The sequence below is a fragment of the Aquincola tertiaricarbonis genome, assembly GCF_000969605.1.
In the GTDB taxonomy this organism is placed as follows: domain Bacteria; phylum Pseudomonadota; class Gammaproteobacteria; order Burkholderiales; family Burkholderiaceae_C; genus Aquincola; species Aquincola tertiaricarbonis.
In genome coordinates, this window is the sequence record NZ_JZUE01000017.1 from 1 (window position 1) to 113,568 (window position 113,568).

At 71.0% G+C, this 113,568-nt stretch carries 101 protein-coding genes and 2 pseudogenes (1 of these 103 only partly in view); 57 read left to right on the forward strand and 46 right to left on the reverse strand.

Features of this window, described 5'->3' with window-relative positions; translation table 11 throughout:
* The first annotated feature begins 165 nt into the window (after positions 1-165).
* The 5 genes from VO99_RS29000 to VO99_RS29010 all read left to right on the forward strand — a co-directional run bounded on the left by VO99_RS29000 (position 166) and on the right by VO99_RS29010 (position 5,598).
* Positions 166-1,059, forward strand: a complete 894-nt coding sequence (locus tag VO99_RS29000) for a DUF2272 domain-containing protein (RefSeq protein ID WP_083440721.1) — start codon at positions 166-168, stop codon at positions 1,057-1,059.
* Positions 1,060-1,150: 91 nt separating this feature from the next.
* Positions 1,151-2,335 carry an acetyl-CoA C-acyltransferase family protein gene (locus VO99_RS18410; protein WP_046114381.1) on the forward strand — a complete coding sequence of 395 codons (1,185 nt, stop codon included), beginning with the start codon at positions 1,151-1,153 and terminating at the stop codon, positions 2,333-2,335.
* Positions 2,336-2,497: 162 nt separating this feature from the next.
* Positions 2,498-3,244, forward strand: a complete 747-nt coding sequence (locus tag VO99_RS29005; RefSeq protein WP_052736441.1) for a PEP-CTERM/exosortase system-associated acyltransferase — start codon at positions 2,498-2,500, stop codon at positions 3,242-3,244.
* Positions 3,241-4,641, forward strand: coding sequence for a phenylacetate--CoA ligase family protein (locus VO99_RS18420; protein ID WP_046114382.1), 1,401 nt, complete (start codon positions 3,241-3,243; stop codon positions 4,639-4,641). The genes VO99_RS29005 and VO99_RS18420 overlap by 4 nt, the downstream gene beginning before the upstream one ends.
* A 51-nt stretch (positions 4,642-4,692) precedes the next feature.
* On the forward strand, positions 4,693-5,598 hold the full coding sequence (locus VO99_RS29010) for a PEP-CTERM sorting domain-containing protein (protein ID WP_157039636.1): 906 nt from the start codon (positions 4,693-4,695) through the stop codon (positions 5,596-5,598).
* On the opposite strand, the gene VO99_RS18430 is transcribed toward VO99_RS29010, so the two are convergent.
* Entirely contained in the window at positions 5,582-6,484 is a 903-nt protein-coding gene (locus VO99_RS18430; protein ID WP_046114383.1) for a LysR family transcriptional regulator, read from the reverse strand. The genes VO99_RS29010 and VO99_RS18430 overlap by 17 nt on opposite strands.
* Positions 6,485-6,583: 99 nt before the next feature.
* Between VO99_RS18430 and VO99_RS18435 the strand changes: the two genes are divergently transcribed.
* From VO99_RS18435 to VO99_RS18445, 3 genes are read left to right on the forward strand one after another with little or no spacing between them, the layout of a single operon-like run.
* Positions 6,584-7,699 (forward strand): TauD/TfdA family dioxygenase, encoded by a 1,116-nt coding sequence (locus VO99_RS18435; protein ID WP_046114384.1) that lies wholly within the window; start codon positions 6,584-6,586, stop codon positions 7,697-7,699.
* 25 nt (positions 7,700-7,724) lie between these two features.
* The gene (locus VO99_RS18440; protein ID WP_046114385.1) at positions 7,725-8,678 is read left to right on the forward strand and encodes a tripartite tricarboxylate transporter substrate-binding protein; all 954 of its coding nucleotides are present in this window, start codon (positions 7,725-7,727) and stop codon (positions 8,676-8,678) included.
* Entirely contained in the window at positions 8,675-9,544 is an 870-nt protein-coding gene (locus tag VO99_RS18445) for an isocitrate lyase/PEP mutase family protein (RefSeq protein WP_046114386.1), read from the forward strand. Before VO99_RS18440 ends, VO99_RS18445 begins: the two co-directional genes overlap by 4 nt.
* A gap of 22 nt (positions 9,545-9,566) precedes the next feature.
* Here VO99_RS18445 and VO99_RS18450 read toward each other — a convergent pair whose 3' ends face one another.
* From VO99_RS18450 to VO99_RS18465, 6 genes and pseudogenes are all read right to left on the reverse strand, one after another.
* Positions 9,567-10,418 (reverse strand): MipA/OmpV family protein, encoded by an 852-nt coding sequence (locus VO99_RS18450; protein ID WP_232315417.1) that lies wholly within the window; start codon positions 10,416-10,418, stop codon positions 9,567-9,569.
* A 338-nt stretch (positions 10,419-10,756) separates the two neighbouring features.
* Positions 10,757-10,987, reverse strand: coding sequence for a hypothetical protein (locus VO99_RS18455; protein ID WP_046114388.1), 231 nt, complete (start codon positions 10,985-10,987; stop codon positions 10,757-10,759).
* Between the two features lie 64 nt (positions 10,988-11,051).
* On the reverse strand, positions 11,052-11,855 hold the full coding sequence (gene otnI, locus VO99_RS18460) for a 2-oxo-tetronate isomerase (RefSeq protein ID WP_046114389.1): 804 nt from the start codon (positions 11,853-11,855) through the stop codon (positions 11,052-11,054).
* Positions 11,856-11,879: 24 nt separating this feature from the next.
* Positions 11,880-12,026 (reverse strand): annotated as a pseudogene (locus tag VO99_RS29670) (aldolase); the annotation flags it as partial.
* A 6-nt stretch (positions 12,027-12,032) separates the two neighbouring features.
* Complete coding sequence (locus VO99_RS31735; RefSeq protein WP_257800839.1) at positions 12,033-12,164, reverse strand: hypothetical protein; 132 nt, start codon at positions 12,162-12,164, stop codon at positions 12,033-12,035.
* A gap of 230 nt (positions 12,165-12,394) precedes the next feature.
* Positions 12,395-12,979, reverse strand: a complete 585-nt coding sequence (locus tag VO99_RS18465; protein ID WP_046114390.1) for an NAD(P)H-dependent oxidoreductase — start codon at positions 12,977-12,979, stop codon at positions 12,395-12,397.
* 178 nt (positions 12,980-13,157) lie between these two features.
* On the opposite strand from VO99_RS18465, the gene VO99_RS18470 reads away from it, so the two are divergent.
* The 11 genes from VO99_RS18470 to VO99_RS18520 all read left to right on the forward strand — a co-directional run bounded on the left by VO99_RS18470 (position 13,158) and on the right by VO99_RS18520 (position 25,090).
* Complete coding sequence (locus tag VO99_RS18470; RefSeq protein ID WP_046114391.1) at positions 13,158-13,682, forward strand: glycine zipper domain-containing protein; 525 nt, start codon at positions 13,158-13,160, stop codon at positions 13,680-13,682.
* 187 nt (positions 13,683-13,869) lie between these two features.
* Positions 13,870-14,940, forward strand: coding sequence for a DUF72 domain-containing protein (locus tag VO99_RS18475; RefSeq protein WP_083440722.1), 1,071 nt, complete (start codon positions 13,870-13,872; stop codon positions 14,938-14,940).
* Entirely contained in the window at positions 14,937-15,407 is a 471-nt protein-coding gene (locus VO99_RS18480) for a DUF2127 domain-containing protein (protein ID WP_046114392.1), read from the forward strand. Before VO99_RS18475 ends, VO99_RS18480 begins: the two co-directional genes overlap by 4 nt.
* 245 nt (positions 15,408-15,652) lie before the next feature.
* Positions 15,653-16,537, forward strand: coding sequence for a glutamate/aspartate ABC transporter substrate-binding protein (locus tag VO99_RS18485; protein ID WP_046114488.1), 885 nt, complete (start codon positions 15,653-15,655; stop codon positions 16,535-16,537).
* Positions 16,538-16,764: 227 nt separating this feature from the next.
* Positions 16,765-17,781 (forward strand): aminotransferase class III-fold pyridoxal phosphate-dependent enzyme, encoded by a 1,017-nt coding sequence (locus VO99_RS18490; protein WP_052736443.1) that lies wholly within the window; start codon positions 16,765-16,767, stop codon positions 17,779-17,781.
* Positions 17,782-17,831: 50 nt separating this feature from the next.
* Complete coding sequence (locus tag VO99_RS18495; RefSeq protein WP_052736444.1) at positions 17,832-18,428, forward strand: hypothetical protein; 597 nt, start codon at positions 17,832-17,834, stop codon at positions 18,426-18,428.
* Between the two features lie 20 nt (positions 18,429-18,448).
* Positions 18,449-19,441, forward strand: coding sequence for a C45 family autoproteolytic acyltransferase/hydrolase (locus tag VO99_RS18500; protein ID WP_046114393.1), 993 nt, complete (start codon positions 18,449-18,451; stop codon positions 19,439-19,441).
* A gap of 108 nt (positions 19,442-19,549) precedes the next feature.
* Complete coding sequence (locus tag VO99_RS18505) at positions 19,550-20,854, forward strand: dicarboxylate/amino acid:cation symporter (protein WP_198156990.1); 1,305 nt, start codon at positions 19,550-19,552, stop codon at positions 20,852-20,854.
* The gene (locus VO99_RS18510; protein WP_046114394.1) at positions 20,847-21,794 is read left to right on the forward strand and encodes an amino acid ABC transporter substrate-binding protein; all 948 of its coding nucleotides are present in this window, start codon (positions 20,847-20,849) and stop codon (positions 21,792-21,794) included. Before VO99_RS18505 ends, VO99_RS18510 begins: the two co-directional genes overlap by 8 nt.
* Positions 21,795-21,899: 105 nt before the next feature.
* The gene (locus VO99_RS18515; RefSeq protein WP_232315418.1) at positions 21,900-23,762 is read left to right on the forward strand and encodes a sensor histidine kinase; all 1,863 of its coding nucleotides are present in this window, start codon (positions 21,900-21,902) and stop codon (positions 23,760-23,762) included.
* Positions 23,759-25,090 carry a sigma-54-dependent transcriptional regulator gene (locus VO99_RS18520; protein ID WP_046114396.1) on the forward strand — a complete coding sequence of 444 codons (1,332 nt, stop codon included), beginning with the start codon at positions 23,759-23,761 and terminating at the stop codon, positions 25,088-25,090. Before VO99_RS18515 ends, VO99_RS18520 begins: the two co-directional genes overlap by 4 nt.
* Before the next feature lie 143 nt (positions 25,091-25,233).
* Here VO99_RS18520 and VO99_RS30885 read toward each other — a convergent pair whose 3' ends face one another.
* Positions 25,234-25,539 carry a glycine zipper domain-containing protein gene (locus VO99_RS30885; RefSeq protein WP_046114397.1) on the reverse strand — a complete coding sequence of 102 codons (306 nt, stop codon included), beginning with the start codon at positions 25,537-25,539 and terminating at the stop codon, positions 25,234-25,236.
* Positions 25,540-25,829: 290 nt separating this feature from the next.
* On the opposite strand from VO99_RS30885, the gene VO99_RS18530 reads away from it, so the two are divergent.
* Positions 25,830-26,951, forward strand: coding sequence for a CAP domain-containing protein (locus VO99_RS18530; RefSeq protein WP_046114398.1), 1,122 nt, complete (start codon positions 25,830-25,832; stop codon positions 26,949-26,951).
* 37 nt (positions 26,952-26,988) lie between these two features.
* On the opposite strand, the gene VO99_RS18535 is transcribed toward VO99_RS18530, so the two are convergent.
* Complete coding sequence (locus tag VO99_RS18535; RefSeq protein ID WP_046114399.1) at positions 26,989-27,390, reverse strand: tautomerase family protein; 402 nt, start codon at positions 27,388-27,390, stop codon at positions 26,989-26,991.
* Positions 27,391-27,494: 104 nt separating this feature from the next.
* Positions 27,495-27,911: a MarR family winged helix-turn-helix transcriptional regulator gene (locus VO99_RS18540; RefSeq protein ID WP_046114400.1), complete on the reverse strand. Its 417-nt coding sequence runs from the start codon at positions 27,909-27,911 to the stop codon at positions 27,495-27,497.
* 327 nt (positions 27,912-28,238) lie between these two features.
* Here VO99_RS18540 and rsgA point away from each other — a divergent pair, with 327 nt between their 5' ends.
* Complete coding sequence (gene rsgA, locus VO99_RS18545) at positions 28,239-29,309, forward strand: ribosome small subunit-dependent GTPase A (protein WP_046114401.1); 1,071 nt, start codon at positions 28,239-28,241, stop codon at positions 29,307-29,309.
* 141 nt (positions 29,310-29,450) lie between these two features.
* On the opposite strand, the gene VO99_RS18550 is transcribed toward rsgA, so the two are convergent.
* Positions 29,451-30,842, reverse strand: a complete 1,392-nt coding sequence (locus tag VO99_RS18550) for a heavy metal sensor histidine kinase (RefSeq protein ID WP_046114402.1) — start codon at positions 30,840-30,842, stop codon at positions 29,451-29,453.
* A complete protein-coding gene (locus VO99_RS18555) occupies positions 30,839-31,525 on the reverse strand; it encodes a heavy metal response regulator transcription factor (protein WP_046114403.1) in 687 nt (228 codons plus the stop codon). Before VO99_RS18555 ends, VO99_RS18550 begins: the two co-directional genes overlap by 4 nt.
* Positions 31,526-31,691: 166 nt before the next feature.
* On the opposite strand from VO99_RS18555, the gene VO99_RS18560 reads away from it, so the two are divergent.
* Positions 31,692-32,486 carry a transglutaminase-like domain-containing protein gene (locus VO99_RS18560; protein ID WP_046114404.1) on the forward strand — a complete coding sequence of 265 codons (795 nt, stop codon included), beginning with the start codon at positions 31,692-31,694 and terminating at the stop codon, positions 32,484-32,486.
* Positions 32,487-32,499: 13 nt separating this feature from the next.
* Here VO99_RS18560 and VO99_RS31870 read toward each other — a convergent pair whose 3' ends face one another.
* From VO99_RS31870 to VO99_RS18580, 4 genes are all read right to left on the reverse strand, one after another.
* Entirely contained in the window at positions 32,500-34,767 is a 2,268-nt protein-coding gene (locus tag VO99_RS31870) for a hybrid sensor histidine kinase/response regulator (protein WP_052736445.1), read from the reverse strand.
* A 6-nt stretch (positions 34,768-34,773) separates the two neighbouring features.
* On the reverse strand, positions 34,774-35,292 hold the full coding sequence (locus VO99_RS18570; RefSeq protein WP_046114405.1) for a putative pterin-binding protein: 519 nt from the start codon (positions 35,290-35,292) through the stop codon (positions 34,774-34,776).
* Positions 35,293-35,375: 83 nt separating this feature from the next.
* Positions 35,376-35,765 carry a YchJ family protein gene (locus tag VO99_RS18575; RefSeq protein WP_046114406.1) on the reverse strand — a complete coding sequence of 130 codons (390 nt, stop codon included), beginning with the start codon at positions 35,763-35,765 and terminating at the stop codon, positions 35,376-35,378.
* Positions 35,766-35,775: 10 nt separating this feature from the next.
* On the reverse strand, positions 35,776-36,786 hold the full coding sequence (locus tag VO99_RS18580; protein ID WP_083440728.1) for a bifunctional helix-turn-helix transcriptional regulator/GNAT family N-acetyltransferase: 1,011 nt from the start codon (positions 36,784-36,786) through the stop codon (positions 35,776-35,778).
* 73 nt (positions 36,787-36,859) lie between these two features.
* On the opposite strand from VO99_RS18580, the gene yaaA reads away from it, so the two are divergent.
* Both yaaA and VO99_RS18590 read left to right on the forward strand, forming a co-directional pair.
* A complete protein-coding gene (gene yaaA / locus VO99_RS18585; protein WP_046114494.1) occupies positions 36,860-37,645 on the forward strand; it encodes a peroxide stress protein YaaA in 786 nt (261 codons plus the stop codon).
* Complete coding sequence (locus tag VO99_RS18590) at positions 37,642-38,493, forward strand: 2OG-Fe(II) oxygenase (protein ID WP_046114407.1); 852 nt, start codon at positions 37,642-37,644, stop codon at positions 38,491-38,493. Before yaaA ends, VO99_RS18590 begins: the two co-directional genes overlap by 4 nt.
* Positions 38,494-38,511: 18 nt before the next feature.
* Here VO99_RS18590 and VO99_RS18595 read toward each other — a convergent pair whose 3' ends face one another.
* Entirely contained in the window at positions 38,512-39,024 is a 513-nt protein-coding gene (locus tag VO99_RS18595; RefSeq protein ID WP_157039637.1) for a hypothetical protein, read from the reverse strand.
* 125 nt (positions 39,025-39,149) lie between these two features.
* On the reverse strand, positions 39,150-40,640 hold the full coding sequence (locus VO99_RS18600; protein ID WP_046114409.1) for a DEAD/DEAH box helicase: 1,491 nt from the start codon (positions 40,638-40,640) through the stop codon (positions 39,150-39,152).
* 1,103 nt (positions 40,641-41,743) lie between these two features.
* Between VO99_RS18600 and ettA the strand changes: the two genes are divergently transcribed.
* The 5 genes from ettA (at position 41,744) to VO99_RS18625 (ending at position 48,161) form a co-directional block, all read left to right on the forward strand.
* The gene (ettA, locus tag VO99_RS18605) at positions 41,744-43,408 is read left to right on the forward strand and encodes an energy-dependent translational throttle protein EttA (protein WP_046114410.1); all 1,665 of its coding nucleotides are present in this window, start codon (positions 41,744-41,746) and stop codon (positions 43,406-43,408) included.
* Positions 43,409-43,551: 143 nt separating this feature from the next.
* The gene (locus VO99_RS18610) at positions 43,552-45,516 is read left to right on the forward strand and encodes a C1 family peptidase (protein WP_046114411.1); all 1,965 of its coding nucleotides are present in this window, start codon (positions 43,552-43,554) and stop codon (positions 45,514-45,516) included.
* Between the two features lie 101 nt (positions 45,517-45,617).
* Positions 45,618-46,739, forward strand: coding sequence for a sensor histidine kinase (locus tag VO99_RS18615; protein ID WP_052736446.1), 1,122 nt, complete (start codon positions 45,618-45,620; stop codon positions 46,737-46,739).
* The gene (locus VO99_RS18620; RefSeq protein ID WP_046114412.1) at positions 46,736-47,521 is read left to right on the forward strand and encodes a LytR/AlgR family response regulator transcription factor; all 786 of its coding nucleotides are present in this window, start codon (positions 46,736-46,738) and stop codon (positions 47,519-47,521) included. Before VO99_RS18615 ends, VO99_RS18620 begins: the two co-directional genes overlap by 4 nt.
* Before the next feature lie 88 nt (positions 47,522-47,609).
* Positions 47,610-48,161 carry a hypothetical protein gene (locus VO99_RS18625; protein WP_046114413.1) on the forward strand — a complete coding sequence of 184 codons (552 nt, stop codon included), beginning with the start codon at positions 47,610-47,612 and terminating at the stop codon, positions 48,159-48,161.
* Positions 48,162-48,179: 18 nt separating this feature from the next.
* Here VO99_RS18625 and VO99_RS18630 read toward each other — a convergent pair whose 3' ends face one another.
* Genes VO99_RS18630 through VO99_RS18640 form a run of 3 tightly spaced genes read right to left on the reverse strand, consistent with a single transcriptional unit; the run spans position 48,180 to position 53,409 of the window.
* Entirely contained in the window at positions 48,180-49,505 is a 1,326-nt protein-coding gene (locus VO99_RS18630) for a M64 family metallopeptidase (RefSeq protein ID WP_046114414.1), read from the reverse strand.
* Positions 49,505-51,688, reverse strand: coding sequence for a S9 family peptidase (locus VO99_RS18635; RefSeq protein ID WP_046114415.1), 2,184 nt, complete (start codon positions 51,686-51,688; stop codon positions 49,505-49,507). The genes VO99_RS18630 and VO99_RS18635 overlap by 1 nt, the downstream gene beginning before the upstream one ends.
* Complete coding sequence (locus VO99_RS18640; RefSeq protein ID WP_046114416.1) at positions 51,688-53,409, reverse strand: M14 family zinc carboxypeptidase; 1,722 nt, start codon at positions 53,407-53,409, stop codon at positions 51,688-51,690. Before VO99_RS18640 ends, VO99_RS18635 begins: the two co-directional genes overlap by 1 nt.
* Before the next feature lie 168 nt (positions 53,410-53,577).
* Here VO99_RS18640 and VO99_RS18645 point away from each other — a divergent pair, with 168 nt between their 5' ends.
* Genes VO99_RS18645 through VO99_RS29015 form a run of 4 tightly spaced genes read left to right on the forward strand, consistent with a single transcriptional unit; the run spans position 53,578 to position 63,630 of the window.
* Positions 53,578-57,078: an AAA family ATPase gene (locus tag VO99_RS18645; RefSeq protein ID WP_198156989.1), complete on the forward strand. Its 3,501-nt coding sequence runs from the start codon at positions 53,578-53,580 to the stop codon at positions 57,076-57,078.
* Positions 57,075-58,295, forward strand: a complete 1,221-nt coding sequence (locus VO99_RS18650; protein ID WP_046114418.1) for a serine hydrolase domain-containing protein — start codon at positions 57,075-57,077, stop codon at positions 58,293-58,295. The genes VO99_RS18645 and VO99_RS18650 overlap by 4 nt, the downstream gene beginning before the upstream one ends.
* Positions 58,292-59,770, forward strand: coding sequence for a metallophosphoesterase (locus VO99_RS18655; protein ID WP_046114419.1), 1,479 nt, complete (start codon positions 58,292-58,294; stop codon positions 59,768-59,770). The genes VO99_RS18650 and VO99_RS18655 overlap by 4 nt, the downstream gene beginning before the upstream one ends.
* Positions 59,767-63,630, forward strand: coding sequence for an alpha/beta fold hydrolase (locus VO99_RS29015; protein ID WP_083440732.1), 3,864 nt, complete (start codon positions 59,767-59,769; stop codon positions 63,628-63,630). Before VO99_RS18655 ends, VO99_RS29015 begins: the two co-directional genes overlap by 4 nt.
* Here VO99_RS29015 and VO99_RS29020 read toward each other — a convergent pair.
* On the reverse strand, positions 63,567-64,580 hold the full coding sequence (locus VO99_RS29020; protein ID WP_052736447.1) for an alpha/beta hydrolase: 1,014 nt from the start codon (positions 64,578-64,580) through the stop codon (positions 63,567-63,569). The genes VO99_RS29015 and VO99_RS29020 overlap by 64 nt on opposite strands.
* Positions 64,581-64,797: 217 nt before the next feature.
* Here VO99_RS29020 and VO99_RS18670 point away from each other — a divergent pair, with 217 nt between their 5' ends.
* Positions 64,798-65,502, forward strand: a complete 705-nt coding sequence (locus VO99_RS18670; protein WP_046114420.1) for a GNAT family N-acetyltransferase — start codon at positions 64,798-64,800, stop codon at positions 65,500-65,502.
* 24 nt (positions 65,503-65,526) lie between these two features.
* Here VO99_RS18670 and VO99_RS18675 read toward each other — a convergent pair whose 3' ends face one another.
* On the reverse strand, positions 65,527-66,435 hold the full coding sequence (locus VO99_RS18675; protein ID WP_046114421.1) for a LysR substrate-binding domain-containing protein: 909 nt from the start codon (positions 66,433-66,435) through the stop codon (positions 65,527-65,529).
* A 128-nt stretch (positions 66,436-66,563) separates the two neighbouring features.
* On the opposite strand from VO99_RS18675, the gene VO99_RS18680 reads away from it, so the two are divergent.
* On the forward strand, positions 66,564-67,754 hold the full coding sequence (locus VO99_RS18680; protein ID WP_046114422.1) for an acyl-CoA dehydrogenase: 1,191 nt from the start codon (positions 66,564-66,566) through the stop codon (positions 67,752-67,754).
* Positions 67,755-67,767: 13 nt separating this feature from the next.
* Positions 67,768-68,241, forward strand: coding sequence for a DUF1810 domain-containing protein (locus VO99_RS18685; protein WP_046114423.1), 474 nt, complete (start codon positions 67,768-67,770; stop codon positions 68,239-68,241).
* On the opposite strand, the gene VO99_RS18690 is transcribed toward VO99_RS18685, so the two are convergent.
* From VO99_RS18690 to mltG, 8 genes are all read right to left on the reverse strand, one after another.
* The gene (locus VO99_RS18690) at positions 68,231-68,857 is read right to left on the reverse strand and encodes a hypothetical protein (RefSeq protein ID WP_046114424.1); all 627 of its coding nucleotides are present in this window, start codon (positions 68,855-68,857) and stop codon (positions 68,231-68,233) included. The genes VO99_RS18685 and VO99_RS18690 overlap by 11 nt on opposite strands.
* A gap of 243 nt (positions 68,858-69,100) precedes the next feature.
* Positions 69,101-69,304, reverse strand: coding sequence for a hypothetical protein (locus VO99_RS18695; protein WP_046114498.1), 204 nt, complete (start codon positions 69,302-69,304; stop codon positions 69,101-69,103).
* 133 nt (positions 69,305-69,437) lie between these two features.
* Positions 69,438-70,082 (reverse strand): ankyrin repeat domain-containing protein, encoded by a 645-nt coding sequence (locus VO99_RS18700; protein WP_046114425.1) that lies wholly within the window; start codon positions 70,080-70,082, stop codon positions 69,438-69,440.
* Entirely contained in the window at positions 70,079-70,870 is a 792-nt protein-coding gene (locus VO99_RS18705; RefSeq protein ID WP_046114426.1) for a TatD family hydrolase, read from the reverse strand. Before VO99_RS18705 ends, VO99_RS18700 begins: the two co-directional genes overlap by 4 nt.
* A gap of 3 nt (positions 70,871-70,873) precedes the next feature.
* Entirely contained in the window at positions 70,874-71,284 is a 411-nt protein-coding gene (locus VO99_RS18710) for a PilZ domain-containing protein (protein ID WP_046114499.1), read from the reverse strand.
* Positions 71,281-72,348, reverse strand: a complete 1,068-nt coding sequence (locus tag VO99_RS18715) for a DNA polymerase III delta subunit-related protein (protein WP_046114427.1) — start codon at positions 72,346-72,348, stop codon at positions 71,281-71,283. Before VO99_RS18715 ends, VO99_RS18710 begins: the two co-directional genes overlap by 4 nt.
* Positions 72,342-72,980 (reverse strand): dTMP kinase, encoded by a 639-nt coding sequence (gene tmk / locus VO99_RS18720; protein WP_083440733.1) that lies wholly within the window; start codon positions 72,978-72,980, stop codon positions 72,342-72,344. The genes VO99_RS18715 and tmk overlap by 7 nt, the downstream gene beginning before the upstream one ends.
* On the reverse strand, positions 72,977-73,990 hold the full coding sequence (mltG, locus tag VO99_RS18725; protein WP_046114428.1) for an endolytic transglycosylase MltG: 1,014 nt from the start codon (positions 73,988-73,990) through the stop codon (positions 72,977-72,979). Before mltG ends, tmk begins: the two co-directional genes overlap by 4 nt.
* Before the next feature lie 6 nt (positions 73,991-73,996).
* Here mltG and ygfZ point away from each other — a divergent pair, with 6 nt between their 5' ends.
* Genes ygfZ through VO99_RS18740 form a run of 3 tightly spaced genes read left to right on the forward strand, consistent with a single transcriptional unit; the run spans position 73,997 to position 76,198 of the window.
* Positions 73,997-75,013, forward strand: a complete 1,017-nt coding sequence (gene ygfZ, locus VO99_RS18730; RefSeq protein ID WP_375136405.1) for a CAF17-like 4Fe-4S cluster assembly/insertion protein YgfZ — start codon at positions 73,997-73,999, stop codon at positions 75,011-75,013.
* A gap of 22 nt (positions 75,014-75,035) precedes the next feature.
* Positions 75,036-75,326 carry a DUF4936 family protein gene (locus tag VO99_RS18735; protein WP_046114430.1) on the forward strand — a complete coding sequence of 97 codons (291 nt, stop codon included), beginning with the start codon at positions 75,036-75,038 and terminating at the stop codon, positions 75,324-75,326.
* A complete protein-coding gene (locus VO99_RS18740; RefSeq protein ID WP_046114431.1) occupies positions 75,317-76,198 on the forward strand; it encodes an NRDE family protein in 882 nt (293 codons plus the stop codon). The genes VO99_RS18735 and VO99_RS18740 overlap by 10 nt, the downstream gene beginning before the upstream one ends.
* 24 nt (positions 76,199-76,222) lie before the next feature.
* Here the strand turns inward: VO99_RS18740 and VO99_RS18745 are convergent, their stop codons facing one another.
* The 4 genes from VO99_RS18745 to VO99_RS18760 all read right to left on the reverse strand — a co-directional run bounded on the left by VO99_RS18745 (position 76,223) and on the right by VO99_RS18760 (position 80,377).
* A complete protein-coding gene (locus VO99_RS18745; protein WP_046114432.1) occupies positions 76,223-77,080 on the reverse strand; it encodes a YbgC/FadM family acyl-CoA thioesterase in 858 nt (285 codons plus the stop codon).
* Complete coding sequence (locus tag VO99_RS18750) at positions 77,077-78,000, reverse strand: alpha/beta hydrolase (protein WP_046114433.1); 924 nt, start codon at positions 77,998-78,000, stop codon at positions 77,077-77,079. Before VO99_RS18750 ends, VO99_RS18745 begins: the two co-directional genes overlap by 4 nt.
* A 123-nt stretch (positions 78,001-78,123) precedes the next feature.
* Complete coding sequence (gene aceA / locus VO99_RS18755; RefSeq protein ID WP_046114434.1) at positions 78,124-79,419, reverse strand: isocitrate lyase; 1,296 nt, start codon at positions 79,417-79,419, stop codon at positions 78,124-78,126.
* Between the two features lie 241 nt (positions 79,420-79,660).
* Positions 79,661-80,377 (reverse strand): type 1 glutamine amidotransferase, encoded by a 717-nt coding sequence (locus VO99_RS18760; RefSeq protein WP_046114435.1) that lies wholly within the window; start codon positions 80,375-80,377, stop codon positions 79,661-79,663.
* A gap of 144 nt (positions 80,378-80,521) precedes the next feature.
* On the opposite strand from VO99_RS18760, the gene speB reads away from it, so the two are divergent.
* Entirely contained in the window at positions 80,522-81,457 is a 936-nt protein-coding gene (speB, locus tag VO99_RS18765; protein WP_046114436.1) for an agmatinase, read from the forward strand.
* Here speB and VO99_RS18770 read toward each other — a convergent pair.
* Complete coding sequence (locus VO99_RS18770; RefSeq protein WP_375136406.1) at positions 81,454-81,924, reverse strand: Lrp/AsnC family transcriptional regulator; 471 nt, start codon at positions 81,922-81,924, stop codon at positions 81,454-81,456. The two genes, speB and VO99_RS18770, sit on opposite strands and share 4 nt — an antisense overlap.
* A 165-nt stretch (positions 81,925-82,089) precedes the next feature.
* On the opposite strand from VO99_RS18770, the gene aptA reads away from it, so the two are divergent.
* The 14 genes and pseudogenes from aptA to VO99_RS31390 form a co-directional block, all read left to right on the forward strand.
* Positions 82,090-83,400, forward strand: coding sequence for an omega-aminotransferase AptA (aptA, locus tag VO99_RS18775; protein ID WP_046114438.1), 1,311 nt, complete (start codon positions 82,090-82,092; stop codon positions 83,398-83,400).
* 25 nt (positions 83,401-83,425) lie between these two features.
* Entirely contained in the window at positions 83,426-84,733 is a 1,308-nt protein-coding gene (locus VO99_RS18780) for an NAD(P)/FAD-dependent oxidoreductase (protein WP_046114439.1), read from the forward strand.
* Positions 84,734-84,827: 94 nt separating this feature from the next.
* The gene (locus VO99_RS18785; protein WP_046114440.1) at positions 84,828-85,616 is read left to right on the forward strand and encodes a gamma-glutamyl-gamma-aminobutyrate hydrolase family protein; all 789 of its coding nucleotides are present in this window, start codon (positions 84,828-84,830) and stop codon (positions 85,614-85,616) included.
* A gap of 88 nt (positions 85,617-85,704) precedes the next feature.
* On the forward strand, positions 85,705-87,072 hold the full coding sequence (locus VO99_RS18790) for a glutamine synthetase family protein (protein ID WP_046114441.1): 1,368 nt from the start codon (positions 85,705-85,707) through the stop codon (positions 87,070-87,072).
* Between the two features lie 11 nt (positions 87,073-87,083).
* Complete coding sequence (locus VO99_RS18795; RefSeq protein ID WP_375136407.1) at positions 87,084-88,484, forward strand: aspartate aminotransferase family protein; 1,401 nt, start codon at positions 87,084-87,086, stop codon at positions 88,482-88,484.
* A gap of 53 nt (positions 88,485-88,537) precedes the next feature.
* The gene (locus tag VO99_RS18800; RefSeq protein WP_046114442.1) at positions 88,538-89,644 is read left to right on the forward strand and encodes a polyamine ABC transporter substrate-binding protein; all 1,107 of its coding nucleotides are present in this window, start codon (positions 88,538-88,540) and stop codon (positions 89,642-89,644) included.
* A 114-nt stretch (positions 89,645-89,758) separates the two neighbouring features.
* Positions 89,759-90,874: a polyamine ABC transporter substrate-binding protein gene (locus VO99_RS18805; RefSeq protein ID WP_046114443.1), complete on the forward strand. Its 1,116-nt coding sequence runs from the start codon at positions 89,759-89,761 to the stop codon at positions 90,872-90,874.
* A gap of 81 nt (positions 90,875-90,955) precedes the next feature.
* A complete protein-coding gene (locus tag VO99_RS18810) occupies positions 90,956-92,068 on the forward strand; it encodes an ABC transporter ATP-binding protein (RefSeq protein WP_046114444.1) in 1,113 nt (370 codons plus the stop codon).
* A 10-nt stretch (positions 92,069-92,078) separates the two neighbouring features.
* On the forward strand, positions 92,079-93,020 hold the full coding sequence (locus VO99_RS18815) for an ABC transporter permease subunit (RefSeq protein WP_046114445.1): 942 nt from the start codon (positions 92,079-92,081) through the stop codon (positions 93,018-93,020).
* On the forward strand, positions 93,017-93,892 hold the full coding sequence (locus VO99_RS18820) for an ABC transporter permease (protein WP_046114446.1): 876 nt from the start codon (positions 93,017-93,019) through the stop codon (positions 93,890-93,892). Before VO99_RS18815 ends, VO99_RS18820 begins: the two co-directional genes overlap by 4 nt.
* Positions 93,893-93,947: 55 nt before the next feature.
* Complete coding sequence (locus VO99_RS18825) at positions 93,948-95,321, forward strand: DUF3138 family protein (protein WP_052736449.1); 1,374 nt, start codon at positions 93,948-93,950, stop codon at positions 95,319-95,321.
* Positions 95,321-96,820 (forward strand): aldehyde dehydrogenase, encoded by a 1,500-nt coding sequence (locus tag VO99_RS18830; RefSeq protein ID WP_046114447.1) that lies wholly within the window; start codon positions 95,321-95,323, stop codon positions 96,818-96,820. The genes VO99_RS18825 and VO99_RS18830 overlap by 1 nt, the downstream gene beginning before the upstream one ends.
* A complete protein-coding gene (locus VO99_RS18835) occupies positions 96,817-97,752 on the forward strand; it encodes a DMT family transporter (protein WP_083440735.1) in 936 nt (311 codons plus the stop codon). Before VO99_RS18830 ends, VO99_RS18835 begins: the two co-directional genes overlap by 4 nt.
* 88 nt (positions 97,753-97,840) lie before the next feature.
* Positions 97,841-98,347 (forward strand): annotated as a pseudogene (locus VO99_RS31390) (patatin-like phospholipase family protein); the annotation flags it as partial.
* A 359-nt stretch (positions 98,348-98,706) separates the two neighbouring features.
* Here the strand turns inward: VO99_RS31390 and dusA are convergent.
* From dusA to rimP, 9 genes are all read right to left on the reverse strand, one after another.
* Complete coding sequence (gene dusA / locus VO99_RS29680) at positions 98,707-99,747, reverse strand: tRNA dihydrouridine(20/20a) synthase DusA (RefSeq protein WP_083440743.1); 1,041 nt, start codon at positions 99,745-99,747, stop codon at positions 98,707-98,709.
* Positions 99,748-99,757: 10 nt separating this feature from the next.
* Positions 99,758-100,642 (reverse strand): alpha/beta fold hydrolase, encoded by an 885-nt coding sequence (locus VO99_RS18845; RefSeq protein WP_046114448.1) that lies wholly within the window; start codon positions 100,640-100,642, stop codon positions 99,758-99,760.
* Entirely contained in the window at positions 100,639-101,556 is a 918-nt protein-coding gene (locus VO99_RS18850; protein ID WP_232315419.1) for a DMT family transporter, read from the reverse strand. Before VO99_RS18850 ends, VO99_RS18845 begins: the two co-directional genes overlap by 4 nt.
* Before the next feature lie 16 nt (positions 101,557-101,572).
* Positions 101,573-103,402, reverse strand: a complete 1,830-nt coding sequence (gene typA, locus VO99_RS18855; protein ID WP_046114449.1) for a translational GTPase TypA — start codon at positions 103,400-103,402, stop codon at positions 101,573-101,575.
* An 11-nt stretch (positions 103,403-103,413) separates the two neighbouring features.
* Positions 103,414-104,379: a tRNA pseudouridine(55) synthase TruB gene (truB, locus tag VO99_RS18860; protein WP_046114450.1), complete on the reverse strand. Its 966-nt coding sequence runs from the start codon at positions 104,377-104,379 to the stop codon at positions 103,414-103,416.
* A gap of 2 nt (positions 104,380-104,381) precedes the next feature.
* Complete coding sequence (gene rbfA, locus VO99_RS18865; protein ID WP_046114451.1) at positions 104,382-104,744, reverse strand: 30S ribosome-binding factor RbfA; 363 nt, start codon at positions 104,742-104,744, stop codon at positions 104,382-104,384.
* Positions 104,745-104,824: 80 nt separating this feature from the next.
* Positions 104,825-107,725, reverse strand: coding sequence for a translation initiation factor IF-2 (gene infB, locus VO99_RS18870; protein ID WP_046114452.1), 2,901 nt, complete (start codon positions 107,723-107,725; stop codon positions 104,825-104,827).
* Between the two features lie 73 nt (positions 107,726-107,798).
* A complete protein-coding gene (nusA, locus tag VO99_RS18875) occupies positions 107,799-109,277 on the reverse strand; it encodes a transcription termination factor NusA (protein ID WP_046114453.1) in 1,479 nt (492 codons plus the stop codon).
* On the reverse strand, positions 109,274-109,885 hold the full coding sequence (rimP, locus tag VO99_RS18880; RefSeq protein WP_046114454.1) for a ribosome maturation factor RimP: 612 nt from the start codon (positions 109,883-109,885) through the stop codon (positions 109,274-109,276). The genes nusA and rimP overlap by 4 nt, the downstream gene beginning before the upstream one ends.
* Positions 109,886-110,070: 185 nt before the next feature.
* Here rimP and fabI point away from each other — a divergent pair, with 185 nt between their 5' ends.
* Positions 110,071-110,868, forward strand: a complete 798-nt coding sequence (fabI, locus tag VO99_RS18885) for an enoyl-ACP reductase FabI (protein ID WP_046114455.1) — start codon at positions 110,071-110,073, stop codon at positions 110,866-110,868.
* Positions 110,869-110,932: 64 nt separating this feature from the next.
* Here fabI and VO99_RS31875 read toward each other — a convergent pair whose 3' ends face one another.
* Entirely contained in the window at positions 110,933-111,853 is a 921-nt protein-coding gene (locus tag VO99_RS31875; protein ID WP_157039640.1) for an SHOCT domain-containing protein, read from the reverse strand.
* Between the two features lie 352 nt (positions 111,854-112,205).
* Between VO99_RS31875 and VO99_RS18895 the strand changes: the two genes are divergently transcribed.
* Both VO99_RS18895 and VO99_RS18900 read left to right on the forward strand, forming a co-directional pair.
* Positions 112,206-113,465 (forward strand): maltoporin, encoded by a 1,260-nt coding sequence (locus VO99_RS18895; protein ID WP_083440737.1) that lies wholly within the window; start codon positions 112,206-112,208, stop codon positions 113,463-113,465.
* A gap of 7 nt (positions 113,466-113,472) precedes the next feature.
* Positions 113,473-113,568 carry the 5' end (the start) of an alpha-glucosidase gene (locus VO99_RS18900; protein ID WP_046114458.1) on the forward strand. 1,566 nt of this gene lie beyond the right edge of the window, so 96 of the gene's 1,662 nt are visible here — the first part of the coding sequence; it begins with the start codon at positions 113,473-113,475; the stop codon falls past the right edge of the window.

Consider the following 113,568-nt stretch of genomic DNA (forward strand, 5'->3'; position numbering starts at 1 on the left):
GATCTGGTCGGCGGTCATGTCGGGCTCCTGGGGTTGCAGCGTTGCGGTGCGTGCTGCGATGGAAGGAACTTTAGAACCCGGAACAGGGGGGCGACAGTGGCCCATCTCTGTGCATTCGGTCCCGGTTGTTCCAACCCCCTTGTCAGGCAACTTCCTACACGTCGCATGTTTTCACGGTGTTTCTTCCTGCTTGGGCGTTGGGCCCCGGTGCTGCTGGCCGCGGGCGCGGTGGTGTTGCTGGCTGGCTGCGCTGCCCGCGGCGGCCGCGTTCCACCCACCACCGTGGGGCCGCAGCAGGTGGCGGCCATCGTCGCGGCGGCCGATGCGCAGTGGCGGCGCTGGGGCGGTGCCTGGGTGCTGCAGCAGCCCGGCGGCGAAAGCTGCGGCGTGCTGGCCGATGGCAGTTGCCAGCCGGTGGACGACGGCTGCGGGCGCGAGCAGTCGGCGGCGCTGTGCCCGGTGGTCAACGAATATTGGCGCGCGCTGGGCCGCGGCGGCAGCGGGACCGAGCGCCATGCCTGCCCCCAGCCCGACCGCTGCCAGGCGATCTGGCCCGCGGAGGCCGGGCGGCCGCAGCGCACCGCGCCATGGTCGGCCGCCTTCGTCAGCGCGGTGATGCGCGAGGCCGGCTTCGGCCCGCGGGAGTTCCGCTTCAGCGCCGCGCATGCGCAGTACGTGGTGGCCGCAAGAGACGGACAGACCTCCGCCTTCGAGGTGCTGCCCACGCCCACCACCCTGGCGCCCGGCGACCTGGTGTGCGGCGTGCGTACCGAGGAAGCGCGGCAGCGCCAGATCGGCCTGCATGAGATCCGCGGCGGCGGGGAGGGCGAGGGCGTCACGCCGATGCACTGCGACATCGTGGTGTCGGTGGACGGCCAGGCACTGCGGGCGCAGGCGGTGGGCGGCAACGTGCAGCAGTCGGTCTCGCGGCGCGAGCTGCTGCTGGGCCTGGACGGCCGCCTGTACTGGTCGCCCGAGGGCGAACCGGGCTGGGCGCTGGTGATGAAGCCGCGGCGTGCGCCGGCGGCCGCATCGCCGTGCAGCGGCGCCGACTGTTGAGCCATCGCAGAAACCACGCATGGCCTGCATGACAAGATGGGTGTGAAATGCGTCACATCCATCCGTTCCATCCTGCACCGGAGTCATTGCAATGAGCACTCGTGATGTCGTCGTCCTCAGCGCCGCCCGTTCGGCCATCGGCACCTTCAACGGATCCCTGGCCGACATGGAGCCGGCCGAGCTGGCCGGCACCGTGATGAAGGCGGCGGTCGAGCGCTCCGGCGTCGACCCGCGTCTCATCAACTACGTGACGGTGGGCAACACCATCCCCACCGAGAGCCGCTTCGCCTACGTGGCCCGCGTGGCCGCCATCCAGGCCGGCCTGCCGATGGACTCGGTGGCGATGTCGGTCAACCGGCTGTGCTCCTCGGGCCTGCAGGGCATCGTCACCACGGCGCAGAACATCCTGCTGGGCGATTGCGACTACGGCATCGGCGGCGGCGTGGAGGTGATGAGCCGCGGCGGCTACCTCAGCCCGGCGATGCGCAGCGGCGCCCGCATGGGCGACACCAAGCTGATCGACATGATGGTGGCCACCCTGACCGATCCGTTTGGCGTCGGCCACATGGGCATCACCGCCGAGAACCTGGTGGCCAAGTGGGGCATCACCCGCGAGGAGCAGGACGCGCTGGCAGTGGAGTCGCATCGCCGCGCCGCCGCCGCCATCGCCGAGGGCCGCTTCAAGTCGCAGATCGTGCCCATCGTCAAGCAGACGAAGAAGGGCGAGGTCACCTTCGACACCGACGAGCATGTGAAGCCTGCCACCACGCTGGAGACGCTGGCCAGGATGAAGCCGGCCTTCAAGAAGGACGGATCGGTGACGGCGGGCAATGCCTCGGGCATCAACGACGGCGCGGCCTTCTTCGTGCTGGCCGATGCCTCGGTGGCGCAGGCCGCCGGCTACAAGCCGATGGCCCGGCTGGTGAGCTATGCGGTGGCCGGCGTGCCCAACGAGATCATGGGCGAAGGCCCGATCCCGGCCACGCGCATCGCGCTGAAGAAGGCCGGCCTGAGCATCGACCAGCTCGACGTGATCGAAAGCAACGAGGCCTTCGCGGCCCAGGCCATCGCGGTGGCGCGCGGGCTGGAGCTGGACAGGGCCAAGACCAACCCCAACGGCGGCGCCATCGCGCTCGGCCACCCGATCGGCGCCTCGGGCGCCTTCATCGCCACCAAGGCGCTGTACGAGCTGCAGCGCACCGGCGGGCGGTATGCGCTGGTGACGATGTGCATCGGCGGCGGCCAGGGCATCGCCGCGGTGTTCGAGCGGCTGTGAACTGCACCGGCCGCCCGGGCGGCCGTCCCCGAGGCTGCACCCGGAATGCCTGAAGCAAGCTGAAACCTGCTGATGCTGGCGCCCGAGGGCGCCGGTTTCAACGCTGCTTCAACGGCGGGTTCCTAGATTGGTGGCGTGTCCATCCGCCGCCCATCGACCGCCATGACCACCGACTTCGCGCCCTGTTTCCGCAGCCGCTGCTGGCGTGCGGGCCGCCACGGCAGCCTGGCGGCGGGCGAGCAGGCCGTGCCCGACCTGCAGCCGCTGCACCGGCTGCGCTTCGACGTGTACTGCAGCGAGTGCGGCTACCTCGACGCCGCCGACCATCCCCAGGGCTGCGAGCACGATGCGCACGACGCGGATGCCGCGCACTTCGGCGCCTGCAACCTCCAGGGCGAGCTGGTCGGTCTGGCGCGGCTCGTGTTCTCCGGCTCGCAGGACGAGCCCTATCCGTTCGAGCAGCATGGCGCCGCGCTGCATCCCGGCGTGCGGCTGCTGCGGGGCGGCCACGCCGCCGAGGTCAGCCGCCTGATGGTGCGCCGCGACTACCGCCGACGCCGCGGCGACACGCTGGCCGGCGTGACCGACGAGCGCAGCGCAGGCCCGATGCCGCATGAGCGTCGCCAGGGCTCCGCGCAGATCGTGCTGAGCCTGTACCGCCAGATGTTCCAGTACAGCCGCCGCGCCGGCATCCACACCTGGTATGCGGCGATGGAGGGCTTCCTGCCGCTGTCGCTGGAGCGGTTCGGCTTCAGCTTCGAGTGCATCGGCAGCGAGCGCGACTACTTCGGCCCGGTCGCGACCTACCGGCAGGACCTGCATGAACTGGAGCAGACCTTGCCGCTGCGCAATCCGGCGCTGATGCACTGGCTGCTGCTGCCCGATGCGGCGCGGGAGGCCGCGCCATGATCGGCCCCTGGCTGCGCAGGCAGCAACGGCGAGCGCTGCTGCGCCGCGCCGGTGCGGTGGGCGTGGAGCAGGCGCTGCGGCTGTCGCTGCAGCGCGCGCAGGGCATTGCAGAGCGCGCGCGCCAGCGCAGCCCGGCCTACCGGCGGCTGCTGCTGGAACACGGCATCAGCCTGGTGGCGCCGCTGCCGCCGCTGGGCGCACTGCCGGTGCTGGACAAGGACTGCAGCTTCGCCCGCCATCCGCTGGAGGAGCTGGCCGGCGGCCTGCGCACGCAGGACATCGGGCAGGCGCTCACCAGCTCCGGCCGGGGCGGCGGGGTGTTCGGATTCAAGCTCAGCACCCGCGGCGAGATGCGCAGCGCCCGCGCCGCCGTCGACCTGGGCCTGCAGCAGATGTTCCGCGCCGACGAGCGCAGCACCCTCGTGGTGAACTGCCTGCCGATGGGCGTCACCTTCGACGCCGAATCGGCCACCGTGGCCAATGTCAGCGTGCGCGAGGACATGGCCTGCGCCCTGATGCAGCAGCTGGGCCCGAGCTACCAGCAGGTGGTGGTGTGCACCGACCCGCTCTTTGTGCGCCGGCTGCTGGCGCATGCCGAGCAGATCGGGCTCGACTGGCCGCGCCTGCACGCCAGCATGGTGCTGGGCGAGGAGATGCTGGTGGAACCGCAGCGCCGCTTCATCGCCGATGCGCTGGGCATCACGCCGGGTGACGGCCGCCTGGTCGTCTCGTCCATGGGCATCGGCGAACTCGGCCTGCACCTGTTCTTCGAGGATGCGGCCTGCATCGCGGTGCGGCAGGCGCTGCAGGCCGGCGCCCGCTGGCCGGGGCTGCAGGACCTGGAGGACGCCGATGGCCTGCCCAGCCTGTTCTGCTTCGATGCCCAGCGCTGCCATGTGGAGACGGTGGGCACCGATGCCCGGGGCGATGGCGAGCTGGTGGTCACGCTGCTGGACCCGCGCACGCCGCTGCTGCTGCCGCGTTATGCCACCGGCGACCTGGCGCGCCTGGTGCCGCCGGCCTGTGCCGCCGCCGCCTGCCAGTCGCTGGGGCTGCCGCCACCGGTGCTGCCCTGGCTGCTGGTGCATGGCCGGCGGCGCGACCGCGCGGCCGGGCGGCCTTCGGTCGAGCGCATCAAGGAATGCCTGTATGCCGATGCCGCGGTGGCGCGCCGCCTCACAGGCGCCTTCCGCCTGCAGGCCGATGGCCGGCTGCTGGTGCAGGCCGCCGACGCCTGCAGCGACGCCGAGCTGGCGACGCTGGCAGGCAGCTTGTCTAGACAACTGGCCGGCCTGCGGCAGGGCAGCGCGCCCTTGCAGCTGGTGCTGCGGCGGCCGCACGACTGCGGCTTCGGGCCGCCTCTGGACCACGAGAGGAAGTTTGCGTACGTGGAGTGACCCGCGCCATGGGGGCGGGGTCGGATTGACGACGTGACAGGAGGACTACACATGAAGAGCAGGCATTGGGCATTGGCCGCGGCGCTGGGCGCCGGCATGCTGGCCGGCAGCCCGCCGGCGCTGGCCGGGCCGCTGACGGCGGTGCACGGCGACATCAAGATGGAGCTAGGCAACCTGGACATGGGCTCCACCGCCTATGGCGACACGCCCGGCCAGGTCTGCACCAGCGTGGCCGGCTGCGACGCCGCGCTGCCCCCCGGCGGCAGCGCGCCCGGCGCCGTGGGCAGCGAGGACACCTGGGGCGTGTTCAGCGTCTCGCGCATCCTGCGCGGTTCCACCACGCTGTGGACCCAGGGCGAAGGCGGCGACTACCTCACCGCGATGTTCTACGGCCTGTCGGACCACGACGTGATGGTGGCCGCCGACCCCTTCGATGCCAGCCGTCGCCTGACCCGCACCTTCGCGGTGGGCGGACGCATGGACATCTACCGCGGCACGGCCGACACCTACGCCGCCGCGGCCGGCCTTGGCGTGGCCGGGCGCACCGGCGTCGACCAGTACACCGGCATCACCGGCGGCGTGCTGTGGCTGGCGCTGGCCTTCGACCTGGGCGTGGACGCCACCGCGCTGGGCCAGAGCTCCACCTACCTCAACACCTTCACCAACACCAACTTCGCCGGTCAGGGGCAGGGCGTGCTGAGCGTGGTGGGCGGCGAGGCGCAGGCGCTGTTCGACACCAACACCATCGCCAACGGCGTGGGTGGCCTGTCGGACTTCCGGGTGTCCAACACCTTCCAGTCCGATCCCGCGGTGCCGACCTGGACGGTGGTGAGCACCGCCGACCTCATCGGCCACACGGTGCCCGAGCCGGGCTCGCTCGCGCTGGTGGGTGCCAGCCTGGCCGCGCTCGGCGTGGCCGCGCGGCGGCGCAGGCCGGCCGTCAACCCAGCGCCGTGACCGCCCGCCGGCGCAGCGGGGACGACAGCGTCTCCGCCATCGCGCCCTGCAGGGCCAGCAGCCGGCGGTCGTCGGCGTCGGCCTTGCGCATCACCAGCGAGATCTGCAGCGCCGGCGCGCCGCGGCCCAGCCGCAGCAGCCGCACCGGGTAGGCCATGGTGATGCCGGGGTCGGACAGCTGCACGATGGACACGCCCAGCCCTGCGCTCACCATCGCCACGATGGCCGGCACGTTGTCCAGCTCGATCGAGGGATGCTTGTCGCGCAGGTGCGCGGTGGCGTAGCGCACCGCCATCGCGCCGGTCACCGTGCCGCGGTCGTAGCGGATCCAGTCGTACTGGCGGAAGAGGGCGGCGATGGACGGCTCCGCCGCGTTGGGCGGCGCGATGGCCACCAGCTCGCGGCGTTCCAGCGCATGCCAGCGCAGGCCGGCCAGGCCGCCTTTTTCCGGTTGCGCCACCACCGCCGCATCCAGGCTGCCGGCCTTGACTGCTTCGGTCAGGCCGGCGCTGCGTCCGCGCAGCGGGCGCAGGTCCAGCCTGGGATAACGCTCGCGCAGGATCTTCATCGTGCCGGGCAGCAGCACCGGCTGCATCGATTCGATGATGCCCAGACGCACCGTGCCTTCCACCGCCACCGACACCTGGCGGCGCAGCACCGCCAGCCGCTGCAGGCCCTCCTGCATGCTGGCGGCCACCTCGCGCGCCGCCGGCGTGGGCCGCACCTGCAGGCCCGAGCGGTCGAACAGCGTCTGGCCCAGGTAACGCTCGAGCTGCTTCATCTGCATGCTCACCGCGCTGGGCGTGAGGTTCATCTCCATCGCGGCGGCGGCGAAGGAGCCGCCGCGCAGCACCGCATCCAGCGTGGCGAAGGCGGCGATCTTCATCAGCATTCCTTATGTGGTTGACGAATTTTCGTCGCTTTTTCTTGATCTAGCGCAAGCCTAGACTCGTCCGTCATGCAAGCACTGCCACAGGAACACACGATGACCGAGCTGCCCACCGCCGCTGCCTGGCGCGCCGACCAGGCTGCCGCCGACACCGGCTGGACCCAGCGCCTGAGCGCCGAGGAAGCCGAAGGCTTCGATGCCGCGCTGCGCCATGCGCGCACCGCCGACAAGCCCTGGCTCGCGATGACGCCGCAGGACTTTCCGCTGCCGGCGGCCTCCCGCGCGGCACTGCAGCGCGCGGCCGCCACCACGCAGGGCCGCTGGGGCATGTGCCTGCTCAAGGGCCTGCCGGTAGACCGCTGGAACGAGCACGAGGCCCGGCTGGCCTGCTGGGGCATCGGCCTGCACATGGGCGTGGCCCGCACGCAGAACCGCGCCAGCGACTTCATCGCCGACGTGCGCAACGAAGGCGGCAGCTACAAGGGCACCAACGGCCGCGGCTACAACACCAATGCCGGGCTCGACTTCCATTGCGATTCGGCCGACGTGGTGGCGCTGCTGTGCCGGCGCGCGGCCAAGCGCGGCGGCGAGAGCAAGGTGGTGAGCTCGATGGCCGTGGTGGAGGAGCTGGGCCGGCGCCGCCCCGACCTGCTGGCGGTACTGCAGGGCCCGTGGTTCCACAGCTACCAGGGTGCGCAGCATCCGGACGCACCGCCTTACTACATGTGCCCGCTGGTCGGCAGTGCGCAGGGCCACTTCGCGATGCGCACCAACCGCAAGAACGTGATGGCCGCGCAGCGCGACTTCCCCGAGGTGCCGCGCCTGACGCCGCAGCAGGTCGAGGTGCTGGACCTGCTGGACGTGCTGATGCAGGACCCGGCGCTGTGCTTCTCGATGTGGCTGGAGCCGGGCGACCTGCAACTGCTGAACAACTACCTCACGCTGCATTCGCGCACCGACTTCGAGGACCATGACGAGCCCGACCTGAAGCGCCACCTGTTCCGCCTGTGGCTGGCGCTGCCGCAATCGCAGCCACTGCCGCCCGACTGGGCCGAGTACTTCGGCGACGTGCGCGCGGGCGCGGTGCGCGGCGGCCTGTACGGCAGCGGCATGACGCGCGAGTTCCTCGACTTCGAGCAACGCCAGGCCGCGGCGATGGAGATGCCCTGCAGGGTGCGCCCGCTGGTACGGCCGGTCTCGGTTGCCGCCTGACCACGAGAACGAACGGAGACACACGATGCAACGACGCCACTTCCTCGCTGCGGCCGGCGCCGCCTGCTGGGCCTCGGGCCGCGCCTTCGCCGCCGACCCGACCACCCGGCTGTACGTGGGCGCCACGCCCGGAGGTGGCACCGACCTGGTGGCCCGCGCCCTCGCCACCGAGCTGGGGCCGCGGCTGCAGCGCCAGTTCATCGTGGACAACCGGCCCGGCGCCGCCGGCAACATCGCCGCCGGCGCGGTGGCCAAGGCGGAGCCCGACCTGGGCAGCCTGCTGGTCTGCTACACCAGCCACGCGATCAATGCGTCGCTGTTCCCCAAGCTGCCGTTCGATCCGCTGAAGGACTTCACCGCCCTGAGCCTGATCGCCCGCTCGCCACTGCTGCTGGTCACGCGGCCCGACTTCCCGGCCGCCAGCCTGCGCGAGCTGCTGTCCTCCTCCAAGAGCCGGCAGAACCAGCTCAGCATCGGCGTGGCCGGCGTGGGCAGCGCCAACCACCTGGCCGGCGAGATGCTGAAGACCCAGGCCGGCATCAGCGCGGTGTCGGTGCCCTACAAGGGCGCCGGGCCGGCCCTGACCGACGCGATGAGCGGCCAGGTGGACCTGGTGTTCAGCAACGTGGCCTCGGCGCAGGAACTGGTCAAGGGCGGCAAGCTCAAGGTGCTGGCCGTGAGCACCGCGCAGCGCGTGGCCGCCTATCCGAATGCGGCGCCGGTGGCCGAGCTGTTTCCCGGCTTCGACTACGGTTCCTGGTACGGCCTGCTGGGCCCGGCCGGCATCAAGCCCGCCGATGCGCAGCGCGTGGCCGCCGCAGCCCGCGCCGCCGCCACCGGCGAGGTGATGCGCAAGCACCTGATGGGCGAGGGCCTGGAGCCGGTGGGCAGCAGCGCCGCCGAGTTCGGCGCCTTCCTGCAGGAGGAGGTGGAGCGCTGGCGAAAAGTGGTGCAGCTCACCGGGGCCAAGGTGGAATGAGCGCGCCGACGATGCTGCAGCAGCGGCTGGCGCAGCCGCGGGCGCTCCTGGCCCCGGGCGTCTACGACCCGCTGACCGCGCTGCTGGCCGAGCAGGCCGGCTTCGAGGCGCTGTACCTCTCGGGCGGCGCGGTGGCCTACAGCCTGCTGGGCCGCAGCGACGTGGGCCTGACCACCGCCACCGAGACCGCCGACGTGCTGGCCCGCATCACCGACCGCATCCAGCGGCCGGTGATCGTGGACGGCGACACCGGCTACGGCAATGCCATCAACACCCAGCGCACCGTGCGGCTGCTGGAGCGCGCCGGCGCCGCCATGATCCAGCTGGAGGACCAGACCTTCCCCAAGCGCTGCGGGCACCTGGCGGGCAAGGCCGTGGTGCCGGTGCAGGAGATGTGCGGCAAGCTGCGCGCGGCGCTCGATGCGCGCCGCTCAGCCGGCACGCTGATCCTGGCGCGCACCGACGCGGCGGGTGTGGAAGGCCTGGAAGCCGCGCTGGACCGCGCCGAGGCCTATGCCGACTGCGGCGTGGACGCGCTGTTCGTCGAGGCCTTGCGTACACCCGAGGACATGGATGCCGCCTGCGCGCGCCTGGCGCACCGCCTGCCGCTGCTGGCCAACATGGTCGAAGGCGGCCAGACGCCGATCCACGGCGCCGAAGAACTCGGCCGCCGCGGCTTTCGCATCGTCATCTTCCCCGGCGGCACCGCCCGCTTCGTGGTGCGCCAGCTGCAGGACTACTACGCCAGCCTGCGCGAGCACGGCAGCACCGCGCCGATGCGCGGCCGGATGCTGGACTTCGACGGGCTGAACGAGGTGATCGGCACGCCGGCACTGTTGGCGGCGGCCAAGGCTTACGAGGGCTGAGCGGCGGCCCGATTCGCCGTGCTCAGTCGAACGCCCGCGCGTCCGACCGCATCCAGGTGTAGGCCACGCCCAGGCCTACCGTGCCGCCGGTGGTGCGGCGCACCAGCGGGCTATCGCGGTTGGCGGCGCCGCTGACGCTGTCGAGCCGCGCGAAGCCGAACAGCCGCCAGTCGCGCCAGGCGGGGCTGGACACGGTGGTCTGCAGCCGCCAGGCCACCAGACCCGCCGAGGCCTCGTAGGCCGGGCGGTCGCTGGTGGCATAGGCCGGCGCCACGCCGTACAGCGTGCGCGCCAGGCGGCGGTCGCCGATCAGCAGGCCGGCCGAGGCGCCCCAGTTCCAGCCGTTGGCCAGCCGGCGCTCGAAGTCGATCTCCGGCTCCAGCGACCAGCCGCGGTGCGCCAGGTCGTCGCTCAGGTCGAACACGCCGCGCAGCGGCAGGTCCAGCCGCCAGCGCCCGCCCATCGCCTCGCCCAGCTTCCACTTGATGCGCGGGCCGAACTCCACCAGCGTGCCCAGGTCGGGCATGCCGCGGCGGGCGTCGATGTCGTCGGAACTGGAGCCGAAGGCGCCGGCGAAGCCGATGTCGAACTCCAGCCGGTCGGTCTTGATGGCCCGCAGCCCGGCCGTCTGCCGGTCCGCGCGCAGGTACTTGCCGCGGTAGATCACGTAGGGCAGGGCCAGCGCGCGGTTGACCTGTTCGTCCGAGCCCGGGTAGGCCTGCTGCGAGACACCGAAGGCCACGCCGCCGATCTCCCACAGCGGCAGGTTGGCGCCGTTGTCCTGGGCCTGGGCGGCGGTGCCGGCGAGGAGGGCGGCCAGCAAGGCGGCCAGCCGGCCGGCCGGCTGGCGGGGAGGAGCGAGGGCAGGGCGCAAGTCGGTGTCCTTGAGGGATGGTGCAGCCACCAGTATCACCGTGCCGGCACCGGCACCGGCTCAGCCGCGCGGGCGCCGGCGTGCCGGTGAACATTTCGTCGCCGGTAAAGCTCACCGCGGTGACGAAGGCGGCGGTGTCGGTCGGGTCCAGGCCGGCCTCCAGCTCGGTGCCGGTCACAGCCGTGGCCCGGCACCGGAACTCGGCGTCATCCACGGTGTACTCGGTGGTGGAGGCGGACAGGTGGACGGTGCTGACCTGGCCACGGTTATCCGGCCCCAAACCTGCCGGGCCCGTGGACGCCCGCCGGCCGCGCGGCGTCGAGAGAGCGCTACGGCCGTCAGCCCGCACCCGTGGGATTGCCGCTGCCCTTGTCCCGATCCACGTCGGGATCCATCGTCTCGGTGGAACTGGGGCCGGTGCCGTCGGGCTCGATGCTGACCACCTTGTCGTCCAGCGCGTCTTCCTTGAAGTTGCGCGGCTCGTCCTGGTGGGCCTTGCGCTGGGCATCCAGCAGGTTCTCGCGCTGCTGGTCGGGCGGCACCGGGGTGGTGTGGGCGCTGTCGGTCATCGCTGTCTCCTGGTTGTGGAGTGCAGCGCGGCAATCAGCGCGCCTGCCGGCAGGGGCGCCGCCCCTACTTGCGCAGGTAGGGCGCCAGCCAGCCCAGGCCCTGCGAGGTGCCGCCTTGCACCGCGCCGCGCTGCGGACGGTATTCGCAGCCGATCCAACCCTCGTAGCCGAGGTCGTCCAGCAGCTTGAACAGGTAAGGGTGGTGGATCTCGCCGATGTCGGGCTCATGCCGCTCCGGCACGCCGGCGATCTGCAGGTGGCCCACCTGGCCGGTGGGCAGATAGCGACGGATCTTCGTCGCCAGGTCGCCTTCGGTGATCTGCGCGTGATAGAGGTCCATCTGCACCTTCACGTTGGGCGCGCCGATCTCGTCGACCAGCGCATGGGCGTCGTCCTGCCGGTTGAGGAAGAAGCCGGGCATGTCGCGCTCGTTGATCGGCTCGATCAGGATGTTCACGCCCACCTTGCCCGCCTCGGCCGCGGCATGCCGCAGGTTGGCCACATAGGTGGGCCGCAGCTGCGCGCGGGTTCGGCCCTGCGGCAGCAGGCCGGCCATCACATGCACCCGCGGGCACTGCAGCGCCTGCGCATAGGCCAGTGCCTTGGCCAGGCCTGCGGCGAACTCCGCCTCGCGGCCGGGCAGGCAGGCGATGCCGCGCTCGCCCGCCTCCCAATCGCCGGGCGGGGCGTTGAACAGCACCTGCTGCAGGCCGGCGGCCTGGAGCTTCGCGGCCACTTCGTCGGCGGCGAACGCGTAGGGGAACAGGTACTCGACGGCGGTGAAGCCGTCCTGCGCGGCGGCGTCGAAGCGGTCGAGGAAGGCATGCTCGTTGTAGAGCATCGAGAGGTTGGCGGCGAAGCGGGGCATGCGGTGTCCTTCAAGGGGGCGCGTTCACCAGCTCGCGTTGAACTGGCGGCGCAATTCGTCGATCTGCGCGTCGGCCAGCGGCGCGGGCCGGGCCATCGACCACAGGCGGGCAGTTTCCTCCAGCTCCTGCAGCACCGCCATCGCGGCGGCGGGGCTGTCATGCCATAGGTTGGAAGCTCAGACGCCCGGGCGGCGCGCGGCCAGCGGGCGGGTGGGCAGGTGCTCCATCAGCACCTCGGCCAGGCGGCCGCCGTCGTGCTGCCAGAAGCCGGGGTCGGCCAGCTCGATGCGGGCGGCGGCATTGCGCATGTGCTGCGCGGCGGTCTCGCGGGCGCCGGCGGTGTCGCCGCGCTCGATGGCCTGCCAGGCCGCGCGACTTCAGGCGCGACACCGCCTTCCGCACGGCCAGCCCGGCACTGGGCTTGATGTCAGCGAAGGACACCAAGGCGAGGCCCATGGGTTGGCAACGAGGAAGAAGGCACGGAAAGCGCCGACGACTCCAAGGCCAGCGGCGCCCCCGGGGGGCGTGGCGGCTTAGTTCAGGTGGCTGCGGCGCCCAGCCGGCGCAGCCGCGCGAGCAGCCGGCTGCGCTGGGCCGGCGTGAGCGCCTCCACGCGGCCGACCAGCGTCTCGTCGATCGGCGCGATGCCGACGAAGCCGAGGATGTTGCGCTCCAGCGCCTTCAGGCTGTGCGCGCGGAAGTACCAGCGATAGACCAGGGCCGGCATGCCCATGGTGACCACCAGCCGCGCCGAGCGCCCGCTCAGCAGTTTCTGCGGCTGGGCATGGCCGTGGATCGGCCCGATGGCAAAGCCGGGCCGCGCCACCTGCTCCAGGAAGCCCTTGAGCAGCGCCGGCATGCCGCCCAGCCACAGCGGGAAGAAGATCACCAGGTGCTGCGCCCAGGCGATGTCCGCCTGCGCCGGCAGCAGCGCCGGCGGCACCGGGCCGCTGTCCCACTCGGCCTTGCTGCGCAGCAGCGGGAAGTCCAGCGTGGCCAGCGTCAGCCGGCGCACTTCGTGGCCTGCATCGGCCGCACCGTCGGCATAGGCGTCCGCCAGTGCATGGCCGAAGTGCGGCGCCGGATCGGGATGGCCTTGCAGCAGGAGGATGCGTCTGCCCATGCCGCCATGCTGCGGCCGTCGGCCCGGGCTGCGTTTGCGTTCGCTCAAACAGGCGCGTAGGCCGCGTCCGATGGCGCGGCGGGGCGGTGGCCGGGCCGCGGGCGGGCCGGCGGCGCATGGGCAGGCTGAGTAGCCCGGCCTAAGGTGCAGGTTCGACCAACGCCAACAGGAGTCCGCCATGAACCGCACGACCGATCCCAGCGACCGCGACGCCAACCGCGACCCGATCACCGGCGCCCCCGGCAGCCACCCGGTGGGCACCGGCGTGGGCGCGATGGTGGGCGGTGCGGCCGCCGGCGCGGCCACCGGCACCATCGCCGGGCCGGTGGGCACCCTGGTGGGCGCCGCCGTCGGTGCCGTGGTGGGCGGCCTGGCCGGCAAGGCGGTGGCCGAGCAGATCGACCCCACCGCCGAGGAAGCCTACTGGCGCGACAACTACAGCAGCCGCCCCTATGTGCCGCCCGGCTCCAGCTTCGACGACTACGGGCCCGCCTATGGCTTGGGGGTGGCGGCCTTCAACAGCTACCCGGGCCGCAGCTTCGACGAGGTGGAGCCCGAGCTGTCGCGCGACTGGGGCCAGCGCCGCGGCAGCTCGCGCCTGGAATGGGCACATGCCCAGGGCGCCAGCCGCGACGCCTGGCAGCGGGCGAGCGACCGCATGGAGCGTGCCCTGCCAGGCGACGCCGACGGCGACGGCCGCTGACGCGTTGCAGGCCGCGCAGGGCGCGTCCACCGCCTGCCTCATCCGGCAGCAACGGGCGGCCAGCCCCGGTGCGGCGCCGCTTTGGCCACGCCACCCACCGCTTGTCCACCGAGTTGTCCACAGCATCTGTGGACAAGCACATGCGCGCGGTGGCGCGTACGCTTGAAGCCGGAAGGAGATACGCCGCATGCAGCCCACGCCGCCCGCTGACCGTCCCACCGCTTCCATCACGCTGACCGACCTGCCGGAGCCGGTGGTGGTGCCCGGCACGCCGGCCCAGGCGCCGCAGGCCGCGCCCGAGGTGGCGCCCGAGCCGCTGCCCGAGCCCCGGCTGCAGCCGCTGCTGCCGGCCGGCGCCCACCGCATCCTGGTAGGCACCGCCAGCTGGACCGATCCCACGCTGATCAAGTGCGGCCGCTTCTACCCCAAGGGCTGCAATTCGGCCGAGGCGCGCCTGCGGCACTACGCCAGCCGCTTCCCGCTGGTGGAGGTCAACAGCAGCTACTACGGCCTGCCTTCGGCGACCAACGCGCAGCTGTGGGCCGAGCGCACGCCGGCCGACTTCGTGTTCAACGTCAAGGCCTTCCGGCTCTTCACCGGCCACCAGACGCCGGTGGATGCGCTGCCGATGGTGGTGCGTGCCGCGCTGGGCGCCTTCACCCGCAAGAACGTCTACTACGCCGACCTGGCGCCCGAGCTGCGCGAGCTGATGTGGCAGAGCTTCCTGGAGGCGCTGCAGCCGCTGCGGGCGGCCGGCAAGCTGGGGGCGCTGCACTTCCAGTTCCCGCCGTGGTTCGTGCAGTCGGCGCAGGCGCGGGAGCACCTGGACGAGGTGCGCGCCCGCCTGACCGATCACCTGGTGGCGGTGGAATTCCGCCACCAGAGCTGGTTCCTGCCGACCCAGGCCGCTGCCACGCTGGAGTTCGAGAAGGAGCGGGCGCTGGTCAACGTGGTGCTGGACGAGCCGCAGGGCTTCGCCAACAGCGTGGGCGCGCACTGGGAGGTGACCAATCCGCACCTGGCGGTGGTGCGGCTGCATGGCCGCAATGCCGAGACCTGGAACATCAAGGATGCCGCCTCGGCCAGCGAGCGCTTCAACTACGACTATCCCGATGCGGAGCTGGAAGAGCTGGCGGTGCACATCCGCAAGCTGGCCGAGCGGGTGCTCGCCACCCACGTGGTGTTCAACAACAACATGGAAGACCAGGGCCAGCGCAATGCCGCACGGCTGATGCAGATCCTGGGGCTCACCCGTTGAAGGCCCGCGGCGCGCTGCGCACGGTGGCCGGCTTCGAGGCGCTGAAGGGTGCCGTCGCGCTGGCCGCCGGCCTGGGCCTGCTGGGGCTGCTGCACCACGACCTGCACCGGCTGGCGCTGTCGCTCATCGGCCATGTGGGCCTGAGCCCCGGCGCGCACTATCCCGCGCTGCTGCTGGGCGAGCTGGACCGCCTGCAGCACACGCCCACCCAGTGGCTGCTGCTGGCGGTGGCCGGCTACGTGGCCCTGCGCTGGGCGGAGGCCTGGGCGCTGTGGCACGGCGCGGCCTGGGGCGAATGGCTGGGCGCGGTGTCGGGCGCGCTGTACCTGCCGCTGGAGCTGCGCCACCTGCTGCACCGGCCCGGCATGGCGGGCGCGGCAGTGGTGGTGCTGAACCTGCTGCTGGTGCTGTGGCTGGCCGGACGCTGCTGGCAGCGCGCCCGACGGCAGCGGTCATTGACCGGCTGACGCCCGGGAACGCGTACGCCCGCCGGGCCCGGCGTTCGGAAGTTCGAAGAAATGCCCGCCGCCCGTCATCGCCGGCCGGCGAAAAACCCCGCCCGATCAAGCACTTGGCGCTGAAGGCGTGAAAGCTCCGCATCTGGCACGCGCGCTGCAAAGCAGGGTGCAGATGCCGCCCATCCAGGGTCATGGCACGGGAGGAGGGGGACTCGATGAGCTGGAGCACCGCACTGCGGGCCGGTACCGCCGCCATGGGCGTGGCCTGGGCCGTGGCCGCGCCGGGCCCGGCCGCCGCCGATGCCGCCGGCTCGCCGACGCTGGAGCGCATCGCCGCCACTGCCACCATCAGCCTGGGCCACCGGGAGTCGTCGGTGCCGTTCTCGTACTACGACGAGAAGCACCAGGTGGTGGGCTATTCGCACGAATTGGCGCTGCGGGTGGCCGAGGCGGTGCGCCAGTCGCTGCGGCTGCCGGCGCTGACCATCCGGCTGGTGCCCGTCACCTCGCACAACCGCATGCCGCTGGTGATCAACGGCACGGTGGACCTGGAATGCGGCTCCACCACCCACACCATCGAGCGCGAGGCGCAGGTGGCCTTCTCGCACAGCATCTTCATCGTCAGCACCCGGCTGCTGGTGGCGGCCGATTCGGGCATCCGCGACTTTCCCGACCTGGCCGGCAAGACGGTGGTGGTCACCGCCGGCACCCAGGCCGAGCGGCTGCTGCGCCGCTGGATCGAGCAGCAGTCGGCCGGCGTGCATGTGCTGGCCGGCAAGGACCATGGCGACTCCTTCCGCCTGCTGGCCAGCGGCCGGGCTGCCGCCTTCATGATGGACGACGCGCTGCTGTACGGCGAACGGGCGAAGGCCCGCCGGCCGGCGGATTGGCAGGTGGTGGGCACGCCGATGTCGTACGAGGCCTATGCCTGCATGCTGCGCGCCGGCGACCCGGCCTTCAAGCGCGTGGTGGACGATGCGCTGGCGCGGGTGATGCGCTCCGGCGAGGCGCGGCGCCTGCATGAGCGCTGGTTCCGCCAGCCCATCCCGCCGCGCGGCGTGAACCTCGACTGGCCGCTGTCGGACGCGCTGGCTGCGCTCTACCGCGAGCCCAACGACCGGCCGGCGGAGCGTCCATGAGCGCTGCCGCACGGCCGCCCGAAGGCGGCGCTCCTCCCGCTCGGCGGGATCCCGCGCAGCGGGAGGGTGCTCCACTGAGCGCTGCCGCCCGGCCGCCCGAAGGCGGCGCTCCTCCCGCCCGGCGGGATCCCGCGCAGCGGGAGGGTGCTCCATTCCCCGCCGCCCGGCCGCGCCGCGGCCTGCCCGCCTGCGGCCCGGACTGCCCGCCCGGCTGCAGCCCCGCCTGCGTGCTGGCCGGCCCGGGCCGCGCGCCGCATGCCGGCGGCGCGCAGGCGCTGTCGGCCCGCCTGGCCGCTGCCGCGCCCGGTGCGCGTCCCAGCCGCAGCGGCTTCTATGCCAGCGGGGCGCAGGCGATGGAGGCGGCGCTGCGCATCGCCCGCAGCCACAGCGGCCGGCCGGCCATCATCAAGCTCACCGGCAGCTGCATGCCGGGCTCCGCGCCGGCCCGGACCGAGTTCGGCCGCCCGGCCGGCCCGGTGTGGCGGCTGCGCGCGCCCATGCCGCTGCACGGCGACCGCGACGAGCAGGTGCTGGAGCGGCTGGACGCGGTGCTGCAGGGCCCGCTGCGCGCGGAGCGCGTGGCCGCGCTGGTGATCGAGCCGGTGCAGGGCGAGGGCGCCGGCATGCTGCTGTCCGAGGACTTCGTGGTCGCGCTGCGCGAGCGCTGCGACCGACATCACATCCTGCTGGTGGCCGACGAGGTGCACTGCGGCCTGGCCCGCAGCGGGCGCCTGTTCGCCATGGCCCACCATGCGGCGGCGGCCGACCTGGTGGTGCATGCCGAAGGCCCGGACGGCCTGCTGCCGCTGGCCATCGTCACCGGGCCGGCCGCGGTGATGCAGTCGGCGCCCGACCAGGCCGCCTTCGGCGACGAGGGCCGCGAAGCCGCCATCGCCGCCTTGCATGCGGTGCTCGACCAGATCGACGAACACCGGCTGTGCCAGCGGGCCGAGCAGCTGGGCCGCCAGCTGCTGGCGGTGCTGGGCCGCGCCATGGCCTGGCAGCCGCGCATCGCCGACATCCGAGGCATCGGCTCGATGCTGGCCGTCGAGTGCATGCAGGGCAGCGATCCCGACCCCGTCTATGCCCGCCAGGTGCAGGACCGTGCGATGCAGCGCGGCCTGCTGCTGCCGGTCTCGGGCGACTGGGCCAACGTGGTGCGCCTGCCCTATCCCCTGGGCATCGACGACCGGGCCTTCGCGTCGCTGCTGGTCACCGTGGAGCAGGCCTTGCGCGGCGGCTAGCGGCGCCATTCCTTCCCTCCAGATTCCTTCTCCTTCCAAGCCACTCACGCATGAATCCGTTCGCCGTTGCCGGCATCCAGATGCCGGTGTCCGCCCAGGACGACAACATCCCGCACGAGCACCTGATCAGCTCGCAGGCCGACTTCGACCGGCATGCCGACGAGATCGTGAAGGACCCCGAGGTCAAGATCATGAAGCGCATCAACTGCCGCGGCGCCACGCTGGAGGCCTGCGCCACGCAGTCGGGCACGCTGGTGGGGCCGCTGCTGACCGAGGTGGTGGGCGCCAGGGAGCTGACGCCCTACAAGGGCGGCTGGTGCGGCAACGAGGTGTTCCCGGGCGCCTTCACCGAAGGCGTGCGCGAGAAGGCCCGGCAGATGGCCGAGCGCTTCGGCAACCAGCTGCTGGAGGAGGGCTACCGCGGCTATTTCATGAGCGAGGACGGCAGCGTGGCCTACCAGCGCTTCGACTACGACCGCCGCGCCATCTACAACGAGCGCGAGGCCTTCTTCCTGCGCATCACCGGCCCGGGGGACTACCGCAGCGAAGGCGCCGACCTTGGCATCCAGAACCACTACGCCGGCAAGCCGATCGTCACCACCCAGCACGAGCTGGCGCCGGCCCCCGGCTCCTTCAAGATCCTGTGAGCGGCCGCGCTGCCCCACCGATGCAGGTCGGCTTACGCACGCTGTTCGAGGACACGCCCGGCCCGCTGTGGCAGGCCGCCTTCGAGCGGCTGTGGCCGGGCTACAGCGCCTGGTTCCTGCGCGGCGGCATGGTGGACCGGCCCAGCTACCTGGCTTCGCGCCGGGCGCTGCGCAACCACATGCCCGAGCTGGTGCCCACCTGGGAGAAGCTGGTGGCCCTGGCCGGCGGCGAGGACGTGCGATCGCGCTTCCTGTCGCTGTGGTGCCCGCCGCCCTACATCGCCGGCTGCTCGCAGGCGGTGTGGGTCGATCCGCTGGGCCAGGAGCCGCCAGCCCTGCTGCGCAACTACGACTACGCCCCCGCGCTGCTGGAGGGCGAATGGATGGCCACCCGCTGGGTCGGCCAGCAGGTGCTGGCGATGAGCGACTGCTGCTGGGGCGTGCTCGACGGCCTGAACGAATCCGGCCTGGCGGCCACGCTGGCCTTCGGCGGGCGCACCGTCACCGGCGAGGGCTTCGGCATTCCGCTGGTGCTGCGCTACGTGCTGGAGGTGGCGCGCAACACCGCCGAGGCGGTGCAGCAGCTGCGCCGGCTGCCGGTGAGCATGTGCTACAGCGTCACACTGCTGGATGCCTCGGGCGACTGGGCCACGGTGTTCGTGTCGCCCGACCGGCCGACGGAGGTCACCCGCATCGGCGCGGTGAGCAACTTCCAGCACCGCGTGGAATGGCCCGAGCATGCCCGCGCCACCCATGCGCTGGAACGCCAGCAGCACCTGCAGGGCCTGCTGGACAACGGCGCCAGCCTGGCCCATGCGCAGGCCGCGTTGCTGCATCCGCCGCTCTACCAGACCTCGTGGGAACGCGGCTACGGCACCTTGTACAGCGCCACCTACCGGCCCGCGATGCGGCAGGCCACCTTGTCATGGCCCGGCGACAGCTGGGTGCAGTCCCTCGATGCGCTCGCCACCGGCACGCGCGAGTTGCAGTACGGCGCCGCGCCCCGCGCGTAGGCGCCGCCCACACACCACCAACAACATTCCAACGGAGAGAGCAGCATGAGCAGCGCGACATTGAGCGGCAGCAGCAGCGGAGGGGGCGGCCACGGCGCCCGGGCAGCGGTGAAGAAGAAGGTGCCGGCGGCGGTCTACATCCTGGTGGCCATGCTGCTGGGCATCGCCATCGGCTACGGCGTGTTCGTCGAGTTCCCGGACAAGAAGGTGGCCGCGCAGATCGCGGGCTACATCTCCATCGTGTCCGACGTGTTCCTGCGGCTGATCAAGATGCTGATCGCGCCGCTGGTGTTCTCCACGCTGGTGGTGGGCATCGCCCACATGGGCACCGCCTCGTCGGTGGGCCGCGTCTTCGGCAAGGCGCTCGCCTGGTTCTTCACCGCCTCGCTCATCTCGCTGGTGCTGGGGCTGGTGATGGCCAACCTGCTCAAGCCGGGTGTCAACCTGGGCCTGCCGCTGCCGGACATCGGCGCCTCGGCCAACCTGGCCACGGCCAAGTTCACGCTGAAGGACTTCGTCAGCCACCTGGTGCCCAAGTCCTTCGCCGAGGCGATGGCGCACAACGAGATCCTGCAGATCGTGGTGTTCTCGATGTTCTTCGGCGTGGCGCTGGCCTCGCTGGGCGACAAGGCCAAGACCCTGGTGCTGGCCATCGAGGAGCTGTCGCATGCCATGCTGGTGATCACCGGCTACGTGATGAAGCTCGCGCCGCTGGCGGTGATGGCCGCCATGGCCGCCACCGTGGCGGTCAACGGCCTGGAGATCCTGCTGAAGTTCGCGGTCTTCATGGGCGACTTCTACCTGGGCCTGTTCGTGCTGTGGGCGGTGCTGATCGGTGCCGGCTTCCTGTTCCTGGGCCCGCGGGTGTTCAAGCTGCTGGTGCAGATCAAGGAAGCCTTCCTGCTGTCCTTCGCCACCGCCAGCTCCGAGGCCGCCTACCCCAAGATCCTGGATGCGCTGGACCGCTTCGGCGTGCGCCGCAAGATCAGCAGCTTCGTCATGCCGATGGGCTATTCGTTCAACCTGGACGGCTCGATGATGTACTGCACCTTCGCCGTGCTGTTCATCGCCCAGGCCTACGGCATCGAGCTGCCGGTGGCCACGCAGGTCACCATGCTGCTGATCCTGATGCTCACTTCCAAGGGCATGGCCGGCGTGCCGCGCGCCTCGCTGGTGGTCATCGCCGCCACGTTGAACCAGTTCAACATCCCCGAGGCCGGCCTGCTGCTCATCCTGGGCATCGACACCTTCCTGGACATGGGCCGCAGCGCCACCAATGCGGTGGGCAACTCCATCGCCACCGCGGTGGTGGCCAAGTGGGAAGGGGAGCTGCTGCCGGAGGACCAGGCTGCGGCCCATGCCGCCGCGCTGGATGCCGCCGCCCGCGCCAAGGCCCAGGTGGCCCATGGCTGAGGCCGCCCGCCACCGGCCGCTGCGGCGGCTGGCCCGTGCGGCGGGCCACCTGGCCGCCGCCGCCGCCGTGCTGCTGATGGCGGCCACGCCGCTGCGGGCGCAGACCGACGCGGCGCCCGCCGAGCTCACCGGCACGCTGAAGAAGCTGCGCGACAGCGGCGCCATCACGCTGGCCCACCGGGCGGACGCGGTGCCGTTCTCCTACCTGTCGGCGCGCGGCGAGCCCATCGGCTACACCATCGACCTGTGCGTGCTGCTGGCGGAGGCGCTGGGCGAGCAGGTGGGCCGCACGCTGGCGCTGCGCTGGCTGCCGGTGACGGCCGACAGCCGCATCCCGGCCATCGTGGCCGGCCAGGCCGACCTGGAATGCGGCGCCACCACCAGCAACCTGGAGCGCCAGCGGCTGGTGGCGTTTTCGCCCACGCTGTTCATCGCCGGCACCAAGCTGCTGGTGCCACGCGGCTCGCCGGTGAAGTCGTTCCGCGACCTGGCGCAGCGCAGCGTGGCCGTCACCTCCGGCACCACCAACGAGAAGGCGGTGCGTGAGCTGTCGCGGCGCTTCGGCATCGCGATGGCGGTGCAGGTGACGCCGGACCATGAGGCCGGGCTGGCGCTGCTGCGATCGGGCCAGGTGCAGGCCCTGGCGACCGACGACGTGCTGCTGCACGGCCTGGTGGCGCACCACCGGCTGCAGGCCGACTACCGCGTGGTGGGCGACTACCTCAGCTACGACCCCTATGCAGTGATGTTCCGCAAGGACGACCCGGCCCTGGCCGCAGCGATCGACCAGGCGGTGCGCCGGCTGGCGGAGGACGGCGAGATCGAGCGCCGCTACAAGCGCTGGTTCCTGCAGAAGTTGCCGTCGGGCGTGAGCCTGGGGCTGCCGATGAGCGCGCAGCTCGAGTCCGCGCTGGGTGCGCTGTCGTTCAAGCGCGAATAACGACGGAAGGCAAGCCCGCGTCGAGTACACGCCCCGAATGTCGGGGCGTGTCATTTTTTACCTGCAAAGTCGGCAAAATCGGCGCACATGTCCTGGCGCCTGTCCGTGTTGCTCCTGCTTGCCGCCGCCGCGCTGCTGGCAGCGGCCGCCATGGCGGGTTACCGCTGGGGCCATGCGCAAGGCCTGCAGGCGCTGCGCGAGGACACCAACCACCGGCTGGACCTGTTCGCCACCACGGCCCAGGGGCGCATCAGCCGGCTGGAGCACAGCGCCGCCACCATCCAGCTGCATCCGGCGGTGCTGGCGCTGTACCGCGGACCGGCGCGCCACCGACCGCCCGAACGCGTGGCCGCCGCCAACGACCTGCTGCACCGGCTGAATGCCCACCAGGGCAGCACCGCCGTCTTCGTCGCCGACGAGCGCGGCATGGTGCTGGCCAGCAGCAATTTGGACCAGCCCGACGACAGCCAGCTCGGCCAAGACCTGTCCTACCGGCCCTACTACATGGAGGCGCTGTCGGGCCGGGTCGGGCGGCACTTCGCGGTGGGCACGGCGGCCGATGCGCCGGGCTACTTCTTCTCGCATCCCATCCGCGATGGCGACCGGGTGGTGGGCGTGGCCGTCACCAAGGTGTCGCTGGCCGACATCGACCAGGCTTTTCCGCTGCTGGGCACGCCCGCGCTCATCCTCGACCGCAACGACGTGGTGATCCTGTCCTCCCGGCCGCAATGGCTGTACACCACGATGCAGCCGCTGACGGTGGAGGCGCGGGTGGACTTGGAGCTCACCGGCATGTACGGCAACCGCCGGCTGGGTCGCTTCCCGCTGCCGCTGCCGCTGGCCTGGCAGCCCGACACGCAGACGCTGGACCAGGTGCTGCAGCCGGAGGCCGACAACCTGTCCCGCGATGGCGCCGGCCTGCTGGTGCAGGGCCGCACCCTGGACGGCATGGACTGGCGGCTGCTGCTGTTCTCCGACCTGGCCGGTGTGCGCGCCCGGGCACGCGGCACCGGCGCCATGGCCGCGCTGTGCGCGGCGGTCGTCATGCTGGTGCTGCTGGCCGTGCTGCAGCGCCGCCGCGCCGCGCGCCAGCGGCTGCGCGACCAGCAGGCGCTTCAGCGGCTGAATGCCGAGCTGGAGGACACCGTGGCCCGCCGCACCCGGGCGCTCACCGACGCCAACCGCGAGCTACGCCGCGAAATGGCCGAGCGGGTGCAGGCCGAGGCCACGCTGCGCGCCGCGCAGGACGAGCTGGTGCAGGCGGCCAAGCTGGCGGTGGTGGGCCAGCTGTCCACCGGCATCACCCATGAACTGGCGCAGCCGCTGGGCGCCATCCGCACGCTGGCGGGCAATGCGCGCGAATTCATGCGGCGCGGCGACCTGGACGGCGCGCACGGCAACCTGGCCATCGTCGACACGCTGGTCGAGCGCATGGGCGGCATCATCCATCCGTTCAAGGCCTTCGCCCGCAAGTCGCCGGTGGAGCCGGCGGCGGTGCCGGTGGCGGCGGCGCTGCGCAGCGCGCTGTTCCTGCTCGACCAGCGGGTGCGCGCCGAGCGGGTGGAGGTCCGGCTGCAGCTGGCGGACGCCGGGACCGGCAGCCCGGTGGCCTGGTGCAACCGCAACCGGCTGGAGCAGGTGCTCATCAACCTGATCGGCAATGCCATCGACGCGATGCATGGCGCCCCGCGCCGGCAGCTGCTGGTCGAGGCACGGACGCTGGACGGCGAGCGGGTGTGCATCCGCGTGGCCGACAGCGGCGGCGGCCTGCCGCCATCGGTGCTGGCCGGCCTGTTCACCCCCTTCTTCACCACGAAGCCGCCGGGCAGCGGGCTCGGCCTGGGCCTGGTGATTTCGCGCGGCATCGCGCAGGACTATGGCGGCGACCTCGCCGCGGCCAACCGGCCCGAAGGCGGCGCCGTGTTCACGCTGTGGCTGCCGGCCGCACGCAACCCCCTTCTTCCATGAACACCGATCTCACTGTCCTCATCATCGAAGACGACAGCCACATGCGCCTGGGCTGCGTGCAGGCGATGCAGTTCGCGGGCCTGCGGGTGCAGGAGTTCGACAACGCCGAGGCCGCGCTGCGGCTGCTGCAGCGCGGTTTTCCGGGCGTGGTGGTCACCGACATGCGGCTGCCCGGGCTGGACGGCATGCAGGTCATCAAGCGCTGCCAGCAGCTGGACGCCAGCCTGCCGGTGCTGGCCATCACCGGCCATGGCGACATCGCGATGGCGGTGGAGGCCATGCGCAGCGGCGCCTATGACTTCATCACCAAGCCGTTCTCGCCGGAGCAGCTGGTGGAAGTGGTGCAGCGGGCATTGGGCAAGCGGCGGCTCACGCTGCAGGTCACCGACCTTCAGCAGCGGCTGGCGCGGCTGGAGGGCGTGGAGGGCAAGCTGATCGGCATCTCGCCGCAGATGGAGCGGGTGCGCCGGCTGGTGCGCGAGGTGGCCGACAGCCCGGTGGACGTGATGATCCGCGGCGAGACCGGCAGCGGCAAGGAACTGGTGGCGCAGGCGCTGCACCAGCTGTCGCGCCGCCAGGCCGCGCCCTTCGTGGCGCTGAACTGCGGCGGCCTGCCCGAGAACCTGCTGGACAGCGAGCTGTTCGGCCATGAGCCCGGCGCCTTCACCGGCGCCCAGCGGCGCCGGGTGGGCAAGATCGAGCATGCCCACGGCGGCACGCTGTTCCTGGACGAGCTGGAAAGCATGCCGACCAATGTGCAGATCAAGCTGCTGCGGGTGCTGCAGGAGCGGGTGATCGAGCGCCTGGGCAGCAATGTGCAGACGCCGGTGGACTGCCGCGTGGTGGCCGCCACCAAGGACGACCTGCTGGAGCGTGCCCGCCAGCACACCTTCCGCGCCGACCTGTACTACCGGCTCAACGTGGTGGTGATCGACCTGCCGCCGCTGCGCGAGCGGCGCGAGGACATTCCGCTGCTGCTGGAGCACTTCATGCTGCTGGCCGCGGCCCGCTATGGCCGGCCGCAGCCGGAGCTGCCACCGGCGCAGCTCAGCCGCCTGATGGCCCATGCCTGGCCGGGCAACGTGCGCGAGCTGCGCAACGTGGCCGACTGCCTGGTGCTGGGCGTGCTGCGCGAAGGCCTGATCGAGGCCGATGCCGCCGTGCCCGGCGGCCCGCGCAGCCTGGCCGAGACGGTCGACGACTTCGAGCGCAGCCTGATCGCCAGCGAGCTGCACCGCCACCGCGGCAGCCTGGCCCGCGCCGCCGAGGCGCTGAACACCGCCAAGACCACGCTGCACGGCAAGGTGCGCAAGTACGGCCTGGGCTGATCGAGCGCGCCGGCCACGAAAAGAAGGCCGGCCGCGGAGGTCACGGACGGCCTGCAAGCCAGGCGCCGGCCTGTGGCCGGCACGGTGGAATCTGCGCCGGGGCGGGCGCGTGGTGTGGATGTTCGGGGCAGGCCCGCGCCCGCTCAGCGGCGGCGCGTCAGCAGCAGCCCGGCCAGCACGCCCAGCGCCAGCGCGCCGGCCACCACCGGCCACGGGTTGTCGTGCACCAGGTTGTCGGCCGCGCGGGCGGTGCTGCGGCCGCGCTCCACGGCGGTGTCGCGGGCCTGGGCCAGCGTCTCGCGGGCGGCGCGCAGCTTGGCCAGGCCACGGGCACGCAGTTCCTCGGCGCGGCTGCTCTCGGCCGTGGCGGCCTGTTCCAGGGCTTCCTGGGCGCCGCTGAGCGCACCCTGGGCATCGGCATGCAGGGCTTCGACGGAATGCAGGGACATGACGGTCTTTCGCAAAAGGGAAGGGGAACGGAAAAAAGGGCTTGCACCGACGACTGCACGGCCCTTGGCAGCAGCACGCCCCATGCCAACCGCCGTCCAGGGCGGATCCCCAGGGCAGCGCCGGCCCGCCATTCGACAAGCCGTACGAACTGCCCCGGATGCCGTTCGCCGGGCGGAACGCTGCCGCCGGGGGCCGGCCATCGGCCACCGCTTTGCGGGGGTGGTGGAGGCGCAGGGCCCGGGCTTGCCCGCAGCAGGCGACATCAACACGCCTTGAAAGGGATGGAGCCATGAAACTGACCACGACGCTGGTGCTGCTGGGTGCCGCCGCCACGATGACTGCCTGCGGTGGTGGCGGCGGTGGCGGCTCGGACGCGGGCAGCAGCCCCTCCGGCGCCACGCCGGCCACGCCGGTGGTGACGCCCGTCGCTCCGCCGCCCGGCGGCACCCCTACCGATCCGGTGGCCGCCCCCGGCGGCGGCACCGGCGCGGAGCAGCCCGCCCCGGGCAGCGGCACGGGCACCAATGCCGGCGCCGACACCGCCCCGGTCACCGAGGTGCCCACGCCCACCTACACCGCAGGCTCGATCGTGGCCGCCGCCTTCGACACGGTGAACAGCGAGCGCAGCCGCTGCGGCTTCGGCAAGGTGGCGCAGAATGCTCAGCTGGACGCTGCCGCCGGCGGGCATGCCGCCTACCTGGGCGCCCGCTGGAACGAGGCCCTCTTCGACACCGGCGCGGTGCAAGACGCGAGCCGCAGCGGCTTCACCGGCGTGAACCCGGCCGACCGGGCAGCCCGCGCCGGTTACACCGGCAACGTGTCCGAGTACCTGGGCTACCACTACTACAGCCGGCCCAAGGATTACGGCAACGCGCTCGTGCGCACCATGTTCGCCTCGGTCTACCACCAGATCGGCCTGCTGGACGGCAACCGCGACGCGGGCGCCGGCGTGGAGCTGGCGCAGAACACGCCGCTGCCCATGACCATCCTCACCTGGATGACCGGCACCCAGCCGGGCGTGCCGCTGCAGGAACCGGCCACGCTGGTGACCTATCCCTGCGAAGGCAGCACCGGCCTGCAGCCCTACATGTACGGCGAGAGCCCCGATCCCTTCGCCGGCCTGGGCCTGGCGCAGGACACCCACGTGGGCCATCCCATCCATGTGCGCGCGCCGGGTGGCCAGGTGCTGCAGCTGACCCGCGCCCGGGTGCTGAGCGCAGCCGGAGCCGAGCTGCCGGTGGCGCTGTACCACGCCAGCGACGACCCGAACCGCCGGCTGGGCGTGCACCAGGCCTTCGTGGTGCCGCGGGTGAAGCTGGCCGAAGGCGCCAGCTACACCGTGGAAGTCGAAGGCACGGCCGGCGGCGTGGCCTTCAGCCGGCGCTTCAGCTTCTCGACGCTGGTGTTCTGACGGTCCGCGGCCTGTGGGGCCGCTGCCCGGCAGCGTGCTACGCCGGCTGCGGATGCTGGTGGCGGTATTCCTGCGTGAGCCCGCCATAGCCATAGGCGGTGGCGCGCACGTCGTGCACGTGGATGTAGCTCTCCTCGTGCAGGTTGCCCAGCAGCCGGGCGAAGCCGGCGAACACCTCGTCGATGTACTGCGCCTTTTCCGCCTTGGTGTTGGTCTCGTCCACCACCTTCACATCGAAGTAGAAGCTGGCCTTGCGCTGCTCGGCCAGCGTGCGGCCGCCCACCACCCAGTGCTCGGGCGGCACGTAGTCCACCGTGATGGCGGTGAGCTCGCGACGCTTGTGCAGGATGCGGGTGGTGGCCTCCAGCAGCAGCTCGGCGATGCGGCTGGTCATCTCGGCCGAGGGTTCGGCGCTGACCTTGACGTTGAGGATGGGCATGGGGCGCTCCTTCAGTTGGTTAGCAATGCAACCATTTGGTCGCGGGAAGAGTCGGTTGGCGTGATGGCTTCAGGCGGCCGGCGGGGCGATGCGACGGGGCAGGTTCACTCCAGCGCGGCGCGCACTGCGCGCACCTGGCCCACCGTGTCGGCAAAGGCTTCCGGGCCCAGCAGCTTCTTCAGGCGTTCGGTCACCGCGGCACTGGCGCGGTTGAGCCTGCCGTGCAGCGCCCAGGCGGCCTCGGTGGGATGGATCGCCCATTCGCGGCCGTCGCGGCCGGAGGCGGCGCGCTCGATCAGGCCCTTGGCCAGCAGGCCGTCCATCGAGCGGGTGGCCGTGGGCTTGGAGATGGCCATGCGCCGCGCCAGCTCGGAAGCCGGCAGGCCGGGCTCGGCCAGCACCGCCCGCAGCAGGAAGGCCTGCGGCGGCGTCAGGCCGAAGGGCTGGAAGGCCGCCGTCCAGGTGCGCTCCAGCTGGCGGGCCAGCGCGGTGGTGTTGAAGTACAGGCATTGCTCGAACATGGCGCCAGCGTACGCCTGATTGGTTAGCAATGCAACCAATTGGCGAGGCGGCGATCCGGTGGCGGCCTTCGGGTCCTTGTGGTGCCCATGCCATGCGGCGCTTGACGCCGACGGCCCGGGCTGGCCACACTGCGGCCCTCGGCCACCACTTCCTGCGAAAGGGGACACCATGAAGAAGCACATGACGCCCGCCCCCCAACACGCCGGAAGTCCCGCGCCCGCACGCTGACATCGCCCTGCGCCGCAGGGTCTTCCGCCTCCCTCCATCCGTTGCCGCCGGGCTTGTCGCCCGCGGCTGGTTGCAGCTTGGCTGGACAGACCCTGACCATGCAGGACTTCGATGACGACGCCTTCCTGTCGATCGGCCTCACGCGCCCGATACGGCAGCTCCTGAACACCCTGCGCTTCGACGACACCACCCGCCTGGTGCGCGTGACCGAGGTGAACCGCCATACCGTGCGCCTGCACGACGGCACCGACGACTACAGCGCCCGCTTGCTGCCGGCGCTGGTGCATGAACTGCAAGCCGCCGGCGATGCGCTGGCGGTGGGCGACTGGGGCCTGGCCCGCCAGGAACCCGATGGCGCCTGCTGGCTGACCGACTTCCTCGCGCGCAGCAATGCACTGAGCCGGCGCGATGCCGACGGCCGCCGCCATGTGCTGGTGAGCAACGTGGACACCGCGCTCATCGTCATGGGACTGGACGACGACTTCAGCCCGCGCCGGCTGGAGCGCTTCCTGGCGCTGGTCGATGCCAGCGGCGTGCAGCCGGTGGTGGTGCTGAGCAAGGCCGACCTGTGCGCCGACGTGCCGGCGGCGCTGGCCCGGCTCGAGGGCCGGCTGCCGGACCGGGTGCCGCGGCTGGCGCTGGATGGGCGCTCGCCGGCGGCGGCGGCGCAGGCGCTGGCCCCCTGGCTGCTGCCGGGCCGCACGCTGGTGCTCATCGGCTCCAGCGGTGCGGGCAAGTCCACGCTGGCCAATGCCTTGATCGGCCAGGCGGTGCAGGACACCGGGCCCACCCGGCAGCACGACGGCCGCGGCCGCCACACCACCACCTCACGCAGCCTGCATCGCTTGTCCGGCGGCGCCTGCCTGATCGATACGCCGGGCGTGCGCGCGCTGCGGCCCGATGCGGACGCGGCCGCCCTGGCGGCCAGCTTCGGCGACATCGCGCGGCTGTCGCTGCAGTGCCGCTTCCGGGATTGCCGCCATGCCGGCGAGCCCGGCTGCGCGGTGCGCGCGGCCGTGGACGGCGACCGGGTCGACAACTTCCTCAAGCTGCAGCGGGAGCTGCGGCGCGACGCCCTGGGCCTGCTGGACCGGCGCCAGCAGCTCGCCCAGTGGAAGGCCCGTGCCCGCGCCAGCCGCGAGCGGCTGCGCAGCAAGCGCGGCGCCTGAGGTGCCGGCCCGGTAGCGCGCCTGCGCGCGGATCATCATCGAGGTGTAGGTGAATGCGCCCATGACATCCACTGTAGGCAGCGGCCACCGGCGCCAGCGTGACGGCCGGATGACGTTTGCGTCATCTGTGGCCGGGCCGCCTTACAACCCCAGCGTGAGGCCGAAGGTGTTGCGCCCGCGCTCGGAACGCGCGAACACCGTGCCACGGTGCATCACCGCGATGGCCTTGACGATGGCCAGGCCCAGGCCGTGGTTGCCGGCCGAATTGCGGCGTGCGCTGTCGGCACGGTAGAAGCGGTCGAACAGATGGGCCAGGTGGCGCTGCTCGATGGCCGCGCCGGGATTGCTCACCGCCACCGACAGCTGCTCGCCCTGGCGGCCGATGTCCACCACGATCTCGTCGCCGGCCGCGGAATGCTCGATGGCGTTCTGCAGCAGGTTGTTCAGCGCCCGCCGCAGCAGCGCGGTTTCCAGGCAGCCGCGGGCATCGCCGCGCACCACCACGCGCACCTGCTGGTCCTCCACCATGCACTCCAGGTAGTCCAGCACCTTGTGCACCTCGTCGGCCAGCGACACCTCGGCATGGCGCGAGGCGGCCGCGCCCTGGTCGGCGCGGGCCAGGAACAGCATGTCGTTGACGATGGCCTTCAGCCGCTCCAGCTCCTCCAGGTTGGAGTGCAGCACCTCGGCCAGCTCGGCAGCGTCGCGCGGGCGGGTGAGCATCACCTGCGTCTGGCCGATCAGGTTGGCCAGCGGCGTGCGCAGCTCATGCGCCACGTCGGCATTGAAGGCCTCGAGCTGGCGGCAGGCGCCTTCCAGGCGCTCCAGCGCGCCGTTGAAGGAGGCGGTGAGGTCGTCCAGTTCGGCCGGCATCGGCGCCAGCGCCAGCCGCTGCGAAGGGCGGTTCGGATTGAGCGCCTGCGCCTGGCGCGACAGCCGGCCCAGCGGCTGCAGGCCCAGGCGGGCGATGCCATAGCCCAGCCCCGCCACGCCCAGCACGCCGGCCACGCCGAAGCCCACCAGGGCCAGCCGGAAGTTGGCCAGGGTGTTCCAGAAGGGCAGGGGATCGCGCGCCAGCACCAGCGTCACCGGCGGGCGGTCGCCATCGGCCTGCAGCGTGCGCGACCAGGTGACGAAGTCGCAGGGATGATCTTCCTGGTGCAGCAGGCCATAGCCGCCGGCGCGCGCCAGGGCCAGCACCTGCGCGCTGGGCTGGCCATAGCGGAAGGCGGGATCGTCGCTGACGATCCACAGCCGCATGCCGCTGCGTTCCATGTCCATCGAGTTGAGCTTGGGCACCAGCCACAGCCGCCACTGCGATTCGCTCTGCACCCGGGCCACCACCGATTCGCCCCAGGTGCCGCGCAGCGCCAGCTCGGCCCGCACCTGGGCCATCAGGTTGTCGCGCAGCAGCGTGTGCAGCGCCAGCGCGCCCAGCAGGAACACCACCGTGGCGCAGCCGGCGAACATGGCGGTCAGCCGCCAGGCCAGGTAACGGCCGGGCTGCCAGCGGCGCAGGGCATGCCACTTCATGGTGCATCCGCGCCGCGGTCTTCCAGCACATAGCCCATGCCGCGCAGCGTGTGCACCAGCTTGCGGCCATGCGCCGGCCCGTCGATCTTGGCGCGCAGCCGCTTGACGGCCACTTCCACCACGTTGGTGTTGCTGTCGAAGTTCATGTCCCACACCAGCTCGGTGATCTCGGTGCGCGACAGCACCTGGCCCGGCCGCCGCGCCAGCGCGGCCAGCAGCGCAAATTCCTTGGCGGTGAGGTCGATGCGCTCGCCGGCGCGGTGCACCTTGCGACCCAGCAGGTCCAGCACCAGGTCGCCCACGGTGATGGTGGTGGGCTCCAGCTGCCGGCTGCGCCGCGCCAGCGCCTGCAGCCGCGCGCTCAGCTCCAGGAAGGAGAAGGGCTTGACCAGGTAGTCGTCGGCGCCGGCCTGCAGCCCGCGCACCCGGTCCTCGATGCCGTCGCGGGCGGTGAGCATGATGATGGGCACCTGCTGGCTGCGCCGCACCTCCCGCAGCACCTCGAAGCCGTCGATGCCCGGGAGCATCACGTCCAGCACGATCAGGTCGTGCCGGCCCTCGCGCGCGGCATGCAGGCCGTCGATGCCGTTGCCGGCCACGTCCACCACATGGCCCTGCTCGGTGAGGCCGCGGCGCAGGTAGTCGGCCGTCTTGGCTTCGTCTTCGACGATGAGAACACGCATGGCAGGGGCAACTTCACGGCGGCGGTGACCCGGCAGTCTATCCAGCCCAGCCCGGCGCCACGCTGACGGCCAGATGACGGCGCTGTCATCTGCGCGGCGGCGCAGGCGGACGGCAAGGCACGGCTGTTGCCTCAGTCCAGGCCACCGCCCCTCCGCAGAGCCCGCCATGTCACGCCATTTCCTCATCGACTGCGAGCTGAACTACGAAGTCCAGCAGCCCAGCACCTTCATCTTCAAGATCGAGGCCGCCTTCACGCCCGAGCAGTCGATCGGCGACGAGTCGCTGACCACGATCCCGCCGGTGCCCATGGGCCGCTACACGGATCCGCTGGGCAACCGCACGCTGCGGCTGAATGTGGGCGCCGGCCCCTTCAGCATCCGCTACCAGACCACCGCCACGGTGCGGCGCATTCCCGGCACCGAGAACATGCGCGAGACGCCCACCGCCTACCTGCCGCTGGACGTGATGCCCTTCCTCACCGGCAGCCGCTACGTGGAATCGGAGCTGATCTTCCATGACGCGGTGCGCTGGATCGGCACCGCCGACCTGGGCTTCCGGCGGGTGGAGCGCATCTGTCAGTGGGTGCGCGACAACGTGAAGTACGAGGTGGGCACCAGCAAGCCCTACGGCACCACCCGCGACGTGCTGGCCAATCGCACCGGCGTGTGCCGCGATTACGCCCACGTGGCCATCGGGCTGTGCCGGGCGCTGAACATCCCGGCGCGTTTCGTGGTGGGCCATGTGGAGTGGGCCGATCCGCCGCCCGACTTCCATGCGTTGTTCGAAGCCTGGCTGGAAGGCCGCTGGGTGATGTTCGACCCCACCGCGATGGCCGATCCGCTGGACGTGATCCGCATCGGCACCGGGCAGGACGCGGCCGACCTGCCGTTCGCCACCATCTTCGGCGCCGCGCAGATGACCCGCATGGCGCCGCTGGTGTTCCGCCAGGGCGGCGACTGAAAGCCGGGGCGGCTCAGGCGTGCACCTGGGCCGGTGCGCCGGCGGGCTGGTTGGCGGGCTGGTCGGCGGGCGGGTTCACGGCGACGGCGGCCTCTGCCAGCCCTTCGCGAGCGATCTGCAGCAGCCGACGCACCTGGGCCACCGCCTGCGCCTGCTGCGGCACCGGCGTGGTGCGCCTGAGCAGCTGTTCCAGCGCCAGGCAGGGCGCCGTCAGCTGGCCGAAGCCGAAGGAGCCGGCCGTGCCCTTGAGCGTGTGCACCAGCCCGGCCAGGGCCGGCCAGTTCGCCTGCGCGGCGGCCTGCTCGATGGCCGCCAGCTGCTGCGGCAGGCCCTGGCGGAAGAGCGCGGCCAGCTGCGCCATCTCCTGCGCGAAGCCTTCGTCCTCGGCCGCGGGCGCGGCCCGCGCCAGCCGTTGCGCCAGCACCGCATGGAAGCGATGCAGCTGCAGCGGCTTGGCCAGCACGTCGTCGAAGCCCAGCGCCAGGTAGTGCTGCACGTCGCTGGCCATCACGTTGGCCGTCAGCGCCACCACCGGGCCGCGGTAGCCGCCGCTGCGCAGCCGGGTGAGGGCGGCCGCGCCGTCCAGCACCGGCATCTGGATGTCCATCAGCACCAGGTCGAAGCGGCCGGCCAGCGCCGCGCGCACCGCCTGCTCGCCGTCGCCCACCACCTCGGCCTGCAGCCCGGCGCGGCGCAGGTAGGCGCCGATGAGCCGCTGGTTGTCGCTGCCGTCCTCGGCCAGCAGCACGCGGCCCTGCAGCCGGGCCACGACGGACGGCGGCGCAGCCTCGGCCTCGCCATCGGCCGCGGTACCGGCGGCCAGCCAGCCGGGCGGCCACGGCGCGGCCGCGCGCAGCGCCTCGCGCGAGACGGGCAGGCTCAGCTCGAAGCGACTGCCCACGCCCCACTGGCTGCTGGCGGCGATGCTGCCGCCGAGCGAGGCCGCCAGCTGGCTGGACAGCGACAGCCCCAGCCCGGTGCCGCCGAAGCGCCGGGTGATGGAGGCATCGGCCTGGGTGAAGGGCTGGAACAGCCGCCCGCACTGCGCCGGCGTCATGCCGATGCCGGTGTCGGTCACCACGAACTGCAGCGTGCCGCCGGGCTCGTGCAGCCGCAGCGCCAGCGTGACTGAGCCTTCATGGGTGAACTTGACGGCATTGCCGCACAGGTTGAGCAGGATCTGCTTGAGCCGCAGCGCGTCGCCGTGCACCAGCAGCGGCAGCGGCGCCTCGGCATGCAGCTCGAAGGCCAGGCCCTTGTGGCGGGCCCGCGGCATCACCAGCGTGGCCACCTCGCGCAGCAGCGTGGGCAGGTGGACGGGCCCCAGCGCCAGCTCCAGCTTGCCGGTCTCGATCTTCGACAGGTCCAGGATGTCGTTGATCACCTGCAGCAGGTGCTCGCCGTTGCGGCGGATGGTGTGCACCGCCTCGGCGCGTTCGGCCTCGTCCTGCGCCGGGTCCAGCAGCAGGTCGGCAAAGCCGATGATGGAGGTGAGCGGCGTGCGGATCTCGTGGCTCATGTTGGCCAGGAAGCTGCTCTTGGCACTGCTGGCCGCCTCGGCCTCCCGGCGGGCCTCGCGCCAGCGGGCGGCCAGTCCCTGCAGCGCCTGCCCGCGGTCGGCCAGCGCACGCAGCTGGTGCACCACCACCGCGGCGAAGGCCAGCGTCAGCAGGCCCTGGAAGATGGTCAGGCCGATGGCCATGTGGTTCTGCTCGCGCACCGCCTGGTTGCGGTTGCCCACCAGGTCGGCCACCTGCACCGTGGCCCAGAGCGAGAGTTCGTGCAGCTCGGTGGCCAGCGGCTCCAGCCCTGCCAGCAGCGCCGGCACGTCGGCGGCGGTGAAGGGGCGCTCGGGCTGCGGGCCCAGCAGCCGGTCGGCCTGCTGCACGAACTCGTCCAGCCGGGCCAGGGTGCGGGTCTGCAGCGGCGCCACGGGCATCACCACCGCGGTGCGCTGCGGTGCCACCAGTAGCAGCCGGCTGACGAAGATGTCGTAGCGCTGCTGCAGCGCCTCGCCGTCCAGCCGGTCGGGATGGCGCGCGGCTTCACGCAGCTGGTCGCGCAGCAGCAGGTATTCGCTGTGCAGCTGGTAGAAGCTCCAGACGATGTTGTCGCTGTTGTACTGCACCGATCCCGACAGCAGCGCCAGCTGCCGGTGCTGCACCCAGCCCACCACCGCGAAGGCCATCAGCAGCACCGCGGCGATCGCGACCAGCCAGCGGTGGGTGCGCGGGCGGCGGGGCGCGGCCAGCAGCAGCGCATCGGCCTCTTGCGGGGGCATGGGAGGTCAGTCCACCTCGATGCGGCGCAGCTGCCAGGCGCTGCGGCTGTAGTACTTCTCCGATTGCAGCTCCGCGCTGGTGTTGAAGGGATAGACGATGAACAGCGGGCCGCGCTCGCGCACCGGCATCGGCCGGCCGTCGAGCAGCCGCGCGACGATCACGTCGAAGCGCGCGGCATCGTCGGCCGGCAGGTCCACCTTGTAGTCGTTCAGGGCCACCGCCCGCAGCGTGCGACCGCGCACGCCGGCGGCAGCCAGCACGTCGCGCAGCAGCGGGCCGGTGAAGCTCACCGGCTTCGGGTACCACGGCGTGCTGGTGCGGAAGCTGCGCTGCGGCAGCCGCTCCAGCGCGGCCATGTCGAAATCCACCGCGGGGCGGCCGGCGGCCTGCACGGTGAGCACGGTGCGGCCCGGCCTGGCGCCGGGCGTGGCCTCGGTCTGGGCCCGGGACGCCGAGGGCGCCAGCGCCGCGACCGGCACCAGGTGGAGGGCATGGCGAAGCAGGCGGCGGCGCGAGTGGTCCATGGCAGGCCCCTCGATGGCGGCGCAGGCCGTCTTGCGGCATGGGGCATGCCGTTTATCGACCGGCGCGCCACCGGCCTTGAGGGTCAGCCGGCGTGCAGCGTGCCGTCCAGGTAGTACCAGCGGCCGGCCTCGCGCAGGAAGCGGCTGGTCTCGTGCAGGCGGTGGGCGCGGCCGGCCAGCTTGCTGCGTGCCACGAATTCCACCGTGGCCTCGTCCTCGCCCAGCGGCACATGGCGGCGCACCTGCAGGCCGAGCCAGCGCAATCCGGGCTCGAACACCACCTCGGCCGGCCGGGTGCGCGGATGCCAGGTCTGCAGCAGGTAATCGGCGTCCTGCAGCACGAAGGCGCTGTAGCGCGAGCGCATGAGCGCCTGCGCATCCGGTGCGCGCAGGTGCTCGGGGCCGCTGTGCCAGCGGGCGCAGCAGTCGGCCAGCGGACGGCCGCTGCCGCAGGGGCAAGGCAGGGTGTGCATGGGCGGCAGCTTAGCGGGCGGGCCCCAGCTTGAGCTGCCAGGTCTCGCCCACCATGGGCACGCCGAAGTCGGCATGCGGCTCGCTCTTGACCAGCTGCCAGCCATGGCGGGCATACAGCCGGCGGGCGCCGGCCAGCATGTCGTTGGTCCACAGCATGATGCTGCGGTAGCCGCACTCGCGCGCGAAGGCGATGCACTGCAGCACCAGCCGGTCGCCCACGCCCGCGCCGCGCGCATCGGGCTCCACCAGCAGCATGCGCAGCTGGGCCACGCCCTTCAGCGGCTTGCCGCTGGCTTCGTCGCGCGCCTGCACCAGGAACACGCTGCCCAGCGGCCGGCCCTCGCGCTCGGCGATCCAGCAGGCCTCGCGGCGGGCGTCGAACTGCTCGACGAAGCGGGCGCACAGGCCGGCCACCAGCGCCTCGAAGCGCAGGCCCCAGCCGTATTCGGCGTCGTACAGCGCGCCGTGGCGGGCGATCACCCAGCCCATGTCGCCCGGGCGGTGCGGCCGCAGCTGCACGCTGCCGCCGGGCGCGGCCAGCAGGTCCATCAGTGTGGCCGCGCTCTGCACCAGCGCCTGGCGGCTGGCGTCCGGCACGCTGGCCAGCAGCCCGGCGGTGCGCGCCTGCGACTGCTGGTCCAGCGGCGCGAAGGCCTTGCGCCCGGCCGCGGACAGCCGCAGCAGCGTCTGCCGCGCGTCGTGCGGCGCGGTCTGGCTGCGCAGCAGGCCCCGCGCCTTCAGGCCGGCCAGCAGCCGGCTCAGGTAGCCCGGATCCAGCTCCAGCTCGCGCGCCAGCGCCGCGGCGCTGATGCCGTCGTGGTGCGCCAGCTCCCACAGCAGCCGCGATTCCGGCAGCGTGAAGCGCGAGTCCAGCAGATGCTCGTGCAGCAGGCCGATGCGCCGGGTGTAGAAGCGGCTGAAGCGCCGCAGCAGCTGCACCTGGGCCGGCAGCTGCGCCTGCGCCTGGGCCTGCGCGGTGGTGGCGGGGACAGGGGTGCGTGGGGTGGCGGCGGCGCTCATGGGCCCATGCTGCACCGGAAGCTTGCTTTTGGCAACCATCGGTGCGGGTGCGCTCGCCGTGATAATCGGCGCCATGCTCTTCGTGATCTCTCCCGCCAAGTCGCTCGACTACGAAACCCCGCTGCCGCCCGAGGTGCTGGCCCAGGCCACCGAGCCGGTGTTCACCGAGCAGGCCGCCGGCCTCGTCAAGCTGCTGAAGCCGCTGCCCGCCCAGGCCGTGGGCGAGCTGATGGCCCTGTCGGCCGAGCTGTCGCAGCTGAATGCCGCGCGCTACAAGGCCTGGACCCGCAAGGCCACGCCCGACAACAGCCGCCCGGCGGTGCTGGCCTTCGACGGCGACGTGTACGACGGCCTGCGCGCGCGCGAAATGGGCGCCGACGACCTGGCCTGGCTGCAGCGGCACCTGGCCATCCTGTCGGGCCTTTACGGCGTGCTGCGGCCGATGGACCGGCTGCAGCCCTACCGGCTGGAGATGGGCACCCGCCTGGCCAACCCGCGCGGGCCCGACCTGTATGCCTGGTGGGGCGACACCGTGGCCCAGCGGCTCAACCAGATGGCGGCGGAGAACGAGAGCCCGGTCATCGTCAACCTGGCCTCGCAGGAGTATTTCCGTGCCGTCCGGCGCGCGGTGCTGGCGCCGCGGGTGGTGGACTGCGTGTTCGAGGACTGGAAGACCGACCGCTACAAGATCATCAGCTTCTTCGCCAAGCGTGCCCGCGGCCTGATGGTGCGCTATGCGGTGCAGCAGCGGGTGGTCACGCCCAAGGGCCTGGAGGGCTTCGACCTGGACGGTTATCGTTTCGAGCCCGCCGCCTCGGAACCCGACCGGCTGGTGTTCCGCCGCAGGATGACGTCATGAGCAAACAGAGCATCACCCCCGAGCTGCGCGCCTGGATCGTCGCGCAGGCGCAGGCCGGCCATGGCCCCGAGACGCTGCTGGCCTCGATGAAGACCAGCGGCTGGGAGGAGGACGCCGCGATGCGGGCGATGGAAGAAGCGCTCAGCGGCTTCCTGGCCGAGCAGCACCAGGCCGGTGGCCCGCCCGTGCCGGTGGCGGTGCCCGACATCGCGCAGCCCGGCGGCGCCAACGTGCTGGACGCGGGTGACCGCGAGGTGCGGGTGGTGATGTCGCTGCGCAATCCGCGGGTGGTGGTGCTGGCCGGCCTGCTGTCGGACGACGAATGCGACGAACTGGTGGCCCTGGCCGCGCCGCGCATGGCCCGCAGCGAGACGGTGGACGTGGCCACCGGCGGCAACGAGGTGAATGCGGCGCGCACCAGCCGCGGCATGTTCTTCGAGCGGGGCGAGAACGAGGTCGCCCGCAAGCTGGAAGCCCGCATCGCCCGGCTGCTGGAATGGCCGGTGGACCATGGCGAAGGCCTGCAGGTGCTGCACTACGGCCCCGGCGCCGAATACCGGCCGCACCACGACTACTTCGACCCGGCACAGCCGGGCTCGGTGCCCATCCTGAAGCGCGGCGGCCAGCGGGTGGCCACCATCGTCACCTACCTGAACACTCCGCCGGCCGGCGGCGGCACCACCTTCCCCGAAGTGGCGCTGGAAGTGGCCCCGGTCAAGGGCCATGCAGTGTTCTTCAGCTACGACCGCCCGCATCCGGTCACCCGCACGCTGCACGGCGGCGCGCCGGTGATCACGGGCGAGAAGTGGGTTGCCACCAAGTGGCTGCGGGAGAACGTGTTCAGGTAGCCGCGAACGGCCGTCCGCTCAGCGTTTGCCGCCGCTCGCCGGGTTGGCCGGACCGGTGCCACCAGGCGCCCAGGGCTGCAGCAGCCGGCTGCGCACGATGCGCTCCCACTTGCGCTGCTCCCAGCTCTGCGGGCCTTCCACCGGCCAGCGGGCCAGGTCGGCCTGCACCTGGGCCAGCGGCACCCGCAGGTAGCCCGGCAGCTTGCGCGGAAACAGCGACCAGCCACCGCGCAAGGCACGCGGCAGCGGCGCCCGCGCGGCGGGCACCCAGTACACGCAGGGCTTGTCCTGCCAGAAGGCCTGGCGCTCGAAGTGCACCCGGCCGGCGATGCCGGAAGCCGGCGGCAGCAGCAGGGCGTCGGTGGCGGTGAGCAGCACCGCATAGGCGAGGTCGCCGGGCGTCTCGCCGCCGCGGTGGTAGGCCAGGATCACACGCTCGATCTCGGTGGCCGGCACGCGGTCCAGTTCTTCGTCGCCGCGCAGGATCAGCAGGTCCATGCCCTGCCAGGCGGTGAGGGGGGTATCTCGCATCGTCAGGCGCCTTGGTTCAAGCGCCCGACCTTAACCACCGTTGGCCGGCAGAGCTGTGACGAGGCGCGTCAGGATGCAAGCGGCAGCGGCCGGCGTCCCTGGGGGATGCCGGCCGCTGCCGGGGTTCAGCGCTTGGGTTGCGTCAGCCGCGGGCCGTTGGACGAGCCTCCGCCGCCACCGCCACCGCCACGCCGGGCGGGCTGGCCGCCGGCACGGTTGCCACCGCCGCCGCCACCACCCCCATTGCCGCCGCCGCCGCCGTGGGCCGCGCGGGGTGCATGGTTACCGCCACCGCCGCCGGACGACCCGGCACGCCGCGGCTCACCGCCTCGCGAATCGGCCGGACGGCCACCGCCGGCCCGGCCACCACCACCACCGCCGCCGCCCGGGCGACCGCCCCGGCTGCCGCCGCGCGGCGCACCGACGCCGATGGTCATGCGGCCCAGCACGATGGGCTCGGCCCGCTCGCCGGCCGGCACGTCGAAGCCCGGCACCGTCTCGCGCGGGATGCTGCGCTTGATCAGCTTCTCGATGTCGGCGAGGAAGAGTTCCTCGTCCAGGCACACCAGGGACACCGCCTCGCCCTGCGCACCGGCGCGGCCGGTGCGGCCGATGCGGTGCACGTAGTCCTCGGGCACGTTGGGCAGCTCGTAGTTCACCACGTGCGGCAGCTGGTCGATGTCGATGCCGCGTGCCGCGATGTCGGTGGCCACCAGGCAGGTCAGGTCGCCCGACTTGAAGTCGGCCAGCGCCTTGGTGCGCGCGCCCTGGCTCTTGTTGCCGTGGATGGCCATGGCGCTGATGCCCTGGTCGTTCAGGTACTCGGTCAGCCGGTTGGCACCGTGCTTCATGCGCGTGAACACCAGCACCTGGTGCCAGTCCTCGCTCTTGATCAGGTGCGCCAGCAGCTCCTTCTTGCGGTCGCGGCCCACCGGATGCACCTTCTGCGCGATGGTGTCGGCGGTGGCGTTGCGGCGGGCCACCTCCACCAGCGCCGGCTTGTTCAGCAGGCGGTCGGCCAGGGCCTTGATGTCGTCGCTGAAGGTGGCCGAGAACAGCAGGCTCTGCTTGCTCTGCGGCAGCACGGCCAGCACCTTCTTGATGTCGTGGATGAAGCCCATGTCCAGCATGCGGTCGGCTTCGTCGAGCACGAAGATCTCGACCTTGCTCAGGTCCAGCGTGCCCTGCTGGTGGTGGTCGAGCAGGCGGCCGGGCGTGGCCACCAGGATGTCGACGCCGCGGCGCAGCTTGTCGACCTGCGGCTGCATGCCCACGCCGCCGAACATCACCATGCTGGTGAGCTTGCTGTACTTGCCGTAGGTGCGGACGCTTTCTTCCACCTGGGCGGCCAGCTCACGCGTGGGCGTGAGGATGAGGCCGCGCACCGGCACGCGGCCGCGGGCGTCGCGCGCGGCGGGCTTGTCCATCAGGCGATGCAGCAGCGGCAGCGTGAAGCCGGCGGTCTTGCCGGTGCCGGTCTGGGCGCCGCCCAGCAGGTCGCTGCCCGACAGCACGATGGGAATCGCCTGGGCCTGGATCGGCGTGGGAGTTGTATAGCCATGTTCGAGCACGGCACGGAGGATCGGCTCGGCGAGGCCGAGTTGGTCGAAGGTCATCTAGGAGCCCGCACGTTGCGGGAGTACCTGCCTGCTGCCGCTCGCGGAAGGAGGGCACCAGTCGGAAGGCGGGGAGGTAGGTATGGAACGTCGGAATCGACTGCGGCCTCGTGACTGGAAGCGAGGCCGCTGCGCCATTGTACGGGGTGGCTCGTCAAGGCCGTTGCGCGGGTCTGGCCGGGGTGTCAGTGCTTGTTTGTTCGACCGCCGTGCGGGGTTGGGCAGAGGCCGCAGGTGCTGTTCTTGTTCGGCCTGTATGCGGGGGCGGAGGCCGCAGGTGCTGTTCTTGTTCGGCCGCCACGCGGGGGGCGGTGCCCGGCGGGGCTCATGCTGGGGTGGTCCGGCCCTGCGGGCCGGACTCCGCTGCGGTGCTCGCGCCGAGGTCGCGCGGCCCAACTCGCTTTCGTTCGCTTCGCTCACTGCCGCTCAAACAGTCGGCCGCGAGTCAGTTCACGAAGCGCGCTGAAGCGCGCCGACCTCGGCACTGCGCTCCTCGCCACCCCACAAATCGCCCCACCGGGCACCGCCCCCCGCGCGGCTCTTCTCTGCTGTGCGGAGAGGCTGCTGCAACCGCCCCGCAGCCCAGCACGCTCTGCCGTGCCAAGGCCGACGGCGCCAGCGCAGCACGGTCGTCGCGGACGGCGGCGCCGTTGCAAGGCACCTCCATGCACAACACCACCGCTGCGACATTTGCGCAGGGCCGTGCGGGCCGGCCCGGGGGCGCATGTGGAGCGCCGAGCAGCGCAGCGCCGGTGGCCGCGCGCGCAGCGCGCCTCGTGAACTGACTTGCGGCCGACTGTTTGAGCCGCAGTGAGCGAAGCGAACGAAGGCGAGTTGGGCCGCGGGCCACCGGCGTGAGCAGCGCCGGGCAGTCGGTGCGCAGCACCGACCGCGGAAGCTAAGCCCCCGGGTCGGCCCGCACGGCCCTGCGCAAACTGCTCACACCCAGCAAGTCCCCCGCTGCGCAAGAACGACAAGCCGCGCCCCGTCAAGCGTCACCAAGACCGATACCCGCCCAACCTGCCGAGAAATACCGCCCGGCAGGGATAATGCGTGCTTCGGCGCCCCTCGTCGGGTGCGCCACAGACTGCACTGCAGAACACATGGCCCAGTACGTTTTCACCATGAACCGCGTCGGCAAGATCGTGCCGCCGAAGCGGCAGATCCTGAAGGACGTCTCGCTCTCCTTCTTCCCCGGCGCCAAGATCGGCGTGCTTGGCCTCAACGGCTCGGGCAAGTCCACGCTGCTGAAGATCATGGCCGGCATCGACAAGGACATCGAGGGCGAAGCCGTCGCGATGCCCGACCTGAAGATCGGCTACCTGCCGCAGGAGCCGCAGCTGGACCCCGACCAGACCGTGCGCGAAGCGGTAGAGCAGGGCATCGGCGGCGTGCTGGCGGCCAAGGCCCGCCTGGACCAGGTGTATGCCGAATACGCCGAGCCCGATGCCGACTTCGACAAGCTGGCCGCCGAGCAGGCCGAGCTGGAAGCCATCATCGCCGCGGCCGGCAGCGAGAACACCGAGCTGGTGATGGAGATCGCCGCCGACGCGCTGCGCCTGCCGCCGTGGGACGCCGTCATCGGCAAGCTCTCGGGCGGCGAGAAGCGCCGCGTGGCGCTGTGCCGGCTGCTGCTGAGCAAGCCCGACATGCTGCTGCTCGACGAGCCCACCAACCACCTGGACGCCGAATCGGTCGACTGGCTGGAGCAGTTCCTGTCGCGCTTCCCGGGCACCGTGGTGGCCATCACCCACGATCGCTACTTCCTGGACAACGCGGCCGAGTGGATCCTGGAGCTGGACCGCGGCCGCGGCATCCCCTACCAGGGCAACTACTCCACCTGGCTGGAGCAGAAGGAAAAGCGCCTGGAGCTGGAACAGCGCACCGAGGACGCCCGCACTAAGGCGATGAAGATCGAGCTGGAATGGGTGCGCAAGAACGCCAAGGGCCGCCAGGCCAAGAGCAAGGCGCGCCTGGCCCGCTTCGAGGAACTGAGCGACGTCGAATACCAGAAGCGCAACGAGACGAACGAGATCTTCATTCCCGTGGCCGAGCGCCTGGGCCATGAGGTCATCGAGTTCAATAACGTCACCAAGAGCTTCGGCGACCGGGTGCTGATCGACGACCTGAGCTTCAAGGTGCCCGCGGGCGCCATCGTCGGCATCATCGGCCCCAACGGCGCGGGCAAGTCCACGCTGTTCCGCCTGATTGCCGGCAAGGAGCAGCCCGACAGCGGCACGGTGAGCATCGGCCGCACGGTGAAGATGGCCTTCGTCGACCAGAGCCGGGAATCGCTGGAAGGCGAGAAGACGGTGTGGGAAGACGTCTCGGGCGGGCTGGACAACATCGTCGTCGGCAAGTTCGTGATGCCTTCGCGCGCCTACATCGGCCGCTTCAACTTCAAGGGCAACGACCAGCAGAAGCTGGTGAAGAACCTGTCGGGCGGTGAGCGCGGCCGGCTGCACCTGGCCAAGACGCTGGCCCAGGGCGGCAACGTGCTGATGCTCGACGAACCGTCGAACGACCTGGACGTGGAAACCCTGCGCGCGCTGGAAGACGCGCTGCTGGAGTTCGCCGGCTCCGTGATGGTGATCAGCCATGACCGCTGGTTCCTGGACCGCATCGCCACCCACATCCTGGCCGCCGAAGGCGACTCGAAGTGGGTGTTCTTCGACGGCAACTACCAGGAGTACGAGGCCGACAAGAAGAAGCGCCTGGGCGAAGAGGGCGCCCGCCCGCACCGCCTGCGCTACAAGGCGCTGAAGTAAGCCGGTAAGCCGCGGCCTGCGCGCTGCACCGAATGACGGCCCGCCTCGTGCGGGCCGTTTGCATGGCGCCGCTGGGCATCGTTGGGATTGACCGCGCCTGCGCCGCGCCGGAGGATGCCTGCCCCCCACCGGAGCGCCCGTCCATGGTCACGAAGAAGAGCACCGCCGCAACAGCCGCCGCAACAGCCGCCCAGTCCCCCGCCAAGCCAGCCAAGCCCGGCAAGCCCGCCAAGCCGCGTGCCAAGCCCAGGCCGCCGGCCTGGAAGCTCAGCGCCCGGCCCGATGCCATCGACTTCCGCGACCGGCTGTTCATGCCGGCCATCTCGATGTGCCCGGCGCCCACGCTGTTTCCGAAGATCGCGCTGCCGATCAAGAACCAGGGCGACACCAATGCCTGCACCGGCTTCGCGCTGTCGGCGGTGGCCGAGCATGCGCTGCGCGCTTCCAAGCGCGAGCTGGAGCCGCTGGTCTCGCCCTACATGCTGTATTCCATGGCGCGTCGCTACGACGAATTCCCCGGCTCGGTGGCCGACGAGGGCTCCAGCCTGCGCGGCGCGCTCAAGGGCTGGTTCAAGCATGGCGCCTGTGCGCTCGACCTGTTCCCCGCGCTGGAGATGCCGCCCGCGGCCGACGACATCGAGCGTGACTGGTGGTTCGACGCAGTGCGCCGGCCGCTGGGCGCCTACTACCGCATCACGCCGTCGCAGATCACCGACATGCATGCGGCGCTGAACGAGGCCGGCATCCTGTTCGTGAGCTGCGGCTGCCATGCCGGCTGGGACCAGGGCATGCAGCAGCCGCTGATGGCCGAGCGCCCCAGCAGCTTCGACGAGGTGTGGACCATCCCGGTCGAGCCCGGCTGGGCCGCCCATGCCGGCCATGCCTTCGTGCTGGTGGGCTACAACGAGCGTGGCTTCCTGCTGCAGAACTCCTGGGGGCCGGAGTGGGGCTCGCACGGCTACGCCATCCTCACCTACGACGACTGGCTGAAGAACGCGATGGACTGCTGGGTGGTGCAGCTGGGCGTGGTCACCCAGGACCACCGCGAGCTGGCCCGCACCGCCACGCTGCGGCTGGACCACCGCGGCAAGGTGGCGCTGGCGCAGAGCGAGGTGCTGCGCAACCGGGAGCTGGCGCCCTTCATCATCAACATGGGCAACAACGGGGCGCTGTCCAACAGCGGCGAGTTCCGCACCACCCCGGACGACGTGCGAGCCATCGCCGACATCCAGCTGACGCGCGCGCGCGAGGCCTGGGGCCTGCAGGACGACGTGATCGACGTGTGCCTGTATGCCCACGGCGGGCTGGTCAGCGAGAAGTCGGGCGCCGAGATCGCCGCGCAGTGGGTGCCGATGCTCTACGACCGGCGCATCTTCCCCGTCTTCCTGATGTGGGAGACCGGCTTCATGGAGACGCTGGGCGCCATGCTGCGCGATGCGGTGGGCGGCGCGCCCAAGGTGGCCGGCGGCCTGGAGCGCTGGTGGAACCAGCGGCTGGAGCGGCTGCTGGCGCGGCCGGGCACCGCCATCTGGGGCGAGATGAAGGAGAACGCCAACCTCATCAGCCTGTACCGCGAAGGCGTGCCCGACGACCAGCAGGCCGGCGCGGTGCTGCTGTGGCAGCACTTCTCGAAGGCGGTGACCAACAAGAAGGTGCGCATGCATTTCATCGGCCATTCGGCCGGGGCCATTGCCGGCACCTTCCTCATCCACCGGCTGGCCGAGCAGGGCATGCGCTTCGAGTCGGTGAACTTCATGGCGCCGGCGGTGCGGCTGGACACCTTCGAGCAGCTGATGGTGCCCCTGCTGCGCAGCGGCCAGGTGGCCCGCTACCAGCAGTTCAGCCTGACCGACCGCGCCGAGGAGGACGACTCCACCTGCGGCCCGTACCGCCGCTCGCTGCTGTACCTGGTGCGTGAATCCTTCGAAGGCGGTGCCACCACGCCCATCCTGGGCATGGAGCGCGACGTTCGCGAGCCGGCCAGGCAGTGGCCCAACACCTCGCTGGTGTTTGCGCCCGGCACCGTCAGCGCGGCCACCACCCACGGCGCCTTCGACAACGACAAGCTGACGGCCGAGCGCGTGCTGAAGTTCATCCAGGGCCGCTGAGCCGCCCGCCAGCCGCCGGCCGGCCCCCGCAAACCGCGGCCCGTCGCATGGCCGGTGCGGCGGCCGGCCGAAGCGGTGCGGCATGGCGCTATCGTCGCGGCATGACCGTACCGCCGCCGCCCGACACCGGCCCTGCGCCGGGCGCAACGCCGCCCTGGCCTTCGCTGCTGGGCCAGCTCACCCTGCGCAGCGTGGCCATGGCCGTGGCGATGGCCGTGGTGGTGGCGGCGCTGCTCAATCCGCTGTTCATGCCGCCGTTCCCGGTGGTGCTGGGCCGCACGCTGTTCCTGGCCATGGTGCTGCTGCTGGCCTTCCATGCCGCCGGCCGCCTGCCGGTGCACCGGTTGCCGGCCTGGATGCCGCGCTGGCTGCTGCAGCTGGCGGCCATCGTGCTGGCCGCGCCGCTGGCCACCGCCTGCATCTACCTGCTGTACGTGGGCGGCAACGTGCTGGTGCTGTTCGACAACCCGGGCGTGGTGGCCGGCTTCAGCTGGATTGCCGGCACCGGGCTGGTGCTCGGCCTGGTGCTGGCGCTGGGCGCCATGTACCGCGAGCGGGATGCCCAGGCCCGCAGCCAGGCGCTGCAGTTCGCGCTGGAGCGCGAGACGCTGGAGCGCCAGGCTGCCGATGCCCGGCTGGCGCTGCTGCAGTCGCAGATCGAGCCGCATTTCCTGTTCAACACCCTGGCCAATGTGCAGGCGCTGGTGGAAAGCGGCTCGCCGCGCGCGGCACCGGTGCTGCAGACGCTGATCGACTACCTGCGCGCCACCATCCCGCGTTTCCACGATGCCAGGCCCACGCTGGGCGACGAGCTGGCCCGGGTGCAGGCCTACCTGGCGCTGATGCAGATGCGCATGCCCGACCGGCTGCAGTGGCGGGTGGAGGCCGATCCGTCGCTGGCCCCGCTGCGCTTCCCGCCGATGGCGCTGCTGACGCTGGTCGAGAACGCGGTGCGCCACGGCATCGACCCCGGCGAGGACGGCGGCGAGGTGCTGGTGCAGGCGCAGCGCGATGCCGCCGGCGGCCTGTGCCTGGCGGTGCGCGACACCGGCGTCGGCCTGCCCGCGGAAGGCAGCGGCGCCGCGCCGGCCGGCACCGGCCTGGCCAACCTGCGCGCCCGGCTTCAGGCGATGTACGGCGATGCCGCGCGGCTGCATCTGGCCGCGCGCCAGCCGCAGGGTGTCGATGCCGAGATCCACCTGCCTGCCGAGGCGGCGCCATGACGGCCGGCACCGCCGCCACTGCGCTCATCGCCGACGACGAGCCGCTGCTGCGCGAGCACCTGGCCGCGCACCTGGCGCGGGCCTGGCCCGAGCTGCAGGTGCTGGCCCAGGCGCGCAACGGGCGCGAGGCGGTCGCGCTGTTCGAGCAGCACCTGCCGCAGGTGGTGTTCCTGGACGTGCACATGCCCGGCGTGGACGGCATCGAGGCGGCGCGGCAGATCGGCCGCCGGGCGCACCTGGTGTTCGTCACCGCCTATGAGCAGTACGCGGTGCAGGCCTTCGAGCAGGGCGCGGTGGACTACCTGGTCAAGCCCTTCAACGAGGCGCGGCTGGCCGACACGGTGCAGCGCCTGCGCGAGCGCCTGCAGCGGCAGCCGGACCAGCCGGCGCCCGACGTGGCGCCGCTGCTGGACCGGCTGGCCGCCGCGCTGCAGCAGCGCGCGCCGGCGGTGCCGCGCTGGCTGCAGTGGATCAAGGCCTCGGTGGGCAGCACCGTCAGGCTGATTCCGGTGGACGAGGTGCAGTACCTCCGCTCGGACGAGAAGTACACGCTGGTGGCCTGGCAGGGGGGCGATGCGCTGATCCGCCGCAGCATCCGCGAGCTGGCCGACGAGCTGGACCCCGACCGCTTCGTGCAGATCCACCGCTCGGTCATCGTCAACCTGCACCATGTGGCGCAGGTGGTGCGCGGCGCCAACGACACCGCCGACGTGCTGCTCAAGGGCCGGCCGGAACGCCTGCCGGTCAGCCGCAGCTACCTGCACGTGTTCCGCCAGATGTGAGCATGGCGCCGGCCGGCGCGCATTAGTTGGCGCCGCGGCGCTACACCCGCGGCGGCGGCGGCCGACATGGCTGGAAGCGAGGTCTTCCATGCGCATGCCCCTTCCTTTCCCTTTCCGACTGCTGCCGCTGTGGCTGGCGCTGTGCCTGGCCGCCCCGGCCCAGGCCGACTGCGGCGCCGCCGCGTCGCCCGAGGCCACCCGCTGGCCGGCCGACGTGGTGCGCGGGGTGGAAGCCTTCCTGCGCCAGCATCCCGACGATCCGCAGGGCCAGCGGCTGCGCTCCGAGCGCGCGGGCGCGGAGCTGGCGATGCAGGCGCTGCAGCGGCGCGATGTGCGGCTGCACCGCAGCGCCTTCTGCGCCGACGGCGATGCGCTGCAGGACGAGCTGCACCGCGCCGCCCGCGGCGACCGCGAGGCCGCGCACCGCCTGGCCCGCCACTACCGCGGCCTGCCCGGCGAGCAGAACCGCTACGAGGGCTGGCTGCAATTCGCGGCCGCCCTGGGCCACGAGGGCGCCAGCTACGAGCTGGCGCTGCACTACCGCCGCACCGGCCAGCCGATCTATGCCGCGATGTACGAGGCGCGGGCGGTCGAGCGCGGCTTCGTCGTGCCGGTGGCGCTGGACAACGTGCGCAAGTAGCCAGCGGCCGCCGGCGCTTCAGCCGCTGGCGGACAGCACCGCCGCCATCGTCTCGCGGCAGATGGTGCAAAAGCGCGTGGCGCCGCGGGTGAACATGCGGCAATCGGCCTCGGGCCGGTACAGCCCGCGCGCCAGGTAGCGCGCGCCTTCGAACACGCCCAGCCGGCCGGCCCAGGGCTCGGCCGCCAGCAGCGCGGCCACCTGCTCGCGCACCACCGCGACCGGCAGGGCCGCCGGATCGTCGCTGGGCTGCAGCGGCAGGCCCATCAGCCGCAGGTACTCCGCATGCTGCCAGGGCGTGGGCACCGGCACTTCCGGCCCCACCCGCGCCGACCACTTGACCCGGCCCTGCGAATCCATCGGCGAGACGTTGGGCTCCCAGGGCTGCCAGGCGTCGGCGCCGTTGGTGTCGTAGGTCACCTGCTTGCCGAAGTACTCGTCGCCGAGCCCGGCCAGCGAATGGCCCAGCTCGTGCGGCAGCACGTAGCCGAAGTCGGCATCGTCCATGTGCGCGGCCACCAGGCAGTTGCAGTTGAAGATGCCGCTGCCGCCATACACGTCCGCATTGGCCAGCACCACCACGCTGGCATGGGCCAGGCCCTCGGTCGCACGGCCCAGCGCATGCAGGTCGGTGGCCACCGCATAACGCGCCATGCCCAGCGTGCCGTAGCTGGTGCCGAAGGCGGTGCGGCCGGCGCCTTCCGGCGTGGCCGGGATGCCGGAGACCGGGCTGGGCACGAACACCGCGGAAAAACGCAGCCGCTGTGCATGGGCGCTGAAGGGATCGGTGGACAGCAGCACCTGGCGGGCGCGGCGGGCGGCGGCCAGGAAGCGGGCTTCCTCGTCGGCTGCATAACCTTCGGACACCAGCAGCAGGCGCACGCCGTCGGCGCCTTCGGCCGGGTTGTCCAGCTCATGCAGCCGCCGGCTGGCGCAGGCCGGCACGTCCGGCAGCGGCGCATCGAGGGCCGGCAGGCGCAGCTCGAACAGGCTGCGGAACCGGTCGCCGGCCACGCGGCGCTCCAGCCGCAGCAGGCCGTCGGGCAGCCAGGGCACCACATGCGATTCGGCGAAGCGGCCTTCCCGCGGCTGTGGATCGCCCGCCACGGTGCTCTGCCATTCCTCGAACAGCGCGGAATACCCCCGCGAGGCGGCCACGCTGCCGTCGGGTCGCAGCAGTGTCCAGCGGTAGGTGCCGCGGATGTCGAGCTGGCCGCTGCGGTGGGCATCGGCCACGCCGGAGCGCGCGGCCAGCGCCAGTTCATAGCGCTCGTCCGACTGGCTGCCGGCATGCCACAGGTCCAGCCGCAGGGCCGGCGTCGGCGCGGGGTCGGCCCAGGCCATCAGCGCACCTCGTCCTTGTCCAGCACGCGGTGCAGGAAGTCGGCGATGCGCAGCTCCAGGTAGGGCCGCTGGGTGGCCGAGCGCACGCCGTGGCGCTCGCCGGGCAGCAGCAGCAGCTCGTAGGGCACGCGGCGTCGGGCCAGGTCCTCCATCAGCGCGGCGCTGTGGCGCAGCAGCACGTTCTCGTCGTTCATGCCGTGGATCAGCAGCAGCGCACCCTGCACCTGGCCTTCGCCGCGCAGCACGCTGCCGGCCTCGTAGCCCTCGGCATTGGTGGTGGCGAAGGTGGGCAGCGGCAGCGGCGTGCCCATGTAGCGCTCGGTGTAGGGCGCGTCGTAGTCCTCCCAGTTGACCACCGGCGCACCGGCCACGCCGGCGCGGAACAGGTCGGGCCGGCGCTGCAGGCAGCGCAGCGTCATGTAGCCGCCGTAGCTCCAGCCGCAGGCTGCCACGCGGGTGCGGTCGGCGCGCGGCAGGCGCGGCAGCAGCTGTTCCAGCGCGGTGGCCTGGTCGTCCACCTCCACCTGGCCCAGTCGGCCGTACACCGGCAGCTCGAAGTTGATGCCGCGGCCGGAGGCGCCGCGGTTGTCCACCTTCACCACGTAGAAGCCCCGCTGCGCCAGGTACTGGGCGCGCATGTCCACCGTCATCGCCCACGCATTGCGCACCGCCTGCAGGTGCGGGCCGCCATACACCAGCAGCACCACCGGGCGCAGGCCGGGCAGGCCGGCGTCGGGCTCGTACACGGCGGCATGCAGCGGGGTGCGGCCATCGGCGGCCACCACCTCGTGCAGCACCGGCGGCCGCACGCCGGCCAGCCAGCCGGGCGCGGTATCGGCGGCAAAGCGGTGCTCGGCGGGGCCGCCGCCGATGCCTTCCAGCACCAGCGACGGCGCGGCGTCCATCGATTCGAAGGCATGCAGCCAGTGCTGGCCGTCGGGCGCCAGCGTGGCGCCGTGCACGCCGGGCGCATGGGTGCGGCGGTGGCACTGCCAGCCGTCGGCCGGCGCGGCATGGAACACATGGTGCTCCCGCGCATCCGGCCCGGTGGCGGTGAAGTACAGGCCATCGCCGGCCAGGCCGACGAGTCCGTCCACATGGCCCACCGTGTCGTCGCCGATGTCCTGCTGCCAGCGGCCCTGCGCGTCATGCAGCCCGACACGGCCGATGCCGGTGTTCTCGTGGATCAGGAAGAAGCTGCCGTCGCCGCGGCGCATCGGCGGCGCGATGGCATTGATCCACGGCGCCTGCTTCTGCATCAGCAGCTCGCGGATGCTGCCGGCGGCCAGGTCCAGCAACAGGAATTGCAGCCGCGTCTGGTCGCGGGACAGGCGGGTCAGCAGCAGCGTGTCCGGGCCCCAGTCGGCCAGGCCGCGGAAGTAGGGCCATTGGGCATCGGCCGGCAGCAGCGTGCGGCGGCTGGCGGCATCGTCCAGCGACAGGCTTTCGATGCTGAACACGGCCACCGCGCCGCCGGGGCGGGCATAACGCGTGGCCTCGACGCGGGTCTGCGCGCCATTGCCGACGTCGATGCGTTCCACCTCGCTGGTGTCGAAGCGGGCCCACACCAGCAGCCGGCCTTCGCTGGCGGCGGCGAAGGCCGCGCCGTTGAAGATCTCCTCGCGGGTCATCGCATCGGGAATGCCGTTGAGCACGGTGTCGCTGCCATCGTCGGTCAGCCGGCGCGGCTCGCCGAAGCGGCTGCCGCCGTCGGTGACGGCGATGCGCCAGAGGTTGCCGCCGGCGCTGAAGGTGATGGCCTGGCCGCCGGGCAGGGCGGCGGCGGTGGCGGCCTCGATGTAGTCGGGGTGGCCGTACACCACCGGTGCGGCGTCGCCTTCAGCGGGCAGCAGCACCAGCCGGTTGGACAACATGCACCACAGCACGCCGGTGCCCGGCAGCCAGCGGGCGTGGGTGATGCCCGAGAAGCGCTGGCGTGCCCGCTCGCGCGCCAGTTCCTCGGCCAGCGTCATCGGGGCGGGCGGCAGGTCGTCGGCGGACAGGCGCAGCCGGGTGCTGCCGCTGTCGCGGTCGTGCACGAACAGGCCCAGCGTGTCGGGCCCGCCGTGCCGCTGCAGGAAGGCGATGCGCCGGCCATCGGCGCTGAACACCGGGCCGTGCACCGAAGGCGCGGCCGGCGAGCTGACGGGAATGAAGTCGTCGGGCAGGATCGGTCGGCTCATCAGGCCTCCGGTTGGAAGAGTTGGGCGGGCAGCTCGGGCAGGCGCAGCACGGGACAGCGGCGCCATTCCGGCTCGGCATAGCGGCGAGCGTTCAGGAAGATGAAGCCCAGCACCGCCTGCGGATCGGACAGCTGCGCGGGATGCTCGGCCTTCCAGGCCTCGAAGCGCTCGCGCAGGCCGGGCTCCTCAGCCAGCAGGCGCTCGGCCTCGTCCTCGAACACGTAGTCGCTGAAGGTTTCCTTCTTGTCGAGCACGCTGTCGAAGAAGCCCCAGCGGAAGAAGCTGTCCATGCCCAGCGGCTCCAGTGTCTCGATCACGAAGCGGTCGTGCGGCGTGCCCAGCATCACCACCCAGTCGCCGGCCGCCAGCGCGGCCTGCAGCGGCTCGGCCTGCACGGCCAGCTCGTCATGCAGGTGCCGGCCTTCGAAGGGCAGCGGCCGCTTGCGGAAATGCGGGACGCGGTAGGCCTCGGCGGCCACCGTCTGCGCACGCGCCACCCGCTGCAGCCGCACGCCGTGCGCCTGCAGCCGCTGGGCCACGTCGTGCCAGGCCTGCGGCAGCACATAGGCGCGCGGCGGCGTGGTGCTGGCGGTGGCGGTGTAGCGGTCGAAGTAGGGGATGTCGGCCTGCCAGGGCGCGCTGCGGTCGTAGCGCAGCCGCTGGTAGCTGCCCAGCCGGCTGGACTCGTGCACCGCCTTGAAGCCGCTGAAGCGGAAGGGCGTGCTGCGCTGGGTGTCCAGCTGCCAGGCCAGCGGCACCACCGCGCCGGCGGACACCGCGGCCCGGTCGGCGGCGCGGGCCGCGCGCACGGCCGCCCCGTGCGCCACGGTGTAGGCCAGCGCGCTTTCCACCAGCGCCCGGGTGCCGTGGTAGCGCTCGGCGAAGGGCTTGAGCATGTGCGTCTCGGGCATGAAGCCGATGGTGTGGTGCAGCGCCGCGTAGCCGGTGGAAAAGCGCGGCGTGTCCAGGAAGTCGGCGATGCCGTCGTCAGGAATCTCGCGCACCGGGTTCACGTAGGGGCACATCGGGAAGCCGCGCGTCGCCATGTCGGCATACAGCGCCGGCAGCATGCGCTCGCGCAGGTGCGTGCCCAGCAGGCCGCCGAGCTTGTCGGGCTGGGTCGGGATGAGCGTGACCACGTGCTGGTAGTCGGCGCCGTTGGAGGTGTGGGTGTCGACCATCACGTCCGGGTCCCAGCGGGTGAACACGCGGGCGAAGGTTCGTGCGTTGGCGCTGTCGGCCTTGATGAAGTCGCGGTTCAGGTCCAGGTGCCGCGCATTGCCGCGGAAGCCGAAGGCCTCCGGCCCCGCCTGGTTGACGCGGCTGGTGTCCTGGCGGTTCAGCGCGCCGTCGACGTTGTAGACCGGGATGTAGATCAGCACCGTGCTGCCCAGCGCCTGGCGCCTGGCTTCGTCGGTGCACAGGTCGCGCACCATGGCCATGCAGGCGTCGATGCCTTCGGGCTCGCCGGGGTGGATGCCGTTGTTGTTGAAGAAGACGGTGCGGCCTGCGGCCTGCACGGCCAGCGGGTCGAAGACCCCGTCGGTGGAAAACACGCCGAGATGGATCGGCACGCCCCCATCGGACTGCCCGACCACCTCGAACCTCAGCCATTGCGGAAAGGCCTGGGCCAGGCGCTGGTGGAAGTCGATGCACTGCCGCCAGGTGCTGGTCTGGTTGCCGTTGCCCTGTTCGAAGGGCGTTGTCCATTCACTGCTCATCGCTGCCTCATGCGGCGTTGCCGAAACTGTGCGAATCAGTTTAGGGGACGGAGTGGGGGTCTCCTCGTGGCGTGGGCCGTCGGCTGTTCTTGCGCAAGGCCCCCAGATGACCCAGCCCACGCCTATCACAAACAGATACAGTCCCGCATCCCTTCAGAGGATGGTGCGATGCTCAACCCCGTGCGTTTTTCGCACTTCGAGCTGCGTCCCGTCGAGCGGTTGTTGTTGGCTCAGGGTCAACCCCTCTCGCTGGGTTCGCGGGCATTCGATGTCTTGTGCCTGCTGGTCGAACGGGCGGGCGAGCTCGTCCGCAAGGACGAGCTGATGGACCAGGTCTGGCCCGGCCTGGTGGTCGAGGACAACAACCTCCAGGTACAGATCTCCGCCTTGCGCCGCGCGCTGGGCGTCAAGGCCATCGCCACCATTCCCGGCCAGGGCTACCGCTTCGCCCTGCCGGTGCAGCCGGCGCCGCCCGCCGTCGATCCTGCGCCGATGCCCTTGCGCCAGGCGCCCGCGGGCGTGGCGCAGCGACGGTCGGTCACGTTGGTGGCCGGGCGCTTCGAAGGCCTGCACCGGCTGCTGCGGCGCGACGGGCCGGAGGCACTGGATGAGCTGCTGGGCGCGCTGCAGCAGGCCCTGCTGGCCATCGCCGACAACCGCGGGGGCCTGCTGTCGCGGCTGGACATGCAGGGCTTTGAATGCCTCTTTGGCCTGCCTGCCGCGCAGGAGGACGACGTGCTGCAGGCTGCCGAGGCCGCGCTGGAGCTGGCCGCCGAGGTGCAGGCCCGCGGCCGGCAGGCCGCCGTGCCGCTGGGCGCGCGCATCGGCATCGCCCATGGCAGCGTGGTGGCCACGCCGGTGGCCGCGCCCGCGGGCTGGCGCCTGGCCGGCACGCTGCCGCCGCTGGCCCATGCGCTGGCCGCCGCGGTGCCGCGCCACGAGGTGGCGGTGTGCGAGCAGACGCAGCAGCGGCTGGCGCCCTGGTTCAACCTGCATCCCCTGGTGCCCGACCCGCTGGAAGCCGCCGAGCCGCATGCGCCTTTCGCCACCGAGCCGTCGCCTGCCGAGCCCGCCACGCCCGCCTGGCGCCTGGGCCAGCGCACCGGCACCGACAGCCGCATCGACGCCGCGATGCTGCGCGGCTTCACGCCGCTGGTGGGCCGGGCCGACGAGCTGGACGCACTGCGCGGCTGGCTGGACGAGGCCCGGCATGGCGGCGGCGGCCATGCGGTGCACATCGTGGCCGACGCCGGCTTTGGCAAGAGCCGGCTGGTGCATGAGTTCCGCAGCCGCATCGAGCCGCACGAAGCCACGGTGCTGGCCGCCCGCTGCTCGCCCCAGGGCCGGCTGGGGGCCTTCCTGCCCTTCATCCAGCTGCTGCGCAGCGTGCTGCGCCTGGCCGATGTGCCGCCGGACGCGCTGCACGACCAGGCGGTGCAGCGGCTGCTGGCCATCGACGCCGGGCTGGAGCCCTGGCTGCCCCAGCTGCTGCATCTGCTGTCCATCGCCAGCCCCGTCCATGCGCTGCCGTCCACGCTGGAAGGCCATGCGCGCCGGCATGCGCTGGGCCAGTCGCTGGTGGCCGCCATCACCGTGGCGGCGCAGTCGGCGCCGCTGGTGCTGCTGTTCGATGACTGGCACTGGGCCGACGAGGCCTCGGCCGAGGTGATGGAGCAGCTGGTGGAGGTGGTGGCCAGCCAGCGCATCCTGCTGGTGGTGACGGCCCGGCCGCAGGCGGTGCTGGGCTGGTCGCGCCATGTGCACTGCAGCCAGCTGGGCCTGCGGCCGCTGCAGCGCGGGCAGACCGCCGCCGTGGTGCGCAGCGTGTGCCAGGCCAGCGCGGTGCCGGAGGACATCACGGCGGTGCTGCATGAGCGCAGCGAGGGCAATCCGTTCTTCGTGGAGGAGCTGTGCCGCGCGCTGCTGCAGCAGGGCGTGCTGCAGCGGCGGGCCGACGGCACCCTGGCCGCGCGCGGGCCGCTGCAGGCGGTGTCGCTGCCCAGCACCATCGAGGCGGTGATCCAGGCCCGGCTGGATGCGCTGCCGCCCGAGGTGCAGGCGGTGGCGCGGCAGGCCGCGGTGATCGGCCGCGACTTCACCCTGGGCGAGCTGCAGGCCCTGGTGCCCGATGCCGCGCAGGTGGCGCCGGCGCTGTCCGCCCTGGTGACGGCCGCCCTGGTGCAGCCCACGCGCGTGGTGCCCGAGCCCGGCTACCGCTTCCGCCATGCGCTGAGCCAGGTGGTCGCCTACGACAGCCTGCTGCAGCGCCAGCGCCGCGACCTGCACGACCGCGTCGGCCGGCTGCTGGAGGCACGCCAGGCCGGCCGGCTGGACGAGCAGCTGGAGCTGCTGGCCTACCACTTCGTCAACGGTCACGACCGGGAAAAGGCCATCGTCTATTCCCTGCGTGCCGGTGCCAAGGCGGCCCGCCAGGCCACGCATGCGGTGGCGGCGCGCCACCTGCAGGCCGCCATCGACCTGATGGAGCAGGGCGCCGACGCCATCGACGACACCACCGGCCGCCTGCTGGATGCGCATGTGGCCCTGGGCCATTCGCTGACGCTGCTGCATGGCTATGCCGAGCCGCTGCTGGTGCACACCTGCGAGCGGGCGCGCGCCCTCAGCCAGCAGGGCGGCCCGATGGCCTCGCGCTTCGCCGCCAGCTGGATGCTCTGGCGCTACTACTACAACCGCGCGCTGATGGCCGAGGCCGAGGCCATGGCCGACCAGCTGCTGGCCATGGCCCGCCACAGCGGCGAGCGCCACCGGCTGCTGGCGGCGCACACCGCGCTGGGCATCGTGCTGCATTTCCGCGGCCGCCACGCACCGGCACGCGATGCGCTGCTGGCCGCCCTGCAGCTGCAGGAGCCCGAGGCCGAGGCCGCCCTGGCGCAGGCCTACGGCGCCTCGCCGTCGGTGATGGCCGGCAGCTTCCTCGGCCAGGCGCTGAATGCCCTGGGCGAGGCCGAGGCCGCCGAGCAGGCCTGCCTGTCGGCCCAGCGGCAGGCCACCGAAATGGCGCATCCGGGCTCCATGGCCTTCGCCACCTTCTACCTCAGCACCTTCTACCTGATGCATGGCGACGGCCCGCGGGCGCAGCTGCAGGCCCAGGTGCTGGAGGAACTGGCGCGCCGGCATGCGTTCGGCCACTGGCTGTCGCTGTCGCAGGTCAACGGCGCGATGGTGATGCTGACCGACCCGGCGCAGGCCGCCGCCGCGCTGGCGCGCTTTCGCAGCGCCGCCGAGGCGGTGATGGCCGCCGGGGTGAACCTGCTGCGCATTCCCTACCACCTGGTGCTGTTACGGGCCAGCCTGCAGGCCGGCCGGCCCGACGTGGCACAGGCCCACTGGCAGGCCGCCCACGACGCGCTGCAGCACGGCGGCGTGCACCTGTTCGAGCCGCAGCTGGAAAGCGCCCGCGCCACGCTGCTGCTGGCCACCGGGGCCGAAGGCGCGATGGAAGGCTTCGCCCAGGCGCTGGCGCTGGCGCGCGGGCGGCAGGCGCAGCTGCTGCAGCTCAACATCGCGCTGGAGATGGCCCAGGCGCTGCGCCAGGCTGGCCGGCTGCACGATGCGCCGCGGCTGCTGGGCCCGGTGCTGGACAGCCTGCGCCAGGCGCCGCCCACGCCGCTGCTGCAGCGGGTGCGCCAGCTGGTGGCCGCCTCGTGAGGCCGCCGCCGCCCATCACCGGCGAGGTGGCGCCGGGCTTCGAGCCGGTGCGCGCCGCCTTCGAGCAGGCCTTCGCCCGCCACGGCGAGACCGGCGCCGCCTGCACCGTGCTGCTGCAGGGACGCACCGTGGTGTCGCTGCGCGGTGGCCATACGGATGACGCAGACACCCAGGCCTGGCAGCCCGACACGCTGCTGCTGGTGTATTCGCTCACCAAGGGCATGACCGGCCTGGCCGCGGCGCTGGCCGTCTCCCGCGGCATGTTCTCGTACGAGCAGCCGGTGGCCGAGGTGTGGCCCGAGTTCGCGGCGCAGGGCAAGCAGCACATCACCATCGGCCAGCTGCTGTCGGAGCAGGGCGGGCTGGCCGCCATGGACCTGAAGCTCACCCTGGCCAACATGGGCGACCAGAACACCCTGGCCGCCGCGCTGGCGGCGCAGGCGCCCAACTGGCCGCCCGGCGAATGGGCCGGCAACCATGCCTACAGCATCGGCTGGCTGGCCAGCGAGCTGATCCGCCGCACCGATGCACGCCGCCGCACGCTGGGCCGCTTCTTCGCCGACGAGATCGCCCAGCCGCTGGGCGCCGACTTCCACATCGGCCTGCCGCCTTCGGTGGACCGGGCGCGGCTGGCGCGCATCCAGGGCTTCGCGCCCTGGCGCATGCTGCTGGCGCTGGACACGCTGCCGCCGCTGATGGTGCTGGGCATGCTGTGGCCGTGGTGCCTGACCTTCCGCGCGCTGAACAACCCGCTGCTGTGGCGCGGCCCGGGCGCGCTGGATGCGCCGGCCTGGTGGCCGATCGAGAACGGCGGCGCGGGCGGCATCGGCTCGGCCACCGGGCTGGCCACCGTCTACCACGAGTTCGCCACCGGTGGGCAGCGGCTGGGCCTGCGGCCGCAGGTGCTGCAGGCCCTGGCCGCGGCGCCGCCGCCGCCGCGTCGCGGCTGGCGCGACCGGGTGCTCAAGACCGGCCTGGTGTATTCGCTGGGCCTGGAAAAGCCGTCCCGATGGCTGGACTTCGGCAGCACGCCGGCCGCCTTCGGCACCTTCGCGGTGGGCGGCTCCTTCGCCTTCGCCGATCCGGCCCTGGGCCTGGGCTACGCCTACGTCACGCGCAAGCTGGGCCTGTACAAGTGGAACGACCCACGCGAGAAGCCGGTCCGCGATGCGGTGATGGCCTGCGCCGCGCGGGCCGGGATGGAGAACCCCCGATGAGCGATGTACCGCCGCCCGGCCCGCGCTACCTGTGCCTGTCCGACCTGCACCTGGGCGCGGCCTACAGCCTGCTGACCCACAGTGACGACGATGGCCGGCCCGACCCGTCCACCGCCAGCGCCACGCTGGTGGCCTTCGGCCAGGCCTTGCGGCAGACGGTGGCCGCGCTGCAGACCGCCACGCCCGGCAGCCCGCCCACCACGCTGGTGCTGCTGGGCGACGTGCTGGACATGGGCCTGTCCCCCATGGGCGACACCGCCGCCGGCTTCCAGCGCTTCATCGAGGCGCTGTACCCGGCCGGTGCACCGGCGGTGTTCAGCCCGCACGTGCTGTGCGTGCCGGGCAACCACGACCACCACCTGTGGCGCATCGCGCAGGACCGGCAGTACCTGCAGGCGCTGGACAGCGCCCCGGCCGACCTCGTGCAGGCCACGCCGCTGCTGGCCGGCGGCCCCACGCCGCCGGTGCCCAGCGAGCTGCTCACCCGGCTGATGCGCCGCCAGCCGCAGCTGGCCGATGCCACGGTGAGCATCGTCTATCCCAACCTGGGCCTGTTCCACGAGGCCAGCGGCCGCTGCGTGCTGATGCACCACGGCCATTACGTGGACAGCACCTACACCGCCATGTCCTCGCTCAACCAGGCGCTGTGGCAGCAGAAGCCGCCGCCCACGGTGGCCGACATCGAGGCGCAGAACGGGCCCTGGGTCGATTTCCTGTGGTCCGACCTCGGCAGCGCCGGCGCCACCGGCCAGGGCGCGCTGGCGCTGTACGAGGTGCTGCGCGATGCGGCGGCCTCGCGCCGCTTTACCCAGCGCGCGGGTGACGAGGCGGTGCGGCTGCTGTCGGCCACGCTGGGCATCAGCGGCCAGTCGCAGACGGTCAAGGGCCTGACGGTGGAGCAGCTGCTGCGCGCGCTGCTGGACGTGACGCTGGGCCGCGCCGCCGAGAGCGAGCGTGATGCCGACCTCCAGGTCATCAGCAGCGACGGACTGCAGCAGCTCGTGGCGTACCTGGCCGGCCCGCTGAAGCGCCAGCTGGACGAGGCCCTGGGCAGCGCGGCGCCGCGCGTGGGCGCCACCCGCTTCATCTACGGCCACACCCACAAGCCCTGGCAGCGCGAGCTGCCGGTGCCGGGCTATGCCATGCCGGTGGCCGTGTACAACACCGGCGGCTGGGTGATCGACCAGCCCACCATGGGCAGCAGCCAGGGCGCCGCGGCGGTGCTGATCGACGAGGCCTTGAACGTGGCCTCGCTGCGGCTGTTCAACGACCCGCTCAATGGCGTGATGGCGCCGGTGCATGCGGCCGATGCGGCCGGCATCCGGCCGCAGGCCAATCCGCTGCGCGAAGCGCTGGCCGCCGCCATCGAGGCCCAGGCCGACGCCTGGCAGCAGTTCACCCAGGCGGCCTGCAGCGCCGCCGAACGGCAGGCCGAACGCCTGCTCGACCGCTTCTTCACGCCGGGCCAGTCATGATCAAAAGCCTCTCGCAGCCGATCGGCCGGATGGCCGCGCACTACACCGTGGTGGTGGTGGGTTCAGGCTATGGCGCCGGCGTGGCGGCGTCGCGGCTGGCGCGGGCCGGCCAATCGGTGTGCGTGCTGGAACGCGGGCGCGAGCTGCTGCCCGGCCAGTACCCCCGCGACCTGGCCGGCGCCCAGGCCGAGATGCAGGTCAGCACCTCGCGCGGCACCCTGGGCCGAGCCGACGGCCTGTACCACGTGCACCTGAATCCCGAGGTGCATGCGGTGGTGGGCTGCGGCCTGGGCGGCACCTCGCTCATCAATGCCAACGTGGCGCTGGAGATGGACGAGCGCCTGTTCGCCGCCGAGGCCTGGCCGCAGGTGTTCCGCGACCAGCCCGGATTGCTGGCGCCGTATGCCCGGCGGGCCCGCGAGATGCTGGACCCCATGCCCTACCCGGACGACTGGCCGCCGCTGAACAAGCTGGATGCGCTGCAGATGTCGGCCCGCGCCATGAAGCAGCCCTTCAGCCGGCCTCCCATCGCGGTGAACTTCGTCGACCAGACCAATCCGTTCGGCGTGCCGCAACCCCGGTGCACCCTGTGCGGCGACTGCTGCAGCGGCTGCAACGTCGGTGCCAAGAACACCACGCTGATGAACTACCTGCCCGATGCCGCCAACCACGGCGCGGCGATCTTCACGCAGTGCAAGGTGAGCCACGTGGAGCGCGACGGCGACCGCTGGCGGCTGCACTTCCTGGCCGGCGGCGACCACGGTGCTGCGCCCGAGCCGCGTTCGGTCACCGCCGACATCGTGATGCTGGGCGCAGGCGCGCTGGGCAGCACCGAGATCCTGCTGCGCTCGCGCGACAAGGGCCTGCCGCTGTCCGGCCGGCTGGGCGAGCGCTTCTCCGGCAATGGCGACGTGCTGGCCTTCGGCTACGACAACTACTGGCGCAACACCGCGCCCGAGGGCGCCGCGCCCGCATGGGCCAACATCAACGGCGTGGGCGCCGGCAGCAACATCCTGGCCGCCGCCGACCTGCCCGGGCCCTGCATCACCGGCCTGATCGACCTGCGCGGCAGCGCCGACCCGTCGCAGGGCCTGGTCATCGAGGAGGGCGTGATTCCCGGGCCGCTGGCCTCGCTGGTCGCGGCCAGCTATTTCCTCGCGCAGTCGCAGATCGGCGGCTTCTTCGAGTACGGCACCGCGCAGGCGAAGCAGCGGCTGCAGGATGCGCAGACCGTCGGCCTGGCGGTGCAGAACGACCCCACGCAGCTGACCGCGCTGGCCTACAGCGGCCCGGCCGCCCGCAGCCAGACCTACCTGGTGATGAGCGTGGACGACGCCGCCGGCCGCCTGGCGCTGGACGACGACCGCCTGGCCATCCACTGGCCGGGTGCCGGACTGTCCCCGGCCATCGCGCGCGACAACGCGCAGCTGCAGCAGGCCTGCCGCGCCACGCAGGGCGAGTTCGTGCCCAATCCGCTGTGGACGGCGCCGATGGGCCACCAGCTGGTGACGGTGCATCCGGTGGGCGGCTGCGGCATGGGCGACGACGCCGCCCGCGGCGTGGTCAACGACCGCGGCCAGGTGTATGCCGGCGCCGGCGGCAACCAGGTGCATCCGGGCCTGTACGTGTGCGACGGCGCGCTGCTGCCCGGCCCGGCGGGCGTGAATCCGCTGCTCACCATCAGCGCGCTGGCCGAGCGGGTGTGTGCGCTGCTGGCCGCCGAGCGGGGATGGACCGTGGACCTGGCGCTGGCCGCCCGCGGGCCGCTGCCACCGGCCGCGCCGCCGGTCCCCGCGCCCGCGCCCTCCACGCCGCACGAGGGCTGGCTGCAGCGCCTGGGCCAGGGGCTGCAGCAGCTGGGCGGCGGCGTGGAAGGCTGGCTGCAGGCCCTGCTAAAAGAGGTGGAACAGGCGCTGGAGGAGGGCGCCATCGCGGTCGGCGAGAAGTTGCTGAAGGAGGTGATCGCGCACGACCCGACGCTGCTGTCGCCCACCTTCCAGTTCACCGAGACCATGCAGGGCTGGGCCTGCGTGGCGCTGCCCGGCCAGCCGCTGGCCGCCGAGGCCGGCCTGGACGGCGAGCCCGACTACGCCCTGGCCACCGCCTGGGGACGCGCCGACGGCCAGACGTTGGACTTCCGGCTGACCATCCGCACCGACGACCTCTGGACGATGGTGCACGATCCGGCCCATGCCGCCGCCATCACCGGCAGCGTGCACTGCCCGGCGCTCAGCCCGGTGCCGATGACCGTCAGCCGCGGCCGCTTCCAGCTGCTGCCCATCGACCCCCGCCAGGTGGACACCTGGACCATGACCTACGACATGCAGCTGGCGCGCGAGGGCGGCACGCCGCTGCACTTCCAGGGCCACAAGGTGCTGCGCCAGCGGCCGGGCTCCAACGCCTGGACCGACGTGACCACGCTGTTCGTGCAGGTGCACGAGGTGGATGCGGCCCAGCCTTCGGGCAACGGCGCGCGGGTGGCCCTGGGCACGCTCACGCTGGGCCTGGAAGACCTGGCCTGGCAGGCTGCCTCGTTCCAGCTGGCGCCGCGCCCGGGCTGGGTGGGCGAGCTGCTGAACGACCATCCCGGCGTGCGCAACGCCATCCAGAGGCTGTACCTGGCGCAGTTCGCCGGCTTCTTCGGCCAGACGCTGTTCCGCGCCTATGGCGGCCTGCTGGCCGACCTGGAGAACTTTCCTGCGCAGGACGACGCGCGACGTGTGCGGCGGGCATTGCGGGCACCGCCGCCCGAGCGCCATGCGCTGCCGCTGCCGGGCGGCTTCGCCGCGCAGCTGACCCGCTACCGCGGCGGCAGCCTCGGGCCGGTGGTGCTGGCGCCGGGCTTCTCGGTCACCGCGTCGTCGTTCGCCATCGACACCGTGGACGAGAACCTGGTGGAGTTCCTGTGCGCGCGAGGCCATGACGTCTGGCTGTTCGACTACCGCGCCAGCCCCGATTCCGGCAGCCCCATCGCCGCCTATGACATCGACGACATCGCCCGCCACGACTGGCCGGCCGCGGTGGCCTTCATCCTGCAGGCCACCGGGGCCCGCGACCTGCAGGCCATCGTGCACTGCGTGGGCTCGATGAGCCTGCTGATGGCGCTGCTGGGCGGCATGCCGGGCGTGCGCTCGGTGGTCAGCTCGCAGCTCACGCTGCATCCGGTGACCGACTGGCTGAGCTACCTCAAGACCGACCTCGACCTGCCGCGGCTGCTGCAAGGCCTGAGCGAGTTCAAGCAGGGCTTCGACATCGTCAGCCGCAACCAGCCGCCCACCGAGCTGGACTACGAGATCGACACCGTGCTGTGGAACGTGCCCGTGCCCGAAGGCGAGCAGTGCACCAACCCGGTGTGCAAGCGCATCTTCTCGATCTTCGGGCCCTCATACACCCATGGTCAGCTCGACCATGCCACGCATGTGGCGATGCGGGAACTCTTCGGCCGTATCGCCCTGCAGCCATTCGAACAGCTCGCACTCATCATGAATGCCGGCCAGGTGGTGGATGCGCAGGGCGCCGACAGCTGGCTGGGCGCGCCGGGCGCGGTGCAGCGGCTGGCGCTGCCGATCAGCTTCGTGGCGGGCGCGCAGAACCGGCTCTTCTATCCGGAGACCTCGGCGCGCACCCTGGCCTGGCTGCGTGCGCACAACGACCCCCAGCTCTACACGCGCCATGTGTTCGATGCCTATGCGCACATGGACCTGTTCGTCGGCCGCGATGCGGCGCGCGAGGTGTTTCCGGTGCTGCTGCAGGCACTGGAGCGGGGCGACCGGCTGGCTGCGGAACGTGCCGGCGCTCATGCCGCCACCCCTGCGGCCGCGTCGCCGGCGAGCCCCGCGTCATTGGCCGAGCGGGCGTGATCGATGCTGCTGCCCAGCAGGTGCAGGCAGAAGAAGTCGCTCACCACCGCGGTGTAGGTGTGCTCCATGGCGGCATAGCTGCCGATGTGCCGCGGCGCCTGCGTCACCCACAGCCGGGCGCCGGCGGCACGCGCCATCATGCGGCCGTGGGCCAGCGGGATGAAGCTGTCCTGCATCGAATGGATCACCAGCACCGGGCGGCCGCGCAGCCGCGCCATGTCCTCCACCGGCCGCACCGCCAGCGCATGCACGCCTGACAGCAGGCGCCCCACCAGCAGCGCACCAGGCAGGAACCACAGCGGCAGGCCGGTCAGGCGGCGGAACTGGGTGCGCACCATGGCGCCGAAGTCGGCGAACGGCGTGTCGGCCACCACGCCGCCCACCGCCGGCTCGGCCGCCGCGGCGCGCAGCGCGGTGGCCGCACCCAGCGAGGCGCCCAGCAAGCCGATGCGCCCTGGCGCATAGCCGAGCGAACGCAGGTAGTCCACCGCGCCCAGCACGTCGTGCCGCTCATGCTCGCTGTAGGTCAGCCGGGCATCGCTGCTGTCGCCGTGGCCGCGCAGGTCGATCATCAGCACCGACAGCCCGCGCGCCCGCAGCGACTGGGCCAGCGCCATGCTGGGGGACTTCAGCTCGTCGCCACGGCAGGCGTCCTTGCCATGCACGAAGACCACTGCGCCGGCCTGCGGGCGGGCCGGCAGGTACCAGGCCTCGATCGTGGCCCGGCCGTCGCGCGCCGGAAAGCGCACCGCCGCCTGCAGCAGCGGCGGATGCAGCTGCTGCAGGTCCGGCCGCTTGCGGCGCGCGCGGGTAAAGCGCTGGGCCACCGCGGCGCAGGCCGCGGCATAGGCCACCAGCGCCGCCACCGCCACCAGCAGCACGCACAGCACGGTGAGCAGCGGCCAGTCGGGCGCCAGCCAGGCCAGGGTAGGAAGGGCGGGGGATTGCATGGGGACCTCCTGCTTGAACAGTGGAGGCCACTGTGGCCAGCGGCGCGCTGGCCGTCCTTCATTGCGCTGAAGCCGCGTCTGAAGCCTTCTGAAACCGCAGCCCCGGCACCGGCCGGGCGCCGGCTTTCAGCACGCTTCAGCCCGGGCTTCAGGCGTTTGAAGGACGACTCCGGGCCGACCGCAAAACACTGCGGCCACAACGAGAGGAGCCCGCGCCATGCACCTGCCGACCGCCTGCCCCGCCAGCGCCGCCGCGCTGCTGCCCCACCATCCGCTGCGCCCGCCGCCGCTGCTGCGCCCGGCGCGCGCCAGCGACGCACCGCTGTTCTGCCGCTACGTGGAAGGCCTGTGCGTCAGCGCGCAGCGCATGCGCTTCCATGGCGTGGTGCGTGGCTGCACACCGGGCCTCCAGGCCGTGCTGTGCGGCACCGACGGCAGCCGGCAGGTGGCCTACGTGGCCACCCTGATCGACGACGGCGGCGAGCGCCTGGTGGGCGAGGCCCGCTATGTGCCCGATGCCGACGGCAGCGCAGCCGAATTCGCTATCTCGGTGGCCGACGCCTGGTGCGGCACCGGCGTGGCCGAGCGGCTGATGCACAAGCTGATCGCCGACGCGGCCGACCGCGGCATCGGCTGGCTGTATGGCGAGGTGCTGGAGACCAACGGCCGCATGCTGGCCTTCATGCAGCGGCTGGGCTTCGCGCTCAGCGACGGCGGCGTGGCCTGTGGTCACGGCGGCGTGCCGAGCTGCGGCGTGCTGCGGGTGGAACGCGCGCTGCATCCCGCGCGCCCGGCGCGTTCGGCCCCCGATGGCCGGCGTGCCGGTGGCGCGGCGCAGCGCTGGCGCCAGGCCGAGGGCTGGCTGCAGCGCTGGCTGCAGTCCCACCGGCGGGGCACGGGCGCCGGGCCGCGGGCCTGCTGAGCCGCGGCGCCGGTCGGCAGGGCGTCAGCCGCCAGCCGCGGCCGCCGCGCGGTAGGGCGCCGCCTGCGCCTGCAGCCACTGGCTGAACACCTGCAGCGCCTGCCGCTGCACCGGCGCCTGCGGATAGATGAGGTAGTAAGAGCGGTCGCTGATCCACTCGAACGGCACCACCTGCCGCAGCCGCCCGGCGGCCAAATCGTCCTCGATCAGCAGCCGCGGGATCAGCGCCACGCCCAGGCCATGCACCGCGGCCTTGGCCAGCATCGAGAACAGCTCCATGCGCGGGCCGGCCATGTCGTTGGGCGCCACCACGCCCTGCGCCGCGAACCACTGCCGCCAGGCATGCGGCCGGGTGCTGGCCTGCAGCAGGGTGTGGCCGGCCAGGTCCTGCGCCTTCAGCTGGCCGGGCACCAGCGCCGGGCTGGCCACCGCCACCATCGCCTCCTGCATCAAGAAGTGCGATTCGGTGCCCGGCCAGCCGGCCGGTCCGGCGTAGATGGCGGCATGCAGCGTGCTGTCGTCGAACAGGAAGGGCCGGGTGCGCGGCGCGAAATGCAGCGTGATGCCAGGGTGCTGGCGGTGGAAATCGGGCAGGCGCGGCAGCAGCCACTGGGTGGCGAAGGTGGGCACCACGCCCAGCTCCAGCGAGCCGCCGGGCCCGCCGCGCGCCATCACCTCCAGGGTGTCGCGCTCCACGTCGTCCAGGCGGTCGCGCACCCGGCGGCTGTAGTTGATGCCGGCGTCGGTCAGCACCACGCCGCGGCGGGTGCGGCGGAACAGTTTCACGCCGACGAAGTCTTCCAGGGTGGCGATCTGCCGGCACACGGCGCTTTGCGTCACCGCCAGTTCGTCGGCGGCGGTGGTGAAGCTCTGGTGGCGGGCGGCTGCCTCGAAGGCCGCCAGGGCGCCGAGGGAGGGAATCTTTCTGCGCATCGTTTGAAAGGGCAGGGTCGTCCCGGAGTGCGTCCAGCGCACATGATGTTGCACACAAGTCGTTTGCGCGCGCCTGCCGAAAGCCCTAGATTCGAGTCAACTCCATCCTAACTCCGCGAGACAACGAAATGACTTCTTCGAACACCCGCGCCAGCTTCCACTGGGACGACCCGCTGCTGCTGGACCAGCAGCTCACCGACGACGAACGCTCGGTGCAGCAGGCCGCCCGGGCCTATTGCCAGGACCGCCTGGCGCCGCGGGTGCTGGAAGCCTTCCGCCACGAGAAGACCGACCCGGCCATCTTCCGCGAGATGGGCGAACTGGGCCTGCTGGGCGCCACCATCCCCGAGCAGTACGGCGGCGCCGGCCTGAACTACGTGTGCTACGGCCTGGTGGCCCGCGAGGTGGAGCGCGTGGACAGCGGCTACCGCTCGATGATGAGCGTGCAGTCGTCGCTGGTGATGGTGCCGATCAACGAGTTCGGCAGCGAGGCGCAGAAGCAGAAGTACCTGCCCAAGCTCGCCAGCGGCGAGTGGATCGGCTGCTTCGGCCTGACCGAGCCCAACCACGGCAGCGACCCCGGCAGCATGATCACCCGAGCCCGCAAGGTGGCCGGCGGCTACAGCCTGTCGGGCGCCAAGATGTGGATCACCAACAGCCCGATGGCCGACGTGTTCGTGGTCTGGGCCAAGGACGACGAGGGCGCCATCCGCGGCTTCATCCTGGAGAAGGGCTGGAAGGGCCTGACCGCCCCCGCGGTGCACGGCAAGGTGGGCCTGCGCGCCAGCCTGACCGGCGAGATCGTGATGGACGAGGTGTTCTGCCCCGAGGAAAACGCCTTCCCCGAGGTGCGCGGCCTGAAGGGCCCGTTCACCTGCCTGAACAGCGCGCGCTACGGCATCGCCTGGGGCGCGATGGGCGCGGCGGAAGACTGCTTCCATCGCAGCCGCCAGTACGTGCTCGACCGCAAGCAGTTCGGCCGCCCGCTGGCCGCCAACCAGCTGATCCAGAAGAAGCTGGCCGACATGCTCACCGAGATCAGCCTGGGCCTGCAGGGCGCTCTGCAGCTCGGCCGCATGAAGGACGCCGGCACCGCAGCGGTGGAAGTCACCAGCATCCTGAAGCGCAACAACTGCGGCAAGGCGCTGGACATCGCCCGCGTGGCACGCGACATGATGGGCGGCAACGGCATCAGCGACGAATTCGGCGTGGCCCGCCACCTGGTGAACCTGGAGGTGGTCAACACCTACGAGGGCACGCACGACGTGCATGCGCTGATCCTCGGCCGGGCGATCACCGGCATCGCCGCATTCTCCTGAGCCAGCCGTCCTCATGGGCGCCACGGGGGACGACCCGCACGGCCTGCAGCGCTTCGTCGACGCCCAGGCGCCGGTGATGGCGCAGGTGCAGCGCGAGCTGGCCGCCGGCCGCAAGACCAGCCACTGGATGTGGTTCGTGTTCCCGCAGCTGCGCGGCCTGGGCCGCAGCAGCACCGCGCAGCACTACGGCATTGCTTCGCTGGACGAGGCGCGGGCCTACCTGGCGCATCCGGTGCTCGGTCCGCGTCTGCGCCACTGCGCACAGCTGCTGCTGGCGCTTCCGCCGCACCGCACGGCACTGCAGGTGCTGGGCTCGCCCGACGACGTGAAGCTGCATTCCAGCATGACGCTGTTCGCCCAGGCCGCGCCTCAGGACCCGCTGTGGCAGCAGATGCTGGCGCGCTTCCACGGCGGCCGGGCCGATGCGGCCACGTTGCGGCTGCTGCATCCCGGCGGCAACCTGCCGCCGGCCACGCCTACTGCCTGACGCCCACGCGGCGGGTCAGGCGCGCGCCCACGCCGTCGGCCTCGCGGGGGCCGCTGCTCAGCCGGAGGTTGCCGTTGTCCAGCACATAGGCGACCTGCGTCGTCACGTTGAGCGAGGGCAGCTGGCCGCTGAACGAGCCCTTGCTCAACCGCAGGCCGGTGTAGGTGAACTCGACTATCTTGGCATTGACCGTGCTGTTGTCCGCCGCCCGGATCGCCTTGCGCTTGCCCAGGTCACGGATGTGGCCGGAGATGCGCAGGTCCAACACCAGCTTGGACGGATCACAGCGGGCGCCCGAGTCGTCGCCGCTCGCGCTTTCATAAGCCTGGGCGTGGATCACCACCGCCGCCAGGCCCGGATCGTCGGTGGCCGAGATGACGAGCGAGCCCTGGCTGGACTCGTGGGCGGGTTCGCCCGAAGGCTGGGTGATGCTCTCGCAGGCCACGGCATAGCTGCCGAGCAGGGGCGCCAGGCCATTGGTGGCGGTGGCATCCCCGCTGGAGGCTGCATCCGTGCCGTCGTCCTCGCCGCCGCCGCCGCCGCAGGCGGTCAACAGCAAGGCGCCGAGGCACAGCGCGGGAAGCAGGCGCAGGCGGGCAGAAAAGGCTGCATTCATGATCGAAGTCCAGTTCCGGGACGTCCGCTGCATCGCGGCGGTGCATGTCCCACAGGGTTGACTGCATTCGCCGCCGCCTTGCTGCGCGTGGCGTCACAGTTCTTCGATCAAGCTCGCTTCAACTTGACGAAGGAACGGTACCCCCCGTTGGGTGACCCGTATCCACTGCGTCGTCAATATTGACATAAGGTTCATTGCCGCGCCATATGCCGCATCCGGCAACGGGCGCGGGAGGGCATGCGATCAGACTGCGTCTTCGTCCGATTCGATGGCGTCGTCGTACAGCGCCACCTCGGCTTCGTCGGTCTTGGGGATCAACGGCTTGTCCAGTGGTCGGCAGATGCGGCTGGACAGGCGGGCCAGGCGCTCGGAGCGCTCCACGGCCTGCAGCACCACCTCGGGGTTGACCATCAGGGCGAAAGGATTGGCAGCGGCCGTCTTGAGCATGTTCATCTCCAGTGCGGACACATCGCCCGCCGTGAGAAGAACTTTACGAAGCGATGCCCGCGCTCAACAGTCGTCCACCCGCCAAAGCCGGCGTCGGATAAAGACCGACACCGGTGTCGGGCCGCGGCGCGGCTCAGCGCAGCAGCGCCTGCAGCCGGTCGGCGAGGTTGTCACGGTCCTGCGACCGCGCCATGTCGGCCGCCGTGTAGCCAGCCTGGTTCTTCAGGCGGGCATCCGCGCCACGGGCCAGCAGCAGGTCCACCGTGCGTTCGTCGCCATTGCGCGCGGCCATCATCAGCGGCGTGGTGCCGTTGGGGCTGAGCGCGCCCACCTCGCCGCCTTGCGCCAGCATGAACTGCATCATGCGTTGGTCGGGGGCGATGGCCGCATAGTGCATCGGGCTCCAGCCCGGCTTGTTGACGCGCGCGCCGCGCTGGATCAGGCGGCGCGCCCACTCGATCTCGCCGCGCATGGCGGCCATCATCAGCGGCGTCTCCCCTACGGCGTTCTCGGCATTCACATCCAGCTCGGGATGTGCCCACAGCGCCTCGGCGGCCTTCAGCGCCTGCTCGCGGAGCGCGATGGACAGCGCCACATGGCCCTTGGGATTGCGCGCATTGGGGTCGAACCCCCGGGCCAGCAGGTCGCGGATGATGCCCGGCGCATCGATGTCGATCGCGCGGAAGAAGTCTTCGTAGGAACCGGCGCGCACCGCCAAGGCCGGCAACGCCAGGGCGGCCATGCCACCGGCCCGCAGGATCAGCAGGCGGCGCTTCATGCGGCGCTCCCGGCGGCCGGTAGCTGGAACAACCGCTCGAAGTTGGCGCTGGTCACGCGGCCGATCTCCTCGGCGCTGCACCCCTTCAGCTCGGACAGCTGGGCGGCCACATGCGGCACATAGGCCGGCTGGTTGACCTTGCCGCGGAAGGGCACCGGCGCCAGGTAGGGGCTGTCGGTCTCGATCAGCAGCCGGTCCATCGGCACCCAGCGCGCCACGTCGCGCAGGTCCTGCGCATTGCGGAAGGTGAGGATGCCGGAGAACGAGATGTGGAAGCCCAGGTCGAGCGCCGCGCGGGCCACCTCGGCGGTTTCGGTGAAGCAATGGAACACGCCCTGCACGCCGGCACCCTCTTCCCGCAGGATGGCCAGGGTGTCGTCGCTGGCGCTTCGGGTATGGATCACCAGCGGCTTGCCCAGCGTGCGGGCGGCACGGATGTGTACGCGGAAGCGCTCGCGCTGCCAGGCCATGTCGGCGATGCTGCGGCCGTTCAGGCGGTAGTAGTCCAGTCCCGTCTCGCCGATGGCCACCACCCGCGGGCGGCTGCCGAGGTCGATCAGCTCTTCATACGACGGCTCCTTCAGGCCTTCCGTATCCGGATGCACGCCGGCGCTGGCCCAGAAGTTGTCGTACTGGAGCGCCAGCGCATGCACCGCGTCGAACTCCTCCAGCGTGGTGCAGATGACCAGCGCGCGGTCGACGCGGGCCTCGGCCATGGCGGATCGGATGTCGGGCATGCGCTCGACGAAGTCGGCCATGCTCAGATGGCAGTGCGAATCGACGTACACGGTTCAGGTGGTCTGCGTGGGCTTGGCCGACTGGATCGAGGTGCCGAGGATCTCCTCGATCTTCAGCTTCATCACCCGGGTCTTCTCGTCGGTGGGAAAGCGTACGCCGACGCCCTGGGTGCGGCCGCCGGAGGCATTGGCCGGCGTGATCCAGCCTACCTTGCCCGCCACCGGATAGCGCTGCGGATCGTCGGGCAGCGACAGCAGCAGGTAGATCTCGTCGCCCAGCTTGTACTCCCGGGTGGTGGGCACGAACAGGCCGCCGTCGGAGAACAGCGGCACATAGGCGGCATACAGCGCCGCCTTGTCTCGGAACACCAGCTGGATCACGCTGGGCCGGTTGCTGCTGGCCACGGTGCCGGCAGCCGGGGCTGCGGCGGGCGGCGCGGGAGGGCGTGCGGCGGGCTCGTTCATCGGTGGGCCAGTGTAGCGATGCGGCCGCCGCCGGCGCCGCGCGGGGCCGGGCCGCTGGCCGGCCACAGCGCCCGGCCCTGCAATACGAGCGCCTCCACCAGCAGGCTGGCGTTCCAGGGATGTTCGTCGTGGCGCGCGGCGCGGCGCAGTTCGCGCTGCCAGTCGGACAGGCCGGCCAGCGTGGCGCCCGCAGGCAGCGCGCCGGCATCGAAGTAGCGCGGCGCACCGCCGACGGCGGCCACCGTCAGGTCATGGGCCAGCTTCTGCAACGCGTCGATGGCGCGGGGCAGCGGCCAGCCGGCGAACGCCGACGCATCACCGTGGCGCAGCGCCTGCGGCAGCCGGCGCCAGCCCGCGGCGTCGATGCCGGCACGCAGCATGGCCAGCGCTTCCACCGGCTGGCCGCCTGCGGCGGTGTAGAGCACCTGCGGCTCCTGCACGCCCTGCCCGGCCAGCCAGTCCAGCGCCACAGTGCGGTCGGGCGACGGCAGCAGCAGGCGCTGGCAGCGGCTGCGCAGCGTGGGCAGCAGGCTGTCCGGGTCGTGCGCGCACAGCAGCAGGCGCAGCGCGCCGGGCGGCTCCTCCAGGGTCTTGAGCAGGGCATTGGCCGCAATCAGGTTCATCGCCTGCGCGGGATGGATCACCAGCACCTTGCCGCGGCCGCGGGAGGACGTCTGCTGGCTCCAGTCGATGGCGCCGCGCACCGCCTCCACCTTGATCTCGCGGCTGGGCTTGGCCTTCTTGCCTTCGCCGTCCTTGGCGCCGCCCTCGCCCTCCATCTGCCAGCCCAACGGCTCGCGCAGCGCATCGGGAATGAGCAGCAGGAAATCCGGATGCATGCGCGCCTGCATCAGGTGGCAGGCGGCGCAACGGCCGCAGGGTCGCGGCGCCGGGCCGGCCGCTTCGCACAGCCACGACTGCGCCAGCACGATCGCCAGCTCGAACTGCCCCACCCCGCCCGGGCCGTGCACCAGCGTCGCATGGCCGCGCACCTGCTGCAGCGCCTGGTCCAGCACCGGGCGCAGCCAGGGCAGCGCCAGTGCGCCGTCGGGGCCCGTCACCATGCCCGCTGCTCCAGCGCCTGACGCAGGTCGGCCCAGACGGCCTCCTTCGGCTGGTGGCTGTCGATGCGCACGAAACGGCCGGCATCGGCGGCGCAGCGGGCGGCGTAGCCGTCGCGCACGCGCTGGAAGAAGGCCAGGTCCTGCTGCTCGAAGCGGTCGGGCGTGCGCACCGCGGCGCGGCGTTCGGCGGCCACGGCCGGCGGCAGGTCGAACCAGACGGTGAGGTCGGGCTGCCGGCCCTGCTGCACCCAGGTTTCCAGCTGCTGCAGCACCGCCAGGTCGAAGCCGCGGCCGGCACCCTGGTAGGCGAAGGTGGCGTCGGTGAAGCGGTCGCTCAGCACCCAGGCGCCGCGCGCCAGCGCGGGCTCGATGCGGGCCTGCAGGTGGTCGCGGCGGGCGGCGAAGACGAGCAGCGTCTCGCTCAGTGCATCCATCGGCGACTGCAGCAGCAGGGTGCGCAGCTGCTCGGCCAGCGGGGTGCCGCCGGGCTCGCGCGTGAGCAGTACCTCGTGGCCGCGGGACCGCAGCCAGTCGGCCGTCGCCTCGATGTGGGAAGACTTCCCGGCGCCGTCGATGCCTTCGAAACTGATGAAGCGCCCGGGAGAGGCCGGGCGCACGGGGAGGTCGCTCACTTGCTGCTGCGCTGGCGCTGGTACTGGTTGACCGCCCGATTATGGTCGGCCAGGGTGGTGCTGAAGACGCTGCTGCCGTCGCCGCGGGCCACGAAGTACAGCGCCGGCGTGCGCGCCGGCTGCACCGCCGCGCGCAGCGAGGCCAGCCCCGGCATCGCGATGGGCGTGGGCGGCAGGCCGGTGCGGGTGTAGGTGTTGTAGGGCGTGTCGGCCAGCAGGTCGCGCTTGCGCAGGTTGCCGTCGAACGACGTGCCCAGGCCATAGATCACCGTGGGGTCGGTCTGCAGCGGCATGCCCAGGCGCAGCCGGTTGGCGAAGACGCCGGCCACCAGCGCGCGGTCGGCCTCGGTGCCGGTTTCCTTCTCGACGATGGAGGCCAGCACCAGCGCCTGCTCGGGCGTGCTCACCGGCAGGTCGGGCGCGCGCTGGGCCCAGGCTTCGTCGAGCCGCCTCTGCATGGCGGCATGGGCCCGCTTGAGCACGGTGACGTCACTGACGCCGCGGCTGTAGGCATAGGTGTCGGGGAAGAAGCGGCCTTCGGCCGGCTGGCCAGGAGCGCCAATGGCGGCCATCAGCTCGGCCTCGCTCATGCCGCGGGTCAGCGGCTTCAACGCGGGGGCCTTGGCCAGTGCCTCGCGGAACTGCCGCAGCGTCCAGCCGTCGATCAGGCGCACCACCTCCAGCACCTCGTCGCCCTGCACCATCTTGGCCAGCAGCCGCCGCGGCGTGGTGCCGGCGTCGATCTCGTAGCTGCCGGCGCGGATGCGGCGGGCGTCGCCCGACCAGCGGAACCACTCGTACAGCAGCCGCGCATCGGACTGCACCCCGGCGTCCACCCAGGCCTGGGCCACGTCGCGCGGCGAGGTGCCGGGCTCGATGGACAGCTCCACATGCGGCTGCGCCAGCGGCAGCGGCCGGTTCAGCCACCAGGCCACCAGGGCCGCTCCACCCGCCATGCCCGCCAACACCACCAGCAGCGCCCTTGCCACGATCCGCCGAAGCGCTTTCATCCCGGTATGTCCAGCCCATGCCTGTGCGGCCCAGCGGCTGATGATAATGGTCCGATGGACACCCACTTCCCCCCTTCGGACCTGAACGGCGCGGTGCGCCTGGCGCATTGGGGCGTCATCCGTGCCACCGGCGCGGAGGCTGCCAGCTTCTTGCATGGCCAGCTCACGCAGGACATCCAGAACCTGCCGCCCGGCCAGGCGCGGCTGGCCGGCTACTGCTCGGCCAAGGGCCGCCTGCTGGCCAGCTTCATCGTGCTGCGCGGCTCGGCCGACGAGCTGCTGCTGCTGTGCAGCGCCGACCTGCTGGCGCCCACGCTCAAGCGCCTGTCGATGTACGTGCTGCGCGCCAAGTGCAAGCTCACCGACGCCAGCGCGGAGCTGGCGGTGCTGGGCCTGGCCGGCGCGCCGGCGCTGGCGGCGCTGGGGGCGCTGGGGGCCGGGTCGTCCAACGACGACGGCGCCACGCAGGCACTGGCCGGCATGCCGGTGCTGGCCGCGGCCGGTGGCCAGCTGGTGCGCTTGCCGGCGGTCGAAGGCATCGACCGCGGGTTGTGGGTGGGCCCGGCCGAAGCCCTGCCCGCCGCGCTGCCCGCGCTGGACGCAGGCGCCTGGGATGCGCTGGAAGTGCGCAGCGCGGTGCCGCGCATCGTGGCCGCCACGGTGGAGCAGTTCGTGCCGCAGATGATCAACCTGGAGCTGGTGGGCGGCGTCAACTTCCAGAAGGGCTGCTACCCCGGCCAGGAGGTGGTGGCCCGCAGCCAGTACCGCGGCACCACCAAGCGGCGGGCGGGGGTGTTCGCCACCGGCGCGGCGGCGCAGCCGGGCCAGGAAGTGTTCGACGCCAACGATCCCGGCCAGCCGGCCGGCATGGTGATCAATGCCGCGGCCGGCCAGCCGGCGCTGGCGCTGGTGGAAGTGAAGCTGGCCGCCCTGGCCGAGCCTGCGCTGCGCCTGGGCAGTGCCGAGGGCCCGGCGCTGCAGCCCTTGCCCCTGCCCTATCCCCTGCCTGGCGGTGCGGACTGAGGGCCGGCCCGCAAGCGGGCCGTTGACGCAGGTCCTGTACGTCTACTACCGGGTGGAAGCCGCCGACCGCGCTGACTGCGTGGCCGCGGTGCGCAGCGCGCAGGCCGCGCTGATGCAGCATCATCCGGGCCTGGTGGCCGCCGTGCTGTCGCAGGTGCCTGGCCACACCACGCTGATGGAGACCTATGCCTGGTCATCCGCGGCACCCGCGGTGCCGCCCGCATGGTCGGCACTGGAAGCCGAGGTCGGGGCCCGGTTGGGACGCTGGATCGTCGGCACGCGGCATCTGGAGCTGTTCGAGCCATGTGCCTAGCCGCGCTGTCCATCGGCCAGCACTGGCGCCATGTGTTCGTGCTGGCCGCCAACCGCGACGAGTACTACCACCGCCCCGCGGCGCGGCTGGCCTGGTGGTTGCCGGAAGACGGCGGCCCGGCGGTGCTGGGCGGGCGCGACCTGCAGGCCGGCGGCAGCTGGTGTGCGCTGAGTGCCGCCGGCCGGCTGGCGCTGGTGACGAACGTGCGCCGGCCTGGCCACTTCGATCCGCGGGCGCCATCGCGCGGCGAGATCGTGGCCCACTGGCTGCGTGGCAGCGAGGCCTCGTCGCGCTTCTGGATGCAGGTGGGCCTGGCGGGCTACAACCCGTTCAACCTGATCGCCATCGACTTCACCACCGACGAGCGCTTCTGGTGCGGCGACGAAGCCGCCGCCCGGTGGCTGGACGGCGGGCTGTACGGCCTGTCCAACGCGCAGCTGGACACGCCCTGGCCGAAGGTGCTGGCGCTCAAGCAGGCGATGCGCTCGGCGCTGGCTTCCAGCCGCAGCGTGCAGGGCCTGGCGGAGCGGCTGTTCGAGGCCCTGTCCAGCCGCCAGCCCTGGCCCGATGCCGACCTGCCGCGCACCGGCATCCCGATCGAGCGCGAGCGGGCGCTGTCGCCGGCCTGGGTGCAGCTGAACGGGCCCACGCCGGACCTGCTCTATGGCACGCGCTGCTCCACGCTGGTGATCGTGGAGCAGCAAGCGGAGCAGCGCGTCACCCATGTGCTGGAGCGCAGCTTCCGCCCCGACGGCAGCGTGCAAGCGCAGCGCCACGCGACGCTGCCCGACTGGCCGCCCACCGCCCAGGCGGCGGGCCGCTGGCGGGTGGAGCGGGCGGCGCTGCGCGAAACCGAATACCCGCCGGCCTGACGCGCCGGCGCGGACCGCGGCCTGCTAGGGCGCCCGCCCCATCTCCACATGCGGTATGCCGGCTTCCTCGAACACCTCGCCACGGGTGCCGAAGCCGGCGCGCAGGTAGAACGGCGCGGCGCTCATCTGCGCATGCAGCAGCAGCATGTGGTCGCCGCGGGTGCGGGCGGCGGCGGCCAGCGCATCCAGCACCGCCCGCCCCACCCCGCTGCCGCGCACCACCGGCAGCACCGCCATGCGGCCCAGCCTGGCCACGCCCGGTGCCTGCTGCAGCAGACGGCCGGTGGCCAGCGGCCGCCCCAGGCGGTTGACGGCCAGCGCATGCAGGCAGTCGGCATCGGCCGGATCACTTTCCAGCTCGGCCGGGATGCGCTGCTCCTGCACGAACACCTGGGTGCGGATGCGGCGTGCCGCCTCGCCCAGCTCGGCCCAGCCGCCCACCTTCACCTCGACCATCGGCTGGCCGGCCTCGAAGGCCTCCAGCACCGCCCGGAATGCCGGCGGCACCGGCCGGCTGGTCTGGGTGGCCGGATCGGCGAAGACGTACACCAGCTCGCCATGCACCAGGCAGTGCTCGCCGCGGAACACCGCGCACTGGAAGACCATGGAGCTGTTGCCGATGCGGTGGCAGCGCACGCCGACGTCCAGCAGGTCGTCCAGCCGGGCCGAGGCCAGGTAGTCCACCGTGCTCTTGCGCACGAAGAGGTCGCCGGCCAGCTCGGCCATGGTGTCCTGGTAAGGCAGCGCCAGCGCCCGCCAGTAGCCGGCCACGGCGGTGTCGAAGTACATCAGGTAGTGGCCGTTGAACACGATCTGCTGCAGATCGACCTCGGCCCAGCGCACGCGCAGCCGTTCGGTGAAGCGGAAGTCCTGTCGGTTCATGCGGAATGGCTCCAGGCCTGGCGCAGCGCTTCGGCGATCGCCTGCTGGGCGATGCCGGCCTCGCGCAGCGCGCGGCCCATCTTGATGAAGTCGTGGGTCACGCCGCGCACGATGTCCAGCGCCACCGGCACGCCGGCCATGCGCAGGCGATCGGCGTAGGCCACGCCCTCGTCCACCAGCGGATCGCATTCCGCCAGCAGCACGAAGGCCGGCGCCACGCCTTCCACCTCGTCGGCCAGCAGCGGCGCGAAGCGCCAGTCCGTGCGGCGCTCGTGCGGGATGTAGTGGTCGAAGAACCAGCCGATCTCCTCGGCCTCCAACAGCATGCCTTCGGCGAAGCGGCGGTGCGACTCGGTGTCGGCATGCGCGGTGGTTCCGGGCGTGATCAGCACCTGCAGCGCCAGCGGCAGGCCGACGTCGCGCGCATGCAGCGCGGCCACCGCGGCCAGGGTGCCGCCGGCGCTGTCGCCGGCTACCGCGAGGCGGCTGCCGTCCAGCCTCAGCAGGTCGGCACCGGGGCCGGCCATCCAGCGCAGCGCGGCCCAGCTGTCGTCCACCGCCGCCGGGAACGGATGCTCCGGCGCCAGCCGGTAGTCCAGCGACACCACCGCGCCGCCACTGCGCAGGGCCAGCTGGCGGCACAGGCTGTCGTGCGTCTCCAGGTTGCCAATGGTGAAGCCGCCGCCATGCAGGTACAGCAGCACCGGCAGGCCGTCGTCGGTGGCCGGCGCATACAGCCGCGCGGGCCGGGGCGCGCCATCGCCGCCAGGCAGCTGCAGCGCCTGCACACGTGGCAGCGGCGCGCGCGGCGGCTCCAGCACCTCGGCGGCGGCGGTGTAGGCGATGCGCGCGTTGGCCGGCGACATGCTGCGGAACGGCGGGCGGTTGGCGCGGCGGATGCGCTCCAGCAGCGCGGCCATCTGGGGGGTGAGGGAGGGTGAATGCACCCCCGAAGGATAAACAGCCCATGAAAAAAGGCCCGGAGCAGGAGGTCTCCGGGCCTTGGGGCCTGCCACGCGGCAGGCGACCGATGCAAGCGTGGATCAGTGCTTGTCGAAGAACTGCTCGTCTTCGGTGGAGCCCTTCAGCGCGGCGGTGGACGCCTGCGCCTCGATGGTGGTGGTCACCGCGTCGAAGTAACCCGTGCCCACTTCGCGCTGGTGCTTCACCGCGGTGAAGCCACGCTCGGCCGCGGCGAATTCCTTCTGCTGCAGCTCGACGAAGGCGGTCATGTTGTTGCGGGCGTAGCCGTAGGCCAGGTCGAACATGCCGTAGTTGAGTGCATGGAAGCCGGCCAGGGTGATGAACTGGAACTTGTAGCCCATCGCGCCGAGCTCGCGCTGGAACTTGGCGATGGTGGCGTCGTCCAGGTTCTTCTTCCAGTTGAAGGACGGCGAGCAGTTGTACGACAGCATCTTGCCCGGGAACTTGGCATGGATGGCGTCGGCGAACTTCTTCGCGAAGGCCAGGTCCGGCGTGCCGGTCTCGCACCAGATCAGGTCGGCGTACTCGGCGTAGGCCAGGCCGCGGCTGATGGCCTGCTCGATGCCGTTGGTCGAGCGGTAGAAGCCCTCGACGGTGCGCTCGCCGGTGAAGAAGGGGCGGTCGTTCTCGTCGATGTCGCTGGTCACCAGGTCGGCGGCTTCGGCGTCGGTGCGGGCCAGCAGCACGGTGGGCGTGCCCATCACGTCGGCGGCCAGGCGTGCGGCCACCAGCTTGCTGACGGCTTCACGCGTGGGGACCAGCACCTTGCCACCCATGTGGCCGCACTTCTTGGCCGCTGCAAGCTGGTCCTCGAAGTGCACGCCGGCGGCGCCCGCCTCGATCATGGCCTTCATCAGCTCGAAGGCATTCAGCACGCCGCCGAAGCCGGCTTCCGCGTCGGCCACGATGGGCGCGAAGTAGTCGATGTCGTTCTTGCCTTCGCTCCACTGGATCTGGTCGGCGCGCTGGAAGGTGTTGTTGATCTTCTTGACCACCTTGGGCACCGAGTCCACCGAGTACAGCGACTGGTCGGGGTACATCTCGCCGTTGCTGTTGGCATCGCCCGCCACCTGCCAGCCCGACAGGTAGATCGCCTTGAGGCCGGCCTTGACCTGCTGCATCGCCTGGTTGCCTGTGAGCGCGCCCAGCGCGTTGACGAACGGCTCGGTGGTGATTAGGTTCCACAGCTTCTCGGCACCCCGCTTGGCCAGCGTGTGCTCGATCTGCAGCGAGCCGCGCAGCCGCACCACGTCGGCGGCGCTATAGCCGCGCTTGATGCCCTTCCAGCGCGGGTTCTCGGCCCAGTCCTTCTCGAGGGCGGCGATCTGCTGTTCGCGGGTCAGTGTGGTGGTCATTCGAAGTGCTCCTTTGCGTTGAACGGGGGGTCTCAAGATGGCTTCAGCGTAACGACCGCACTCTGGCTTGGGAACACTTATGTCTTATATAAGACTGAAATTCTTTCTCTTAATAATCAATGACTTACGGAGATCGTTTCGCAATGCGCAAAGTTGTTTTCCATGTTGAGAAATCTTGCTGCGCCGCAGCACCGCCTCGCATCACGATGTGAAACGCCCGTTCAGCATCGTGAAATCCGCATCAACCCGCCGATGCCGCCTCCCACCAACGGGCGTAGACACGGTCGGCCAAGCGGTGCTGCGCCTGCAGGAACTGCTGGGCATCGGACCGCATGCGGTCACCGCTGTGCACCGTGGCCGGGTGCGTTTGCTGCGCCTGCAGGAAGGACGGGTCGCGCGAGGCCGACCAGCGCGCGAGCTTGTCGGCATCCACCTCGATGTGGAACTGCATGCCCAGGTGCGGTCCATAGGCGAAGGCCTGCACCGGGCAGGCCTCGTTGGTGGCCACCGACACCGCGCCGCGCGGCAGTTCGAAGGCCTCGTTGTGCCAGTGCATGAAGTGGTGCCGGTCGCCCTGGCCGAACCAGGCCTCGCGCTCGGGGCCCGGTAGCATGCGGGCCGGCTGCCATCCGATCTCGGGCAGCGGGGAGCGCAGCACCCGCGCGCCCAGCACCCGCGCCATCAGCTGCCCGCCCAGGCAATGGCCGATCACCGGCACACCGGTCTCGAAGCCCAGGGCGATCAGGCGTTCGGCCTCCCGCAGCGCCGGCAGCGGATCGTTGGCGCTCATCTCGCCACCCAGCACCGCCAGCGCCGCATGGCCGCTCAGGTCGGCCGGCAGCGGCTGGCCCTCGGCGGCGAAACGCAGGTCCATCACGATGCCCTGGGCGGCCAGCCAGTGCGCCAGATAGGCCGGGCCGTCGCCCTTCATGTTCTGCAGGACCAGCACGGGCTTCATCGGTGCACCTCGCGTCGAAGGCGGTGGGACGGAAATCGGTTCATGGCGCGGGGCTAGCAATCCGGGGGCCCGACTGTGCCCGGTTTGCGGCCGCATCGCCGGCAGCGCCTATCCTCGGGCCCTTCCCGCCCTGCCCGCCTTGCCATGTCCCATTTCGCCTTCCTGGCCCAGAACGGCTTTCTCAAGTGCCCGCCGATGCAGGCCGACCACCGCTACGGCGTGGCCGGCATCGCCTGGGACGGCGCCACCACCAACCGCCCGGGCGCGCGCCTGGCGCCCCGCGCGATCCGCGAGGCCAGCCACATGCTGTGCGACGGCATCCATCCGCTGTTCGACGTGACACCCGAAGGGCTGCTCGGCGATGCCGGCGACCTGCCGCTGCCCAACACCAGCCTGGTGGGCATGCGCGAGGCGATGCCCGCGCTGGTGCGGCCGCTGCTCGCGGCGCACCACATGGTGTGGCTGGGTGGCGACCACTCGATCACGTTGCCGCTGCTGCAGGCGCAGGCCGAGCGGCTGGGCCGCCCGCTGGCCGTGCTGCACTTCGACGCCCATTGCGACACCTGGGAAGACCACTTCGGCGAGCCCAGCGGCCACGGCACCTGGGTGTTCGAGGCGATGCAGCAGGGCCTGGTCGACAAGCGCTGCTTCGTGCAGGTGGGCATCCGCTCGGCCGGGCAGCGCGAGGCGCGCGACTATGTGCGCGACCAGGGCGGCGCCATCCACACCGCCCGCGACCTGCGCGGCCTGCAGACACCGGCACAGTTGCAGCCCATCGTCGACGACCTGGCCCGCCGCATCGCCGACCACGGCCGGCCGCCGTTGTACGTCAGCCTGGACATCGACTGCCTGGACCCGGCCTTCGCACCCGGCACCGGCACGCCCGAGCCCGGCGGCCTGGCCAGCCACCAGGTGCTGAGCCTGCTGGAGGCGCTGGTCGACCTGGACTGCGTGGGCATGGACTGCGTGGAGGTGGCACCGCCCTTCGACCATGCCGAGCTGAGCAGCCAGGCGGCCGCGGCCTTCGTGTGGACCTACCTGTGCAGCCGCATTGCGCGCGAGGCGCGTGCGCGGGGCTAGAGGCTGAGCGCGGTGGTGCGCTTGACGGTGCGCAGCACCAGCATCGAGTTGCTGCGAGCCACGCCGGGCAGGTGCATCAGCACGTCGGCATGGAAGCGCTCCAGGTCCTCCGCGTCGCGGTAGGTGAAGCGGATCAGGTAGTCGTTGCTGCCGGCCACGTAGTAGCAGTCGAGGATCTGCGGCTGGTCACGCACCGCGCGCTCGAAGGCCGCGATCACCGGCGCGGTCAGCGTCTCCAGGTTCACGATGGTGAAGCTGGTGCCCGGCTGGCCCACCGCCTTGGGATTGAGCAGTGCCACGTAGCGGTCGATCACGCCCGCCTCCTCCAGCTGCTTGACGCGGCGCAGGCAGGCCGAGGGCGACAGGTGCACCCGCTGCGCCAGCTCCAGGTTGGTGAGCCGGCCATCGGCCTGCAGCTCGGTGAGGATGCCGAGGTCGATCGCATCTAGTTGCACGGCGCTGGACATGTTTCGCATCGGATGCTGTAGCGGGGCCTTTGCGCCGCATCTTATTGCGCCGACAGCCGCACGACCCGGGATATTGCGCAAGCACATTGCGCTGCGCTGCTCCTAGACTTTCGCGGCCGGGCGGAACACGCTGTCAGGTCTGCCCACCACTTTGGAAAGAGCCGTATGAGCACCACCGAACTCGACGCCTACTGGATGCCCTTCACCGCCAACCGGCAGTTCAAGAAGGCGCCGCGCCTGCTGGCCCAGGCCCAGGGCATGTTCTACAAGACGCCGGAGGGCCGCGAGGTGCTGGACGGCGTGGCCGGCCTGTGGTGCGTGAACGCGGGCCATGCACGGCCGAAGATCGTCAAGGCCATCGCCGACCAGGCGGCCGAGATGGACTTCGCGCCGCCGTTCCAGATGGCGCATCCCAAGGCCTTCGAGCTGGCCGAGCGGCTGGCCAGGCTGACGCCGGCGGGGCTGAACAAGGTCTTCTACACCAACTCGGGCTCCGAGTCGGTGGAGACCGCGCTGAAGATGGCGCTGGCCTACCACCGCGCGCGCGGCGAAGGCTCGCGCACCCGGCTGATCGGCCGCGAGCGCGGCTACCACGGCGTGAACTTCGGCGGCATCTCGGTGGGCGGCATCGTGGCCAACCGCAAGATGTTCGGCCACCTGCTGGCGGGCGTGGACCACATCCGCCACACGCACGATCCGGCGCGCAACGCCTTCAGCGTGGGCCAGCCGGCCCATGGCGCCGAGCTGGCCGACGACCTGGAACGGCTGGTCGCGCTGCACGACGCCTCCACCATCGCCGCGGTGATCGTGGAGCCGGTGGCGGGCTCCACCGGCGTGCTGATCCCGCCGCAGGGCTACCTGCAGCGGCTGCGCGAGATCTGCGACAAGCACGGCATCCTGCTGATCTTCGACGAGGTGATCACCGGTTTCGGCCGCACCGGCCAGCCCTTCGGCGCGCAGACCTTCGGCGTGACGCCCGACCTGATGACGGTGGCCAAGGGCATCACCAACGGCTGCGTGCCGATGGGTGCGGTGTTCGCCAAGCAGCAGATCCACGACGTGTTCATGAACGGGCCCGAGCACCTGATCGAGTTCTTCCACGGCTACACCTACTCGGCCCATCCGCTGGCCTGCGCCGCCGCGCTGGCCACGCTGGACACCTATGCCGACGAAGGCCTGCTCACCCGCGCGGGCGAGATGCAGGGCTACTTCGCCGATGCGCTGCATGGCCTGAAGGGCCTGCCGCACGTGATCGACATCCGCAACATCGGGCTGGTGGGCGGCGTGGAGCTGGCGCCGCGGCCGGGCGAGCCGGGCAAGCGCGCCTTCGACGTCTTTCTCGACTGCTGGGAGCAGGGCCTGATGATCCGCACCACCGGCGACACCATCGCGCTGTCGCCGCCGCTGATCATCGAGCGCCAGCACATCGACCGCATCGTCGACACCCTGCGCACCGCGCTGCAGCGCGTGGCCTGACGCTACCGAGAGCCCGCCGCGCCGCATGCCCTTCCTCGAGGTCGACCGTGAACTGACGCGTCTGTCGTACTACGACGCCACCGCCCCGCGCGGGCCCGCCCATGCGCCGCTGCAGGGCGAGGTGCAGGCCGACGTGGCCATCGTCGGCGGCGGGCTGGCCGGGCTGTCGGCGGCCATCGAGCTGCGCCAGCGTGGCCTGGGCGTGGTGCTGCTGGAAGCGCAGCACATCGGCTTCGGCGCCAGCGGCCGCAACGGCGGCCAGGCCATCCACGGCCTGGCCTGCGACCCGCCGACCATCGAGGCCGAACTGGGCCTGGACGAAGCCCGCCGCGTGTGGACGATGACGCTGCAGGCGATCGACCTGATCCGCCAGCGCTGCAGCCGCTTCGGCATCGATGCCGAATGGCACGACGGCTTCCTGGGCGTGGCGGTCAACGAGCGCAAGGCCCGCGCGCTGCGCGAAGGCGTGGACCACCTGGCGCGCCACTACGGCTACGAGCAGCAGTGGATCGAGGCGCCCGAGCTGCCGCGCTGGATCGACAGCCCCCGCTACGTGGCCGCCGCCTACGACGCCCGTTCGGGCCACCTGCATCCGCTGAAGTACACCCAGGGCCTGGCGCGTGCGGCCGCCGCGCTGGGCGCCACGCTGCATGAGGGCAGCGCCGTCACCGGCCTGCAGCAGCGCGGCGACGAGGTGCTGCTGACCACCGCGCAAGGCCGCGCGCGGGCGCGGCAGGTGCTGCTCGCAGGCAATGTGTACCTGCAGGAGTTCGCCCCGCAGCTGGCGCCGCAGCTGGGCCCGCGGGTGATGCCGGTCGGCACCTACATCGTGTGCTCCGAGGTGCTGGGCGCAGAGCGGGCCGCCGCACTGGTGCCGTGCGGCGCTGCCGTTTGCGACAACAACTTCGTGCTCGACTACTTCCGCCCCACGGCCGACCACCGCATGCTGTATGGCGGCCGCGCCAGCTACACCACGAAGACGCCTGCCGACCTGGCCGCCGGCATGCAGCGGCAGATGGCGGGCACCTTCCCGCAGTTGCGCGACGTGAAGGTGGAATACGCCTGGGGCGGCTTCGTCGACATCTCGATGAGCCGGGCGCCCGACTTCGGCCGGCTGGGCCGCAACGTGTACTACCTGCAGGGCTTCTCCGGCCATGGCCTCGCGCTCACCGGCCTGGCCGGGCAGGTGGTGGCCGAGGCGATGGCCGGTGACGCCGGCCGCTTCGACGTCTTCGCGCGGCTGAAGCACCGCCGCTTTCCGGGCGGGCGGCTGCTGCGCATGCCGGCGCTGGCCCTGGGCATGGCCTACTACCGGCTGCGCGACCTGCTGTGATGCGCCACCCGCACGGTTGCATGAAGCGCCATCCGGCCAAGCCCGCATGCGGCTGCGGTGGCTTGTTGGCACACTTGCTGCATCGCCACTGCCCATGAGCGTGCCTCTGACTGCTTCCAAGATCCCCGCCAAGCCCGTGGTGCTGGTGCCCGCCTGCAACCGCATGCTCGGCCACCATCCCTTCCACATCGCCGGCAAGAAGTACGTCGACGGTGTGCGCCTCGCCCAGTGCCAGCCGCTGATCGTGCCCAGTGCCGAGCCCGACGAGATCGAGGCCCTGCTGGACATCGCCGATGGCGTGCTGCTCACCGGCTCGCCTTCCAACGTGCATCCCCGCCACTTCGGCGAGGCGGTGCTCGACACCACCTTGCCCCTGGACGAACAGCGCGACGCCTGGACGCTGCTGCTCATCCCGCGCGTGCTGGCCCGCGGCATTCCGCTGCTGGCCATCTGCCGCGGCGCGCAGGAGGCCAACGTGGCCCTGGGCGGCACGTTGCACCAGGCGGTGCATGCCGTGCCGCCGCACCAGGACCACCGCGCCGACGACAGCCAGCCGGTGGAGGTGCAATACGGCCCTTCGCACGACGTGCTGGTCGAGCCCGGCAGCCTGCTGGACCGCATCACCGGCGAGCCGCGTTTCCGCGTCAATTCCGTCCATGGCCAGGCGGTGAACCGGCTGGCCCCCGGCCTGCGCGTGCAGGCCCGCGCCCCCGACGGCCTGGTGGAAGCCTTCAGCGCCGATGCGCCCGGCTTCAACCTCTGCGTGCAATGGCACCCCGAGTGGCAGGCCGCCAGCAATCCCATCTCGCGACAGTTGTTCGGCGCGTTCGGCGAGGCCTGCGCGGCCTACCGCGACCGCCATCGCCCACCTCCATCCGCCTGATAGTGCGGAGCGCCTCCGCGCCCCGTGCAGTGCCCAGGGCCTTTGTGCCGCCGCCCGCAAGGCGGCACGCCAGACGAACAGGTGCCCCATGGTGGTCAGAGACAACTACACCTTCAGCGAGCTCGAACAGTGGCTCAACAAGAACCGCGTGACGGAGATCGAGTGCCTGGTGCCCGACCTCACCGGCGTGGCGCGCGGCAAGATCCTGCCGCGCGAGAAGTTCACCGAGGACCGCGGCATGCGGCTGCCCGAGGCCGTGGTGGCCATGGGCGTGACCGGTGAGTTCCCGGAAGAAGGCCCCTATTACGACGTGATCAACCCCACCGACCGCGACATGCACCTGCGGCCGGACCCCACCACCGTGCGCATCGTGCCCTGGGCCACCGATCCCACGGCCCAGGTGATCCACGACTGCTTCGACCGCGAGGGCACGCTGGTGCCCTTCGCGCCGCGCTCGGTGCTGCGCCGGGTGTGCGACCTGTTTGCCATCGAGGGCTGGGAGCCGGTGGTCGCGCCCGAGCTGGAGTTCTACCTGGTCGACCGCAACACCGACCCCGACGTGCCGTTGAAGGCACCCATCGGCCGCAGCGGCCGCGCCGAGACCTCGCGCCAGGCCTATTCCATCGACGCGGTCAACGAGTTCGATCCGCTGTTCGAGGACGTGTACGCGTACTGCGAGAAGATGGAGCTGAACGTCGACACGCTGATCCACGAGGTGGGCGCCGGGCAGATGGAGATCAACTTCTTCCATGCCCACCCGCTGGGGCTGGCCGATGAGGTGTTCTTCTTCAAGCGCACGGTGCGCGAGGCGGCGATGCGCCACGGCATGTTCGCCACCTTCATGGCCAAGCCGATCGCCGGCGAGCCCGGCAGCGCGATGCACGTGCACCAGAGCATCGTCAGCCAGGCCACCGGACGCAACCTGTTCAGCAACGAGGACGGCACGCCCAGCCGCGAGTTCCACTGGTACATCGGTGGGCTGCAGAAGTACATCCCGGCGGCGATGGCGCTGTTTGCGCCGTACGTGAACAGCTACCGCCGGCTGGTGCGCAGCAATGCGGCGCCGATCAACATCCAGTGGGGCACCGACAACCGCACCGTGGGCATCCGCAGCCCGGTGGCGGTGCCGGCCGCGCGGCGGGTGGAAAACCGCGTGATCGGCGCCGACGCCAATCCCTACGTGGCGCTGGCGGCCACGCTGGCCTGCGGCTACCTGGGCATCAAGAACAAGATCGAGCCGACGCCGGAGTGCAAGGGCGACGCCTACCTGGGCGAGTTCTCGCTGCCGCGCAGCCTGGGCGAGGCGCTGCACCTTCTGCGCGCCGAGAAGGACCTGGCCGAGGTGTTGGGCGAGGCCTTCGTCACCGTCTACACCGAGGTGAAGGAGATCGAGCACGCCGAGTTCATGAAGGTGATCTCGCCGTGGGAGCGTGAACACCTCCTGCTTCACGTTTGAGCGAGCACGCCATGACCACCATGAACACCCGCACCACCCAGCAATGGCAGGCCGCCGACGCGGCGCACTTCCTGCACCCGTTTACCGACTTCCAGGCGCTGGCGAAGAAGGGCTCGCGCATCATCACCAGGGCCGACAACATCTACCTCACCGACAGCGACGGCCACCGCATCCTGGATGCGATGAGCGGGCTGTGGTGCGTCAACGTGGGCTACGGCCAGCAGGCGCTGATCGACGCGGCCACGCGGCAGATGACGCAGCTGCCCTTCTACAACGCCTTCTTCCAGACCGCCACGCCGCCGGCCATCGAGCTGGCCGAGCTGCTGGCCGAGGTGAGCCCGCCGGGCTTCAGCCGGGTGTTCTACAGCGGCTCCGGCTCCGAAGGCAACGACACCATCGTGCGCATGGTGCGCCGCTACTGGGACGTGCTGGGCCAGCCGCAGCGCAGCGTCATCCTGAGCCGCCACAACGCCTACCACGGCTCCACCATGGCCGGCGCCTCGCTGGGCGGCATGAGCGGCATGCATGCCCAGGGCGGCCTGCCGATCCCGGGCATCCAGCACATCGAGCAGCCCTACTGGTTCGAGCATGGCGGCAGCATGAGCCGCGAGGAATTCGGCCGCGTGGCCGCCGGCTGGCTCGAGCAGAAGATCCTGGCCGTGGGCCCCGACAAGGTGGCCGCCTTCATCGGCGAGCCGGTGCAGGGCGCGGGCGGCGTCATCGTGCCGCCCGAGACCTACTGGCCCGAGATCCAGCGCATCTGCGACCAGTACGGCGTGCTGCTGGTCAGCGACGAGGTGATCTGCGGCTTCGGCCGCACCGGCCACTGGTTCGGCTGCCAGCGCTTCGGCGCCCGCCCCGACCTGATCACCTTCGCCAAGGGCGTGACCTCGGGCTACATACCGCTAGGTGGCGTAATGGTGGGCGACCGGGTGGCCCAGGTGCTGATCGAGCAGGGCGGCGAGTTCGAGCACGGCTACACCTATTCCGGCCATCCGGTGGCCTGCGCGGTCGCCATTGCCAACATCCGCCTCATCCAGCAGCTGGGCCTGGTGCAGCAGGTGCACGACGACACCGGCCCCTACCTGGCCGCGCTGTACCAGAAGCTGGCCGACCACCCGCTGGTGGTGGAGACGCAGACCTGCGGCCTGATGGCCGCGCTGCAGCTCGGCCGGCGCGACGGCCGGGGCACCGGCACCCGCGGCCAGCGCTTCGACGAGGCGCTGTCGGTGGGCATGGTGTGCCGCGGCCACTGCTTCGCCAACGGGCTGATCATGCGCGCGGTGGGCGACCGCATGATCATCGCGCCGCCGCTGGTGATCACCCGGGCGCAGATCGACGAGATGGCGGTGCTGATCCGCCGCTGCCTGGACCTGACGCTGGAGGACTGCCACCGCAACCGGTGGCTGTGAGCCGGGGCTCTAAACTGGCGCCACCCATTCCCCGATCCAGGAGCCCTGCCGCCATGAAGTCCGTGTTTCGTCGAAGCCTGAGCGCCCTTGCGCTGTCCCTGATCGCGGCCGCGGCCGGCGCCCAGGAGAAGGTGGTCAACGTCTACAACTGGGCCGACTACATCGCCGAGGACACGATCCGGAATTTCGAGAAGGAAACCGGCATCAAGGTCCGCTACGACAACTTCGACAGCAACGAGGCGCTGCATGCCAAGCTGGTGGCCGGCCGCTCGGGTTACGACGTGGTGGTGCCCGGCTCGCACTTCGCCAAGCTGCAGATCCAGGCCGGCCTGCTGATGAAGCTGGACAAGAGCAAGCTGCCCAACCTGAAGAACCTGGATCCCGCCATCCAGGCGCAGCTGGCCAAGGTGGACCCCGGCAACGAGCACCTGGTCGACTGGCTGTGGGGCTACACCACCGTGGGCATCAATGCCGACAAGGTCAAGGCCGCGCTGGGCAGCATGCCGATGCCCGACAACGCCTGGGACCTGGTGTTCAAGCCCGAGTACGCGAGCAAGCTCAAGGCCTGCGGCATCACCTTCCTCGACTCGGCCTCCGAAGTGCTGCCCATCGCGCTGAAGTACATCGGCAAGGATCCGTACAGCAACGCCGCGGCCGACTACACCGCCGCCGGCGACATGCTGAAGAAGGTGCGGCCCTTCGTCACCCGCTTCGCCGGATCCGGTTCCGACTACATCGACCAGATGGCGCGCGGCAACATCTGCGCGGTGGTGGGCTGGTCGGGCGACATCATGATCGCCAAGAACAAGAGCGCGCAGGCCAAGAAGCCGCAGAACCTGCAGGTGCTGCTGCCCAAGACCGGCGGCCTGCTGTTCTTCGACACCATGGCCATCCCCAAGGACGCGCCCAACGCCGACAACGCGCACGCCTTCATCAACTACATCATGAAGCCCGAGGTGCATGCGTCGCTGACCAACGCGGTGTTCTATGCCAACCCGAACAAGGCCTCGCTGCCCTTCGTCAAGCCCGAGATCGCCAAGGACAAGGCGGTGTTCGTGGACGAGGCCGGGCTGGCGTCGATGATCCCGCCGGGCTCGCCCGACCAGGCCACGCGGCGGCTGATCACCCGCACCTTCACCAGCTTCAAGGCCAACCGCTGATGCAGGCCGGGGCCGCCACGCCCGGGCCACGGCCCGCGCGGCGGCCCGCATCTTGCTGATCCCGCAGGCCGATCAGAATCCCCTGCCCTCCCAGCATCACCCGGAGACTGCCTGATGAAACGACCCGCCCCTGTCCTGCTGCGCACCCTCGGCGCCCTGGCGCTGTCCGTCGCGGTCCTGCCCGCCGCGCAGGCGCAGGAAGAGAAGGTGCTCAACGTCTACAACTGGTCCGACTACATCGCCGAGGACACGATCGCCAACTTCGAGAAGGAGACGGGGATCAAGGTGCGCTACGACAACTTCGACAGCAACGAGGTGCTGCACGCCAAGCTCGTGGCGGGCAAGACCGGCTACGACATCGTGGTGCCTTCGTCCTACTGGGCCAAGCTGCAGGCCGACGGCGGGCTGCTGCAGAAGCTGGACAAGAGCAAGCTACCCAACCTGAAGAACCTGGACCCGGCGCTGCAGGCGCAGCTGGCCAAGCTCGATCCCGGCAACCAGTACGGCGTGAACTGGCTGTGGGGCTACACCACCGTGGGCATCAACGTCGACAAGGTCAAGGCCGCACTGGGCGGCATGCCGATGCCCGACAACGCGTGGGACCTGGTGTTCAAGCCCGAGTACATCAGCAAGCTCAAGAGCTGCGGCGTGAGCTTCCTCGATTCGCCCACCGAGGTGGTGCCGGCCGCGCTGCACTACCTGGGCAAGCCGGCCTACAGCCGCAACCAGGCCGACTACGCCGGCGTGGGCCCGCTGCTCAAGACCATCCGGCCCCACGTGACGCTGTTCAGCTCCTCGGGCTACATCAACGACATGGTCAGCGGCAGCATCTGCGTGGCGCTGGGCTGGTCGGGCGACATCAACATCGCCCGCCAGCGCGCCATCGACGGCAAGACCGGCCAGAAGATCGAGGCGCTGATTCCTAAGACCGGCGGCATCCTGTTCTTCGACATGATGGTGATCCCGGCCGACGCGCCGCGGCCCGACAACGCGCACAAGTTCATCAACTACATCCTGCGGCCCGAGGTGGCGGCCGGCCTCACCAACAAGGTGAACTACGCCAACCCCAACCTCGAGTCGCGCAAGCTGGTCAAGCCCGAGGTGGCCAACAACCCGTCGGTCTTCCTGAGTGCGAGCGACCTGGCGACGATGCAGGCCCCCGACGCGCTGACCAGCGACATCCGCCGCACGATGACGCGGCTCTATACCTCGTTCAAGACCGGCATGTAGGCGCCGGCGGCCGCGGGCGGGAGGGTTCCCGCGGCCTGACCTTTCGACAACACAAGAAAACACACCAGGAGCCGGACACCCATGAGTGGCGCTGTGCCCGCGCAGGAAGACTTCCTGCGGATCGAGGACGTGGTCAAGGACTTCGGCGGCACCATCGCCGTCAACCACGTCAGCCTGTCCATCGCCAAGGGCGAGATCTTCGCCCTGCTCGGCTCTTCCGGCTGCGGCAAGTCCACCTTGCTGCGCATGCTGGCCGGCTTCGAGACACCCACCTCGGGCCGCATCGTGCTGGACGGCCAGGACCTGGCCGGCCTGCCGCCCTACGAGCGGCCGATCAACATGATGTTCCAAAGCTATGCGCTGTTTCCGCACCTGACGGTGTGGGACAACATCGCCTTCGGCCTCAAGCGCGACGGCATGGCGCGTGATGCCATCGCCGAGCGCGTGGAGCAGATGCTGAAGCTGGTGCAGCTGGACAAGTTCGCCCGCCGCAAGCCGCACCAGCTCTCGGGTGGCCAGCAGCAGCGGGTGGCGCTGGCGCGCAGCCTGGCCAAGCGGCCGCAGCTGCTGCTGCTGGACGAGCCGCTGGGCGCGCTGGACAAGAAGCTGCGCGAGGAAACCCAGATCGAGCTGGTGAACATCATCGAGGAGGTGGGCGTCACCTGCGTGATGGTGACGCACGACCAGGAAGAGGCGATGACCATGGCCTCGCGCATCGCGGTGATGACCGAGGGCCGCATCGCCCAGGTGGGCGCGCCCGGCGAGGTGTATGAGACGCCGGCCAGCCGCTTCGTGGCCGACTTCATCGGCAACGTGAACCTGATGCCCGGCACGCTGGTGGACGACCAGCCCGACTCGGTGCTCATCGAATGCGCGGACTGCACCCACTACGTGGGCCACGGCATCACCGGCACCGAGGGCATGCCGGTGACGGTGGCGCTGCGGCCGGAGAAGATCCTGGTCACGCGCGAGGAGCCCGCGGGCCCGCACGATCCGCACAACAAGGTGCGCGGCGTGGTCAAGGAGATGGCCTACTTCGGCGCCTTCACCGTCTACCGCCTGGCGCTGCCGGGCGGCGGCATGCTGAAGGCGAGCCAGATGAATGCCGAGCGGCATGCCGAGGATCCGCTCACCTGGGGCGACGAGGCCTGGGCCAGCTGGTCGCCCTCGGCCCAGGTCGTGCTCACGCAGTGAAGGCCGCGCGATGAGCACCGATCTTCCGCTCCACTGGTGGCAGCGCATGGGCCTGCGCGGGCGCACGGCCGTCATCGGCCTGCCCTACCTGTGGCTGCTCGTGTTCTTCCTGCTGCCCTTCCTCATCGTGCTGAAGATCAGCATCTCCGAGATGGAGAACGTGACCTTCAAGGACCTGGTCACGTATGTGGAAGGCACGCTGCAGGTCACCGTCAAGCTGGGCAGCTACCTCTTCATCGCCGAGGACGACCTCTACTTCCTCACCTACCTGCGCAGCCTCAAGTACGCGGCCGTCACCACGCTGCTGTGCCTGGCCATCGGCTATCCGTTCGCCTACTTCATGGCCCGCGCCAAGCCCGGCACGCAGGCCGCGCTGGTGATGCTGGTGATGCTGCCCTTCTGGACCAGCTTCCTGCTGCGGGTGTATGCCTGGAAGGGCCTGCTGGGCAACGGCGGGCTGATCGCCGACCTGATCATCGGCAGCGGGCTGGACCGGCTGCTGGCCGCCAGCGGCTTGATCGCCACGCCGGGCAACCTGATGAACACGCCGTTCTCGCTGGTGCTGGGCATGACCTACACCTACCTGCCCTTCATGATCCTGCCCCTCTTCGCCAACCTCTCGAAGATGGACCTGCGGCTGCTGGAAGCCGCCACCGACCTGGGCGCCACGCCCTGGGTGGCCTTCTGGAAGGTGACGGTGCCGCTGTCCAAGGCCGGCATCATCGCGGGCTCGATGCTGGTGTTCATCCCGTGCGTGGGCGAATTCGTCATCCCCGAGCTGCTCGGTGGGCCGGAGACGCTGATGATCGGCCGCGTGCTGTGGGACGAGTTCTTCAGCAACAACGACTGGCCGATGGCTTCCGCCGTGGCGGTGGTGATGATCCTGCTGATCATCGTGCCGCTGGCGCTGTTCAACCGATACCAGGCCGAAGCGCAGGAGGGGGCGAAATGAGCAGGGCCGCACTGGGGCCGCGGGTGGCGCGGCATGTGGGCAAGGCCTGGCTGGCCGCGGGCTTCCTGTTCCTGTACCTGCCCATCGTCACGCTGGTCGTCTACTCGTTCAACGACTCGCCGGTGCCCAACCAGTGGGCAGGCTTCACCACGCGCTGGTATGCGGCGCTGGCGAAGGACACGGAGATGATCAACGGGCTGTGGCTCAGCCTGAAGATCGCCTTCTTCACCGCCACCGGCGCGGTGGTGCTGGGCACGCTGGCCGCCTTCGCGCTGGTGAAGTACCGGCGCTTCTCGGGCCGCACGGTGTTCAGCGGCATGGTGAGCGCACCACTGGTGATGCCGGAGGTGATCGTCGGGCTGTCGCTGCTGCTGTTCCTGGTGTCGGTGCAGCGCGGCACCGAGGCGATGTTCGGCACCGGCTGGCCCGACCGCGGCGCCCTCACCATCTGGCTGGGCCACCTGCTGGTGGGCATGGCCTACGCCACGGTGGTGATCCAGTCGCGGCTGCAGGACCTGAACCCGCAGCTGGAAGAAGCGGCGATGGACCTGGGGGCACGGCCTTCGCAGGTGTTCCGGCTGGTCACGCTGCCGATGATCACCCAGGCGCTGCTCTCGGCCTGGCTGCTCACCTTCACCATCTCGCTGGACGACGTGGTGCTGTCGGCCTTCCTGTCGGGGCCCGGCTCCACCACGCTGCCGCTGGTGATCTTCTCGCGCGCCCGGCTGGGCGTGAACCCCAGCGTGAATGCGATGGCCACGGTGATCATCACGGTGGTGGCCATCGGGGTGATCGTGGCCAGCTACCTGATCGCACGTGCCGAGCGCGAGCGCAGCAAGGCCGTCAACAAGGCGCGCAGCGAGGCGGGCTGAGTGCCGCCGCCGTCCTGCTTCAACCCCACACAACAACGTCGGTAGGAGAGAACGAATGAGCATGCCCCGCCCCCTGAACCTGCTGGCCGCCAGCATCGCGCTGGCCTTCGCGCTGCCGGCCGGCGCCCAGACCACCAACGAGCAGCTGCTGCAGGAGCTGCGCGAGCTGAAGGCCCGCGTCGGTGAGCTGGAGAAGAAGCTCAAGGATGCCGAGGGCAAGCTGCCGCCGGCCGGCGCCAGCTGGGGCATGACGCCCGACCAGGCCGCCGAGCTGAACCGGCTCACGGTGAAGACCGACGCGCTGGAAGAGAACAACGAGCGCTGGGGCTTCAAGGACCTGACGATCAGCGGCTACATCGAGCCGGCCTTCATCTGGAACAAGCTGCAGAACCGCTCGGGTTTCCAGTTCCTGAACCAGCAGTCCGACGGCTACTTCTACGACACCTCGTACATCGGTGCGGCGGTGCTCGACATCACCAAGGAGATGGAAGGCGGCACGATCTGGAAGCTGACGCTGTCGCCCAACCGCGGCGTGGGCGCGCTGATCGACGGCAACAGCATCATCCAGGAGGCCAGCGTGTCGGTGCCGCTGGGCGGGCTGCAGACGCGGCTGATCGCCGGGCAGATCCCCGACTGGTCGGGCTACGAATTCCAGCAGCCCACGCTCAACCCGTTCACCACCCACAACCTGCTGTACGACTTCACCCTGCCCGCCGGCTACACCGGCGTGGGCCTGACCCATGCCACCGGCAAGTGGCTGATGAAGGGCATGCTGGCCAACGTCAACACGCCCATCCGCGTGCCGGGCGAGAAGGCGCCGGCCATCGTCTACCGGGTGGACTATGCCAAGGGCGAGTTCGACGGCTTTGGCTTCGCCGGCCTGCACGGCAAGGCGCCCAACTACAACGGTGATGGCGACAGCACCACCGCGCACCTGTTCGAGGTGGACGGCTACTACATCCGCGGCGACTGGACCCTGCAGGGACAGGCCAGCGTGGGCCGGCAGAAGGCCGCGGCCATCACGCCCGATGCCGACGGCAACTACCGCGACGCCCGCTGGTGGGGCCTGTCGGGCCTGGTGGGCTACGCCGTCACCCCGCGGCTGCAGGCGCTGGTGCGGGCCGACTACATCAACAACAAGAAGAACGGCGGCGGGCTGTTCACCTACAACGGCTTCTACCTGCCCGAGGAAGGCGTCTACAACGACAGCCGCAACGGCATCGGCCCCGCGCCCGAGGGCAACCTGGACCGCGGCGCCAACCGCTATGCGCTCACCGTCGGCATGAAGTACGCCGTCAATCCCAGCACCACCTTCAAGGTGGAATACCGGCTGGACGGCGCCGACCGCGCCGTGTTCGAGGACGTGAAGACGGGTGAATTCAAGAAGCGCAACCACCTGCTGGGCACCTCGGTGGTGGTGGCCTTCTGATGAACCGGCCGGCCGCCACCGACTGGGCCGCCCGCGCCGCGGCCGCCACCTTCGATGGCCGCTGCCTGGTCGAGGGCGAGCGCCGCGCCGCCATGGATGGCGCCACCTTCGACAAGCATTCGCCGGTCGACGGCCGCCTGCTCGGCCCGGTGGCGCGTGGCCAGGCCGCCGACGTCGATGCCGCAGTGCGCAGCGCGCGCGCCGCCTTCGACGACGGCCGCTGGGCCCGCCAGCCGCCGGCCGCGCGCAAGAAGGTGCTGCAGCGCTTTGCCGAAGCCATCCTGGCCGCCGGCGAGGAACTCGCGCTGCTGGAAACGCTGGACATGGGCAAGCCCGTGGGCCACGCGTTGGCGGTGGACGTGCCGGCCACGGCGCGCGCCATCGGCTGGTATGCCGAGGCCATCGACAAGGTGTATGACGAGATCGCGCCCACCGGCCCGAATGCGCTGGCGCTGATCACGCGCGAGCCGATGGGCGTGGTGGGCAGCATCGTGCCCTGGAACTACCCGATGATCATGGCCGCCTGGAAGCTGGGCCCGGCGCTGGCCACCGGCAATTCCGTGGTGCTCAAGCCCAGCGAGAAGTCACCCTACACCGCGTTGCGCCTGGCCGAGCTGGCGCTGCAGGCCGGCCTGCCAGCCGGCGTCTTCAACGTGGTGCCCGGGTACGGCCACGAAGCCGGCGAGGCACTGGCGCTGCACATGGACGTGGACGCCATCGGCTTCACCGGCAGCACCCGCGTGGGCCGCAAGATGCTGGAATACGCCGGCCGCAGCAACCTGAAGCGGGTGTTCAACGAGCTGGGCGGCAAGTCGGCCTTCGTCGTCTTTCCCGACTTTGCCGACCTGCCGCGTGCCGCCAAGACGCTGGCCGGCAGCATCTTCTTCAACCAGGGCGAGAGCTGCAACGCACCCTCGCGCGTGCTGGTGCACGAGACCATCGCCGAGGAGTTCGTGCGCATCGTCGCCGCCGAGGCGCCCGCCTGGCAGCCCGGCGATCCGCTGGCCGCCGGCACCGCCATGGGTGCGCTGGTGGACCAGGGCCAGCTGGACACCGTGCTCGGCTACATCCAGGCCGGCCAGGACGAAGGCGCCCGGTTGGCCGCCGGCGGCCAGCGTGTGCGCGCCGACAGCGGCGGCTTCTACGTGCAGCCCACGGTGTTCGACGGCGTGGCCAACACGATGAAGATCGCCCGCGAGGAGATCTTCGGCCCGGTGGTCTCGGTGATCCGCTTCCGCGACGAGGCCGAGGCCATCGCCCTGGCCAACCAGAGCAGCTACGGCCTGCAGGCCAGCGTGTGGAGCGACAACCTGAACCGCGCCCACCGCGTGGCCCGCGCGCTGCGCGCCGGCACCGTGCACGTGAACCAATACGACGAGGACGACATCACCGTGCCCTTCGGCGGCTACAAGCAAAGCGGCAACGGACGCGACAAGAGCCTGCATGCGCTGGACAAGTACACCGAGCTGAAGACTACCTGGCTGCGCATCGACTCTTGACCGCCCCTGCCCTGACCCACCGCCCCGTCTGGATCGCCTATGCCTGCCTGGCCGCCAGCATGGCGCTGGTGGGCAGCTACGTCGGCTTGTCGAAACTGCTGGTGGCGGTGCTGCCGGTGTTCCTGCTGGCCTGGCTGCGCTTCGGCATCGCCGCGGTGGCGATGGCGCACTGGGTGCGGCGCCAGCCGGGCGAGGCGCCGCTCTCGCCACATGACCGCAAGCTGCTGTTCCTGGAAAGCTTCCTCGGCAACTTCCTGTTTTCCATCTGCATGCTGTTCGGCGTGGCGCTGAGCACGGCGCTGGCGGCGGGCGTGATCATGGCGGCCATTCCGGCGGCGGTGGCCATCCTGTCGCGCCTGTTCCTGAAGGAGCGCATCACGCCGCGGGTGGCCGCGGGCATCGCCTGCGCGGTGCTGGGCATCATGCTGGTGTCGATGAGCAAGGCAGCGCCCGGAGCGGCCGCCGGCTCGCTGCTGGGCAACCTGCTGCTGTTCGGCGCGGTGGTGTGTGAGGCCAGCTACGTGGTCATCGGCAAGCAGCTCACCGGCAATGTGTCGGCCAAGCGCATCAGCGCGCTGGTGAACCTGTGGGGCCTGGCGCTGGTGACGCCGCTGGGGCTGTGGCAGGCGCTGCGGTTCGACTTCGGCGGCGTGCCGCCGTCGATGTGGTGGCTGCTGCTGTTCTATGCGCTGGCCGCCAGCATGTGGACGGTGTGGCTGTGGATGACCGGGCTGCGGACCGTGCCGGCCTCCCGCGCCGGCGTGTTCACGGTGATGCTGCCGATCAGCGCTGCCGCAGTGGGCGTGCTGTTCCTGGGCGAGCGCTTCAGTCCCGCGCAGGCCGGTGCCTTCGCCCTCGCGTTGCTGGGCCTGGTGCTCGCCACCTGGCCGGGGCGCGCCGCGGCGGCCGACGCGCCCACGCGTTCCGGCTGAACTTGAGGCGGGCCATGCCCGCGTGTGGTGCAGCGGCCGCCTGCTTTTCCGCCGATCACCAAAGTGTGATAACCGGCAAATTCAGGCCATGAAGCGCGAACCTCCCAAAGCCCCCTTGCGGCTGGTGCCGGTGCTGGCCGGCGGCGGCACGCGCCTGCCGGCGCACGTGGGCGTGCTCACCGCGCTGCACCGCATGAACATCGAGGTGCCGCGGCTGGTGGGCGTGTCGGGCGGCAGCATCGTCGCTTCCCTGCATGCGGCCGGCTGGTCGCCCGAGCGGCTGCACCGGCTGGCGCTGGAGATCGAGTTCAGCCGCTTCAAGGGGTTTTCGCTGTACCAGCTGTTCTTCCACGGCGGGCTGACCAGCGGCGACACCTTCGAGCACTGGCTGGACGACCTGCTGGAAGGCGTTCGCTTCAAGGACCTGCCGCTGGACCTGGCGGTGGTGGCCACCGACGTGCGCCGCAGCGAGCCGGTGATCTTCGACCGCGAGCACACACCCGACTACAAGGTGGCGCGCGCGGTGCGCCACTCGATGGGCATACCGCTGCTGTTTGCCTTCCAGGCCCACGGCGACAAGCTGCTGGTGGACGGCAGCATCCTCAGCGAGGACGCCCTGCACCGCGACTGGGCCGGCGACAACACGCCGGTGTGCCTGTTCCGGCTGCGCGGCGAGAGTGCATCGGCCGACGACGAGGTGGCCCGCAAGCGGCCCTGGTTCCCGCTGCCGGGCTACATCCAGATGCTGATCCGCACCTTCATGACGACGATCTCGCGCGAGTTCGTCAACGCCCGCCACTGGCCGCGCACGGTGGTGGTGGACGTGGGCCGGCATTCCCCGGTGAACTTCAAGCTCACGCCGCAGGACAAGGAAGACCTGTTCCAGCGCGGCCTGGGCACCACGCTGGACGTGCTGCCGATCAAGTTCCCGGAGCTGGCGGCCGCCCTGGCCGCTCAGGCCCTGATCGACGCGGGCGCGGCCATGGTGGACAGCCTGGCCGGCGTGGCGCCGGCAACCCGTGCGGCCGAAGCCCGCTCGGCCACCGCCGCGGGCGGCATCGCCTTCAACGAGTGATCGCTCCACACCTGGCGCCACCTGCGGGCGCCGGGCGTGCCGTTCCACAGCCCGAGCATGTGGCGCGCCACCTGCGGCCAGGCACCGCCGCGCGCGATGTGGCTCGCCATGTAGGCCACCATCTGCGCTTCCACGTCTTCCCGCGTCAGGCCGGCGCGTGAGGCGTCGCCGAAGAAGCGCGCGTCCCAGTCGGCCATGAGCCAGGGCTCGTGGTAGGGCTGGCGGCCCAGCATCACGCCGTCCACCTGCTGCAGGTGCGCTTCGATCTCGTCGTGGGTCTTGACGCCGCCGTTGAGCACGATGGTGAGCTGCGGGAAGTCGCGCTTGAGCTGGTACACATGCTCGTAGCGCAGCGGCGGGATCTCGCGGTTTTCCTTGGGGCTCAGGCCCTGCAGCCAGGCATTGCGCGCATGCACGATGAAGACCTCGCAGCCGCCCTCGGCCACGGTGCCGACGAAGTCGCGCACGAAGCCGTAGCTCTCCTCCTGGTCGATGCCGATGCGGTGCTTGACCGTCACCGGCAGGTCCACCGCCTCGCGCATCGCGGCCACGCAGTCGCGCACCAGCGCCGGCTCGGCCATCAGGCAGGCACCGAAGGCACCGCGCTGGACCCGCTCGCTGGGGCAGCCACAGTTCAGGTTGATCTCGTCGTAGCCCCATTGCGAACCCAGGCGCGCGGCCTTGGCCAGGTCGTCGGGCTCGCTGCCACCCAGCTGCAGGGCCACCGGATGCTCCTCGTCGTTGAAGTCGAGGTGGCGCGGCACGTCGCCGAACAGCAGCGCGCCGGTGGTCACCATCTCGCTGTACACGCGGGTGTGGCGGGTGATCTGGCGGTGCAGCAGCCTGCAGTGGCGGTCGGTCCAGTCCATGCAGGGCGCGACGTTCAGGCGCCAGGGGGAGAAGTCGGTCTCGGGCGGCATGGCAGTGGGTTCAGGCGCGGGCTGCATTGGTGGCGATGCCATCGGCAAAGCGCGGCAGCAGTTCGTCCGGCAGATCGTGGCCCATGCCGTCGACCAGGTCCAGCGTGGCCTCGCGCAGCTTGAGCTTCAGGTCGAGCGCGGCGGCCGAGGGCAGCAGCGGGTCGGCGCGGCCGTGGATCAGGTGCACCGGCTGGCGGATGTCGCGCAGCCGGCGCGAACGGTCGCCGTCGGCCAGCACCGCCGCCATCTGCCGCGCCACGCCGGCCGGCCGGTAGGCGCGGTCGATGGAGGCGGTCACCCGCGCCCGCAGCGCCTCCTCCGTCGCCGGATAGGCCGGGCTGCCGATCAGCCGGAAGATGGCCTCCGCCCGCGCCACCAGGGTCGCGCGGTCGCGCCGCGGCGGCGGCTTGGCCATCATCGCGCGCTGCACCGGCCAGGCCGGGCGCGGCAGGTGGCGGGCGCCGCTGCTGGTCATCATCAGGGTCAGGCTCTTCATGCGCTGCGGCTGCTGCAGCGCCATGTGTTGGGCGATCATGCCGCCCATGGAGGCGCCGCACACATGGGCGTCGGCCACCTCCAGCGCATCCAGCACCGCCCAGGCATCCTGCGCCATGTCGGCCAGGGTGTAGGGCGCGTCGATCGGCAGGCGCAGCATGTGCCGCGTGGCGGCCCAGCCCAGGTTGGGCACGCCCAGGTGGTCGAAGCCGTCGGACAGGCCGGCGTCGCGGTTGTCCAGCCGGATCACGCGGAAGCCGCGCGACACCAGGCCATCGACCAGCGCCTGCGGCCAGCCGATGAGCTGCATGCCCAGGCCCATCACCAGCAGCAGCGGCGTGCCGTGGGCGGGCCCCTGCACATCCACCTGGATGCCGATGCCGTTGGCACGCAGCTTCATGCGCAGGCCTTGGCCGGCGCCGGGCCGCGGCGCAGCGCCACGGCTTCGTTGGCGATGAGCGCGGCCAGTACCAGGCCGCCGCCGCCCAGCACCGCCGGCGCGGGCGACTCGGTGGTGCCCAGCCAGGTCCAGGCCACGCCGAAGATGATCTCCAGCAGACCCAGCAGCGAGGCCTCCGGCGCGCGCAGCACCTTGCCGGCGGCCACCGCCAGCACGCAGGGAATGGCCAGCTGAACCACGCCCAGCATCGACAACCAGCCGATGTCGCTGGCCGAGGCCTGGAACGGCAGCGACAGCGGCAGCGTGAGCACGGACGACAGCACCGCGCCGATCAGCACCGCCGGCGTCATGTCGCGCGGGCCGTCGGCCGCGGGCCCGGCCGCGGTGCGGGCATTGAGCTGCAGCAGCGTCCACATCGTGGCGCCGGCGATCGGCACGCTCAGCGCGACCAGCGTGCCCAGTGCATCGCGCCCGGTTCCACCGCCCACCTGCGAGCCGTACATCCAGGCCACGCCGATGCCGGCCACCACGATGGCGGCCCAGGTGCGGCCGGGCAGCCGCTGGCCCAGCACCACGCGCGAGATGAGCGCGGTGAACAGCGGCGCCAGCGACATCGTGATGAGCACGTTGGCCACGGTGGTCAGCGTGAGCGCCACCATGAAGGAGGTGAACATCACCGTCCAGCACAGGCCCGACAGCCACAGCACCCGGCCGCCGTGGCGCACCTGTTGCCACAGCGGGCCGAAGCCTCGCTGCCAGCCCAGCAGCAGCGCGAGCGCCACCGCATTGGCGGCGCTGCGCCAGAAGGTCAGCTCGAAGCTGCCGGCGGTGTCGAGGTGGCGCGTGACCACCCCGGCGATGCTCCACAGCAGCGTGACCAGCAGCATCGTGGCCACGGCCCGACGGTGCGTCACGACGACCGCGCCCGGATCAGTTCGCTTCGCGCGAGGCGCGCTTGCGCTCGTGCTCGCTCAGGTGGCGCTTGCGCAGCCGCACCGACTTGGGCGTGATCTCCACCAGCTCGTCGTCCTCGATGAACTCCACGCCGTATTCCAGCGTGAGGTCGATCGGCGGCGTGATCTTGATCGCGTCTTCCTTGCCGCTGACGCGGAAGTTGGTCAGCTGCTTGGTGCGGGTGGCATTGACCACCAGGTCGTTGTCGCGGCTGTGGATGCCGACGATCATGCCTTCGTACACCGGGTCGTTCGGCTTGACGAACATGCGGCCGCGGTCGTCCAGCTTGCCCAGGGCGTAGGTGAAGATCTCGCCGGCGTCCATCGAGATCAGCACGCCGTTCTTGCGGCCGGCGATCTCGCCCTTGTGCGGCTCGTAGCCGTCGAAGATGTTGCTGATCAGGCCCGAGCCGCGGGTCAGGTTCAGGAACTCGTTGGAGAAGCCGATCAGGCCGCGCGCCGGAATGCGGTACTCCAGGCGCACGCGGCCACGGCCGTCCGGCTCCATGTTCACCAGCTCGCCCTTGCGCTCGCCCAGGGCCTGCATCACGCCGCCCTGGTGGGCTTCTTCCACGTCGGCCGTCACCAGCTCGATCGGCTCGCACTTCTCGCCGTTGATTTCCTGGAACACCACGCGCGGCTTGCTCACGGCCAGCTCGTAGCCTTCGCGGCGCATGTTCTCCAGCAGGATGGTCAGGTGCAGTTCGCCGCGGCCGGCCACCTCGAAGATGCCGTCCTCGTCGGTTTCCTTCACGCGCAGCGCCACGTTGCTCTGCAATTCCTTCTGCAGGCGGTCCCAGATCTGGCGGCTGGTGACGAACTTGCCTTCGCGGCCGGCCAGCGGGCTGGTGTTGACGCAGAAGTTCATCGTCAGCGTCGGCTCGTCCACCTTCAGCATGGGCAGCGGCGCCGGGTTGGCGGGGCTGGTCACGGTCACGCCGATGCCGATGTCCTCGATGCCGTTGATCAGCACGATGTCGCCGGGGCCGGCTTCGGTCACCTGCACGCGGTCCAGGCCCTGGAAGGTCAGCACCTGGTTGATGCGGCCCTTGACGGTCTTGCCGTCCGGGCCTTCCATCACCAGCACGTCCATGCCGGGCTTGATGGTGCCCTGGCTGATGCGGCCCACGCCGATGCGGCCGACGAAGGTCGAGTAGTCGAGTGCCGAAATTTGAAGCTGCAGCGGCGCCTGCGGATCGCCCTTCTGCGGCGGCACGTGCTTGAGCACGGTGTTGAACAGGGCCGACATGTCGGGGCCCCACTGTTCGCCCGGCGCGCCTTCTTCCAGCGAGGTCCAGCCGTTGATGCCCGAGGCGTACACCACCGGGAAGTCGAGCTGCTCGTCGTTGGCGCCCAGCTTGTCGAACAGGTCGAAGGCGGCGTTGATCACCGCGTCGGGCTTGGCACCCGGCTTGTCGACCTTGTTCACCACCACGATGGGCTTCAGGCCGAGGGCCAGCGCCTTCTTGGTCACGAAGCGCGTCTGCGGCATCGGGCCTTCCTGGGCGTCGATCAGCAGCACCACGCCGTCGACCATCGACAGCGCGCGCTCCACCTCGCCGCCGAAGTCCGCGTGGCCCGGGGTGTCGACGATGTTGATGTGGGTGCCTTCCCAGCTCACGGCGCAGTTCTTCGCCAGGATGGTGATGCCCCGTTCGCGTTCGATGGCGTTGTTGTCCATCACGGTGTCGACGACCTTCTCGTGTTCGGCGAAGGTGCCGCTCTGGCGGAGCAGCTGGTCGACCATGGTGGTCTTGCCATGGTCCACGTGGGCGATGATGGCGATGTTGCGGATCTGCTTGGTCATGGAACGTTCTTTCAGGAAATCAGGCCCTGCACCTCGACGGGACTGAGCAGGCGGTCGGCGATCAATTCACCCGACGCAATGTGTGCGCTGCCGAGAAACGCACTCGGCTGCGGGCCGTACACGCGCACGGCGGGCGCATCGGCCAATCGCACGCGCCGTCGCAGGCCGGTAAGGAAACGACCGGCTTCGTCTTCCGGCAAGGCCACGCAGGGCCAGTCCGAAAGCAGCCAGTCGACGGGCTTCAGCAGCGCTTCGCGGGCCGCCTCGTCGAGCGCCGCGAGTTGTTCAAGCGTGACCGCGTCGGCCACCCGCAGCGGGCCGCTGCCGGTGCGCCGCAATGCGGACAGGTGGGCGCCGCATCCCAGCGCCTCGCCGATGTCCTGGCCCAGCGTGCGGATGTAGGTGCCCTTGCTGCAGCGCACGTCGATCACGAGCGTGTCAGCCTGCCAGTCGATGATGTCGATGGCGTGAATCGTCACCTGCCGCGGCTCGCGCTCCACCTCGATGCCGGCGCGCGCGTATTCATACAGCGCCTTGCCGTCGCGCTTCAGTGCCGAGTGCATCGGCGGCAGTTGCGAGATGGGGCCGGTGAAACGCGCGCAGGCGGCTTCGATGGCTGCGCGGTCCACCGCCACCGGGCGCTGCTGCAGCACGTCGCCCTCGGCATCGCCGGTGGTGGTGGTGCGGCCCAGCGCCAGCGTCGCGCGGTAGGCCTTGTCGGCGTCCAGGCTCACCTGGCTGAACTTGGTGGCTGCGCCGAAGCACAGCGGCAGCAGGCCGGTGGCCAGCGGATCGAGCGTGCCGGTGTGGCCGGCCTTCTCGGCGCGCAGCAGCCACTTGGCCTTCTGCAGCGCGTCGTTGCTCGACAGGCCGACCGGCTTGTCGAGCAACAACACGCCATGCAGCGCGCGGCGCTGGATGCGCTGGCGGGCCGGGCGCGGGCCGCGGCGGGGGGCACTGCGTACTGCGTCGTCCACGGTCAATCCTTGGCCTGTTGCTCGTTGGCCTGGCGGATGAGCGCATTCAGCTCGGCCGCACGTTCTGTGGTGCGGTCGAACTGGAAGTGCAGCGTGGGCACGGTGTGGATCTGCAACCGCTTGAACAAGCCGTTGCGGATGAACCCCGCCGCCTCGTTCAGCGCGGCCTGGCATTCGTCCGGGTCGCCCACCAGCAGCGAGAAGCGCACCGTGGCGTGGGCATAGTCGGGCGTGATGTCCACGCCGGTGACCGTCACCATGCCGATGCGCGGATCCTTCAGGTCGCGGATCAGCTCCGACACATCGCGCTGGATCTGGTCGGCGATCCGCAGGCTGCGGTTGGGTATCGCTTTCTTGTGTCGCATGAGGTTGTCCTTGCGGCCCTACAAGCACGAACCCCGCCACCTTGCGGGCGGCGGGGTTCGGGTGAAGAAGCCCGCCGTTGTTACAGCGTACGCGCCACTTCCTTGATCTCGAAGAATTCGAGCTGGTCGCCCTCGGCGATGTCGTTGTAGTTCTTCAGCTTGACGCCGCACTCGAAGCCTTCCTTGACTTCGCGCACATCGTCCTTCATCCGCTTCACCGAATCGACCTCGCCGGTGTAGATCACCACGTTGTCGCGCAGCAGGCGGAAGCGCGCGTCGCGGCGCACCACGCCCGCGGTGATCATGCAGCCCGCGACCGTACCGATCTTGGACGCCACGAACACCGTGCGGATCTCGGCCGTGCCGATGACTTCCTCGCGTTGTTCAGGCGCCAGCATGCCGGTCATCGCCGCCTTCATCTCGTCGACCGCGTCGTAGATGATGTTGTAGTAGCGCAGGTCGACGCCGTTGTTCTCGGCCAGCTTGCGGGCGCCCGCATCGGCACGCACGTTGAAGCCCACGATGACCGCCTTCGAAGCGATCGCCAGGTTGACGTCGTTCTCGCTGATGCCGCCCACCGCCGCGTGCACGATCTGCACCTTGACTTCGGCGGTGCTGAGCTTCTGCAGCGATTGCGACAGCGCTTCCTGCGAGCCCTGCACGTCCGCCTTGACGATCAGCGCCAGCGTCTGCGCCTGGCCTTCGCCCATGTTCTCGAACATGTTCTCCAGCTTGGCGGCCTGCTGCTTGTTCAGCTTCACGTCGCGGTAGCGACCCTGGCGGAAGGTGGCGATCTCACGTGCACGACGTTCGTCGGACAGCACCATGAAGTCGTCGCCGGCCTGCGGCACTTCGGTCAGGCCCTGGATCTCGACCGGGATCGACGGGCCGGCCTCGTTGGTCGGCTTGCCGTCCTCGTCCAGCATGGCGCGCACGCGGCCATAGCTGGAGCCGGCCAGCACCACGTCGCCACGCTTGAGCGTGCCCGACTGCACCAGCACCGTGGCCACCGGGCCGCGGCCCTTGTCCAGCTGCGCCTCGATCACGATGCCCTTGGCCGGCGCTTCCTTGGAAGCGGTCAGCTCCAGCACCTCGGCCTGCAGCAGCACCTGCTCCAGCAGGTCGTCGATGCCCTGGCCGGTCTTGGCCGACACCGGCACGAACGGCGATTCGCCACCGAATTCTTCCGGCACCACCTGCTCGGCCACCAGCTCGCTCTTCACGCGCTCGAGGTTGGCATCGGGCTTGTCGATCTTGTTGACCGCCACCACCAGCGGCACGCCGGCCGCCTTCGCGTGGTGGATGGCTTCCTTCGTCTGCGGCATCACGCCGTCGTCGGCCGCCACCACCAGGATGACGATGTCGGTGGCCTTGGCGCCACGGGCACGCATCGCGGTGAACGCCGCGTGGCCCGGGGTGTCCAGGAAGGTGATCATGCCGCGCGGCGTCTCGACGTGATAGGCACCGATGTGCTGCGTGATGCCGCCGGCTTCGCCTGCGGCCACACGGCTGCGGCGGATGTAGTCCAGCAGCGAGGTCTTGCCGTGGTCCACGTGGCCCATGACGGTGACCACCGGGGCGCGCGGCAGCAGCTCGGTGTCGACCGTGGCGTGCTCTTCCTCGAGGAAGGCTTCCGGGTCGTCCAGCTTGGCGGCCAGCGCCTTGTGGCCCATTTCCTCGACGAGGATCATGGCCGTTTCCTGGTCCAGCTGCTGGTTGATCGTGACCATCTGGCCCAGCTTCATCAGCTGCTTGATCACCTCGGCGGCCTTGACCGACATCTTGTGCGCCAGGTCGGCCACGCTGATGGTCTCGGGCACGTGCACCTCTTGCTGCACGAACTCCGCCGGCGGCTGGAAGTGCGAGCCACCGCCGTCGTTGCGGTCGCGGCCACCACGGCCACGCGGCGCGCGCCAGCCCGGGCGGCCGGCGGCCGGCCCGTCGGTGCGGCCCTTGGCCGCGGCGCTGCGCTTCTTGGCGTCGTCGGCCCAGCTGGACGAGAGCTTCTCGGACTTGACCGACTTCTTCTCGCCCGGCTTGGCGCCCGGCGCACCGGCACCGGCGGGCGCAGGCGCGCCCGGCTTGGCGGCCGGCTTGTGGATGGTGCCCTTGATGGCGTTCTCGGCCGACACCGCCGGCTTCGGCGGCTCTTCCGGCTTCTTCGCGATGAGCACCTTCTTGGGCGCATTCATCATGGCGCGGATGGCCGCGGCTTCGGCTTCGGCGGCACGGCGCCGCTTCTCCAGGTCGAGCATGCGCTGCTTCTCCGCGGCGTCGGTGTCGGCGGCCTTGACCACGCGCAGGCCAGGCTTGGGGGCTTCCGCCGGCGCGGCGGGCTTGGCAGGCGCGGCGGCAGCCGGTGCGGGCGCAGCGGCGGCGGGCGCCGATGCCGGCGCAGGCGCCGGGCTCGGTGCCTTGGCGGCTGCGGCGGCGGCTTCGGCGGCGGCCTTGGCGGCCGCAGCTTCGGCAGCGGCCTTCTCGGCGGCTTCGCGGGCACGGGCCTCTGCGGCTTCGCGCTCGGCGCGCTCCTGCTCCTCGCGCTGGCGACGCTTCTCGGCCAGCTCTTCTTCCTGGCGGCGGAGCTGCTCGGCCTGCTGCTGGGCTTCTTCCTCGCGGCGCTGCAGTTCCAGCGCCTCGTCGACCGGCGCGGGTGCACCTGCCTCTTCGCCGGCCGGCGCGTCGTCACGCTTGATGAAGGTGCGCTTCTTGCGCACTTCCACCTGGATGGTGCGGGCCTTGCCGGTGGAATCGGCCTGCTTGATCTCGCTGGTGCTCTTGCGCGTCAGCGTGATCTTCTTGCGGTCGCCGCCGGTGTTGCCGTGGCTGGTCCGCAGGAAGCCGAGCAGGCGTTCCTTGTCGGCGTCGGTGAGCTGATCGTCGGTGGAGACTTTGCGCACCCCGGCGGACTGCAGCTGCTCGAGCAGCGTCGCGGCCGGGCGGTTCAGCTCGGCGGCAAATTGGGCGACGGTGGTCACTGCCATTGTGAAGATCCTTGGAAAACGGGGGCGCGGGTGGCGTACTGGCGTTGGGCGATCAATCGATGTCCGTGAGGTGTCAGGCGGTGAACCAGTGTTCACGCGCCTTCATGATCAGCGCCTTGGCCTGGTCGGCATCCATGCCGGTCATGTCGGTGAGCTCGTCGACGGCCAGGTCGGCCAGGTCGTCGCGGGTGTGGACGCCGGCGTCCGACAACTTGGCGATCAGCTCGGAATTGAGGCCGTCGAGGTCGCGCAGATCCTGCGACACCTCCTCGACACTCTCCTCGCGGGCGATCTCCATCGTCAGCAGGGCGTCCTTGGCGCGGGTGCGCAGCTCGGTGACGGTGTCCTCGTCGAAGCTCTCGATCTCGAGCATCTCCTGCATGGGCACGTACGCCACTTCTTCCAGGCTGGTGAAGCCTTCGGCGATCAGGATCTCCGCCACTTCCTCGTCGACGTCGAGCTTCTCGACGAAGAGCTTGCGGATCACGTCGCTCTCGGCAGCCTGCTTGGCCTGCGATTCCTCGGCGGTCATGATGTTGATGCGCCAGCCGGTGAGCTCCGACGCCAGGCGCACGTTCTGGCCGCCGCGGCCGATGGAGATCGCGAGGTTCTCCTCGTCGACCACCACGTCCATCGCATGCGGCTCCTCGTTCACCACGATCGACTGCACATTGGCCGGGGCCAGCGCGCCGATGACGAACTGCGCCGGGTCCTCCGACCACAGCACGATGTCCACGCGCTCGCCGGCCAGCTCGTTGGTCACCGCGTTGACGCGCGAGCCCCGCACGCCGACGCAGGTGCCGATCGGGTCCACGCGCTTGTCGTGCGACACCACGGCGATCTTGGCGCGCGAGCCCGGATCGCGGGCGCAGCTCTTGATCTCGAGCAGGCCCTGCTCGATCTCCGGCACTTCCTGGGCGAACAGCTCGATCATGAAACCGGGCGCGCTGCGCGACAGCATGATCTGGGGGCCACGCACCGTGGGATCAACCCCTGCGATATAGGCCCGCACGCGGTCGCCGGTGCGCAGGTTTTCCTTCGGGATCATCTCGCTGCGCTTCAGGCGGCCTTCGACGCGGCCACTCTCCACGATGATGTCGCCCTTGTCCAGCCGCTTGACGGTGCCGACGAAGATCTTCTCGCCACGGGCGAGGAAGTCGTTCAGCAGCTGCTCACGCTCGGCGTCGCGGATCTTCTGCAGGATGACCTGCTTGGCGGCCTGCGCGCCGATGCGGCCGATGGGCACCGACTCGATCGGCTCCTCGATGTGGTCGTCGACCTCGATGTCGCCGATCTGCTCCTTCGCTTCGAAGAACAGGATCTCGGCGTCAGGGATCTGCAGGCCGGCTTCGTCCGGCACCACATGCCAGCGGCGGAAGGTCTCGTATTCGCCGGTGTCGCGGTCGATCTGAACGCGGATGTCCACCTCGCCGCCATGCAGCTTCTTGGTGGCGGAGGCCAGGGCCGCTTCGACGGCGCCGAACACGACGTCGCGCTCCACGCTCTTCTCGCGTGAAATCGCATCCACCAGCATCAACAGTTCGCGGTTCATTCTTCTGGACCTCCATGCACCTCGGGCTGCACAGGAGCAGCCGGGCGACCTTTGAAATTGACGACGGGAACGAGCCGCGCTTCGCGCACCTCATCGAGCGTGAAGTCGAGCGCCGGCTGCGTGTCCGCCCCGGCGGCACCGGCCGCAGCCTTCGCCTTGCTCGACTTGCCGCCAGTCTTGGCGCCGGCGCGCAACGGCGCACCCGCGTTGTCGTCCAGCAGCAAGCGCCACCCACCGTCACGCGACATCAGGATGCCGCGATACTTTTTGCGCCCCTGGAAAGGCAGTTTCAACGTGATGTCGATCGCCTCGCCGGCAAACCGCTCATAGTCGGCCGACTTTTTCAAAGGCCGATCGAGCCCCGGCGACGAAACTTCCAATCGTGCGTATTCGACGTTCTCGACTTCCAGCAGATACTGCAACTGCCGGGTGACAGCCTCACAATCCTCCACCGTCACGAACTCGGATGCACCCAAGCCCTCGGGGTAGGCGTGGCCCGCCACGCGGTCGATGGTGACGCGCAGCAACCCACCCCCCGTGCGTTCGAGGTCGACCAGGTCGTAACCCAGCCCAGTGACGGTACGTTCGACGGCAGACTGCCAAGTCATCTAAGAAAGCGTTCGAGCAAAAAAAAAGGGCAGGAACAGAATCCGCCCGGTTGGGAGCACACGGTGTTTCCAGGGAAATGCGGATTGTACTGCGGCAACCACGCTGCCGCCAAGAGGTGAATCCGTCGGCCGGTAAGGCCATGCCAGAATCACGGCCCTTTCCTGACCTGAGCTACGGAGACACCATGGGTTTTCTCGCCGGCAAGCGGCTGCTGATCACGGGCGTGCTGTCCAACCGTTCCATCGCCTACGGGATCGCCCGGGCCTGTCACCGTGAAGGGGCAGAACTGGCATTCAGCTACGTCGGCGAGCGTTTCAAGGACCGGATCACCGAATTCGCGAGCCATTTCGGCTCCACCCTCACCTTCGATTGCGACGTCGGCAGCGACGAGCAGATCGACAGGCTGTTCGCCGACCTGCGCAGCGCCTGGCCCGAAGGTTTCGACGGCCTGGTGCATGCCATCGGCTTCGCGCCGCGCGAGGCGATCGCCGGCGATTTCCTGGAAGGGCTGAGCCGCGAAGCCTTCCGCATCGCGCACGACATCTCCTCCTACAGCTTCCCCGCGATGGCCAAGGCCGCCGCCGGCCAGCTGCGCCCGAATGCCGCGCTGCTGACGCTGAGCTACCTGGGCGCCGAGCGGGCCGTGCCCAACTACAACACGATGGGCCTGGCGAAGGCTTCGCTGGAAGCCAGCGTGCGCTACCTGGCCGCCGGCCTGGGGCCCAGGGGCTGGCGCGTGAACGGCATCTCGGCCGGGCCGATCAAGACGCTGGCGGCCTCGGGCATCAAGGGCTTCGGCAAGATGCTGGACGTGGTGGAGCAGAACGCGCCGCTGCGCCGCAACGTGACGATCGACGACGTCGGCAACGTCGCGGCCTTCCTGCTGTCCGACCTGGCCGCCGGCGTCACCGGCGAGATCACCTATGTGGACTGCGGCTTCAGCCGCGTGATGGGCGGGCTGGCGGAGACGCCGGCGGCCTGACGGCGGCCCACGCCGGCGAACAGGCGCCCCGCGGGGCGCCTTTTTCATGGGGCGGCGCGGCGGCTCACAGCGCCTGCAGGATCTCCTTGCGCTTGGCCTGGTATTCCTCTTCGGTCAGCAGGTTCTGGTCGCGCAGGCGCTTCAGGCTGCGCAGGCGCTGCTCCTGTTCCTCGTAGAAGCGTGCGTCGCGGGAGACGGGCACCGGCTGCACCGCCGGGCGCGGGGCGGCGGCGGCAGTGGCTGCCGGCGCGACCGGGGCGGCGGCCGGCGACACCGCCGCGGCCGCAGCGGCCGGCGTCACCCCGGCCGGCGCCGGTGCGGCCACAGCCGCCGGCGTGCCCAGCGCAAAGGCCAGCCAGTCCCCACGCACGCCGGTGGCCTCCGGGCTGGACACCTTCACCGCCCCGGCCGCGCCCCGGCTGCCGAAGCGGAACTCCGGCAGGATGCGCGCGCCCCGGTACTGGTTGTAGAAGTCCAGCCGCGCCTCCTGCACCAGCAACTGCAGCGCCCCGCCCTGCACGAACAGGCGCGCGGTGATGCCGTAGGGCGTGCCCAGCAGGCCACCGTCGCGGCGCGAGGTGCTGAGCAGCAGCAGGTCGTCCTGCGGGCTGGCGACGGCCAGGGCATCGGCGATCACCGCCGGCAGCGAGGCCAGCTCGTCCGTGCCGAACAGCGGCTCACGCTGGCTGCCGCGCTGCAGCACCACGCCCTGCATCCATTGACGCAGCACCGCGGCTGGAATGACCTGCGGATGCTCGTTCAGCGCCGCCGAGGTCTCGCGCTGCGCCAGCCGCAGCTCGGTGAACTCCGCCAGCTGCCAGTGGCGCCGTCCCGGCTTGGAAGTCGGGGCCGCTTGCTCCGAAGCGGCGGCCGTCGAGCGGCCGAACAAGGTGTCGAACACGCCGGCCTGCGCGGGGCCGGTGGCGGCCAGCAGGGCCGCGGTGCAGGCGAAAGCGGCGGTGCCGCGGGCGATCGGACGGTGCATCTGCATGTCTCCTAACTGTCGCGATGTTTTCAAAGTACACAACTACACCTCACTACACGGCCAGTAGTCAAGCTACATCTGGCCTCGTGCGCGCGAAGCGTAGCGCCCAGCTTTAGCCCTAGAGAACCGGGTATTCCCCGGTAATCGGCTTGTAACGCCGCCAGGAATTCCCGGATGGGCGGATGTAGTTTCGCTACGTAAAGTGCCTTCAGTCGCTGCGGAGTCCTTCCGCATGTAGTCAAGCTACAGGCCCACCGAACGGTTTCCGTCGGGCGGAGCCGCCGTGCCAGACGTTTTTGCCGGCGCCTCCGAGGCGCTCCCCTCCACCTTCCGTACAACAGAGGAGAGACTGATGAAGACCCGTTTGAAGTTGATCGCCGCCGCCGCGGCCACCGTGGCCGCCGCTGGCGTGGTGAGCCCGGCCGCGGCCCAGGGCCTGGAGTTCAAGGGCTACGCCCGCACCGGCACCGGCGGCTCCACCGAAGGCGGCAAGCAGGTGTGTTTCGGCCTGCCGGGCGCCGGCGCCAAGTACCGGCTGGGCAACGAGTGCGAGACCTACGCCGAGAGCCAGTTCGTCATGCCCTTCGGCAAGAGCGACGGCACCTGGGCCAAGTACAACCTGATGCTGGCCCTGGTGGAGAACAACGCCGGCGCCGACTACGAAAGCTCCAAGGGCGACAAGTTCGACATCGCCAGCCGGCAGAACTACTTCGAGGCGGGCGGCTTCTTCGGCCCCGGCGCACTGGAGAAGGCCAGCATCTGGATCGGCAAGCGGTACTACAACCGCCATGACGTCCACATCAACGACTACTACTACTGGAACAACAGCGGCCTGGGCGGCGGCATCGAGGACATCAACATCGGCGCGGCCAAGCTGGCCTTCTCGTATCACAGCAAGGGCGACGACACGCTGGTGACCGACACCATCAACGGCCTGAACACCAGCCGCTTCTCGGCCCGCGCGTACGACATCGTGACCAACCCCGGCGGCACGCTGGAATTCGAACTGGTGGCCATGCGCGGCACCAGCGCCGGCCGCGCCGAGCGTGGCGAGGGCAGCGGCTGGCTGCTGTTCAGCGAGCACAAGCAGACCGGCATCTTCGGCGCCGGCTACAACAAGCTGGCCCTGGTGCTGGGCAAGGACGCCGGTGCGGGCGGTGCCGACGTCAACAACTACCGCGACGCCACCGACGACGTGCGCGGCTCCAGCTGGCGCGTGGTGGACCAGCTGTACTTCGCGCCCAACGGCTCGCCCTGGTCGGCCATGGCCACCGCCGGCTACCAGCGCGTGAAGCTGGACGACGCGGCCAAGACCACCTGGTTCACCGCCGGCATCCGCCCGCAGTACCAGATCAACAACTTCTTCAGCATCGCCGCCGAGCTGGGCTACGACCGCGTGAAGACCGACGGCCAGGACACCGCGCACCTGACCAAGCTGACCATCGCGCCGCAGGTGGCGCTGGCGCCGGGCTTCTGGTCGCGTCCGGTGTTCCGTGCCTTCGTCACCTATGCCAAGTGGAACGACGCCGCCAACGGCGCCGGCACCAACGGCGTGTTCGGCAACAAGAACAACGGCGTGACGTACGGCATCCAGGCCGAAGCCTGGTGGTGATCCGCCGATGAGCCAACAGCCTTCATCCGGCGCGCAGCGCCCCTGGTGGCGCGGCGGCGTCATCTACCAGGTGTACCCGCGCAGCTTCGCGGACCACGACGGC

Coding starts and splice junctions, on each gene's coding strand:
- VO99_RS29005 (WP_052736441.1), top strand. CDS start 2,498: ATGACCACCGACTTCGCGCCCTGTTTCCGCAGCCGCTGCTGGCGTGCG.
- ettA (WP_046114410.1), top strand. CDS start 41,744: ATGGCCCAGTACGTTTTCACCATGAACCGCGTCGGCAAGATCGTGCCG.
- VO99_RS18440 (WP_046114385.1), top strand. CDS start 7,725: ATGCAACGACGCCACTTCCTCGCTGCGGCCGGCGCCGCCTGCTGGGCC.
- VO99_RS18520 (WP_046114396.1), top strand. CDS start 23,759: ATGAACACCGATCTCACTGTCCTCATCATCGAAGACGACAGCCACATG.
- infB (WP_046114452.1), bottom strand. CDS start 107,725: ATGGCAGTGACCACCGTCGCCCAATTTGCCGCCGAGCTGAACCGCCCG.
- VO99_RS18610 (WP_046114411.1), top strand. CDS start 43,552: ATGGTCACGAAGAAGAGCACCGCCGCAACAGCCGCCGCAACAGCCGCC.
- VO99_RS18790 (WP_046114441.1), top strand. CDS start 85,705: ATGGTGGTCAGAGACAACTACACCTTCAGCGAGCTCGAACAGTGGCTC.
- VO99_RS18780 (WP_046114439.1), top strand. CDS start 83,426: ATGCCCTTCCTCGAGGTCGACCGTGAACTGACGCGTCTGTCGTACTAC.
- yaaA (WP_046114494.1), top strand. CDS start 36,860: ATGCTCTTCGTGATCTCTCCCGCCAAGTCGCTCGACTACGAAACCCCG.
- mltG (WP_046114428.1), bottom strand. CDS start 73,990: ATGAAAGCGCTTCGGCGGATCGTGGCAAGGGCGCTGCTGGTGGTGTTG.
- aceA (WP_046114434.1), bottom strand. CDS start 79,419: ATGACCACCACACTGACCCGCGAACAGCAGATCGCCGCCCTCGAGAAG.
- VO99_RS18455 (WP_046114388.1), bottom strand. CDS start 10,987: ATGACCGACAGCGCCCACACCACCCCGGTGCCGCCCGACCAGCAGCGC.
- typA (WP_046114449.1), bottom strand. CDS start 103,402: ATGACCAAGCAGATCCGCAACATCGCCATCATCGCCCACGTGGACCAT.
- VO99_RS18625 (WP_046114413.1), top strand. CDS start 47,610: ATGCGCATGCCCCTTCCTTTCCCTTTCCGACTGCTGCCGCTGTGGCTG.
- VO99_RS18590 (WP_046114407.1), top strand. CDS start 37,642: ATGAGCAAACAGAGCATCACCCCCGAGCTGCGCGCCTGGATCGTCGCG.
- nusA (WP_046114453.1), bottom strand. CDS start 109,277: ATGAACCGCGAACTGTTGATGCTGGTGGATGCGATTTCACGCGAGAAG.
- VO99_RS18710 (WP_046114499.1), bottom strand. CDS start 71,284: ATGAACGAGCCCGCCGCACGCCCTCCCGCGCCGCCCGCCGCAGCCCCG.
- VO99_RS18690 (WP_046114424.1), bottom strand. CDS start 68,857: ATGAATGCAGCCTTTTCTGCCCGCCTGCGCCTGCTTCCCGCGCTGTGC.
- speB (WP_046114436.1), top strand. CDS start 80,522: ATGTCCCATTTCGCCTTCCTGGCCCAGAACGGCTTTCTCAAGTGCCCG.
- VO99_RS18570 (WP_046114405.1), bottom strand. CDS start 35,292: ATGGACCACTCGCGCCGCCGCCTGCTTCGCCATGCCCTCCACCTGGTG.
- VO99_RS18750 (WP_046114433.1), bottom strand. CDS start 78,000: ATGGCCGCGCTGCTGGAGCGCATCCGCCGCGCCAACCGCCCGCCGTTC.
- VO99_RS18530 (WP_046114398.1), top strand. CDS start 25,830: ATGAAACTGACCACGACGCTGGTGCTGCTGGGTGCCGCCGCCACGATG.
- VO99_RS18680 (WP_046114422.1), top strand. CDS start 66,564: ATGACTTCTTCGAACACCCGCGCCAGCTTCCACTGGGACGACCCGCTG.
- dusA (WP_083440743.1), bottom strand. CDS start 99,747: ATGCCGCCCGAGACCGACTTCTCCCCCTGGCGCCTGAACGTCGCGCCC.
- VO99_RS31870 (WP_052736445.1), bottom strand. CDS start 34,767: ATGCCCCCGCAAGAGGCCGATGCGCTGCTGCTGGCCGCGCCCCGCCGC.
- VO99_RS29015 (WP_083440732.1), top strand. CDS start 59,767: ATGATCAAAAGCCTCTCGCAGCCGATCGGCCGGATGGCCGCGCACTAC.
- VO99_RS18560 (WP_046114404.1), top strand. CDS start 31,692: ATGTCACGCCATTTCCTCATCGACTGCGAGCTGAACTACGAAGTCCAG.
- VO99_RS18895 (WP_083440737.1), top strand. CDS start 112,206: ATGAAGACCCGTTTGAAGTTGATCGCCGCCGCCGCGGCCACCGTGGCC.
- VO99_RS18645 (WP_198156989.1), top strand. CDS start 53,578: ATGCTCAACCCCGTGCGTTTTTCGCACTTCGAGCTGCGTCCCGTCGAG.
- VO99_RS18550 (WP_046114402.1), bottom strand. CDS start 30,842: ATGAAGTGGCATGCCCTGCGCCGCTGGCAGCCCGGCCGTTACCTGGCC.
- VO99_RS18635 (WP_046114415.1), bottom strand. CDS start 51,688: ATGAGCCGACCGATCCTGCCCGACGACTTCATTCCCGTCAGCTCGCCG.
- VO99_RS18620 (WP_046114412.1), top strand. CDS start 46,736: ATGACGGCCGGCACCGCCGCCACTGCGCTCATCGCCGACGACGAGCCG.
- VO99_RS18715 (WP_046114427.1), bottom strand. CDS start 72,348: ATGGTGACGGGCCCCGACGGCGCACTGGCGCTGCCCTGGCTGCGCCCG.
- fabI (WP_046114455.1), top strand. CDS start 110,071: ATGGGTTTTCTCGCCGGCAAGCGGCTGCTGATCACGGGCGTGCTGTCC.
- VO99_RS18640 (WP_046114416.1), bottom strand. CDS start 53,409: ATGAGCAGTGAATGGACAACGCCCTTCGAACAGGGCAACGGCAACCAG.
- VO99_RS18485 (WP_046114488.1), top strand. CDS start 15,653: ATGGGCGTGGCCTGGGCCGTGGCCGCGCCGGGCCCGGCCGCCGCCGAT.
- VO99_RS18470 (WP_046114391.1), top strand. CDS start 13,158: ATGAACCGCACGACCGATCCCAGCGACCGCGACGCCAACCGCGACCCG.
- VO99_RS18800 (WP_046114442.1), top strand. CDS start 88,538: ATGAAGTCCGTGTTTCGTCGAAGCCTGAGCGCCCTTGCGCTGTCCCTG.
- VO99_RS18795 (WP_375136407.1), top strand. CDS start 87,084: ATGACCACCATGAACACCCGCACCACCCAGCAATGGCAGGCCGCCGAC.
- VO99_RS18685 (WP_046114423.1), top strand. CDS start 67,768: ATGGGCGCCACGGGGGACGACCCGCACGGCCTGCAGCGCTTCGTCGAC.
- VO99_RS29020 (WP_052736447.1), bottom strand. CDS start 64,580: ATGCAATCCCCCGCCCTTCCTACCCTGGCCTGGCTGGCGCCCGACTGG.
- VO99_RS18805 (WP_046114443.1), top strand. CDS start 89,759: ATGAAACGACCCGCCCCTGTCCTGCTGCGCACCCTCGGCGCCCTGGCG.
- aptA (WP_046114438.1), top strand. CDS start 82,090: ATGAGCACCACCGAACTCGACGCCTACTGGATGCCCTTCACCGCCAAC.
- VO99_RS18760 (WP_046114435.1), bottom strand. CDS start 80,377: ATGAAGCCCGTGCTGGTCCTGCAGAACATGAAGGGCGACGGCCCGGCC.
- VO99_RS18785 (WP_046114440.1), top strand. CDS start 84,828: ATGAGCGTGCCTCTGACTGCTTCCAAGATCCCCGCCAAGCCCGTGGTG.
- VO99_RS18815 (WP_046114445.1), top strand. CDS start 92,079: ATGAGCACCGATCTTCCGCTCCACTGGTGGCAGCGCATGGGCCTGCGC.
- VO99_RS31735 (WP_257800839.1), bottom strand. CDS start 12,164: ATGCGCAATGCCGCCGCCCGCATCGAGCTGGCCGACCCCGGCTTCTGG.
- VO99_RS31875 (WP_157039640.1), bottom strand. CDS start 111,853: ATGCACCGTCCGATCGCCCGCGGCACCGCCGCTTTCGCCTGCACCGCG.
- VO99_RS18555 (WP_046114403.1), bottom strand. CDS start 31,525: ATGCGTGTTCTCATCGTCGAAGACGAAGCCAAGACGGCCGACTACCTG.
- VO99_RS18535 (WP_046114399.1), bottom strand. CDS start 27,390: ATGCCCATCCTCAACGTCAAGGTCAGCGCCGAACCCTCGGCCGAGATG.
- VO99_RS18600 (WP_046114409.1), bottom strand. CDS start 40,640: ATGACCTTCGACCAACTCGGCCTCGCCGAGCCGATCCTCCGTGCCGTG.
- VO99_RS18700 (WP_046114425.1), bottom strand. CDS start 70,082: ATGAAGCGCCGCCTGCTGATCCTGCGGGCCGGTGGCATGGCCGCCCTG.
- VO99_RS18615 (WP_052736446.1), top strand. CDS start 45,618: ATGACCGTACCGCCGCCGCCCGACACCGGCCCTGCGCCGGGCGCAACG.
- VO99_RS18475 (WP_083440722.1), top strand. CDS start 13,870: ATGCAGCCCACGCCGCCCGCTGACCGTCCCACCGCTTCCATCACGCTG.
- VO99_RS18745 (WP_046114432.1), bottom strand. CDS start 77,080: ATGAACCGACAGGACTTCCGCTTCACCGAACGGCTGCGCGTGCGCTGG.
- ygfZ (WP_375136405.1), top strand. CDS start 73,997: ATGTCCAGCCCATGCCTGTGCGGCCCAGCGGCTGATGATAATGGTCCG.
- VO99_RS18510 (WP_046114394.1), top strand. CDS start 20,847: ATGGCTGAGGCCGCCCGCCACCGGCCGCTGCGGCGGCTGGCCCGTGCG.
- VO99_RS18420 (WP_046114382.1), top strand. CDS start 3,241: ATGATCGGCCCCTGGCTGCGCAGGCAGCAACGGCGAGCGCTGCTGCGC.
- VO99_RS18465 (WP_046114390.1), bottom strand. CDS start 12,979: ATGGGCAGACGCATCCTCCTGCTGCAAGGCCATCCCGATCCGGCGCCG.
- rbfA (WP_046114451.1), bottom strand. CDS start 104,744: ATGCGACACAAGAAAGCGATACCCAACCGCAGCCTGCGGATCGCCGAC.
- VO99_RS29010 (WP_157039636.1), top strand. CDS start 4,693: ATGAAGAGCAGGCATTGGGCATTGGCCGCGGCGCTGGGCGCCGGCATG.
- VO99_RS29000 (WP_083440721.1), top strand. CDS start 166: ATGTTTTCACGGTGTTTCTTCCTGCTTGGGCGTTGGGCCCCGGTGCTG.
- VO99_RS18575 (WP_046114406.1), bottom strand. CDS start 35,765: ATGCACACCCTGCCTTGCCCCTGCGGCAGCGGCCGTCCGCTGGCCGAC.
- VO99_RS18825 (WP_052736449.1), top strand. CDS start 93,948: ATGAGCATGCCCCGCCCCCTGAACCTGCTGGCCGCCAGCATCGCGCTG.
- VO99_RS18595 (WP_157039637.1), bottom strand. CDS start 39,024: ATGCGAGATACCCCCCTCACCGCCTGGCAGGGCATGGACCTGCTGATC.
- VO99_RS18445 (WP_046114386.1), top strand. CDS start 8,675: ATGAGCGCGCCGACGATGCTGCAGCAGCGGCTGGCGCAGCCGCGGGCG.
- VO99_RS18740 (WP_046114431.1), top strand. CDS start 75,317: ATGTGCCTAGCCGCGCTGTCCATCGGCCAGCACTGGCGCCATGTGTTC.
- VO99_RS18830 (WP_046114447.1), top strand. CDS start 95,321: ATGAACCGGCCGGCCGCCACCGACTGGGCCGCCCGCGCCGCGGCCGCC.
- VO99_RS18580 (WP_083440728.1), bottom strand. CDS start 36,786: ATGAGCGCCGCCGCCACCCCACGCACCCCTGTCCCCGCCACCACCGCG.
- VO99_RS18500 (WP_046114393.1), top strand. CDS start 18,449: ATGCAGGTCGGCTTACGCACGCTGTTCGAGGACACGCCCGGCCCGCTG.
- VO99_RS18655 (WP_046114419.1), top strand. CDS start 58,292: ATGAGCGATGTACCGCCGCCCGGCCCGCGCTACCTGTGCCTGTCCGAC.
- VO99_RS18430 (WP_046114383.1), bottom strand. CDS start 6,484: ATGAAGATCGCCGCCTTCGCCACGCTGGATGCGGTGCTGCGCGGCGGC.
- rsgA (WP_046114401.1), top strand. CDS start 28,239: ATGCAGGACTTCGATGACGACGCCTTCCTGTCGATCGGCCTCACGCGC.
- rimP (WP_046114454.1), bottom strand. CDS start 109,885: ATGACTTGGCAGTCTGCCGTCGAACGTACCGTCACTGGGCTGGGTTAC.
- VO99_RS18810 (WP_046114444.1), top strand. CDS start 90,956: ATGAGTGGCGCTGTGCCCGCGCAGGAAGACTTCCTGCGGATCGAGGAC.
- VO99_RS18435 (WP_046114384.1), top strand. CDS start 6,584: ATGACCGAGCTGCCCACCGCCGCTGCCTGGCGCGCCGACCAGGCTGCC.
- VO99_RS18540 (WP_046114400.1), bottom strand. CDS start 27,911: ATGTTCGAGCAATGCCTGTACTTCAACACCACCGCGCTGGCCCGCCAG.
- VO99_RS18495 (WP_052736444.1), top strand. CDS start 17,832: ATGAATCCGTTCGCCGTTGCCGGCATCCAGATGCCGGTGTCCGCCCAG.
- otnI (WP_046114389.1), bottom strand. CDS start 11,855: ATGCCCCGCTTCGCCGCCAACCTCTCGATGCTCTACAACGAGCATGCC.
- VO99_RS18695 (WP_046114498.1), bottom strand. CDS start 69,304: ATGCTCAAGACGGCCGCTGCCAATCCTTTCGCCCTGATGGTCAACCCC.
- VO99_RS18410 (WP_046114381.1), top strand. CDS start 1,151: ATGAGCACTCGTGATGTCGTCGTCCTCAGCGCCGCCCGTTCGGCCATC.
- VO99_RS18675 (WP_046114421.1), bottom strand. CDS start 66,435: ATGCGCAGAAAGATTCCCTCCCTCGGCGCCCTGGCGGCCTTCGAGGCA.
- VO99_RS18630 (WP_046114414.1), bottom strand. CDS start 49,505: ATGGCCTGGGCCGACCCCGCGCCGACGCCGGCCCTGCGGCTGGACCTG.
- VO99_RS18770 (WP_375136406.1), bottom strand. CDS start 81,924: ATGTCCAGCGCCGTGCAACTAGATGCGATCGACCTCGGCATCCTCACC.
- VO99_RS18670 (WP_046114420.1), top strand. CDS start 64,798: ATGCACCTGCCGACCGCCTGCCCCGCCAGCGCCGCCGCGCTGCTGCCC.
- VO99_RS18845 (WP_046114448.1), bottom strand. CDS start 100,642: ATGAAGCTGCGTGCCAACGGCATCGGCATCCAGGTGGATGTGCAGGGG.
- VO99_RS30885 (WP_046114397.1), bottom strand. CDS start 25,539: ATGTCCCTGCATTCCGTCGAAGCCCTGCATGCCGATGCCCAGGGTGCG.
- VO99_RS18820 (WP_046114446.1), top strand. CDS start 93,017: ATGAGCAGGGCCGCACTGGGGCCGCGGGTGGCGCGGCATGTGGGCAAG.